Here is a 96,936-nt window from a genome sequence, read left to right on the forward strand (position 1 = left end):
TGGTTTTGTCATAGAAATCAGTATGACAACAAAAAATCGTAAAACTTATAACGTTTAACCTAAAACATAAAACACAAAAAAATGACTTTTCAAGAACAAATAAAACAAGGTATTCCTTCTGTTTTGCCTCAAAAAAAAGACAGAGATCCTAACGTAAGTCACGCACCAAAACGTAAAGAAATATTATCGGAAGACGAAAAAAAGTTAGCATTGAAAAATGCATTGCGTTATTTCGAGCCAAAAGATCATGCTGAATTAATTCCAGAATTTAAACAAGAATTGGAAAATTTTGGACGTATTTACATGTATCGTTTGATGCCTGATTATAAAATTTTCGCTCGACCAATTACAGATTACCCAGGAAATTCAGAACAAGCAAAAGCAATTCAGTTAATGATTCAAAATAACTTGGATCACGCAGTTGCACAACATCCTGAAGAGTTGATTACTTACGGAGGAAATGGCGCAGTTTTCCAGAACTGGGCGCAATATTTATTAACAATGAAATATTTGTCTGAAATGACAGACGAACAAACATTGGTGATGTATTCTGGTCATCCGATGGGTTTATTTCCTTCTCACAAAAACGCTCCACGTGTTGTTGTAACGAATGGAATGGTAATTCCGAATTATTCGAAACCAGATGATTGGGAAAAAATGAATGCTTTAGGCGTTTCTCAATACGGACAAATGACAGCTGGAAGTTATATGTACATTGGTCCGCAAGGAATTGTACATGGAACTACTATCACAGTTTTAAACGGATCTCGTAAAATAGATGATAACGGAACAGCAGGAAAATTATTTGTTACGGCTGGTTTAGGCGGAATGTCAGGTGCGCAACCAAAAGCGGGAAATATAGCAGGTGTTGTTTCTGTTACTGCCGAAGTGAATCCTGCTGCGACATACAAACGTCATGAACAAGGTTGGGTGGACGAAGTAATTACAGATTTAGATAAATTGGTTGCTCGTGTTCGCGAAGCCAAAGAAAATAAAGAAGTTGTTTCCATTGCTTATGATGGAAATGTAGTGGATGTTTGGGAAAAATTTGATCAAGAAAATGTTTACGTTGACTTAGGATCAGATCAAACCTCTTTGCATAATCCATGGGCTGGCGGTTATTATCCTGTTGGATTATCATTTGATGAAGCCAACGATATGATGGCAAACAATCCTGAATTATTCAAAGAAAAAGTTCAAGAATCGCTGCGTCGTCATGCAGATTCTGTAAATAAACACACAGCAAAAGGAACGTATTTCTTCGATTATGGAAATGCCTTTTTATTAGAAGCTTCTCGAGCTGGTGCAGATGTAATGGCAGAAAACGAAATTGATTTCAAATATCCATCTTATGTACAAGATATTATGGGACCAATGTGTTTCGATTTTGGATTTGGACCTTTCCGTTGGGTTTGTACTTCAGGAAAACCAGAAGATTTACAAACAACAGATGAAATTGCTTGTCAAGTTTTAGAAGAAATCATGCAACATTCTCCAAAGGAAATTCAGCAACAAATGCAAGATAATATCACATGGATAAAAGGTGCACAAGAAAACAAATTAGTTGTAGGTTCGCAAGCTCGTATTTTATATGCAGATGCAGAAGGACGAATTAAAATTGCGAAAGCGTTTAACGATGCAATTGCGAAAGGTGAAATCGGACCAGTTGTTTTAGGTCGTGATCATCATGATGTTTCTGGAACAGATTCTCCATTCCGCGAAACTTCTAATATTTACGATGGTTCAAAATTCACAGCAGATATGGCGATTCACAATGTTATTGGAGATAGTTTCCGTGGCGCAACTTGGGTTTCTATTCACAACGGTGGCGGCGTTGGTTGGGGAGAAGTTATTAACGGTGGATTCGGAATGTTATTAGATGGATCTTCCGATGCTGAAAATCGTTTAAAATCAATGTTACATTGGGATGTGAACAACGGAATTGCTCGTAGATCTTGGGCAAGAAACGAAGAAGCTATTTTTGCTATAAAACGTGCAATGGAAGATGAACCTTTGTTAAAGGTTACATTACCAAATATAGTGGATGAAGAATTATTGTAAATAATATATCAAATTAAAAAAGCATCTCAATTGAGATGCTTTTTTAATTATTATTTCTCTACTTCATTATTTTGACTCATCTGATTAATTTTATCAATTTTCTCTTGAAGTTCTTTTGGAGTAAGTACTTTTTTAGGAATTAATTTAATAAAATCTGTAGACTTTTTCTCTTGACTAATCTCTTTCAAAAAATATCTTTTTTCCATCTTTCCACCACCCTCTTCAACTTTTTTAAACTTCTTAAATAATTCTACTACAACAAAGTTTTTGAACTGAAAATAATAAGGGCTTACCGTAATTCCATTCATTTTTGCTAACCAGATTTCGTAGTAAAACTCATCATTTTCGAAGATAAATTTCTTAGCTTGTAAACCTAAAATTTCTTTCATTTCCTTTGTAGGTTTCAAACCTTCTATCTTAATAGAATCCACCACATACGTATCACCATATTCAGCAAACTCATATGATTTATTATGTTCAAAATCGTTTAGTAACCAATTTGGTTCTGGATAAATTCGAACCGCATCATTCTGAGAGTTCTTTACTTTCTCTATTAATTTGACAAAAGAATAATTTTTAGAAGCTAACACTTCAAACTCATAAGATTCATTAAACGCGTTTACTATTTCTGGCAAAAAGTCTTTTGGTGTATTTTTCTTCATTTCATCATTGAAAATTGTTTCTTGGTGGATATCATACAAAAAACGATACGTATTTTCTTGTCCAAATAAATAAAAACTAATTCCAAAAAGAATGATGAATAAATGTTTTCTCATATTACTATTAATTTCCAAACAATTATATAAATAATAAGTATTTAACTCTTATAACAAAATCACAACTATGTATTAAAGTTTTAAATATAAATTTAACATTCAATCAATAATAAAAATTTACAAAACATTATTAATCTATGTTAATTAATACGTTACCAACTTCTTAACCTACATCAATATAATCAACTATTTAGCTTCGTAAATTTGTATAACAAAAATAAAAACATATAAAAAAATCATTATGAATACAAAAAAAATAGAAGCAGTAATTGCGCCAAGAGAGCCACATTTTGTAGGAGACGGTTTTAGAGTTCATAACTTCATTCCAAGTGGATATCATTTAGATATGAGAAGAATGGATCCATTTATTATGTTAGATTACAATTCAAAATTTCATTTTCCAGCAACAGACAAACCAAAAGGTGTTGGTGTGCATCCACACCGTGGTTTCGAAACGGTTACTATTGCTTATCAAGGAAGCGTTTCTCATCATGATAGTTCTGGTGGAGGAGGAACAATTCATCAAGGAGATGTACAATGGATGACAGCAGCTTCTGGTGTTTTACACAAAGAATATCATGCAGAAGAATTTTATAAACAAGGTGGAATTTTTCAAATGGTTCAATTATGGGTAAACCTTCCTGCAAAGGATAAAATGAGCACTCCAAAATATCAGGCGATCGAACATAAAGATATTCCTACTGTAGAAGTTGAAAATGGTTTTATCGAAGTTATTGCTGGGGAATACAACCAAACAAAAGGTGCTGCATCTACCTTTTCTCCTGTTAATATGCTGAATGCAAAATTGAATGAAGGCGGAAAAGCGAATTTTAGTTTTCCTGCAAATTACAATACCGTTTTATTGGTTATTGAAGGTGAGGTGAAAGTAAATGAACAAGAAATTGTTCCAACAGATCATTTATTATTATTTACTAACGAAGGAGAAGATTTTACAATCGAAGCAACTGAAAATAGCATTGTACTAATTTTGAGTGGAGAACCTCTAAATGAACCAATCGCTTCTTATGGTCCTTTTGTGATGAATACACAAGAGCAAATTCGCGAAGCTTTTGAGGATTTTAATAACGGAAAATTTGGTACTTTAGAAGATTAATAAACAACTTCAAAAATAAAACTGATGGAAATTAAACAAATTGATGATAAAAAAAATGGAGCTTTTGTCGTTTTAGATGGCGATAAAAAAGCTGGAGAAATGACATATGTTTGGGCTGGTGATGATAAAATTATTATCGATCATACAGAAGTTGACGAAGCTTATGGCGGACAAGGTTTAGGAAAAAAAGCTTTATTAGCCTTGGTTGAATGGACAAGAAATAATAATATAAAAGTAATTCCTTTATGTCCTTTCGCAAAAGCGCAGTTTGATAAAAATCCAGAAATTAAAGACGTTTTATCATAAAGTTTTCTCTTAAAAATACAAAAGGAACTCGAATCGAGTTCCTTTTGTATTTCTTAATATCCCACTGCTTTGTCATCTCCTCTTGGATCTGCACCAGCTTGATATGTTCCGTTAGTGTTGACCAAAATTCCTTCCACACGCCCGTAAGGTTTACGTTCTTTCAATGTATAACCTTTTTGTTTTAACGATTCACGAACGTTTTCTGAAATTGCATTTGGCTCATAATCGATTTGGTCTGGCAACCATTGATGATGAAATCTTGGTGCTGCAACAGCTTCTTGCATCGTCATTCCGAAATCAACAACATTCAAGATGGCTTGAAAAACTGACGTTATAATTGTAGAGCCACCTGGCGTTCCCACAACCATAAACAATTTACCATCTTTCTCTAAAATAGAAGGCGTCATCGAACTTAACATTCTTTTCGAAGGTTCAATCGCATTAGCTTTTCCTCCAACTAAACCATATAAATTTGGTGTACCTGGTTTTACAGAAAAATCATCCATTTCATCATTCAACAAAAATCCTGCACCTTCTACTACAACCAAAGATCCATAGGAATTATTCAAAGTAGTCGTTACAGAAGCCGCATTTCCATCTTTGTCAACAATTACATAATGCGTTGTTTCCATTGACTCTTTACCAATTATTTCTCCCGCTTTAATTGCTGAACTTGGTGTTGCTTTATCAAACGAAAAATCTTTCATTCGATTTACATTATAACTTTTATCCAACAATTGTTTTTGCGGAACTTTTATAAAATCTGGATCACCTAAATGCTCTGCTCGATCAGCATAAACACGACGCTCTGCTTCTACCATCACTTGAATTGTAGAATCTGCCTGAAATCCCCATTTATTAATTGGATAATCTTCGATTGATTGAAATAACGAAACCAATGCAATTCCTCCACTTGAAGGCGGCGGCATCGAAATCACTTTAAGACCTTTATAATTTCCAGAAACTGGCGTTCTCCAAACCGATTGATATTGTTTTAAATCTTCGTGCGAAATAATTCCGTTTCCGCGTTTCATTTCTTTCACTATTAAATCAGCCGTTTTTCCTTCATAAAAACCAGCACGACCTTTTTGTTGAATTAATTTTAATGTATTTGCTAAATCTTTTTGAACCAACAAATCTCCTTCTTTCCAAGATGATTTAGACGTTAAAGCATTCGTTTTTGAATTATATTTTACAAAATCATTATGCTTATTTGTCAGTTCGCTCGCTTGTTGTTTTGTTATTTTAAATCCTTTTTGAGCTAAATTAATAGCTGGCTGAACTAATTCTTTCCAATTTAATTTCCCATATTTTTCATGCGCTTTCACCATTCCATCGACTGTTCCGGGTACTCCTGCAGCAAATTGTCCATACAAACTAAGATCAGTAATTGCATTTCCATTTTTGTCCCAATACATATCTTCACTCGCTTTCAAAGGTGCTTTTTCACGATAATCTAACGCATCGGTCTTTCCTTTTGAATCACGATAAACCAAAAATCCACCGCCACCAATATTTCCTGCATTTGGATAAACAACCGCCAACGCAAACTGAACTGCAATAGAAGCGTCAATCGCATTTCCACCTTTTTTTAGAATTTCAACTCCAACTTTTGAAGCTTCGGGATGAGCTGTTACAACAGCTCCATTTTTGTAAGATTCTTGCGCATTCAACTGAATAATCGCGAAGAATGAAACTATAATAAATGATATTTTTTTCATAAAATCGATTTAAACAAAAATACCAAACCTTCATCAATTACGACAAAGATTTGGTAAAACATATAAACTATTTAAATTATAAACTTAATGATAAACGAGCGAAAGCAAAGCGTCCTCCTGTTCCGAATTGTTGTCCAGTACGTGAATACACAAAATATCCTGCTCCTCTATTTCCTCCAATTTTCGTTTCATCAGGATAGATATCAAACAAATTATTTGCTCCTATTGTTAACGAAATATTTTTGTTGAAAGCATAACCAAAACTCAAATCTGTTACAACTTTTCCGCTAAATGTTTGCGAATCGGCCACCGTATTTGTCGCTGCATCAACTTCTCCAAAATACACGTTTCTTAAGTAAACATTCCATTTATCCAATGAATAATTCATGGATAAATTAATTTTTGTACGAGGTATAGCCGATTCTAAATAAATACGACTTGAACGATCAAAATAAGTAGACTCTTTTCCTTTCAATAAATCGGAAGCATGTACATCACCCACAACATTTGTCTTGCTAAAAGTCGCCGATAAATCTCCACGTAATTTTCCTGCTCCCAAACGATCTTGATACGTCAAAACAACATCTATTCCTTTCGTTTCGGTATCAATTGCATTTGCGAAGAAACGAGCTGAAGTTGCATTTGCTTGTTGCAATAATTCGTAAATCTCTTTATCTTGTGCTGATGCATTTGCTGCATTACTTCCTGTGAAAGATCCTGTGTAAATGATTCGGTCATCAATTCTAATGAAATATCCGTCAACACTCAATTTGAATTTTCCCCAATTTGCCGTAGCTCCAGCCGAAACTGATTTCGATTTTTCTTCGTTCAATTGTGGAATTCCTAATAATTTTGCAGCACGACTATCATTTGTAAAAGTTCCTGAATTAGAAATTGCTCCATCTAAGAATAAACTTGATGTTGCACTAAAATATAATTGATGTAAAGATGGCGCTCTAAATCCTGTACTTGCTGCGGCTCTCAACACATAGTTTCCTAATTTGTATCGAGTCGAAATTTTTCCATTTAATGTTGAACCAAAATCTGAATAATCTTCATAACGTAACGCAGCAGCCACTAAGAAATCTTTCGTAAAATTAAATTCAGTATCTAAATACGCCGCAACAGAATGACGATTTGCATTGACTTCATTCGCTGGTAAAAATCCTGGAAAAGCTTGCGCTCCACCTGCTAAAGCAGTACCATTTACAGCGAATAATGTATTGATATTTCCATTAAAATCTTGTACATAAATTGGCTTTCCATTTCCGTCTACACCAATTTGACGAACTTTACCATAATTCGCATAAGATGACTCTTCACCTCCTACAATTTGATAATTTTCATAACGAAATTCTGCACCAAAAGCGACATTAATTCCAGCTAAAACATCATCAAAAAAACGCGTAAAATCCAGGTTGGTTGTATTCTGCGTAAAACGATATCCACCAGCTTCAAAAGATGTTGGTGAAGATTCTTTCATCGATGCGTTAACTGTATTTTTTACTCCAAAATCGATGGTATTATTTCCGTATGTGTTCGAAAAATCAACTTTCCAACCGTTAATTTCACTACGAATTCCCGCTGCTAAAGAGCGATCGTAATTATTGGTTTGAATCAATGGTAAAAATCCATTTGGATAAATTGACGCAACAGTTTGATGCAACTGAGCAGGCTGACGACGAAAGGCTGCTGATTCTCCTAAACGATAATTTAATCCTCCAAATGCATAAATTTCGGTTTTATCTGAAACTGGGAAAAGTGAATTAATAAAAATCGCACCTCCTTCATTTTTTGATTGTCCAATACGCGAAACATAATCAGCACGCGTTTCTCCACGGCGGGCTAATTCCTCCTCTGTAATATCTTTTCCAGTTGGATTTGGATATAAATCTGGTCGATTATAATCTGAAAAAATTGTTCCTGTAAATTCTTTTTGACGATTGAATGGTTGACGCTTGTCGTAAGAACCTGCAACATTTACAAATCCTCCTTTTTCTCCAACTTTTACACCATAATTCACATTCGCTTGAAAAGTTTCGCCATCAAAATTATCTTCTGCATTTTTCGAAAGATTTCCTCCATACGAAATTGACGCGCGTAGTTTATCTGTCGAATCTTCCAAGACAATATTAATCACACCTGCAATCGCATCAGAACCATATTGAGCCGCGGCTCCATCTCGAAGAATTTCAATTCGTTTAATTGCAGAAGTTGGTATTGCATTCAAATCTGTACCGACAGAACCTTTACCAAACGAACCATTAATATTAACCAATGATGTTGTATGACGACGTTTTCCGTTAATCAAAACTAATACTTGATCTGGTCCTAAACCGCGCAAAGAAGCAGGATCTATATGATCTGTTCCATCAGAAATAACTTGCGTATTCGAACTAAAAGATGGTGCAACATAATTTAAGATTTGATTCAACGAAACTTGTCCTACATCTTTTGTAACCTCTTTAATATCTATCACATCAACTGGCGTTGAAGAATCTAATTGTGTACGTCCCACTGCGCGCGAACCAATTAAAACAACTTCGCTAAGATCAGTCTCCGAATTGATTGATTGTAAAAAGAAATCTAAAGAAACTTCATTTTCATCAAGCACATTAATTGTTTGCGTCGTTGTTGGCTCACCTATTTTTGAAACAATAATTTCATACTTCCCTGGTTCTAACGTTAGTTGATATAAACCATCTGCATCTGTTGTTGTCGTGATATTCGTTCCTTTTACATTAACCGTTGCTTGATCGATTGGTCCATTTACATCTTCAACCGTACCTGTAACTTTGGTTTGAGCAAATAAAAATGTTCCACCAAAAAGAGCAGTGAGAAAAAATATTTTTTTGAGTGAGTATAATTTCTTGTTCATATTTACAATTTTAAAGTCTAGCAAATTTATAGACTTTATAGAATATAAAACAAGTCGTTTTTAAATAAAATAAAAGAAAACTTTAAATTAATGTTAAACAAAAATTCTATTCTAAAAATAAAACTAATAATAGAATATAATTCTATATAATAAGTAGAGTATTGATTTTTATTAAATAAAATTTCATAAAAAAAGGAGCTCAAATTGAGCTCCTTTCTAAAATATTTGTTGAGAATTGATTATTTCAATTTCTTTTTAACCTCTACAGTTTCGTAAGCTTCGATAATGTCACCTACTTGAATGTCGTTGAAGTTTTTGATGTTAAGACCACATTCGTAACCTTTACTAACTTCTTTCACATCATCTTTGAAACGTTTCAATGAAGCTAATTCACCATCGTGAATCACAACTCCATCACGAATGATACGAATACTAGAGTTTCTATAAACTTTACCGTCTAAGACCATACATCCGGCAATAGTACCAACTTTCGTTACTTTGAATGTTTCACGAACCTCAATATTACCTGTTACTTGCTCTTTCAACTCTGGAGATAACATTCCTTCCATCGCTTCTTTGATCTCTTCGATCGCAGCATAGATAATTGAGTATGTTCTAATTTCAACTTCTTCTTTTTCTGCAATATCACGAGCAGATCCACCAGGACGAACATTAAATCCAATAATAATCGCATCTGAAGCAGAAGCTAATAATACGTCAGATTCTGTAATTTGTCCAACTCCTTTGTGTAAGATGTTAACAATAATTTCTTCTGTCGAAAGTTTTTGTAAAGAGTCTGTCAATGCTTCTACAGAACCATCCACGTCCCCTTTCAAGATAATATTCAACTCTTTGAAGTCTCCTAAAGCAATACGACGTCCAATCTCATCAAGTGTAATATGTTTTTGTGTACGAATAGTTTGCTCACGTTGTAATTGATCTCTACGAGTTGCAATTTGTTTCGCTTCGCGTTCATCTTCGTAAACTTTGAACTTATCACCTGCTGTTGGCGCACCCGCTAATCCTAATATCGTAACTGGTGTTGATGGTCCAGCAACTTTGATATTGTTACCACGCTCATCTAACATTGCACGAACTTTACCATGGTGAGATCCTGCTAATACATAATCTCCGATGTGTAATGTACCTGTTTGTACAATAATTGTCGAAACATATCCACGTCCTTTATCTAATGCAGCTTCTACAACTGTACCAGATGCTTTACGTTTTGGATTCGCTTTAAGGTCTAATACCTCAGCTTCTAATAATACTTTTTCTAATAAATCTTCTACTCCTAAACCAGATTTAGCCGAGATTTCTTGAGATTGGTAAGTACCACCCCAGTCTTCAACTAATAAGTTCATTTGAGCTAATTGCTCTTTTACTTTTTCTGGGTTAGCTGCTGGTTTATCAACTTTATTGATAGCGAATACCATTGGTACTCCAGCTGCTTGAGCATGAGAAATTGCTTCACGTGTTTGTGGCATGATTTGATCATCGGCCGCAATTACAATAATTGCAATATCCGTTACTTGAGCACCACGAGCACGCATCGCTGTAAAGGCCTCGTGACCTGGTGTATCTAAGAACGCTACACGCTTACCACTTGGCAATGTTACGTTATACGCACCAATGTGTTGTGTAATACCTCCAGACTCACCAGCAATTACGTTTGCTTTACGAATATAATCTAATAAAGATGTTTTACCATGGTCAACGTGTCCCATTACAGTTACGATTGGCGCACGAGTTACTAAATCTTCTTCGTTATCGATTTCTTCTTCTTCAGTTGAGATTTCTTCTTCAGCATTAGCAAATACTGCTTCGAATCCGAAATCATCTGCAACTAATTGAATTGTATCCGCTTCAAGACGTTGGTTCATGGTAACCATGATTCCCAATGACATACATGCAGAGATAACTTCTGTAACAGAAACATCCATTAACGAAGCTAATTCGTTAACCGTTACAAATTCTGTTACATGTAAAGTTTTGTCCATGTCTATTGCTTCTTGCTCTTGCTCAGCAAACTCACGACGTTCTTTACGTTTGTCTCTTCTGTGTTTAGCCCCTTTAGATCCTTTTCCTTTGTTAGTAAGTTTATCTAAAGTGTCTTTAATTTGTTTTTTAACATCTTCGTCAGAAAGTTCTACTTGAGGAACTCTTGGTCCACGGTTGTTTCCACCTCTAAAGTTTCCACCACCTTGACGATTTCCACCTTGACCTCCTGGGCGATTTCCTCCTTGTCCTTGACCTCCTTGACGGTTGTTATTATTTCCTCCTCCATGGTTGTTATTACCACCTTGGCGGTTATTATTATTTCCTCCGTGGTTGTTGTTACCACCTTGACGATTATTATTGTTTCCTCCGTTTTCTCCAGCTTTTGTTACATCTTCTGGTTTAACGTTTTTCTGGATACGTTTGCGCTTTTTCTTGTCAGCAGCGTTATTAGCACCTTTTTGATTCCCTTTTTTATCGTCAGTTTTTTTCTTATCAAATTTAGATAAGTCAATCTTTGCACCTGTAAAATTAGGTCCATCTAATTTTGTGTAGACAGTTTCAATTTTTTGAGGTTCAACTGCTGCTACTTCTTCAATTTCTTCTTTCTTCACTTCAGGCTTCGCTTCCGTTTTTATTTCAGGCTTTTTAACCTCTTCCACCTTTTTAGGTTCTTCTTTCTTCACCTCTTTTTTAACTTCCGCCTTCGGTGCTTCCGCCTTTTTAGGTTCTGCTTGCTCTTTTTTAGGAGCTGGAGAATCTTGCTTTTTAGGTTTACCTGTATTATTTATTTTATCAAGATCAATAACTTTTATCACTTTCGGTCCTTTCGGTTCCTCTTTTGATTCAGTTTTAGGTTCAGCTTTTGGTGCCTCCTCTTTCTTGATTTCTTCTTTCTTCACCTCTTCTTTTGCCGCAGGTTTTTCTACTTTGGCTTTAGGTTTCAAAGCATCTAAGTCTATTTTTCCAACAGTCTTTGGTCCTTCCAATTCAACTTTCGTCGTTTCAATGATTTCAGGTTTCTTTTCTACTGGTTTTTCAGTTGCAGCTTTTGCCTCTGCTTCTTTTTTCTCAGCGGCTTTGATATCTGAAATTTTGTTAATGACTACTTCACCGGAAGCTTGCTTTTGTTTAGCATCAGATCGGAACTCATTAACTAAAATATCGTAAGTTGGCACGTCGATTTTAGAGTTCGGATTTTTTTCAACTGTTGTACCCTTCCCTTCTAAAAAATCAACAGCTCTATCTATTGATATATTTAATTCTTTTAATACTTTACTTAATCTTATTGTTTCCGACATATGAAGCTAATCTCTTATTTTAATGTTTGCAAATGTATGAATTGTTTATGACTTGAGAATGAATTAATCTTCAAACTCTTCTTTTAACACACGGATTACGTCTAAGATCGTCTCTTCTTCTAGATCCGTACGTTTAATTAAATCATCAACATCTTGTTCTAAAATACTTTTGGCAGTATCTAACCCGATAGCACTAAATGCATCGATTACCCACGCATCGATTTCGTCTGAGAATTCTGATAATTCTACGTCTTCGTCTTGGGCTCCTTCTCTGAAAATATCAATTTCCATTCCAACTAATTTAGAAGCTAAACGAACATTGTAACCTCCTTTACCAATTGCTTTCGAAACTTCGTCTGCATTTACGTAAACTAAGGCTTTGTTTTCTTCTTCATTAATTTCGATATTCGAAATTTTAGCTGGGCTTAAAGCACGTTGAATAAACAAACTCATGTTATTTGTGTAGTTAATTACGTCGATATTCTCGTTACGTAATTCGCGTACAATTGAATGGATTCGAGATCCTTTCATTCCGACACAAGCTCCTACTGGATCGATACGATCATCATAAGATTCTACTGCAACTTTTGCTTTGTCTCCAGGGATACGAACTACATTTTTGATTGTAATTAATCCGTCTAAAATTTCTGGAATTTCTTGTTCAAATAATTTCTCTAAGAATTTTGGTGATGTTCTAGATAAAATAATTTGAGGTTTTGCTCCTCTTAATTTTACGTCATCTACAACTGCACGTAATGTATCTCCTTTTCTGAAAAAATCTGATGGTATTTGATTTTCTTTTGGTAAAATCATTTCGTTTTGTTCGTCATCCATAATAATCACTTGTTTGTGACGTACATAGTGGATTTCTCCCGAAACTACTTCTCCAATTAAACCTTTAAATTTCTCGTATAAATTAGAGTTATCATGCTCCATTACTTTAGAAACCAATGTTTGGCGTAATGTTAAAATCGCACGACGACCTAATGCTTCGATCGGAATTTTTTCCGATACTTCTTCACCTACTTCAAAATCTGGCTCAATTTTACGTGCTTCAGATAATTCGATATCTGTTGCGTCGTCTTCTGAGAAACCGTCTTCTACAACAATACGGTTGTGCCAAATCTCTAAGTCTCCTTTATCAGGATTTACAATAATATCAAAGTTATCATCTGTACCATATTTCTTTTTCAAAACACTTTTCAGGGTTTCTTCTAAGATTGCCATCAGCGTAATACGGTCGATGTTCTTATCGTCTTTAAAATCTCCAAAAGATTCAATTAATGCAAGATTGTCCATTAAACTTTAATTTTTTTAAAAGGTGACTTTTATAATCGCTTTCTTAATGTCAGCGTAATTTATTTTTTCTTCGTGTTCTACTGTAATTTTTCCTTTTCCTACAGGTTTTGGTTCGCGTGCTTCCCAAAAAATTGTAACACCTTCTTCATCGGCTTCTACAATTTCGCCTTCCATCACTTTGTCATTTAATGTAGCTTCTAAAGTTCTTCCTACATTTTTAGCAAATTGACGTGGCATGGTTAGGTTACTTCCTACACCAGGAGAGGAAACCTCTAATGCAAAGTCACATTCTTCTCTATCAAGATTATGCTCTACATGTCGGCTTATTCTTACAATTTCTTCGACTGAAAGACCTTCGTCTCCATCTGCTAAAATTACAATTTTATCATCTGGAGTGATTTTCCAATCGATAAGAAACAATGACGGATTTTCCGCAATTGCTTCGTCTATCAGCTGTTTTACTTTACTTGAATCCATATACAACGAAAAAGAGAGCTATAACCAGCCCTCCTCCATTTATTCCTTTAAATTCTTTGCAAATATAGGTCATTTTTTTTTATTGACCTAATTTCAACCATTTAATCTGATTAATTCATCAATTGATATACAAATATTCCGATAAATATTAACGTTAAAATAATGTCGTAACCTGTTGTTAAAATAAATCCTACAAAAGATCCGAAAGCAGATTTTAATGCAACTTTTGGCGAAGCCGCAGTAAAAATTAATTCGCCTAATAATGCTCCCAGAAAAGGACCTACAATAAAACCAATTGGTGGAAAAAATAATCCGATGATTAATCCGATAATAGATCCCCAAATTCCGTATTTGGTTCCACCTAATTTTTTGGTCATGTAAGCTGGTAATAAATAATCTAAAAGCGCACCTAATAACACAAAAAGTCCTGCAATAATTATCGTTCCCCAATTGTAACTACAATCACCACTGAATTTGAAAACCAATAATCCGACCAATGCCAAAGGTGCTCCTGGTAAAACTGGCAAAACAGTTCCGACCAAACCAACAACCAATAAAATTCCACTAATAAGATTTAGTATACTATCGTTATCCATTATTTTAGTATTTTTAAAACTGTAACTTTGCACAAACAAATCTATTTAAACTCAATTCACAGCTTATGCAAGATAAATCTTTTTATGAAGAATTTTCTGATGGTGTAAAATTTTTTTTCAATCAATATTTCAAAATTGATTTGTCTGAAAATCTTTTTAATTTCTTAGAAATTGTCTCTTGGATAGCTATTCTTTTTGTGTTAGATTTTGTGCTAAGAGCTATTATTCTTCCGCTTCTAAAAAAACTGAAAAATTTCACCGAAAACGATTGGTTGAAGTTTTTGTACAAAAACAAAGTCTTTGTTTCAGCTATTCATCTCATTCCAATCAGTTTTGCATTAAGCATGAATGTTATTTTGTTCAAGAATGAAGGAAATATTTTTCATGTTGTTCAACGCATTACACAACTTATTTCATTAATCGTTTTTACGCAACTTATTTTCCGAGTTATCAATACAATTATTGATGTGTACAACGAAGAAAATAGTTATACAACAATTGGAGTGCGAACTTTTGGACAAATGTTGAAGTTTATTATCACATTTTTTGCGATTATTTCTGGAATAATGATTTTGTTTACGGTTGATAAAAACACAATTATTACCGTTCTCGGAGCTTTAACCGCAGCTGTTTTATTGATTTTTCGTGATGCAATTTTCGGATTTGTTTCTGGTTTGCAAATCTCCTATTCTAAAATTGTAAAAGTTGGCGATTGGATTACCGTTTCCAAAGGCGATATTGAAGGAACAGTAAAAGAAATTAACATCAATTTGGTGAAAATTGAGAAGTTTGATAAATCTATTGCAACGGTTCCAACTGTAGATTTGGTATCGTCTCAGGTAACCAATCATATGGCGATGTTGGCAACTGAAACACGTCAAATAAAACGTTCTGTTTCGTTTAATGTAAATTCGTTTCAGTTTTGTAACGAAGAAATGTTAAATCGTTTCAAAAATATTACTTTAATTCATCATTATATTCAACAAAAACGTCACGAAATCTCTATCTATAATCAAAACATTGAAAATTCTGATTTAGATATTAATGGTAAAAACTTAACCAATATTGGTGTTTTTAGAATTTATGTTGAACATTATTTAAAAAGTTTGAAAACAGTTTCGCAAAATGATCCAATTATCGTAAAACAATTACCTGTTTCTCCGCTTGGAATGCCCTTAGAAATTGGATGTTTTACAACTTCGGCAAGCAATTTGGAGTTTGAAAGAATTCAGTCTGATATTTTCGATCATTTGTTAACAGCTTGTCGTAAATTTGACTTAGAAATTATGCAAAGCATTTCGCTTTCTGATATAAAAAAATTATAATATAAAATCATGACTAAATTAAGTGTTAATATAAATAAAATTGCTACAATTCGTAATGCGCGTGGTGGAAATACGCCAAATCTTGTAGAAGCGGCAATCAAAATTCAGGAATTCGGAGGACAAGGAATTACGATTCATCCGCGTCCAGACGAACGTCATATTCGTTACCAAGATGTCTACGATTTGAAACCTGTTGTAACAACTGAATTTAATATTGAAGGAAAACCGATTGATAGTTTTATGGAATTGGTTTTAAACTCAAAACCAGAACAAGTTACCTTGGTTCCTGATGCAGAAGATGCGATTACATCAAACGCTGGTTGGGATACAATCAAACATTTTGATTATTTAACAGATGTGATTAAAACGTTTAAAGATGCTGGAATCAGAACTTCTATTTTCTTAGATCCAAATCCTGCTTTAATTGAAAGTGCTGCGAAAACTGGTGCTAATCGAATCGAGTTGTACACAGAAGAATTTGCGACGCAATACGGTTTAGGAAATCTTGACGCAATTCTTCCTTATAAAGAAACGGCAAAATTAGCAATCGAAAATGGATTGGCTGTAAATGCTGGACACGATTTGAGTTTAGATAATATTGAATATTTTATTCGCGAAATTCCAACAATTGCAGAAGTTTCTATTGGTCACGCGTTAATTTCTGAAGCTCTATATTTAGGTTTAGAAAATACGATACAAGCGTATTTACGTAAAATTGAATTAGCAAATTTGTAGAAAATGGCAGAAATCTTACATAGCAAAATTGTCGGCTCTGGTGAAAAACATTTATTGGTTTTTCATGGATTGTTTGGACAATTGGATAATTGGAGCACATTAGGAAAACATTTTGGCGAATATTTTACAACACATTTGATTGATTTACGCAATCATGGACGTAGTTTTCATAGCGAAGATTCTTCTTTAGCAGCGATGGCACAAGATATCGTGAATTATATGGATGCAAATTCTATTGAAAAAGCACATTTGTTGGGACATTCGCTTGGCGGAAGAATTGTGATTGATTTTGCGATGATTCATCAAAATAGATTAGATCATTTGATTGTTGTGGATATGGCACCAAAAGCGTATCAACCTCATCATAATGCGATTTTCAAAGCGTTGAAATCTGTTAATTTTGATCAAGTTGAAACTCGAAAAGATGTAGAAACGACTTTGGAACAATATATTCCTGAAATTGGTGTGCGACAATTTTTGTTGAAAAACGTTTACCACGCCGATAATGGAAAATATGCTTTTCGATTCAATTTAGATGTTTTAGATAAATTTTACCAAGAAATGGTTGGTTCTGAATTGTTAAAAGGCAAATTTGATGGTCCAACTTTATTTTTGGGTGGTGCAAATTCAAATTACATTATGCCAGAAGATGAAATGATTATCAAGGAACGTTTTCCAAATGCGGAAATCAAGAAAATTGCAAATGCAGGACATTGGTTACATGCTGAAAATCCGAAAGATTTTACAGCAGAGGTTTTGAACTTTTTGTTGAATAAATAATTAAAAAAAGCGAGGCTCAAAATTTGAACCTCGCTTTTTTTTATATCTGATTGTCATTCCGGTCTTGTCGAAGAATCTATTTTTAACTCAATTTATTTTCTCTCAACAACGACCAATAAATCATAGTTGAATCTCGACTCAATTCAGAGAAATTTAGTTTTGTCAAAAGTTTCGTTGAACCAATATTTTCTATCAAACAACAAGCGGTTACTTCTTCTAAAGTTTCTTTTGTAAATGCCCAATTTATCAATTCCGCAGCTGCTTCAGCGGCAAAACCTTGTTTTCTTTCTGCTTCGATAATTCCATAACCAATATCACAACTTCTTCCAACAAAATTATAACCTTTAAAACCAATGTCACCAATTATTTCTCGTGTTGATTTCTTGATAATCATCCACGATTCGAAACCTGTTGGTGCGTCAACTTTAGACAAGTTTACAATAATTCGAGGCAATGTTTCTATTACATCTGCATCTGGCCAACCTTTTCCTCTAACTAAATTTAATTGCTCTAATTCGGTATAATTATTCTGTAATATATTTTCGCAAATGGAAATCGTGAACGGCATCAAAATTAATCGTTCGCTACACAATTCCGTTACTTGTAAACTTTCTAAATGCATAATTGATGAAATTTTATAACTTCAAAATGTATCAACTCATCTTTCATTAATTTTTGAGAAGAATAAATCAACAATTCAATGTTTTTGAATGTAAATCTTACCAAATAATCTCTTCCCTGAAATTTTGATGAAATTACTTTTCCTTCGAATTTTCCATTTTCTGAAATTGTAATTTCTTCTGGATAAATCACAATTTTAGACGAATCAATTCCTAAATCTTGCGAATCATCCAACACATTTACATAACCAAAAAGTTTGGCCACATAAGCTGTTGCAGGAGAATTTCGCACATTCTCGACCTCATCATACTGAATCATTTTTCCGTTTTGCAAAACTAAAATTTTATCCGAAGTATAAAAAGCATCATTCAAATCATGCGTTGTAAAAATCACTGTAATTTGATGCGCTTTACACCAATCCATAATTTTTTCTCGAATGGTTAATTTTAATATTTGATCTAAATTAGAAAAAGGTTCATCCAACAACAAAATTTCGGGTTGTTGTGCCAAAGCTCGTGCAATAGACACACGCTGTCGCTGACCACCACTCAACTTATTCGGAAAAATATGTTTATACTCTAACATTTCAACAACCGTTAACGCTTCGTCAATTTGTTGTTGTTTAAGCTCTAAATCAAAATTACTTAAAAATTTCCCGACATTCTCACCAACCGTTACAAAATCTAACAAATCATAATCTTGCGCTACGTATTTCATCATCTTATGACCTGGAATCAAGTTATAAGCAGGTCCGCGTAATTTTTTGGTATGATAGTAAATTTCTCCTTCTTTAAAATCCAACAATCCATAAATCAATTTCAGTAAAGTTGATTTTCCACTTCCACTTTCTCCGATAATACTTACCACTTCGCCTTTGTTAACTGCAAAATTGATGTTATCGAGTACTTTTTCTTCGAAATCTGGATAATTATAACTGAGTTGTTTTACGTTTAGCACGATTGAATAATTTTTCTTATGTTTGGCTAAGGTATTAGATTTATTCAATATGAAATAATTGTTTAATTATTTCATTTATTGATATAAATCAATATCAACTATTAATTTATATTATAGTTTTGTAAAAGAAAAAATTAAAAAAAGCAATATGAAAAAATTATTCTTAGGATTGGCTGTTGTTTCTGCTGTTGCATTAACTTCTTGTGGAGGAAAAACTGAAACTAAAGCTGCAACTGAAGCTCAAGAAGGAGCAACATCAACTGAAGGAGCTGCAGAATATGCTGTTGATACAACTGCATCTGTTGTAAATTGGAAAGGTGGAAAAACTTTTGACGATATTAACAAACCAGAAGAAGGTCACTACGGAGTTGTAAAATTAAAAGAAGGTTCTGTAAAAGTACACGACGGAGTTTTAGAATCAGGAAAATTTGTTGCTGATTTTGCTTCTTTCGAATCTAAAGATTTAGATGCTGATGCAGAAAGCAAAGGAAAATTAGATGGACACTTAAAATCTGCTGATTTCTTAGACGTTGAAAAATTCCCAACTGCAACTTTCGAAATTACAGGAGTTAAAACTTTAGAAGGTGGAGATTACAATTCAGAAATTTCTGGAAACTTAGATTTCCGTGGAGTTCCTAAAAATGTAACTTTCAAAGCTAATGTAACTGTTGATGCGAATGGTGTAACAATCAAATCTGAAGAATTCGGAATTAACCGTAAAGATTTCGGAATTGCATTCGTAGGTGCTGGAGGTTCTATCATAAAAGACGAAGTTTTATTACAAGTAGATTTATCAGCTAAACCAGCTGCTGCAACTGAAGAAGCTGCAAAATAATCGAATTGAATATTCATAAAATAATAGAAGCCATTTATCTTAGATAGATGGCTTTTTTGTTTTAGAGGCGAAAAAATATAATTTCTCTCATTTTTTTTGTGATAATTAATTGAACTTAATTATATTCGTACTCATAATTAATAACATACATTAACAAAACAATGAAAACAATTAAGTTCTTCCATCCGGATGAAACATTTAATTATAATATTGAAAAATCGTTATGCAAAGTCGTTTTTCAAGGAAATAAAAAATGTTTGTTGGTCGAAATACATTCGACTGATGACTTAGAACACGTAGAAGGCGATTCGTTACAAAACGATTTTCCTCAACTTTCTTTATTTATTGATGATTTTCCTTTGGACGTAGAATCTGTAGAAGAATTAAACGGTAAAAAAGTTTCTATTCCTTACGGTTTTGCCGAGGAAGAAGACGAAGAAGGTGAAACTGTGGAAGTATATTACACAACGTTGAATGTTTCGGAAGAAGATTACGAAACAGTAAACAACGAATTAACTTTTAGTGTAAACGATAAAGGAATTTTGACCTTGAACTGGAAAGGTGAAGTGCAAGATTTTGTAGAAGAATCTGAAAAAGATATTCCTTTCGAAATAGAATGTACATTTGAAGAATTCGAATTCACAGAAGACGATTTTGAATAAAAAAATACGACAAAAACCTCTCAATTTTGAGAGGTTTTTTTAATCACTATAAATTATGAAAAAGTTTACTTTAACTCATCGATTATTACATTGGACAATCGGAATATCGATGATAATGCTTTTCTTAACTGGTTTTTTGAGAATGGAATGGATGAGCAAGAAAAATCTTTCTGCTTTAATTACCAATGAAGTTTCAAAAGAAGGTTTAAACATTTCTGACGCTACTTTAAAAACAATTGGAAGAAGTTCTTTAGAACCAATGTGGCAATGGCACGAAATATTTGCTTATATCGCTTTAGGTCTTTTTGCTGTCCGAATTGTTTATATGCTGGTAAAGGGAATCCGATTTCCTAATCCTTTGAAAGTCATTCAACATCCGAAAAGTTTCAGGGAATAATTTATATGATTTTCTATTTGTTAATGCTAATTAATATTGTGACAGGATTTTATTTAATGTGGGGAAATGGAACTTACAAAGACCCAATGGAAGAACTGCATAAAACTGCAATTTATTGGTTTCCTATCTTTTTTCTTATTCATCTCATTGGAGTTATTATCGATGAAGTCAATAAAAATTCTGGAATTGTTTCTAAAATGATAAATGGTAAAGATTAAAAATAGAAAAAGACACTTTATAAAGTGTCTTTTTTATTTAAACATTTGATATATTTTATCTTTTTCGTAACCTTCGATAGTTACTTTTTGATCAGTACTATAAAATGTATATTCTCTACGATTATCCGTATCTATAATATAATTCGGAAAAGATTTATTTGACCTTTGCATTCTTGCTTCTTTGAGATTTTTTCGATCCTTATTAGACATCAAAAAAGTCTTTTTATCAAGAATCAAAAAGTAATATTCTTTCTCTAAGAAATAATAGCCACTTGATGATTTTACAGTTAAGATTAATTTATTATCCATTACTTGATAAGTTCCTTCAGCAAAATCATAATTAGCATTATTGATTTCTTTACCGTTTTTATCTAACTCTACAATACAGTTATAAAAAACCGACTTGTATTTGAATTGTTGATTATTAAACAATTTCAATTCAAAGTTGCTATGTTTAAAGATTAAAGGAGTCGTCAATACTAATTTATCTTGCGCTTTTGTATTAATTGCAAGTAAAAATAATAATCCAACCAATAGTTTATTCCACAAATCCATATAACTGATTAACAATTATATAAATTTAAAGAAAATTATTTTCCTTTCATAAAAATCCAAGCCAATAAACCCCAACCGATAATCATAAATAGACCTCCAAGTGGCGTAATTGGCCCTAAAAATTTAAGATTTGCGTTCCAATGTTCTGCGAATGACAACAAATAGATACTTACAGAAAAAACAAATGTTCCGGCAATTAAACACCAAGCTGCAGAACGTTCTAATCCGTTATTAAATTGAAAATACATTCCAACAGCTAACAAAACAATTGCGTGATACATTTGATAACGTACTCCGACTTCAAAACTTGCTAATTTTTCGGCTGGTAAAATTTTCTTGAACGCATGAGCTCCGAAAGCGCCTAATATAACCGCCGTCATTCCGTATAATGAAGCAATTGTCAACACAAGATTTTTCATAAATTATCTCTTTTTATTTTATTCAGATTTCTTTTTTCCGGCAACAAAATCTTTCAGATAATATGGCTCGAAATACGCAACATCTTCAAATGATTTTTGGTTAAATTTTTCTTCCGCAACACGAATCATATCTTTTGCCGATGGAAAAGTTTGTATAAACGTAGCATCTAAATGCGCTAAAACTTCTTGACATTTTTCTGCTCCATCACCCACAAAAATAATTTTCTTTCCTTTCAATTCTTCAAAAGAAGTTTCATCGATTACTTTAGCTTCTGTTTCTGTTAACTGATTTCCTTGCTTATCAAACAAAGCTGTATAGACTTCCATTCGTCTTGCATCAATCATCGGAATGATATAATCGACCTCTTGATTCAATTGTGATTCCGCCAAAATTTGCAACGAATTAATTGCCATAAGTGGAATATCAGATCCATATGCAAAACCTTTGGCAGACGAAACGCCAATACGCAAACCTGTGTAAGAACCTGGGCCTTTTGAAACACAAACCGCCTCTATATCTTTCCAATTTATTTGCGCGCCTTCCACGCACCAATCCACAAACTGATTCAGTTTTTCACCATGTGCATAATTTTCATCACTTTCTTCAACCAAACATAGTTGAACGCCATCTTTAGCAATCGAAACCGAACAATTTTTTGTTGAAGTTTCTAAATTTAAGATTGTTGCCATGTTGCAAAGATACACAAGGAAAATTGATGTATAAAGTTTGAATTTATGATTTTAGAATAGATTTAGAAATATTTATTACACTCTGAAACTCTTTTATGAAAATAATTTTCAATAATTTGATTAATATTTTCTCTATTTACTTCATTTAACCTCTATTTTCCTTCCAACGTTATTGGAACGCCAGCATAGAAATCTAATACTTTTTGTTTAAAAATGTAATTGTATTTCGCTTGCAACATTTGCGATTCTGCAACCATCATATCATTACGCGAACGGTTAAAATCGTATTGATTAATGACTCCAGCATTGTAAGATTTTTGTGCAAAATCGTATGAAATTTTCGCATATTTTACCGCTTCTTTCGACGAGTCGTATGACGCATAAGAACTATTTACTTCGAAATACGCAGATTGAACATTTTTCAGCACATCTTGTTTCGATTGTAGAAGGTCAACTTTTGCTAAATCCTCGTTGATTAATGCTTTCTGAATATTAATTTTATAGGAATATTGATTCCAAATTGGAATACTCACACCAACTCCAAAAACGCCTGTTACATTATGTCCTAATTGCTCTAATAATGCATCTTGACGTAATCTTTTATTGAAATATTGTAGATAATTCGTTCCGAAATTGAAACTTCCTGTCACTTTTGGAAATAATGAAGTTCGCGCGATTTGAGTTTCTTTCGCAGCAACATCAATTTGCAATTCGGCATGTTTTACAGAAGGCTGATTTTGATAAGCCGTTTCTACCACATCATCCAAATTATACAATTGAGACGTTACATTATCTGGAATTTTGACATCAGTTACAGCAAAATTTCGGTAATCATTTAATTGCAACAACATCGCTAAATTGAACAATGCACGCTCTATTTCGATTTGTGCATTTACCACTTCACGTGTATTTGTCGCGACTTCAGATTCAGATTGAGCAACAACAGATTGAGCTACTGAACCAGCTTTGAATTTCTTTTGATTTTGATCCAATAATTGTTTCGAAATAGTTAGATTTCCTACTGCAACTTGTTTCAATTCTTTGTTCAATAAAACCGCCAAATAATAATTTGCAACTTGTAACGAAATATCATTTATCGTCATCGCAGTTTGTACTTTCGACGCTTCTAATTCCAAAGCAGCTTTGTCTTTATTCAATTGAACAACTCCACCATTGTAAATATTGATGCTAGATTGTACGCCAAATGAATGCGCAAATTGATAATATCCCTTTTCTATTGTTGGATTATAAGTTCCGATTGTAAAGTTAGTATCTACATAACCCGAAACCGTTGGCAACCAAGCGTTATAGGTTAATTCTAAATTTTTATTAAAAATTTCTTGGTTGATGGTATTCTGTTGAACAGTCAAATTATTTTTCGAAGCATATTCAATACATTTTTCAATTGTCCATCCTTCTTGGGCAAACGAAGGAAGAGAAGTAATAAATAGTAAAGTAAAAAATAATTGTTTCATAGACTATTCTTGTCAGAAAATTAAAGATATAAAATAAGTCGAATTTCTAACCAAAATGTTACGAAATTCGACTTAAAGTTTTTATTTGGTTAAAATCTTAACCTTTAATTTTTGAAGCAATTGCGAATTCTTCTGCAAAAGCAGCGATTCTTTCTGCAACTTCTTTTTCCTCTGTTGCTCTTTCGTAAGAACTAGACATTGAAATTAAAATTTGGTGAAAGAAACGTTTCATATCATCTTGTGTCATTTCTTTTGTCCACAAATCGATACGCAAAGCCTCTTTTGCTTTATCATCCCAAACAGAAAGTAACATTGCTTTTGTTTCTTCGTGACTAATTCCACCGTCTGGTGCATTCCAAGTCATTTTTTCTGGTACGTGATTTTCGTCCAATTCAATCTCTACCGTAATATTTGTTGTTCTCATAACTTCTAATTATTAGTTTATTTCACAAAATGGTAAACTTTACCATCAATTGTTTTTGTTGTATAATTTGTTGAATTATTACTTTCTAAAGCTGGCTTATATTTAGAATCTTTGAAGATTTTTTGACCATCCATATCATCTAACAAAGCTTTCAATTCTACCTTCGGATTCTCTTTCATGTATTGACGAATAATTTGCAAACCAATCCAAGCCGCAATTCTTCCTGGAGAATCTTGTTCTATTTCATTATTAAATTTTGAAAATGGACTAACTGCTAAAAAGCGTTTATCCAAAGAAGCATCTGAACTGAATACATAATTTTGCTCCACAAAAAAGTTCCAAATTTGACCTTCGTTCTCAATACACCACTGAATTTGTTCTGGCGTGTAACCAACTTTATATTCGTCTGGTGTATCTGTTAACAATGCATCTTGCAAAATCAATTTCTTCCCTTCATAAATCATTTTATCAATAAATAATTGATTTCTTGGGCTAAATGTTACCACATCATTCGCAATTGCATCAACAGCTTGAGAAGGCAAACGATTAAAATCTAAATTTGTGCGTAAATAACGTTCTACGCCAATGCTATCATATAATTTATTCTTTGACCCCAAATACGCATCCATCGCAATAAACATCAAGCCAGATTGCTGACTAAACATCACAGGATAATCTATATTTTGTAAACCTGATGAATAGGTATAAACCGTCGGAATTTTATATTCTGGAAAATAAAATTGGTAACGTTGAAACATCGGAGTTAACGATTCATTTAAGTTTTTAAAATCTCCAAAAACCTTTCGAGATTGTCCATAAATACTCAATTCTTCTTTATTACGACGTTGACTTTCCCATACATCATCCGCAGTTTTTGCATCAAAAAAGAAAGGATAATCTTTTCGTAAAGTCGCTAAAGGAATCGAATCGTTAAAAAAATCTTGGCTGATATCATGAATATTCAACTGAACATTTTGTTCTTTGACATCCACTTCCCACGATTTTTCTTTTTTGCACGCAGTAAATAAAATTAAACTCGCAAAAGCTAAGCCATATACAAATTTCATTGCTTGGTTATTTAGCTAACAAAAATAGTAAAATAATCTGTAGTATTTTCAACCCTAATTTTTTTCATAATCTGCTATCTTTGAAATAAATTATTAAACTATGCAAACTGAAAAAGTTGTAGAATATATTGTTTCTTGGTTGAAAGATTATTTGGAAACAGCGCACCAAAAAGGCTTTGTGATTGGAATTTCGGGCGGAATTGATTCGGCTGTAACCTCAACACTTTGTGCGATGACAGGCTCCCCTTTACTTAATTTGGAAATGCCAATTCATCAAGAAAAAAATCAAGCGGATAGAGCAAAACGTCATATTGAATGGTTAAAAAATAAGTTTTCGTCGCCAATCGATTCGATAGAAGTTGATTTAACCTCAACTTTTGATGCAATGGTTTTGGCTTTACCAGAAACGGAAACAACGGATAAAGTGAATTTAGCCTTGGCCAATACACGCTCTCGTTTGCGTATGACAACACTTTATTATTTTGCTGGTTTACACAATTATTTGGTTGCAGGAACAGGAAATAAAGTCGAAGATTTTGGCGTTGGTTTTTATACGAAATATGGTGATGGCGGTGTAGATCTTAGTCCAATTGCTGATTTGATGAAATCGGAAGTGTATAAAATTGCTGAGTTTTTAGGAGTTAATACAGATATTCAAAAAGCAAAACCAACAGATGGTTTGTTTGGTGATGATCGTTCGGATGAAGATCAATTAGGTGCAAATTACGATGAATTAGAATGGGCAATGAAAGCGAAAGAAGCTGGAAAAACTGCAAATGAATTTGAAGGTAGAGAAAAAGAAGTATTCGAGATTTATTCCAGATTAAATCGTATTAACCAACATAAAATGGTTCCAATTCCGATATGTGATATTCCTGAGGAGTTGATGAACTAAGCGGTAAGCACAATTAATTTTTTCAATATAAAAGCAAGCGAAAGGTTGCTTTTTTTTATTTTGATGTGATGTTGAAACGAGTTCAATATGACTTACGTATAAATGTCATTCTGAATAAAACGTTAGTAGAATGAAGAATCGAAGATTCCTCCTAACGTCGGAATGACATTTTCTTAGTTTACACTTGAATAAGTCAAAAAGATAAGAAAAACAAAAAACTCAGTAATACTACTGAGTTTTTTTATGTTGTAAATAATATGCTATTGCGATATATGCGAGGGAGATTCCGGATAAGTTTGCCATTAAATCGACAAAATCAAAACTACGATGAAGTGATGTTAAAATACCTTGCAAAATTTCGATAAGAAAACTTACCAAAAACGGAATTATCATCAAGCGCAGAGTTGTTATTTTGTATGCGACAAATAACAAAATCGTCATCATCCCAAACATTCCACAATGTACAATTTTATCTAAATTATCAATCTCCAAAAAGATTTCTAATTCTTTGATTGTGCTTAATTTCGAGAAATTTTCTTGTGGAAGTAGCGTCAGATAAAACACCAACGCTACATATGCAAAGAATATTATTTTTTTTGTCTTATGCACCAATTAATTCTCCGTAAGCAGCTGCGTCTAATAAAGCATCTAATTGAGAAGCATCTTCAATTTTTACTTTGATAATCCACCCTTTTCCGTAAGGATCAGTGTTGATTAATTCTGGCTCACCTTCTAATTCAGTGTTAAATTCTACAACTTCACCGCTAATTGGCATAAATAAGTCAGAAACTGTTTTTACTGCTTCTACTGTTCCAAATACTTCTTCTTGACCTAAAGTTTCTCCTTCTGTTTCTACGTCAACATAAACAATATCTCCTAACTCTCCTTGTGCGAAAGCTGTAATACCGATTGTTGCTACATCTCCTTCTACAGAAATCCACTCGTGATCTTTACTGTACTTTAAATTGTTTGGAATGCTCATAATGTTTGTTTTATTGTTTTTTTAATTTCCGAATGTAAAGGTAGCACTAAATCCGGCACGAATTTGAGAAATTGGAAAAGCTGTTGAAATTTTATATTTACTCATCATCTGATCCCAATAGAATCTCAAGTTCAAATTCTTACTTACGTTATAATCTGCCGTTATCTTAAACGTCATAATTCGCTGTCCACCTGTAATTTGCGAATCTCCATAAATACTTGTTGGTACGTTTGGATTTTGTACGTCATCAAAGTTATAAATTACTTTTCGAATTGTTGTTTGATTATCTCTTAATGAGAAATCTCCACGAATATTTAAGTCACCTTTGATTGTTTTCTGATTTCCTTGGTAACGAATCTTCATTTTGAAATCTTTGAAAATATACCCAAATCCAATAATATATTCAGATCCATAATCTTCTGTATACGTATAATTTGTTGTACTTAATGATAATAAACGATCTCTGTTATATTGTGCACGTAATTGCATACTGTTACGGAATGTTAAATCCACTCCCAATAATGGTGAAAATGATTCGATCATCGTAACCGCTCCATATAAATTCTGTGTATAGAAGTTTCCGTTTTCATCTTTACCAGTCACTTGTCCACCACCCATAATTCCTGTATCTAACATAAAGTTTGGATTGGACTGAATACCAGTTGTTGTATATGTCGAATTATATGAACTCGAAACCTCAACATTATCAAAATATTTATTAATAATTGGAACAGATTTCAATCCTGTGTACGTTACGCGCCAATTCGGAACTGGAATAGAACGATTGTACCCTAACTTAGACGAACCTGCATCTTTTCCTTGGACTGCCGCTAAAAAGGCTGGTAAAAGTACATCAGAACTTCTTGCATTAAATCCTTCATAATAACCCAATCCATCAACATTTCCACTACCTCTTTTCTGTGCTAAACGTCCAGAAATAGTTTTAGTATTTGTTAGGAATTGCTCAAAAATTGCATCTCCATCTTTGAAAGCTGTTTTGATATTAACAGTTGAAATATTAAGATTTGCTAATTCATCGATGTAAAGATTTTCGACTGCTAAATTAAATCCTGAATGATAAATACGACGATCTTTTGTGCGTTTTGCATTCAAATCAATTCGTAAATCTGGAATAGGCTCAATTAAAGCAGTTCCATTAAAATCAGAACCTTTTGTAATTTGATACGCATCTGTCATCAATTCATCACCAACAATCAATCCTCTTTCGACTAATTGTCGTTTGATATCGAATTGCGTTCCATAAACAAAACCTAAAGTTGGTCCATTTTTACCATCAACACCAAAGAAACCTGGCTCATACAATAATCCTGGAATTACAGCTCCATTTGTCTGATTATACGTAAAATTAGCACGCTTTAGTGATGATAAAACCATCCAACCATAATCTTTTGCTGTAAATTTATGTTTGAATTTATAAGCTGATTTCTTATTTGTACGACGTTTTTTAGCAAATAAATTTGTATAAACTGTATTCAACGAATCTATTTCTGCTCGACGTCCTTTTAAGATCGAATCGTAACGTTTATATCCTTTAAATTCTGGATAAAATTTTGCAAAATCTAAATCTCCCATCAAGTTGATCGAATTCGAGTTTTGAGCTGTACCTCTACCTAAATTCGCAATTCGTGTTGATGTAGAACCATCAGGATTTGTAACTTCTGTCTCAAAATTTCTGTAAGCTGTAGAAGTTGCAATCCAGTTATAATTCGAAGTAAATCCAGCTTCAACATTCATCCAATTTAAATATGGGAAGAATTTTAAAGGTAATTTATAATTCACCTGAAATTGTTGATCATACTGAACTGGACGTCCAATTGTGAACATATTTTGCCAAATCATATCTTGATCTGCACGCTGGAAAGTTGTTCCATCATTCAATGTCATTGTCGAAGATGTTAAATCTAAACGCAACGATTTTGTCAAATCAAAACCTAAATTATATTGCCAATTGAACAAGAAATTGTTACTATATGTCGGACGAATTAAACTCGATGAGCTTCCTCCACCTAAATATTGACTGATATCTCGATATTGTCTTTCACTGTAGGTACGCGCAATCTCTGTACGGAAAGAGAAACGTGTTGGCAAAGGATTCACATTAAATTCACGAATAAATTGTAAATATTTTCCTGATTCCTCTTTTGGTTGAACCGCACGCCATTTTTTGAAAGGCTCGTACGATTTTCCTCTAAATCCGTAATTATAATTAATCGACGCTCTTAATTGTTGGTTGATGTTATATTGCGTGTAAATATCACGGTAATAATTATCCGAATACATCATCGAAACTGAAAAGTTAGATGGATCATAGAAACGAACAGGGTTGTTGTTATTTGTTGATCTAACTTTTCGAATATTATTAAAAGCAAAACTTTTGAACTGCGTATAAGTACGAACAACTTTTTCTAATTCAGCTTTATTAGGCGCTTCATCAAAAATAATATCATTGTCTAATGGATTATATTTTGGATCGACAAAACTTTCCTGAATTGTAAAATCGAACGGAATTTCCATTCCCCATTTCTTTGGTAAGAATTTGTCTAATTTTACTTGTGCATTCAACGCATATTGTAATGATTCGTCCTGATTACGATTTGCAGGACCTTGATCTATCGCACCAAAACCTACAGAACTTGTGCTTCCAGAAACTTGTACATTCGCAAAATCACCTAAATTGAACTGCACATTTGCTGAAGCTGCATAACCACCTTGGTTATCAATTTCGCTTAAACGAAGTTCATTTACCCAAAGTAAAACTTCTTTATCAGACGGTCCAGAAGTGTTACGAACCCCAATCATAATTGAAGAGACATTACCCAATGTTGGACGACCTTTTACATAAACCGTTTTGTTTGGATTCTCTTGATCAAAAGCAAAATTGAAACGTTGCAATGTACTGAAACCATCAGCATCCCTTTGTTTTTTAGCATCTGTAAACAAATCTGTATTCAGATCGATAAAGTTTTCATCTGGCCAAACTGTGCTTTCTGTTGCAGAACTTTGTGGCGTATATTTCAACGGCATTTCATATTCATAGTAATTATCTGTATAATCACTACCTACACGAATAAATAATTTTGTACCATTATCAATCGCATTTGACGCTCTATCTAATAAGTTTTGAGCAGATACAAACATTTGCAACTTTTTGTATCGACGCAAATCTAAATTTGTATTCTTAAAAATAGCTTTTGAAGTACTTCCTGGTTTAAACTTCGCCTTCAATGTCATCGAAGCTTCGTTCTGAGATTGATATCCCGTTGTTCCTTGAGTTTGTTCACGATAAACTCCAGGAGGAATCATATAACGAGGACGATCTGTACCATTTCGTTCGATACTTACCTCACCAATTTCTAAATCATCAATATTTTTATCCTCCTCATAACCTTCTTGATTACTAATGATATAAGGATAAATGTTTTTTGTATAACGACGCCATTCAGAACGAACTAAATCAAAAGTACCAAAACGTAGAGTTGTTTCTTCCTCGAAACCTCGCATCACCATACGCATAAAACGAGCAGCTGTTAACACACTTTCTGCTTGTGCAATAGACGCATCATTGTTTAACTCTTCTACTCCATCTCCGTCAAGATCTAAATCAAAGTTATCAACAGGAATACGAACTTGATACCATTTTACATCATGTTTCGTTTTGTCAGGAAATTCTCCCTGAACCGTTTTTCTTGCAACAATAAATTTATTGTTTGGATCTTCTAACGTTTGACGGTTAATTTTTAATGTATACTGATTATAGTTTTCTGTCTGATCTAAATTGAAATCACCATTAATATCTTCTGTATCTGGCGTTAAAGATGATGCATGTAAAGGATTATCAGTTGAATTATTTCCTTGTGGATTTCTGAAATAACGGTAACGATCTTGAACCGTATTCCCGATTGATGCACCTCTAAAGCGATCATCTAAGAAGAATAAATAATTATCATTTGCAGGATCTAATTCTCCTGTCACTAAATTATTACTCGTAATTCCATAACGTTGCGCTTCTTCCTCATCTGTTAATCCATTATAACCCAAATCTTGTTGTTTTCGGGCAGCTACATCCGTATCAAAAGCATATAAAATTGGATTTAACTGAGGTGTTAATCCCCATTTAGAAGCAACAGTCGCCGCACCATTTCCAGAATGAGGCAATCCATTTTCGTACATCATTTCGCCGTCTTTTAAGACGTCTTCTGAAACATTTCCTAAATGTACCAATAACTCTCCTTCTCCACCTTTTCCATCTGCATAAGGATCCATCATCCAAAACTCGATGTATTCCACATTCGAATCTTTGAAGTTAGAAACTGAAATAGGACGCATAATTGCTCCCCAGTTTTTCGTATCTACTGCATTTGGATTAACATTATAAGGTCCACGTTCTTGCGGATAGAATGTCATATCAAATGTGCTGATGTACGAATTTGTACCAGCCATTACATCACGTTGATCAAAAAGCTCTTTTAACTTAATGCGACGTGCCATGTGTGTTGACATTTGTTGATCTGTTAAAGGCGAACTTCCTCCCATACCATAAAAACGCGGATCAATAGAATACCATGATAACATACGACGACCATTGTTGAATGATAAATCGTCATTTTTCATTCCATTTGGGAAGAACGGGTGGTAACCAGAAGCAGAATATCCAGCAGGTTTTCCTGGTGTTGATCCAAATTTCCATGAACCAACATCTAATAAACTAATGCGCGATTGTGCATCTTCGAAATCGTCTATATAAGAATAACCTCCTGTCACTTTGTTCATTCCTGGCATCAAATAAGCCGCCTCTGCCTGAACACTAATGTTCGACATTTGGTCCGTTTTGATTCCCGGAATTTTATTTGTTAAACGAGTTAACCACTCAGCTTCTGAGTTATATTGTGTATTAAGTCCAACAATTGTGTTATTCACAGGTTCTGAACCAAATTGTGTTTTTTGCGTAACTGGACGTTCTTGGTAATTAATTAAAGTTCCGCCTAACATAAACTTATCACTAAATTTATGCTCGACATTAATTCCCATGAAACGTTTTTTCTGTAAATTAAATGTAGATTGATTTTCTAAAGAAACATTAATTGGTGCTCCAGAATTTTTCAATTGTTCATTAATGATTTTTACACGCCCCAACTGATAATCTACCGTATAATCTACGCCTTCCGTCAACGTTGCTCCACCAGAAGTTACTTTAACAGAACCTTGCGGCACATTGAAAGCGCCCAACGGAATACCATCTGTCACCGTTCCTTTGTAACGACCTTCTAACGTATAACGATTAGCTAATTTTTCGCCAGAAAGTGTATTTGGTAATTGACGATAAATTTGATTAAAAACATATTCTTCATTTTGACCTTTTAATTTATTGCTCAAATATTTACCAAAAGGTTCAACAGAAGTGAAAATAATATTTCCTCTTTCTGTATCAATTGTTAACCCTGGTTGAAAATCAAATAAACCATCACCTTTACTTCCGTCAGGATTTTGTTGTAATTGTCCGTTCGAATTTAATCTATCCATGTTCAGAACTTGAATTAACGATTGTTCTGAAACAGCAGAATTTGGTAAGTAATTTAATTTTCCAGAAGATTGTTCACCATTATCCTTGAAATTAATATTCATCAAAAAATCTTCACTCGAAACACCATAAGCATTTAACGAATAAATATTTTTCATCATCAAATCCCACATTGGCGAAGCCACATTAACTGCAGAATTTGGTTTGATTAATTTCGCAATAATTGGTTTATCTGTCTCGCTCGACATTTGTCCAACTTTGTATAATTTTGTCGGATCAGAGCTTAACGAATATTGAAACGAAACCGCTAATAAATCTTCACCATCAACCAAAGGCGTATTCAAGGAAATGTATCCTAATTTTGGATAGAAAGTGAATTCGGAAGCATCAAGTTTACGAACATTTTCGTTGACGATAAAGTTTTCTCCATCCTGAAATTGTTCTCCATTGAAAGAATATCCGTTCAAATAACTTCTTGCATCACTAATCTTAGTAAAACCTTGAGAATTAATCTCATTAAATAAGGCATTACTACTATTTTGAGGCGCTGTATCACCTTCTGCAATATCTCGCAAAGCGATAATAGAACGTCTATTCTGTTGATTCCCTCCAGATTTATCAACTTTCCAAACCTCAATATTACTGATATTGATATTACTGTTAACTGCAGGATAATTTGCTAACGCTCTATCGTAACTATTTCTAAAAAATTGACCTAAGAAAAAGTGTCTATTGTATTCATATTTTTCGGCAGCGACTTTAAAATCAGTCATCACACCGCCACCTTGAACCACAATATTTTTAGATTCCGAACGTTGTTCTGAAAAGACAGCCGATACATTTGTACGACCGAATTTAAGATCTGTTCTAACTCCAAAAAGTGATTGCGCACCTGTAATCAACGAAGTACTAAGCGGCATCGAAATATTACCAACCTCTATATTTTGTAGAATATCATCTTCTCCTCCAAATGGATCCAATTTATTCCCCAAAGCCTTTCTCCACTGAAGTTTCATTTGATTTTCGAAGCCAAAACCAGCTTGCGTATCATAATTCACTTTCATCTGAAGATTTTCTCCGACTTTACCCAAAATACTCAATTGCATACGTTGATTAAGATCCATTGTAAGCGTTTGACGGTTTTGTGGCAACAACATTGGGTTATCTATCTTTTGCAAGAAAACACCCAATTCTAAATTTGCATAACCTTGCGGAATCAATGAGATTTCTGATCCACCAAAAATAGTTTCGAAAGCTTTCGATTTCACCTTAAAACTTGGTAAAATACTTCCTTCTTTTTTTCCTTCCTTATCTCCAAAACGTTCTTCACGATAAAATTGATCGTTGGTTTGAGATTTTGTACGGAAATAATTTTTCATGTCTTGATTCTGAACCAAAGTCAGGTATTCTTGACGTGTCAAATAGATAGGTTCGGAAACTAAACTTGTTCCAATTTGAGGATATAAAATATACTGACGCTTTATCGCATCATATTGTACATCGTATTTTATTTGATTATCTAAAAACAATCCACCTTTTTGATCTCGGATAGGAAACTTAAGCGTATCACTTTCCTGAGCCATAACATCGCTCATAGTTCCCATTGCAAAAAGGAAACACAAAGCTGCTATAGTAGAGCCTTTACGAATAGTTTTTGGTTCGTTATGAATCTTCATTAAATTTTCTTCAAGGTTTCTTTTACTAAGAATTCCACGTCTGCATCTGGCTGATCTTGTAGGATTTTGTCCATAATTTTCTCTGCAGATTTTTTAGGAATTCCTAAAACTTCTAAAGCAGATAACGCTTCATTCTTAGATTTATTTTTAACCGAAGTAGAATTAACATCTAATATTAAATTTTGATCCAATTTATCTTTCAAGTCAATGATAATTCTTTGCGCTGTTTTAGCTCCAATTCCTTTTACACTTTGCAATAATCTGGCATCTTCTTGAGCGATTGCAGTTGCAATTTCTTTGGAAGAAAGTGTCGAAATAATCATCATTCCAGAAGCTGGACCAACACCGTTAACACTAATTAATTTCTGAAAAATTTCTCGTTCTAGTTTTGTTGCAAATCCATAAAGTATATGCGCATCTTCGCGAACGATCAAATGTGTAAAAATTGTAACCAATTCTTCGTGTTCTAAAGTAGAATATGTATTTAGTGAAATATTGACCCAATATCCGACCCCATTGCAATCTATTACAGCATTTGTTGGATAAATCTCGATTAATTTACCTCTTAATTGTGTTATCATTTTGACGTTTATTTAGTTACACTACATATAGTGATAACGTCAAAAATACGATTTATTTTGTAAGGATGAAAGTATTGATTTTAATGAAAGCCTTGTCAAGATTTAAATCTTAACAAGGCTTCAATTGATTTGAATTAAATATTTTGAGAAATCAATTTTTAGTTTTTTAACGCTTTAATTTTCTCAATCATTCTTTCGGCATTACCGTTGGTTCCGCCAAGGCTGATGGCTTTGTTGTACCATTCTAATGCCAAATCGTATTGCTTGTTAGTTAGATAAGCTTCGCCCAAACTATCAGCAACACTTGAGTTATTTGGAAACTCTTTTACAACCAATTGAAATATTTTTATCGACTCATTTATTTTGCCCGCTCGTAGAAATTCATAACCCAAAGTATTAAGTTCGATTGGATTTTCAAAACTATATTCTTTTTCGGAAGTATTTTTCAGTTGATAATAATTTTCAATCGCTTTATTGACGTCGGTTTGTGCTTCTTTTCTTAAAGCTTGGTAAACCGATTTTTTAGGAATTTCGAATGTTTTTCCTAGCATAATATCTCGAATGACATGTCCCAAATCCCAAACTTTATTCCGACTGTTGGATGCTAAAATGATAACGACATCGTTCTTCATATCATTTAACACCAAAGATTCAAATTTATAGGAAACACCGTTATGACGCTGCAACTCTTCATCTCTAAAATAATCTCCAAATGATCCACCTTGATGGTCTTTTGTGTAGGGATTATTCAATAATGTTTCAAAAGATTTTCTAGAAATTAAACGATTATGATTCATCGCATCAATCCATTTGTACATGTCATTAGTATCCAACCAAAGCCAACCGCTGACAAATTCCATTTCTGGACACCGAACATTATCCATATCATAGCAAGACGTTCGATTTTTATAACCAAATTTCGGATCAAACACGGAATTGTTCATTTTCAAAGGTTTTATAATATTTTTCGTAACAAAATCTTGGAAAGTCATTCTTGTTATCTTTTCAATAATTCTTCTTTGTAAAAAAACATTGCCGTTATCGTATCGGTAATCCTTTCCAGGTTCAAATAACAATGTATCTGTTTTTCTCAAAATCTTCCACGCTTCTTCATCGTTTTTCGGGACAATTAATCCATTTTCTATTCTGGGAATTCCGCTAGCATAATTAATCAAATGTCTGGTTGTTACTTTTTCCGACCATTTCGGCAAATCCAAATTATATTTCGAAATCGGGTCATCAAGCTTAAGTTGACCACGTTCTACCAACATCAAAATCGCAACTGCATTAAACTCCTTTGCAATAGAACCAAAATTGAAAATTGAATTTTTCGTTAAAGATTTTTTCTTCATTTCATCAATAAAGCCAAAGGGATTTTTGATAGATAATTTTTCCTTTTTTGGCAACCAAAACATTTCCATTGAACAAATCTTTTTCGTAGGATTTAGTCATTAGTTCATTAATTTGATTGATTTCTGTTTTTTGTTCAACCGGCTTTTGAGCTGAAAGAAAATTGGAGAATAAAATACTTCATGATATTAAGACAATTATTTTTTTCATTGTAATTATATTTTAAAAACTTTCTGCAAAGCTGATCTAAAAAGCGTTGATACACGACCGATTAAAAAAAATCGAACGCATTTTCAGCAAATAATTTTATTTTACAAAGCTTCCTTTCTGTAATCGGTTGGTGTTTTTCCTGTATATTTTTTGAAGGATGTATTAAACGAAGATTTGGAATTAAATCCAACTTGATACAAAATTTCCAAAACGGTCAACTCTTTTTGAGTGCAATCTTTTAGAATTTGTATGGCTTTTTTAATTCGATATTCATTTACAAAATCAAAAAAATGTTTGTCCATGTACAAATTAATCAAAGCCGATAAATCTTTCACAGGCATATTTAATTGCTCTGCCAAATTCTGAATCGTTAAAGATGAATCGAGATAAGGTTCATTTTTAACCATAAAATCTTTTAATGATTCTATTTGATTATTTTTTTCGACGTCGATTTCTAGTGTAGATTTTTGCTTTGGAATAGCTTCCTTAATCGGTTGCAAATTTTCATTAACTCCTCGGAAAAAATCAGGATTATTTAATGCGACAAATAGATACCAACAAGTACAAACAAAAAAAGAAAAACCATCTAGCATCACAATCCATTCCCTCAATTCGCCGAAACCGTAAGTGAAAGTAATCACCCATCTTATCAATACTAAAAAATGTACAACGTAATATAGAATGGTGATTTTGTAAAGCGCATTAAACTTAGAAATATCAGGATTTGCATAATTTTCGAAATAGACTGTTTTCGATTTTCGAATTACCAAAAATGAAGCAATAAAATAGATTTGAAAAAGAACTTCGAACAGAATATAAAAAAAATTCATTATCGGCGAATCATTCAACTCATTTATGAAACTAATTTTTCCAGCCCTATCTTGAAAATAAATTCCATATGCCATATACAAATTGAACGCAACGAATGGAATAGTGTGCCACAAATACTTCGGTTTTAAACGGAATTTGTTAAAACTAACCGACAAAACATAGAAATAAAATGTTGCTGGAGCCAAATAATTAAAACTCCAACGGAAAGCTTCTAGGTTGATGTAATTCACAGGAAAATCACGCATCAAAAACTTCAATCCATCTGCAGCAGTTGTAAAAAGAAAAAAAGCAAGTAAGCAATTTGAAAGTTTGTGCTTACTTTTTACAGTTACCAAAAACAAGGCAAGCACAAGAACAAGGAAAACTCCTATAAAAGCAGCGATTTCTTTAAAAGTAAATTGGTCCATTTTTGTAAAACAAAATTCAAAAATACTAACGCAATGATTCTTTAATTTTTATGCAATAAAGGTATTAATATTAGATTTAAAAACTTAAAATGTGAAATAAAAAACTCTTTTTCTTGTTGCGAATTATTTGAATAAAAAATGATAATCACATACAATGCTCATCCATTCCATTTAGCTGAAGTGCTTCTTTGGCTGGTGAGATGAAAGGAATGTTTAATTCTAATCCGCGAAGGATAAATAATACACCCAAAATAAGTGTAATAATTGGTAAGATTTTTAAGATAGTTTGACGTTGTTTTACGGATAAAAAATTTCCAAATAAAACGGTTGCAAACATCAAAGGCAAAGTTCCAAATCCGAAGAAGAACATAAACATCGCACTTTTGTAAACTGATCCTAAACCAATGGCAGCTGTAAGTGAAGCATAAACCATTCCGCAAGGTAAAAGGCCATTTAATAGACCAACTATATAAAGTGAGGAAGAATCTTTCTTGATTAAGAATTTACCAAGAGAGAGTTTTACTTTTACCATCAAGGCGTTAACAGGGCGAAGTTGCGTAGCACCATTTTCGTAGAATTTTGGAATCATGACCATAATAATCATCAAAACTCCAATCAAAATACTTAAGTAATTTTGTAATCCAACAAATGAAAATGATTCACCAATCAATCCTAAAATTGCGCCTAAAATTGTATAAGTGGTTACACGTCCTAATTGATACGTCAAATTACGAAGTGTAAATTTTAGTTTGTTTTGAGATTCTAATCCCAAAGATAAAGCAATAGGCCCGCACATCCCCACGCAATGCAGGGACGATGTAAGACCTATGGATAATGCTATGATAACTATTGTGAAATCCATCGAATGGACTTTTTAATCAAATAAGTTTGATTATTTTCTTTCCAGCTTAAAGTTAATTCGTATTCTCCGTCAATTAACTTAACAGAAGGTACTAAGAAATTTTTTCTGTCTGATAATTTGATTGTTGTTTTAACGTCTTTGGTTTCGTTATCATTTCGCATCAAAAAAATATCTCCTTTAAAATCGGCAGCAGTAGTTGCTGGAAATTGAAATAAAAATCCATTTGCTTGTACAATAACTTCTGGTTTTTCGGCTAAAGTATTTGCACGTTTTTCAGCATTTATTTCATCCTGAAAATGAATTTCTTTTTCGTAATAATCCTCGGTTACCATTCCACCTGTATCTCCTGCAAAATATAACAATGATAGAATGAATATCATAAAACATCCCAAAGCAATTGCTACATAATGTCCCCAATTTAACTTCATATGATTAATATTTGAATGGAGCTGAGAAGCTCGTTTCGTATTTATCGATTACTTTTCCTTTTTGATTAACTAAGCCAATCACTACTTTTTCTTTGTACGATTTAACTTCATCCATTGGAATTTTCAAGAAGAATTTTCCTTGAATGATTTGACCTTTTTCCATGTTCAATTTATTTTCGCCTTCATACATTTCTACTTTTGAGTTTTTGTGTGATAGCAATTGAACAGTTACAATTTGATCCGCATTCGTTTTGTTGTACAATGTATACTCGAATTGATTAACGTAGTATTTTCCTTCTACCTTGTAATCTGTTCCAGGAACTTTAAGGTATTTAGATTCTACATCAGAACGAGAGAACAAGAATGCTGTCATTGCTCCAATTAATAATAATAAGGCAAATGTATAAGCTGCTAAACGTTTCGTGAATTTGAATTTTTCTCCACGTTTAATATCATCTTCAGAAGCATAACGAATCAATCCTGTTGGTAAACCAACTTTTTCCATTACTTCGTCACATGCATCAATACAAGCTGTACAGTTAACACATTCTAATTGGATACCGTTACGAATATCAATTCCAGTTGGACAAACAACTACACATTGACCACAATCTATACAATCTCCTTTTCCTTCTGCTTTACGGTCTTCGTTCTTTTTGAATTTTGCTCGACCAGCTGTTCCTTCACCACGTTTGAAATCATATGTTACATTGATTGTATGTGCATCAATTAATACGCCTTGGAAACGTCCGTAAGGACAAACCAATGTACATGCTTGTTCACGAAACCATGCAAAGATGAAATAGAAAGTAGCTGAGAAGAAAACCAATCCAACTAATGTTCCTACATTTTCTGCAGGACCTTCTTTTATTACATCATACAATGCATCAGCTCCAATAATATAAGCTAGGAATACATTTGCGATAATAAATGAAATGATTGCGAAGATGGTCCATTTCAGTAATTTTTTACGAATTTTTTCTTCGTCCCAATCTTGCTTATCTAATCTTATTTGTTTTGCTCTATCTCCTTCTATGGCGTATTCTATTTTTCGAAAAACCATTTCCAAGAAAATAGTTTGTGGACATACCCATCCACAAAATAAACGACCATAAGCCATGGTGAATAATACGATGAAAATAATTGTCGTGATCATTCCTAAAGCTAAAAGGAAGAAGTCTGATGTAAAAAATGGAAAACCAAATAAAATGAATTGACTGTGCAATACATCAAATTTGAACAATGGATTTCCATTAGGTAATTTAAAGAAAGGCGTTAAGATTAATATTGCTAACAATACATAACTTACATACGTCCTATAATTTGTAAACTTACCTTTTGGTTTTTTAGGGTAAACCCATTTACGCTCTCCTGTTCGCTCCATAGTTCCAATGGAAGTACGTACATCTTCGTTCATTTGGCTGTTTTCATCCAAATAATCGTCTAAATTAAATTCATCTTTTGGGTCAGAATTTTGAACACTCATTATAGTGAATTTTAAATATATACAAATTTACGACTAAAAAAGAAAAGAGAGCTTATAAATAAGCTCTCTTTCAATATGATATTTGTTGTAATTATTCAATCAATTACTTTTGTTTCCATGCTTCCATTAAGTCACCTTGAGGAGCAGCTGCACCTTCTGCAACTGTTTTCGTAGGTTCTTTTTGGTTGATGTAATATACATAAGAAGCTACTTTCTCAATTGCTAATCCAGATAACTCTTTACGTTGTCCAAATGCACGCATTTGAGGATTGTGTGGAGATCCATTGTAAACAATGTGATAAATATTTTTGAATAAACTATCTTCTACATGATTCACCCAGTAATCATCAGTTAAGTTTGGTCCAATACCTCCTTTACCACCTTCCATGTGACATTGCACACAGTTTTGCTCAAAGATTTTTTTACCTTGTTCTACAATTGCAGGATCATTAGATTTGTTTACAGCTCCTGTGATATCAATATCATTTGCAACTGCCCAAATACTATCTTGTGCATCTTTGTAAACCATTTCTTCTTCGTATTCTTTGTCCATGTGAGCAAAGTCTGTAAAGCTATATGCCATTACATAAACCACCATAAACACAACACCAAAGTAGAATAATGATAACCACCATTGTGGTAAAGCATTGTCTAACTCTTTGATTCCGTCAAAACCGTGATCTAAGATAATAGATTCTTCTTCTTCGTCTGATTGTTTTTTACCAGCACTACTGAACAATCTTTTGAAGTAACCTATTTTACCATCTTCTAAATATTTAGCTTGTTCTTCTTCAGATAATCTTTTAAATTTCTCTGCTTCAACAACTTTATTTAAAGCATTGATAATTAAAAGCATCACAATTGCAACTGCTAATACTGCCCAGAAAATTCCTTGCGCAAACACATGTTTCAAGTGCTCCAATAAATTGTGCATCATTCCTTGAAAACCTGGTTCTGGCACCACATCTACTGGCGTCACCATTGTAAACGCTAAGATTACTGCTAATAGCGTTAATGGGATAAATATATAAGCCGGGGTACGTTGTCTCATTTTGTATTATTTTTTTCGTTCTCTTCTGGTTCTAAATCTAAAGCTGCTGACTCGCTGTCTTTGTAATACTCTTTTGGTTTTTTCATAACCTTAACAAAAATCGTCACAAAGACTGCTATAAATCCTATTAGGATTAATGTCTGCAATAAAGATGCATACTCATACTGAGAAAGGAATTCTTTATAATATTTTAACATTAGTTACTTGCTGTCTCTACTTGTTCAGCTTTGATATCTGTTCCTAAACGTTGTAAATATGCGATTAACGCTGTAATCTCACGATCTCTTAACGGAACAAACTCTTTACCTTGTTGTTTAGCTTCTGCTTCTTTTTTCGCATATAACTCTTTCAAGTCAGACGCATCTTTAAAGATAGTTTGCTCGATTGCTAAAGCTTGTTTGTTCATAGAAACTTGCATACTGTCAAAATCTTCTTGTTGATAAGGAACACCTAATGCAACCATTGATTTCATTTTATCACGCGTTAACTCACGGTCTAATTTATTGTCAATTAACCAAGGGTAACGTGGCATGATAGAACCATCTGATGTAGAACGTGGATTCCACATATGTTTGTAATGCCAAGCGTCTGGGTTTTTACCTCCTTCGCGGTGTAAGTCTGGACCAGTTCTTTTAGAACCCCATAAGAATGGGTGATCGTAAACAAATTCTCCTGCTTTAGAGTATTCACCATAACGTTTTACTTCGTCACGGAATGGACGAACCATTTGCGTATGACAAGCATTACATCCTTCACGAATATATAAATCACGTCCTTCTAATTCTAACGGAGTATAAGGTTTGATACTTGCGATTGTAGGTACGTTTGATTTTACCACGATTGTAGGAACAATCTCTACTAAACCACCAACTGCTAAAGTTAATACTGCTCCAATTGTCATTACTAATGGAGTTCTTTCAATCCAAGAGTGAACACCTTCTCCTTGTGCACGTGTAGAAGCTTTTGGTGCTAAAGCTGGCGCCTCTGCATCCTCGTTTGCAACAAAGTGTCCAGATTTTACAGTTTTCCAAACATTGATAATCATTAAGATTGATCCTAATAAATATAATGTTCCACCAAATGCACGTAATGGATATAACCATTTTTTAAGAATAGTAACCGTTTGTAAGAAGTTACCATATTCTAATGTTCCGTCTGCTGCGAATTGTTTCCACATTAAACCTTGTGTCCATCCTGCAACATACATAGGAATTACCCAGAATAAGATACCGAAAGTACCAATCCAGAAGTGAGCGTTAGCCATCTTTACAGATGCTAATTTTGTGTTGAATAATTTTGGGGCTAAGTAATAGATCATACCAAAAGCGATAAATCCATTCCATCCTAAAGTACCTACGTGTACGTGAGCAGGAACCCAGTCTGTAAAGTGACCAATTTTATTTAATGTTTTTGTTGCTAACATTGGACCTTCAAAAGTAGCCATACCATAACAAGTTAAGGCAACTACGAAGAATTTCAAAATAGGATTTTCTCGTACTTTATCCCATGCACCACGTAATGTTAATAAACCATTTAACATACCTCCCCAAGATGGAGCGATTAACATGATAGAGAAACCTGTTCCTAAAGCTTGTGCCCAACCTGGTAATGCGGTATAAAGCAAGTGGTGAGGACCAGCCCAAATATAAATAAAGATTAATGACCAGAAGTGGATAATAGATAATTTGTATGAGAATACAGGTCTATTAGCTGCTTTTGGTACAAAGTAATACATTAATCCTAAGATAGGTGTCGTTAAGAAGAATGCTACCGCATTGTGTCCGTACCACCATTGTACTAACGCATCTTGAACTCCAGAATACAATGAATATGATTTCGGAGCCGTTAAGCTAAATGTTACAGGGATTTCTAAATTGTTAAACACGTGTAACATTGTAATTGCAGCCCAAGTTCCGATAAAGAACCAAATTGCTACATACAAATGACGAACACGACGTTTAGCAATCGTTAAGAACATTTGTGCTCCAAACAATACCCAAACTAAAGCGATTAAAATATCAATTGGCCATTCGTGCTCAGCATACTCTTTAGAAGTGTTGTATCCTAAGATAAATGTTACAAATGATAATACAATAAATAATTGCCATCCCCAGAAAACGATCCAGCTTAAAACATCGCTGTACATTCTGGTTTTCAACAACCTTTGCATTGAATAATAAGCTCCGGTAAAGAACGAGTTTCCAACAAACGCGAACACCGCAAATGTTGTGTGAATCATTCTTAATCTACCAAAACCAAGTGTCCCTTGTGAATTGATTAAGCCTTGGATGTTCCCTCCGATTGTACCATCATCCGATCCGAAGATGTATTCTGGTAACGTTGGAAAAAACAACAAAGTTGCAACCAATACTCCAAAGAAAAATGCCATAACTGCCCAAAACAATGTGGCATAAAGGAAATACTTTACGATCTTATTGTCGTAACTAAAAGTCTGCATTTGCATTATGAGTCGATTTTATCTTGTGTTTTTTTATCATCTTTTAACATTCTCACTGCTGGGGATTCATCCTCATCAAATTGTCCTTTCTTATACCCTAAAAAGAATAAAAGAAGGAAAATTGCCCCCAAAGAGACACTAACTAATATCATTAATAATAATATCCCCATAGCTCCACAAAATTACAAAGCCCTAAGTTCTTATCACAATGATTTTGGTCAGAGCAGTATGTATAACTCTAATTTAAAATCAATCTAAATTCCATTTTGTTAATTTATCTGCAATTCGGGTACTTGTCGTTGCAAAAATTAACACTGAAATAGAACTTATTGGCATCAATATAGCCGCTACAACTGGCTGTAAATAACCAGAAACAGCAAAACTAAGTCCAACAATATTATACAAGAAACTGATGAAAAAAGCAATTTTTACAAATTTCATCGTGGTCTTCGATAAGTTCAAGAAATTTGGAATTGCCGAAAAACTTTTTCCATCCAAAATTCCATCACACGAAGGCGAAAAACTATTAATATCCTCAGAAATAGAGATTCCAACTGTACTTTGTTTCAAAGCTCCAGCATCATTCAATCCATCTCCAAGCATCATCACTTTCTTCCCTTCTTGTTCCAATTGTTTGATGTATTCTAACTTATCAGTTGGCGATTGATTAAAAATCAATTTTGCATTGGCTGGAAAAATTGTTTCTAAATATTCTTTCTCAGAATCATTATCCCCAGACAAAACGTGTAACTGATATGTATCCAATTCTTTCAATAAACGATCTAAACCTTTTCGATATCGATTGGTATACACAAATTTACCAAAAACTTCTCCATCAATCGCTATAAAAACTTGAGATTGATTCAATATATTTTCATTAAAAATTGCATTCGTGAAACTTCTCGAACCAACTTTTATTTGATGTCCATCTACATCAGCTTGCTGACCTTTTCCTACAATTTCTTCGTAATTAGAAATCGGCAAATGATCATCAACCGTCAATTTCTTATATAATGTACGGCTTAACGGATGATTAGAATTTCTAATCAATGCTTTCACCAATTGCTTTTGATACTCAGAAAGTTCTTTCCCCTCGTATTGCACTTGCGCTTCATCACTTTCCGTAATTGTACCCGTTTTATCAAAAACTACATCTGTAATTTTCTCCATTCTCTCGACTGTTGATGTATTTTTTACATAGAATTTCTTATTCCCGAAAATACGCATCATGTGTCCCAAAATAAACGGAGACGACAAACCAAGCGCACAAGGACAAGCGATAATTAAGATTGATGTAACAACTTCTAATATTTTTGAAGAATCGTGGAAATACCAATAAACAGCAGAAATTGCTGTAATAATAAGGATGATTAATGTGAAATAATGACTGATTTTATTCGTCAAGGCATTCAACTCAGATTCTTCTTTCTGGAACGCATCATTGTTCCACAACTGGGTTAAATAACTTTGATTAACATCCGAAATAATTTCCAACTCAATTGCATGACCAGATTGTTTTCCACCAGCAAATATTTTATCTCCAGCTTTTTTCTGAATCAAGCGAGATTCTCCCGTTACAAACGAGTTATCAATCATCGCTTCACCTTTCATCAAAATGGCATCGGCTGGAATAATTTCTTCATTTCTAATTAAAATTCGATCACCTTTTTTCAAGTCAGCCAACAAAATTGGTTGTTCATAACCATTTTCTAATTTCGCAACTGCAATTGGATAAAACGATTTGTAATCTCGATCAAATGCCAATGCTTGCATTGTTTGTTGCTGAAACCATTTACCTGTCAACATCAAAAATAAAAGCATCGCTAATGTATCAAAGTAACCTGGCGAAATATCAAAAATGATATCATAAGTCGATTTGAACATAATTACGATAATTCCTAACGCAATTGGCACATCGATATTGATATATTTATTTTTCAGACCTTGCCAAGCCGAAACAAAATAATCGGTAGATGAATAAAAGAAAACAGGCAACGACAACGCGAACATCGTCCAACGAAAATATCCTTTGTTTTGATCTAACCATTGTTCTTTTACATTACCAAAAACTTCGACATATTCTGGAAACGATAAAAGCATAATATTCCCAAAACAGAATCCTGCAATTACCAATTTGCTCACCAAAGAACGATCGACTTTGCTTTTTTTCTTTTTGTCTAATGTTTTTAGATTAATCGAAGGTTTGTAGCCTAAATTTGTAATAAATCTTGCCAAATCACCCAATTTCAAATCCGCATCTCGATACGTAATCTGAACAGTTTTTTGCGTAAAATTGACATTAGAAGATATAATATTTGGATTAATCGTATCCAAACTTTCTAACAACCAAACACACGAAGTACAATGCATTACAGGCACGTAAAAGGAGACAACTGTAACGCCGTCATCTGAAAAATCTACAACTTTATCAAAGATTTCTTTTGTGTTTAAGAAATCAAATTGATGATTACTTTTTCCATCAGGACGTAAACCTGCATTACGATTAAGGTCGTAATAATCTTTTAGATTATTTACGTTTAAAATCTCGTAAACCGTTTTACAACCCTGACAACAAAAATCCTTTTCATCGAACTGAATAACCTCTTCTTCAATTCTTTGACCACAGTGAAAACAATTCTCTTCCATACTATTTTACAAAATTACTTTCCTTTTATCAGAATTAACGTTAACTTTGTATGAATTAAGTCATAACAACAAGATATGTCAGAGTTTAATGAGAATGTAGTATCGATTAAAGCGATGTTTGATAACCCAGAGTCTTTCGGGGTTTTTAGTAAGGAAGAATTATTGGAGTTTGAGCAAGAGAAGAAAATCATCAACCTAAAAAAAGGAGACGAGATTATCCAGGAAGGTAATACACCAAAAGGTATATATTGCGTCATGAAAGGAACTGCTAAGTTGTTCAAAATTGGTTTTAATGGAAAAGAGCAAATTCTACGTTTTATCAACGAAGGTGACATTATCGGTTATCGCTCAATCTTAAGTCAAGAAGTATTTGGTGCCTCTGCAACCGCAATGACGCCAGTTGAAATATATTATATTCCAGAAAAATTCTTCTTAAAATTATTAGAAGTTAATCCAAAATTAGCTTTCAATATTTTACAAAGAATTGCTAAAGATTTGGGAGAATATGCAAGAACAATCACTTATTTAGCACAAAAAACAGTTCGCGAACGTTTGGCTGAAGTTTTAATTTTATTAGAAGGAAAATTAGGAACAGACAAAGACGGATTTATCAACATTTCGTTGACACGCGAAGAAATGGCAAATTTGATTGGAACAGCGACAGAATCTGCAATTCGTTTGATTTCTGAATTCAAAACTGATGAATTAATCGAAGTTGAAGGAAGAAAAATAAAAGTTTTAGATCATCAAAAGTTGACGAAATTAGGTCATGTTATTTTGTAAGAATTTATTCTTGATATAAAATCAAAAGTCGCTCGTTGAGCGACTTTTTTATGCAAACTATTTCAATTTCATATAATAATCTTTGAGAATTGGATCAATTTTTTCGAGCGCATATCTCAACGTTGTTCTTGGCATTTGCAACGTATATTCGTCCAAAAACTCAATCAACTTTTCTTCATTCATTTTTCCCATTTCACGCAACATCCAACCATTTGCTTTATGCATTAAATCGTGTGAATGATTAAGATTTTTCAACACAATTTCAGGAACAATTGAAAATGATTTTTGTTTGATAAAATACATAGTTGATACAGTTGCGATTCGTTTTTCCCACAAATCATCTGAATCTGCCAATTCAAAAAGCAATTCTTCTCGTTTTTGATGAAAACAATAATGTCCCAAAATTTTATAACAACTTGTGTCAACCAAATCCCAATTGTTGATTTGAGAAGTTTGAGCAAGATAAAAATCGATGATATCTTTTCTTACAAGTTCATCTTTTGATTTTTCGTACTTCAAGACCAATATCAATAAAGCTGTTAATCTATATTCGTGAATATTGGAATTCAATAAATTTTTGATGTCATTTAATGAAACTTGTTGATAAAATTCTTTCGCAATCAAACGTTGATTCGGAACAGAAATCCCAAGAAGAATATCTCCTTCACCATATTCTCCTTTTCCAGTTTTGAAAAAACGCATCATAATCTTCGCTTTATCATCGTCCGCTAAATCTTGTAAAGTTGATTTTAATTGCTCTATCATATTTTATCAATTAGATTTTGAAGTTAACAAAAAAAGAGTCCAAAAACTGAACTCTTATTTATTTTAAAATATTAAATATAAATTTAATAACTTTAATGCAAACTTACATTTATGAATTTCAAACACAAGCCTCTAATATTCTTCTTCTTCCTGATTATAATAATCAATGGTCTTATAAAGTTGTATAATAATTTTCCTGAAAATTCAATGGGTCTTTATATTCAAATTGGATTATTATTTATGGTTATATTAATTCTAATTTTTAATCTTAAAAAATCTAAAAATTAAAACTATTACTCTTCCGAATCATTTTCTTCCTCATCGTAATATTGAAAAAGGAAATTATTATAAGGAAAACGTTTCATGTGAATTTCTTTCACTTCTTCATAAACCGTTTTTCGCAAATCTTCTAAATTATCTTTTTCCGTTGCCGAAATAAACAATGTCGGATAATCTGTTTTCGCCATCCACGTACGTTTCCAATCTTCTAACGAATAATTTTCAAATTTCTTTTCAGACAAATCATCTTCATCTTGTTTGATATAAGAAAAATTATCAATTTTATTGAAAACCATAATCGTTGGTTTTTCTTTCGACTCTATTTCAGCTAAAATTTGATTCACAGAATTCACATGATCCTCAAAACTCGCATGCGAAATATCCACAACATGGACCAACAAATCCGCTTCACGAACCTCATCTAATGTAGATTTAAACGATTCTACCAATTGTGTTGGCAACTTGCGAATAAACCCAACCGTATCCGTTAATAAGAAAGGTAAATTACCAATTACCACTTTTCGAACCGTTGTATCTAATGTTGCAAATAATTTATTTTCGGCAAAAACTTCGGACTTCGATAAGACATTCATCAACGTTGATTTCCCAACATTTGTGTACCCAACCAACGCAACGCGTACCAATGCTCCTCGATTTTTACGTTGAGTCGCCATTTGCTTATCGATTCCTTTCAATTTCTCTTTCAATAACGTAATTCGATCACGAATAATACGTCTATCCGTTTCAATTTCCGTTTCACCAGGACCACGCATACCAATTCCTCCACGTTGACGCTCTAAGTGTGTCCACATTCGTGTTAATCGTGGTAATAAATATTGGTATTGAGCCAATTCTACCTGCGTACGTGCATATGAAGTTTGCGCTCGTTGAGCAAAAATATCTAAAATCAATTGTGTACGGTCGATGATTTTTTTGTTGACAACTTTCTCAATATTTTTCAACTGAGAAGGCGTTAATTCATCATCAAAAATAACTGTATCAATATCATATTCTTCGACAAAAGCCGTGATTTCATCTAATTTCCCGCTTCCTACAAAGAATTTAGAATCAGGTTTGTCCATTCTTTGTGTAAAACGTTCTCCAACTGTCGCTCCAGCTGTATAAGCTAAGAACTCCAATTCGTCCATATATTCCGTCAGTTTTTCTTCGGATTGTTCACGTGTAATCAATCCAACTAAAACTACTTTTTCGTATTGTGCTTCTTGTTTTTCTAACATATATTACTGCAAAAATAAAAGAAAGTTTTGGATGTAACCGAACTTTCTATAAAATATTGAGAATTAATCAAATCAATAAAACTCAATAAATATTTGAGTTCTTTTGGATAAAAATAGAAAAAAATAAGGTTTTCATAATTAATAACAAGTTTATTTACTAATTTTCAAAAAATCTATTGTCAATTAAAATTTCCTTTCTACATTTGTTCCGACAAAAAAGTAAAAATGTACAAAAATAAATTACATCATCATCACCATCATACTTGCACTCAAGCGAGCAGATAGTGGTATGTAATGATTTTATCACAATATCTAAATCCCGTTTGAGTAAATCGAACGGGATTTTTTGTTACTTCAAGATTTAATCATCGATTTACTCAAACTTAAAAAATATAAAACATTAAAAATGAGTAAATTAAAAATAGCCATTCAGAAAAGTGGTCGATTAAGTGAAAAATCACTCGAATTATTGAAAGATTGCGGAATTAAAATTTCTACAAGTAATCGAAAATTAAGAACCGAATCTCCAAATTTCCCTATCGAAGTTTTATTCTTACGAGACGACGATATTTCACAATATGTAGAACAAGGCGTTGCTGACATCGGTATTTTAGGAGAAAATGAAGTTTGGGAAAAAGATAAAAATGTCACTCAAATTCGTCAATTAGGATTCGCAGGTTGTAAACTTTGTTTAGCTATTCCGAAAGATGAAGCTTATACAGATTTAAGTTATTTTCAAGACAAAAAAATTGCCACTTCTTATCCACGTATTTTACAAAAATTTTTCCAAGAAAAAGGTATCAACGTTAAGATTGAAGAAATTGGTGGAAGCGTAGAAATTGCTCCAAGTATCGGTTTGGCAAATGCTATTTTTGACATCGTTTCTACAGGTTCAACATTATTAACAAATGGTTTGAAACAAGTGGAAACAGTGGTTGAATCACAAGCAGTTTTAATTTCTAACAAAAATCTCGACAATGAAAAACAAGCAATTGTAGATCGTCTTTTATTTAGAATTGAAGCGGTAAAACAATCTTCTGAGAACAAATATATTTTATTAAACGCGCCCAACGAAAAGTTAGAAGAAATCATTGCTTTGTTACCCGGAATGAAATCTCCAACAGTTTTACCACTTGCCGAAAAAGGTTGGTCATCAATCCACACTGTAATTAAAGAAGATACTTTTTGGGACATCATCGAGCAATTGAAAGCTTTGGGTGCGGAAGGAATTTTAGTACTAGAAATTGAAAAAATGATTTTATAATTTTTGATTGACGATTTACAATTTACGATTGAATCGTAATTCGTAATTCTAAAATCGTAATTCGTAACAAAATGCAAACATATATCAAACCTCAACTTTCAGATTGGTCTACGTTAACAGCTCGACCAACGAAAGAAGCACAAGATTTACAAGAAATAGTTTTAGATATTTTTGGAAAAATTCAAACCGAGAAAGATCAAGCTTTAATTGATTTTACAGAAAAATTTGATCAAGTTAAGCTAACTTCTTTAGAAGTTTCTACTCAAGAAATTGAAGAAGCAAAAACTTTAATTTCTGAAGAATTAAAAGGAGCAATTCAATTAGCAGCTTCTAATATTGAGAAGTTTCACACTGAACAACGTGAAGAAGTAAAAGTTATTGAAACCACAAAAGGAGTAAATTGTTGGAGAGAATCTCGCGGTATCGAAAATGTTGGAATTTATATTCCAGGTGGAACAGCTCCGTTATTTTCTACAACTTTAATGTTAGGAATTCCTGCTAAATTAGCTGGTTGCCAAAATATTATTTTATGTACACCTCCAAATAAAGAAGGAAAAATTCACCCTGCAATTTTATATACTGCGAACTTAATCGGAATTGAAAAAATCTACAAAGTTGGCGGAATTCAAGCGATTGGAACGTTAACTTTTGGAACAGAAACGATTCAAAAAGTGGATAAAATTTTCGGTCCAGGAAACCAATATGTAACTGCAGCAAAACAAGTTGCTCAAAACTTTGGTGTAGCCATCGACATGCCTGCTGGTCCAAGCGAAGTTTTAGTGATTGCAGATGAAACTTCGGTTCCTAAATATGTGGCTGCCGATTTATTATCACAAGCCGAACACGGAATCGATTCACAAGTGATTTTATTAACAACAAACGAACAAATATTAAATGAAACGATTGAAGAAATCAATGCTCAATTAGAAGTTCTGCCAAGAAAAGAATTAGCGACTAAAGCGTTAGAAAATTCAAAAGGAATTGTTTTAAATTCTATCGAAGAATGTGTAACTTTTTCAAATATTTATGCACCTGAACATTTAATTTTCGCTTGCGAAATGGCTGAAAATTATATCGATAAAATTATTAATGTAGGTTCAGTTTTCTTAGGAAATTATTCGTGTGAATCGGCTGGTGATTATGCTTCAGGAACCAATCACACTTTGCCAACTAATGGTTATGCAAAAAATTATTCAGGAGTTTCGTTTGATAGTTTTATCAAGAAAATCACGTTTCAGAAATTATCAGCAGAAGGAATTCAAAACATTGGTCCAGCAATCGAATTAATGGCTGAAGCCGAAGAGTTATTTGCGCACAAAAATGCAGTAACCTTAAGACTAAATGATCTAAAATCGTAAATCAAAAATCGTACATGAATTCATTCAACATAAATAACATCATTCGTCCTAACGTAAAAACGCTGAAAGCTTATTCATCAGCTCGTGACGAATTTCAAGAAATAAATAACGATTTCGTTTTCTTGGATGCGAACGAAAATCCTTTCAATAATGGATTGAATCGTTATCCTGATCCTTTACAACGTAATGTAAAATCGATTTTAAGTGAAATCAAAAACTTTCCTGCAAATCAGATTCTATTAGGAAATGGAAGTGACGAAGTGTTAGATTTAATTTTCCGAGCATTTTGCGAACCGAATCAAGATAATGTTATTGCGATTTCACCTTCCTATGGAATGTATGGTGTTTTAGCGAATTTAAATGCTATTGAATACCGAAAATCGTTATTAAACAAAGAAGATTTTCAACCAAACATCGAAGATATTTTCTCAAAAGTAGATGAAAATACAAAAATGATTTTTTTATGCTCTCCTAATAATCCAACAGGAGAAATCATCAAAAGAGAAACTATTTTAGAAATTGTGAATCGTTTCAATGGCTTAATAATTATCGACGAAGCTTATATCGATTTCGCCACAGAACAGTCTTGGATAGAAGAAATCAAAAATTATCCAAACGTAATTGTTACCCAAACTTTGTCGAAAGCGGTTGGTTTAGCAGGAATTCGTTTAGGAATTTTGTATGCTTCACAAGAAATTGTGGATGTTTTAAATAAAATAAAACCACCTTATAACATCAATCAATTAACACAATTAAAAGCGATTGAAATTTTAAGCGATTACGATAAAGTGATAGCTATTACAAATACGATTATTCAACAAAAAGAAGTTCTAGAAAATGCTTTAACTGATATCTCATTTGTAGAAAAAATCTATCCAAGCGATTCGAATTTCATTTTGATTAAAGTTGATAATGCAAACGAACGTTACAATCAATTGGTCGAAAAAGGAATTGTAATTCGTAACAGAAACAACGACGATTTATGCGAAAATTGTTTACGTATTACAGTTGGAACGGAAGTTGAAAATCAGAAATTAATACAAACACTTAAAATAATATAATTTGTCATTTCGAATGAAACGACAGTGAAATGAGAAATCTCTGAGATTCCTCCTAACATCGGAATGACATCAAAAACAACTAAAATGAAAAAAATACTATTCATAGATCGTGATGGAACAATGATTTTAGAGCCAGCTGACTACCAAGTTGACAGCTTTTCCAAATTAGAATTCTATCCAGAAGCCTTTACTTATTTAGGTAAAATTGCAAAAGAATTGGACTACGAATTAGTTATGGTGACCAACCAAGATGGTTTAGGAACGCCTTCTAATCCTGAGGAATTATTTTGGCCAATACAAAATTTCGTAGTGAAAGCATTCGAAAATGAAGGCGTGAAATTCGAGGATATTTACATTGATAAAACTTTTGCTCATGAAAATGCGCCAACGCGTAAACCTGGAACGGCTTTATTAACAGAGTATATCAATAACCCTGAATATGATTTAACAAATTCGTTTGTAATCGGTGATCGAATAACGGATGTTAAATTAGCTCAAAATCTTGGTGGAAAAGGAATTTTTATCGCGAATGATGAAGCTTTAGGCGCAGACGAAATCAATGATAACAAAGGATTAAATGATGCGATTGCTTTAAAAACAACTTCATGGAAAGAGATTTACGAGTTCTTAAAACTTCAAAATCGCACTGCTTCAATTGTTCGTAATACGAATGAAACAAAGATTAAAATTGATTTAAATCTTGACGGAACAGGAAAATCGGATATTTCGACAGGAATTCACTTTTTCGATCATATGTTAGATCAAATCGCTCGTCATGGACAAATGGATTTAGTGATAAAAGTGGATGGAGATCTAGAAGTGGACGAACACCACACGATTGAAGATACAGCAATTGCTTTAGGTGAAGTTTTTGCGCAAGCATTAGGAAATAAATTAGGTATCGAACGTTACGGATTTACTTTACCGATGGACGATTGCTTAGCACAAGCAGCAATTGATTTTGGCGGAAGAAACTGGTTAGTTTGGGAAGCTGATTTTAAACGCGAAATGATTGGTCAAATGCCAACTGAGATGTTTTATCACTTTTTCAAATCATTTACAGACGGAGCAAAAGCAAACTTAAATATCAAAGCGGAAGGAACAAACGAGCACCACAAAATCGAAGCTATTTTCAAAGCGTTTGCAAAAACCATTAAAGTAGCTGTAAAACGCGATCCTGAAAAAATGATTTTACCCTCAACAAAAGGACTTTTATAATTGACGAATGAAGATTTAAGATTAATATCAATCGTAAATCAAAAGTCGTAAATCAAAGAATATGGTAGCAATAGTAAAATACAATGCAGGAAATGTAAAATCGGTATATAATGCAGTAACTCGTTTGGGGTTCGAAGCTATAATTACAGACGATTTTGAAACTTTGCAAAATGCTGACAAAGTAATTTTTCCAGGAGTTGGAGAAGCAAGTTCCGCAATGACTTATTTAAAAGTAAAAGGATTAGATAAAGTCATTAAAAACTTAAAACAACCAACCTTAGGCATTTGCTTGGGACAACAATTAATGTGCGCTTATTCGGAAGAAGGAAATACCGATTGTTTAGGAATTTTCCCTATTCAAGTCAAGTTATTTCCATCAACCGAAATCGTTCCTCACATGGGCTGGAATACGATTTATGACTTAAAAACACCTTTGTTTAACGAAGTAGAAGAGAACTCCGACTTTTATTATGTACATAGTTTTTATTGCGAAAATTCAGAATATACGATCGCGAAAACAGACTATATTTTAGAATATTCAGCAGCTTTACATAAAGATAATTTTTACGCAACTCAATTTCACCCAGAGAAATCTGCAAGAATAGGAGAACAAATACTAAAAAACTTTCTAAGTTTATAGTAATTATAAATTCACACACATGAAAAAAATAGTTTTTACTATACTTAGTGCTTTTGCAATTTCGCAGGTTTCTGCTCAAGAAAAAGTGTACTTCACTTCTACTCCTTCTTTAAGTCCTGATGCTAAAACGGTTTATTTTAGTTACGATGGCGACATCTGGTCAACCGATATAAATGGCGGGAATGCTGCAAGAATAACAGCTTTAGAAGGAGAAGAAATCAATCCTCGTGTTTCACCAGACGGAAAATGGCTGGCATTCAGCTCTAATCAATATGGAAATTACGATATTTATATAATGCCTATAAATGGTGGACAAATTAAGCAATTGACTTTTCATCAAGCCAAAGATGAAGTCGAGAGTTGGAGTTGGGACAGTAAATCGATCTATTTTACATCAAATCAAAATAATGGATTTGGAAGTTTTAAAATTGATTTAGATGGAAAAACACCAGAAGCGCTTTTTACAAATTATTTTAATACAACAAATGGTTTAGTAGAAACTCCTCAAGGCGAATATATTTTCACTAACTCGTCTGAAAGTGCAAGTCAAGTTACACGAAAAAGATACAAAGGCGAAAATAATCCAGATTTATTAGGATATAATCCAACCACAAAAAGTTATAAACAATATACCGATTATAACGGAAAAGATTTTAATCCTACGGTTGATAAAAACGGAATTATTTATTTTATTTCGGACGAAAATAATGGCGAATACAACTTATATCAATTAGCAAATGGTAAAAAAGAAGCGTTAACAAAATTTGAAACTTCGATTAAAAAACCTTTTGTTTCAGCTGATGGTTCAAAAGTTGTTTTCGAAAAAGATTATCAATTATTTGTTTACGATGTAAAAACTAAAACGTCGAAACCTCTTACAATTAATGTTAATTCGAATAAATCTTTAGAAAAAGAGCAAAATTTTGAAGTTGATAATAACATCGATTATTTTGACATTTCTCCTGATGGAAAGAAAATGGCCTTTGTAAGCAGAGGAATTATTTTTGTTTCGGATAATGAAGGAAAGTTTGTCAATCAAATTTCTGATGGAAAAGAGCGTGTTTTAGAAGTAAAATGGTTAAAAGACAACAAAAATTTAATCTTCAACCAAACGTATAAAGGTTACCAAAATTGGTTTAAAATTTCGGCTGACGGAAAAGGAAAAGTTGAACAATTAACTTCTGATTTAAGAAATAATCGAGACATTACATTCAACAACGATTTATCACAAGCTGTTTATTTAAGCGGACGCGATGAAGTAAGATTATTAGATTTGAAATCACTTAAATCATCAACAATTGTTAAAGATGAAATTTGGGCTTTCCAAAATTCGAAACCATCTTTTTCTCCAAATGATGAATATGTGTTATTCTCTGCAAAACGTAATTTCGAGTTAGATATTTTTATTCACAACATCAAGAAAAATACAACGGTTAATTTAACAAATACTGGTGTTTCAGAAGCTGACCCTACTTGGTCACCAGACGGAAAATACATTTATTTTTCAAGCGACAGAAAAAATCCTTCCTATCCTTTGGGAATGCAAGAATCGAGTATTTATCGTGCTTCTTTAGATTGGTTTGATCAAGCTTATAAATCAGAAAAATTTGATAATTTATTTGTAGAAGAAAAAAAGGTTGAGAAGAAAGAGAAAAAAGAAGAAAAGAACGATTTTAAAGCATTAACTATTAATCCAGAAGGATTCTTAGAAAGAATTGAATTGGTAACAGACCGTTTTGGATATCAGACAAATCCTTTTGTTTTTGCGGATGATAAAAAGCAATTTTTATTCTATAATACTAACCAAGAAAATGGTAAATTTCAGTTATACAGAAAAACGACCGCTGATTTTGAAGAAGATAAAACAGACAAAATATTCAACAAAGGCGCTGATTTTATCTTGAAAAATGAGAAAAATCTTTACGCTTTAATCGATAATTCTGTTTACAAATTTGGTATTAATTCTACAAATCCTGAAAAAGTTAGTATTAAATATAATTTCAATAAAAACTTGGCTTCAGAATTCAATCAAATGTACGAAGAAGCTTGGGCTGGAGTAGAAGAAAATTTCTATGATGAGAATTTTCACGGAATTGATTGGAAAGCAAAAAAAGAACAATACGCAACGTTTTTACCTTATGTAAACAATCGAAATGATTTAAGAATTTTGCTAAATGATATGCTAGGTGAATTAAATTCTTCGCATTTAGGTTTTTCATCTTTCGGAAAAGAAGAAAGTAGAAGATTGAATTATTTCACCAACGAAACAGGAATTATTTTCAAAAAAGATCAACCTTTTGCAGTTGAAAAAATCTTACGAAAATCTCCTGCTTTCCTTAAAAATGTTGATGTTCAAGAAGGTGATATTTTAGTAAGTGTGAATGGACAAAAAATCGATCCAAACCAAAATCGTGAAACTTATTTTACAACGCCTAAAAAATTAGAAGAATTAACTCTTGAATTTGACCGAAAAGGAAAAACAATTTCTACGAAGATTCATCCAATTTCAAATAACGAATTGAAATCACTTTTATATGATGAATGGATTTATGAAAATCGTCAGCGTGTAAAAAAATTAAGCAACGATAGAATTGCTTATTCGTACATGAAAAATATGTCTACTTCTGAATTGGATGTGTTTTTATTGGACATGGTAGAGCAAGAGAATAGAAAAGATGGTGTCATTTTAGATTTACGTTTCAATACAGGTGGAAATGTACATGATAAAGTTTTGAACTTTTTATCGCAAAGACCTTATTTGAAATGGAAATATCGTGAAGGACAATTAACTGTTCAACCAAATTTTGCTCCTTCAGGAAAACCAATTGTTTTATTAATTAACGAATACTCATTGAGCGATGCAGAAATGACAGCTGCAGGATTCAAAGCCTTGAAATTAGGAAAAATCATCGGGCAAGAAACGTATCGTTGGATCATTTTCACTTCTGGAAAAGGATTAGTTGATGGCTCATTTTATCGTTTACCAAGTTGGGGAACTTATACTTTGGACGGACAAAATTTAGAAAAAACTGGAGTTAAACCTGACATTTATATTAAAAATACGTTCTTAGATCGATTAGAAAATAAAGACCCACAATTGGAACGTGCAATCCAAGAGGTCATGAAAGAATTAAAATAATTTACGAAGGTTAATTTACGAATTACGATTGTTTCTTAATCGTAATTCCAAAATAGTAAATCTAACATAACAGTTATGAGAATCATCCCAGCTATAGATATTATCGACGGAAAATGCGTTCGATTGTCACAAGGCGATTATGATACAAAAAAAATATACAACGAAAATCCGTTGGAAGTTGCAAAAGAATTCGAGGATTACGGTATCGAATATTTGCACTTGGTAGATTTAGATGGAGCTAAATCAAAAGAAATCATTAATTATAAAACGTTAGAATTAATTGCTTCTAAAACCAATTTAAAAGTTGATTTTGGAGGTGGAATTAAGGCAGATCAAGATATTAGAATTGCTTTTGAATGTGGCGCAAACCAAATTACTGGAGGAAGTATTGCGGTTCAAAATCCAACATTATTTCAAGAATGGATTTCACAGTATGGAAGCGATAAAATCATTTTAGGCGCGGATGCTAAAGATCGAAAAATAGCAACACATGGTTGGTTAGAAACGTCAGAATTAGATGTGATAGATTTTATTCAAGAATATAAAACCAAAGGTATTGATTATGTGATTTGTACAGACATCGCGAAAGACGGAATGTTAGAAGGAGCTTCAAACGAATTATATGCAGAAATTTTAGCTACTTCGGAGGTCAAATTAATTGCTTCTGGTGGCGTTTCTTCAATCGATGATCTAATCAAAATAAAAGAATTAGGTTGTGAAGGAGCAATTCTTGGAAAAGCGATTTACGAAGGGAGAATTCAGTTGAAAGACTTAAAACAATTGTACTAATATGCTGAAGAAAAGAATCATACCATGTCTCGACATCAAAGATGGACGAACGGTAAAAGGTGTTAATTTCGTGGGCTTACGCGATGCGGGAGATCCAGTGGAATTAGCAAAAAAATATGTAGAAGAAGGTGCTGATGAATTAGTCTTTTTGGATATCACAGCGACTTTAGAAAAACGTAAAACCTTAGCTGAAATGGTTGAAAAAATTGCTTCAGCGATTAATATTCCGTTTACAGTTGGTGGCGGAATTAATTCTGTGGAAGATGCTTCGGCGGTCATCAAAGCTGGTGCAGATAAAGTTTCCGTTAATTCTTCGGCTGTCAAAAATCCTCAATTAATTGCAGATTTAGCAGCTCGATTTGGATCGCAATGTGTAGTCGTTGCAGTAGATACTCGCGATGTAAATGGAACACAAAAAGTTTTCGTAAGCGGTGGAAAAATTGAAACCGAATGGGAAACGTTAGATTGGGTCAAAAAAGTAGAAGAATTAGGCGCTGGCGAGATTCTGTTAACGTCTATGGATGGCGATGGAACAAAAGCTGGTTTCAAAATTGATATTACAAAAGCGGTTGCTGATGCTGTAAATCTTCCAGTAATTGCTTCTGGTGGAGCAGGAAAAATGGAGCATTTTACAGAAGTTTTTACCCAAACAAATGCAAGTGGTGGATTGGCTGCAAGTATTTTTCACTTTGGTGAAATTCCAATTCCAACACTTAAAAGTTATTTAAAAGAACAAAATATTCCGATACGATGAACATCGATTTCAATAAAAGTAACGACGGATTAGTTCCCGTTATTATTCAAAATTATCTTAACAACAAGGTTCTGATGTTAGGTTACATGAACGAAGAAGCTTTTAACAAAACCCAAGAAATTAGAAAAGTGACCTTTTATTCTCGTTCAAAAAATAGATTATGGACAAAAGGTGAAGAATCAGGCAACTTTTTGGAAGTAAAATCTATCGCAGTTGATTGCGACAACGATACAGTTTTAATCAAAGCAAAACCTTTTGGACCAACTTGTCATACGGGTTCTACGACTTGTTTTAAAGAAGAAACAAATCATGGATTTGTATATGAATTGGAACAAACCATTAACGATAGAATTGATTTAGACAATGATCCAGATTCGTATACCAATAAATTATTCAAAAGAGGAATCAATAAAGTTGCACAAAAAGTAGGTGAAGAAGCAGTTGAATTGGTGATTGAATCCAAAGACAACAACGATGATTTATTTATTAATGAAGCGGCGGATTTGTTGTATCACTATTTAATTTTATTGAAAGCCAAAGGTTTCAAATTGGAAGATGTTGAAAACGTTTTGAAATCGAGAGAAAATGGTCCAAGACGAGCTGAATAAAGTAGTTTAGAAATATAAAAGATTGCAGATTAGCAATCTTTTTTGTTTTCAAAAAACTGATGTTTAGCAGAATTAGCCAAATTTATTTGATTTAATTAGAATTAATATAAATAAAAATAATACTTTTGAAATCAAATTAAAATTAGTCTAAATAATTATTACAATATATTCTATTCATATGAAAAAATTATTCATTTCTGCTGCTATCCTTGTCGCTTCATTTATTCAAGCTCAGACGAACACGTTGATGGACGCTGGTTTTTGGAAAAATAATCCAACAATAGAAACTGTAAAAACTGAAATTTCGAAAGGAAATAGTCCTTCTTTTCAAAATGGAGGCTTCTTTGATCCTGTTGTGATAGCGATTAATAACAAAGCAGATTTTAATGTGACTAAATTTTTAATTGAACAAGAAGGAAATTCTGTTGATAAAAAAACGCATCACTCAAGAATTTATCTTCAATGGGCTGCTGCTGCGGGGAATTTAGAATTAGTAAATTATTTATTAGCCAAAGGTTCTGATGTTCATTACAAAGATAGCCATGGTTACGATGTGATTACATATGCAGCAAGTGCTGGAAATCAGAATATCGCAGTTTACGATGCGTTGATTAAAGCTGGTGCCAATCCAAAAGTTAAAGGAGAAGATGGTTCAAACTTAATCATGCAAGCGATTGCGAATGATGATGATTTAAAAGTTACAGAATATTTTATTTCAAAAGGTTTATCATTAAGTGATAAAGACGCTAATGGACGTACTGTAGCAGATTATGCTGCAAAATTAGGAAACTTATCAATCATAGATAAATTAATCGCGAAAGGAATTAAACCTACTGATCAAGCTTTATTTTTTGCCACACAAGGTTCGAGAACAAAAGAAAATGGCGTAGAAGTTTTCCAAGAATTAATTACAAAATATAAATTAAATCCGAAAGCGTTAAATCCAGACGGACAAACATTATTACACGCTTTATCTCGCAAAGGAAACTCAGAAACAATCAACTTTATCTTATCAAAAGGTGTTGATGCTAAAATTGCTGATAAAGAAGGAAACACTGCATTAATGGTTGCTGCTGGAGGAAAAAATACAGATTTAATCAATACATTTTTATCAAAAGCAAACAATGTAAATGCGGTTAATAAAAATGGTGAGTCAGCTTTAACAAAAGCTGTTGCTTCTGGAACATCTCAAATCGTTTCTTTATTGTTAGAAAAAGGCGCTAAAGCTGATATTGTAGATAAAGATGGAAATAATTTGGCTTATTATTGGTTCAATTCTTTCAAACCAAATGATGAATCATTCGCAGAAAAACAAGCTTTATTAACAAATGCAAAAGTTGATTTTAAAGCTACTCAAAGTAAAGGTGCAACTTTGTTACACATTGCTGTTGATAAAGGAAATGTAAATTTGGTGAAAAAAGCGATTGAATTAGGTGTGAATCTTAATACACAAGATGAAGACGGAAATACAGCTTTACACAAAGCAGCTTTGATTGCGAAAGATGATGCAACCTTAAAAACTTTGGTTGCTGCTGGAGCGAAAAAAGATATTAAAACAGAATTTGACGAAACAGCTTATGATTTGGCTGGAGAAAACGAATTCTTAAAGAAAAATAATGTGTCTATTGACTTTTTAAAATAATGAAGGAGATGAAATTTAACTTAATCAAAAAATTAGTTGGATTAGTTGTAATCTTAATGGCAACTGCCACTTTTGCACAAACAACAAAATACAAAACAATGATTCAGATGAATAATTACACGGGAAAAGAAGCCTATGTAGTGATTTCATTAATCAATCCAAAAGGACAATACGAAAAAACTTTAGGTGTTTTGGGAACAGATAACGAGTGGTATAACACGTTAAAAGAATGGCACAAATTCAATAGTAAAAAGAAAGAAAAATTAAACGGAATCACAGGTGCTTCAGTTGCTGGAGGAGCGAGAGCGACACGTGTCATCGAGTTTGATACTGCAAAATTGAATAAAGGATACAAATTACGTTTTGAATCTGCTGTAGAAACTCAAAAATACGTCGCAAAAGATGCTGAAGTTGCATTAAATTCTTCGGATTTAGACAACAAAGCAGGTATCAAAGGTTCAGTTTATATTAAAGCCGTACGTTTTATAAAAGTTCAATAAAATGACATTATCTATTTGGAGATATGCGCATTTGAGTCTTGCAATTTTATCTTCAGCATTTTTAGTTATTCTATCTATCACAGGAGTAATTTTGGCTGTTGATGCAATAAACGAAAAATCGCCCGCATACAAAGTAGAAAATTTCGATAACATAACACTCGCGCAAGTTTTACCAACTTTGCGCGAGCATTATTTTGAAATAATAGAAGTAAAAGTTGATCACAATGATTTTGTGACAATTGATGCGATGGACGAAGATGGAAATTCGATCAAATCTTACATTGATCCTACAACAGGAAAAAAGATTGGTGAGATTGTTCCAAAAAGTGATTTCATCAATTGGGTCACAGCCTTGCACCGTTCATTATTTCTAAAAGAAACAGGACGAGCAATTGTTGGTGTCGTATCTTTTTTATTGATGTTAATTTCAATAAGTGGATTAATCTTAATCGTAAAACGTCAACAAGGAATTCTAAATTTCTTTATAAAAGTTAACAAAGACTCCTTTTCACAATATTTTCATGTTGTAACTGGACGTTGGTTATTAATTCCAGTTTTAATCATTGCATTAACAGGAACATTGATTTTCTTAGCGCGATTAGAACCTTTAGTTGGTCAACCAAAAGAAATTGAGCATCAAGTCAAAGAAAATTTACAACCAAAAGATTTAAAAGACATTGAATTCTTCAAAAACACAAAATTAAGTAGTGTTGAAAAGATTGAATTTCCTTTTATTCCAGATGATGAAGCAGAACCATTTATCGTTCATTTAAGAAAAAAATCGGTTTCGGTTAATCAAGTAAATGGAGCGATTATTTCAGAATCGTTGAATCCTTATTCAGCAATTGTAGAAAAATTCAATATCGATTTACATACAGGTCGCACCAATGTTATTTGGGCAGCGATTTTAGGAATTGCTTCGCTTAACATTTTATTCTTTATTTGGTCAGGATTTGTAATTACGTTCAAACGTACAAAAACGAAAATTGGCAAAAATAAATATAAAGCCAACGAAGCTGAAATTATCCTTTTAGTTGGTTCAGAAAATGGTGCAACTGTTGGATTTGCTTCAAAAATTCAAGAGCAATTTTTAGCAAACGGAAAAAAATCATTCATTGCTCAGATGAATCAATATGAAATTTATCCAAAAGCAAAACAACTCATCATTTTTACCTCAACTTATGGAATTGGTGATGCGCCTGCGAATGCTAAGAAATTTGAACAATTAATCACACAATTTCCACAAAACCAATCCATCGAATTTTCTGTTGTAGGATTTGGATCAAGAGCATATTCAGATTATTGTGGCTATGCAGTTAAAGTTGACAAATGGTTGAATGATCAAAAATGGGCTACTCAATTATTGGATTTGAAAACAGTAAATGATAAATCGCCGGAAGAATTCACAAATTGGGTCATTGCATACAAAGAAACGACAGATATTCCGTTAGCAACAACGCCTGCGATGTATGTTGGAAAAGCACCAGAACTGAAAAATGTTAAGGTTATTTCTACCACTAAAATCACACAAGAAGATGCTACATTTAAAGTTATTTTAGATGTAAAAGAGAAATTCAAATCTGGAGATTTATTAGCAATTTATCCCGAAAGTGATCACAAAGAACGCTTATATTCGGTTGGAAAAGTAGATAATAAATTACAGTTAATTGTAAAATTGCATGAGTTTGGATTAGGTTCTCAATATTTATATAATTTGGTTCAAAATTCTACGATTAAAGCTCGAATTGTAAAAAATAAAGCCTTTAGATTTCCAAAAGCTTCAAAAGTTGTGATGATTGCAAACGGAACAGGAATTGCACCTTTTCTTGGGATGATTGATGAGAATTCAAAAAATATTGAAACGCATTTATACTGTGGTTTCAGACATGATAATGAAACAACAAAATCTTATCAAGAATTTGCTACGAAACAAATTTTTACGAATCATTTGAGTCAATTTCACATTGCATTTTCTCGTGAAGAAAATAAACAGTATGTGATGGATTTAGTCAATCGTGATGCTAAATTCTTTGCTGAAACATTACAAAATGGTGGAATTCTTATGATTTGTGGTGCTCTCACAATGCAACATGATGTAGAGAAAGTTTTGGAACAAATCTGTCAAGAACATTTGAATAAATCATTCGAAGAATTCAAAACAAATGGGCAATTTTTGAAGGATTGTTACTAGAAAAATAATTTTGATGCAATCCTAAAACAAGTTCAGAATAACCTAATACCTGTCATACCGAGCTTGTCGAGGTATCTTTAAGCTTTATACTTTTCGATAAACTCAGAATAACAAATGAATAAACCAAAATGAAATTCATTCTAAAAAATATATTCACTTTTATACTATTGTATGTTCTAACTCCGATGAATGCTCAAACGGTTGGAGTTAGAGATACAATTTTAATGGGAAGTAAATTCAAAATTACATTGGTTGATTCCGATTCTATTTCCGTTGAAAAAAACATCAATAAAGCAATTGATGAAATGATTAGAATTGAGAATTTGATTTCTGACTGGAAACCAACTTCGCAAGTTTCTCTTGTCAATCAAAATGCAGGAATAAAGGCGATAAAAGTAGATCGAGAAGTTTTTGACTTAACAAAGCGTGCGATTTATTTTTCGCAACTAACCGATGGTGCTTTTGACATTAGCTTTGCGGCAATGGACAAAATATGGAAATTTGATGGTTCAATGGAAAAGATTCCAACTCAGGAAGAGATTTCAAAAGCCATCGAAAAAATCGGTTATCAAAACATTATTTTAGATGAAGAAAATTCAACAATATTCTTAAAAAAAGCTGGAATGAAAATCGGTTTTGGTTCAACAGGAAAAGGTTATGCAGCACAAAAAGCACGAACTTTCATGCAAGACTTAGGAATACAAGCGGGTATAATTGATGCTTCTGGTGATATGACAACTTGGGGAAATCAACCAAATGGAGAACCTTGGAAAATTGGAATTACAAATCCATTTAATCGACATAAAATGTTGGATATTCTCTCAATGAAAAATGCTGCTGTTACGACTTCTGGTGATTACGAAAAATTTATTTTGATTGATGAAGTTCGCTATTCACACATTATTAATCCCAAAACTGGTTATCCTTCAACAGGATTAACAGGGGTTACAGTTATTGGGACGGATGCTGAAATGTGTAATGGTTTTAGCACTTCTATCATGGTTTTAGGAAAAGAAAAAGGATTGAATTTTATCAATCAACAAAAAGATTACGCTGCTCTTTTGATTACAGATAAAGGAAAAATTATTCGTTCAAAAAACTACAAGAAGATTAAACGAAAACTTGAGAAATAACACTTAAAAATGGTGATTTAGATATGCAGTTTCAACGTAAAAATGCTCCTTACAAAGAAGTTTCTGAATCAATTTTATTTATCCAAAACAGCACTTTCGCAATATCAATAATTTAGCTTAAATTATTTAAGTGTATAATAACCATTATATTTAGTAAAAGGTGTTTTTTATAGAAAAAATAGACTCAGTTCTGTAATTTTTGTTATGCTTCATTTTAAATAAAAAGTCGAAATTGCACCTAAACAAAATACAAAAGCTATGAACGACAATAAAAAATCTCATTGGGAACATATATATGAAGTAAAAACTCCAGAAGAAGTGAGTTGAACACAAGAAAAACCAGAAACTTCTTTAAATTTTATTCATTCTTTTGGAGCTGATAAAACAGCTAAAATTATTGATATTGGTGGTGGAGATAGTAAGTTGGTCGATTTTTTATTGGAAGAAGGATATGAAAATATTTCTGTTTTGGATATTTCTGCAAATGCGTTGGAAAGAGCAAAAAAGCGTTTAGGAAATAATGCAGAAAAAGTAACTTGGATTGTTACTGATATCACCGAATTTGAACCTACAGAACAATACGATATTTGGCACGATAGAGCAGTTTTTCATTTTTTAATAGAAGAAAATGACATCAAAAAGTACCAAAATTTGGTCTCGAAAGCTGTAAAAGGAAAAATGGTTATTGGAACTTTTTCGACAAATGGACCATTAAAATGTAGTGGTTTGGAAATAAAACAAAATGATGAAACGTCGTTAACCTCAACTTTTGAAGCTAATTTTGAGAAAATAGAATGTTTTACAATTGATCATAAAACGCCATTTGATACGATTCAGAACTTTATTTTTTGTAGTTTCAACAAAAAATAAAATGCGTTAGGGATAGTAGTGGAAATCCTTTTTTGTAGACGCGGTGTCTACAAAAAAGATTGTAACGAATAGCCCGCTCAAACGCTAAAAATATAAAAATCATCTCCTTAATTCAGGAGATGATTTTATATTTTTAAAGCTTTATTGTATTCGATATTTCCTTTTTTAATATCATTTAAAATCCATTTCAGTTCAGCATCCGTACGCTTAATTTTATCTTGCAAATTAGGTTGAATAACTTGGTTTGGATAAACACCATGCGCCTGTTCATCTCGCTTTTCAATAGGAGAAAGATAAACTGTACCAACCGAAATTTTGAGTTTGGAATTGGGCAACGTAAATTTTGGCATCAACCCAGCAACCGTTCCATTAAAATCTCCTCCCGTTTCTTCACCTACAAAAAATGCTCGATTTTTTAGTTGAAGATTAGCCGAAATCAACGCCGAAGCAGAGTAAGAACCACCATTTATAATGACATACAAATTGTGGTGATACACGAGCTCTTTATCTATTTTGACATGCGAAAAAGGCATGTGCAATTCGTATTCATTTTTAGCATTTTTTGACGTCGAAAAATAAGTATAACCCGATCCCAACCAAAGCAACGGATAGGAATAAACGGGAAAAAGATTGTACAACGACTTGCCAAAAGAGGTTTTGTTCGCGACGATTTTTTCACCTAAAAATGCCTTGGAATCATCGACCAAATAAGCGTATAAATAGTGCGAATCTTTTAGGTAACCACCACCATTGTTGCGAAGATCAAGAACTAAATTTTGAACTTTATGATTCTTGATATCCGTAAAAACCTCTTTATATAGTTCGCGTATTTTTCCTTTCCTGAAATCAGTTACTTTTAACACCGCAATCGTACTGTCGTTCGAAGGAAAAGTCAAATCTTTGGAATAGGTTTTGGAACTTTTAGAATAGCCGTATTTCTTTTGTTTTATCCTAACTTTTCGCTCAACTTCTTTCTGCTCTTTTGTAATTTTTGGTAGTTCTGAAATCTTATCATTTTTAGGTTTTGGATAGGTACGAAATGTTTTTTTTCGGATGATTGAATTCCCCATTTTAAAAGTTAATTCAACCGAATCTTTAATTCCATTTTCTAAAGTAAAATAATTGAGAAAAGTTCGGTTAAAGACATTATCCGAAAAAGTTTGATTTTCACCATCTCCATAAATACTTTTTTTATATTTATCGTATAAATACTTTGTAGAAACACTATCTATATAAAGCAAAACTGAACCTTGATTAATCGGATTGATTTTACTGTAATCTGTCACTAAAAAAACTGAATCATTTTGCCAAAAAAAACTATAATCACTAAAAGCAGATTTAGATTCTTTGTATTTTTTTTCCTTGCTTTTTTCTAATCGTTTATATATCGGATAAATATCTGTATGACCATGTTCTAAACTTTCGAAAATCGGAAAAAACTTGACATAAAAATCATTTGGTTTCAATGGTTTATCAATTGACTTTTTAAGACTATCAAATTTATAATCAATTTGTTCTTGAGAAGTATATAAATCTAATTTTGGATGATATCTTTTTAGTTTTTTATAAACAAAATCTACATCTTTTTTCAATTTATTCGCAGGAATCTCTTTATCAATATCTGCATTATATTTCTCGACAGAAGCACAACTGCATATCAATAAAAGTGACAAATAAATTAGAGTAAATTTTAGTTGCATTAAGGATAATTAAATGAATAATAAGTTACAATATTATTTCACTTCTTGATAAAATTCTTCGATAAAATTTTCCATATACTGATGACGTTTTAAAGCAATTTCTTTTGCTGTTTTGGTATTCATCAACTCTTTTAATTTAAATAATTTATCATAAAAATGTTGCACGCTAGAAGCGTCTTTCGAATTATCGTACGGATTATATAAAATACTACCTACACTTCCGCCATATGCAAAACAACGCGCAATACCAACCGCTCCAATTGCATCTAAACGATCAGCATCTTGCACAATTTCAGCCTCGATAGTTGTTGGTTTATTTCCTTTACTAAATGAAACTTGCGAGACTATTTCCAATACTTTCTGAATTGATTCTTCCTCTACATGAATTGATTCTAAAAATTTTCTAATTAATTCCTCCGATTTATCAACTCCATTATGCAATTTATAATCACCGATATCATGTGTCCAAGCTGCTAATTCAACCAAAAAAGAATCTGCATTTTCAGTTTCTAAAATCTTCTTCGCATTTGTCACCACACGTTCTATGTGAAAATAATCGTGTCCTGTTCCTTCATCTAAAAAAGTTTTTTTGATATAAGCTTGTGTCTGAATAAGTATTTCTTGTTTGTTCATTTTTTAATAATCTATTTCACGCTAAAATAAAAAACTTCAATAACAATGTTATTGAAGTTTTAAATTAATAGAAAAAATACTGTTCTATTGTTTTACAATTTTCTTAGAAACCGATTGTTTATCTGTTTTGATATTAATAATATAAACACCTGTCGGTAAATTTGAAATATTAATTTGTTTCTTATCCGAAGACGAAACTTTTTTTCCGGTCATATCAAAAATATCTACAACTGTTATTTTTTCAGTTGTCTGTACATTTACAATATCTTTTGCTAATGTTGGATAAACAGAAATCGATTTATCAACAGCTAACTCATCTGTATTAAGAGCTCCAGTTGTTCTACCTGTTATCAATACAGTAACATCCTGATTCTTTTTAACTCCTGCGTTATCTATTAAATTTCCTTTATTTGAAATAATAACTTTATATTTTGCTCCTTTTGTTGGAGTCTTTATAAGAACTTGTTCATAATTATCTACTGTATTATCTCCTTTGATTGCAGGACCAGTAACATTATTTAAATCTAATTTCCATGGAAAATAAGTAACATTTGTAGAACTTTCTACTACTCTTAAATCAAAATCATTAATCAATCTTGAAGACTGATTATAAAATAAATCATTTATATTTTTAAAATAAGCTGCTTCTGGGTCTATCCAGGAAATACTTGCTTTCAAAGGTGTTCCATCGGAAGTTATTTCATACACTATATCTGTACCTGAAACTTTTGATTTTCTTTCAAACAATTTTGTATCATCTAATAAAACCTCTGCTGCTTTTTTAGTATTTAATAATCCCCAACCAAAATAAATATCTGGTCCATCATTATCTCCAGCCTCATCAGCAGTATGTAAAAGTAGTGTTTTAGCTTCATCTCCAAAAAAAGTAAATGTAGAATTATTATTTACTAATCTTTGTAACTGAGTCAACATTCCCATTGCCCCCGTCACAATTGGTGCAGAAAAAGATGTACCACTTCCTATAATAAATACATTATTTTGTGTAGGATTTGATGAGTCATATGAAGGAGCAATCAAAGAATCTCCATAAGTAGAAATATCTGGTTTAATTGCTCCATCTTTACGAGGTCCAACACTTGAAAATGTTGCTCTATTATCTTTTGTTAATGTCGTAAATTTATAATCAGTAGTATTCGGTAATTTAACCGCTCCTACAACAATGATATTTTTAGCCAATGACCCCCAACCAATACAATATGCATCATTAATACAATTTTTTGAAGGTATTACTTCCGATGCAGTAAAAGGTGTCCAAATCCCATCTTTGTATTGGAATTTTGGATTAGTATCAGAGGCATCTGGTCCCGAACCATAATAATTACCTGCTGATTTAACAACAATATAATTTGGATTATTATAAACCGTCTTGTCAAAATCAGCATCAGAACTATAATAAGATCCACTCAAAGTAGCACTGGCGTCCTTAACTAAATCTTGATAATTTGTCATATTAAAATACCATCCAGGACCTAATTTATCTGTCTTAGAATAATAATTATCCCATCCTAAATTTACACCATAAGAATGATTAGATAAATTTTCTTTTGCATTTAAAAGCTTCTGTATATTGTTTCCATTTGTTGTTGTATTAAAACTGCTATTTTTTATTTTAGCTTTTGTTAATACTCCTTTAGCTGCATATTGTGGGTATCCATTAAATGAAGCTCTACCTTCGGCTGCAATAAAACCTGATACAGAAGTTGCATGATCAGATATTGCAGTTGCTCCATTTTCGGTATCAAATAATCTGCTTGAATTTCCATAATCAAGATCTCTAAACTCAATATGTGTTCCTAGCGCTGCCCCTCCGTCCATTACTAGTACACTAACATCTTTCCCATTCAAAACAAAACCATTAATACCTTCATTTTGTAACTCAGTAATACCCGCTCCTGTATTTGCTCTAATATCATCAGTTTGGTAAAAAAAAGGTGAATCTTCTATAAAACCTGCGAGATTAGAAATTCCTTTTGATTGATCTACAATTACAGATTTAGCATTCTTATTCTGTAGACTATTAAACTTCTGTTCATTCTTTAATTGCTGCTCTTCCAGTTTTTTATAAAAAATCGCATTATTATCCTGCGCAAAAGAAGCTGACAATCCAAATAATGTAAATAATAAAATAAATGTTTTCTTCATACTATGTTTATTTATGTAATTTTATTCACTAATTATTGAAGGAGTTATTGTTGAATCTCTTATAATTAGTGTATCATTAATTTTAATATGGTCATCATTAATAATCACCGAGTCTATATCATTTTTCTTATTAAGCTCAGTAGAATTGGTCTTACATGACAATAATAATGTAAGTATCATTAATGTTAAATATTTCATGAAATTGATTTATATAAAATTAGAATTAATATCTGAATACTAATTCTAATTCATATTATTATTTTTTTGTATATTTGCACCTCAAATTTGTAAAACGGGACGAGTTCCCAAAATAATTAGTTATACTATGGCTACAAGAATTAGATTACAAAGACATGGTCGTAAAGGAAAACCATTCTTTCACATCGTAGTTGCTGACTCAAGAGCAAAACGTGATGGTCGTTTCATCGAAAAATTAGGTACTTACAACCCAATTACTAACCCTGCAACTGTAGAATTAAATGTTGATTCTGCTGTAAAATGGTTACAAACTGGTGCTGAGCCAACTAATACTGCTAAAGCTTTATTATCTTACAAAGGTGCTTTTATGAAAAAACACTTATTAGGTGGTGTTGCTAAAGGTGCGTTTTCTCAAGAAGAAGCTGACAAACGTTTCGACGCTTGGTTAGAAGCTAAAGGTGAAAAAGTTCAAGCTAAAAAAGACGGTTTAACTTCAGGTGCTGCTGCTGCTAAAGCTGCTGCATTAGAAGCTGAAAAAGCTGTTAATGAAGCTCGTGTAAAAGCTGCTCAGGAAGCTGAAGCTGCTGCACAAGTTGAAGAAACTCCTGCTGAAGAAGCAGAAGGTACAACTGAAGAAGTTGCTACAGAAGAATAATTTTTAAGTTCAGAGACGTTCCAAATGACAAAAAATGATTGCTACTATTTAGGTAAAGTTACAAAGAGACATGGTTTCAAAGGTAATTTAATCATTCACTTGGATACAGACGAACCAGAATTATACGATACTTTGGAAGCAGTGTTCATCGAGCAAGATGGTACACTGGTTCCATTTTTTTTCGAAACTTCTCAGCCTTATCAAGGCACAAAATTATTAGTAAAATTTGAAGATGTTGAAGACGAAGATGTCGACAAATTAATCAATCGCGAACTTTATTTACCTCTAAAATCATTACCAGAACTTTCTGGAACAGATTTTTATTACCACGAAATTGTTGGTTTCACGATTTATGATCAAACAAATACAGAAGTTGGAACGATAAAATCTGTTAACGATTCTGCTGCACAAGCTTATTTTGAAGTAGATGCAAACGGAAAAGAAATCTTAATCCCGATGATTGATGAGTGGATCTTAGAAGTTAATCGTAACGAAAAAGCAATGCTTATCCAAATTCCAAACGGATTATTGGAAATTTATTTGGGGTAACTTATCCATTATAAATCATTTATTTACTTCTATTTTTTGATTGAATTTTTCTAATTGTAAAATCCGGAATTTTCGACATTATATTTATTGTCAATTTCGTACCTTTGCAAACTCAATCGTAATTAAAAAATGGAAGAAGAAAAAAAATCATTGAATTTTATTGAGCAAATCATCGAAGATGATTTAGCCAACGGGATGCCGAAAGAAAATTTACGTTTTCGTTTCCCACCAGAACCAAATGGTTATTTGCATATCGGGCATGCAAAAGCAATCTGCTTAAACTTCGGTTTAGGACAGCGTTACAATGCGCCTGTAAACTTACGTTTTGATGACACTAATCCTGACAAAGAAGAGCAAGAATTCGTAGATTCTATCCGCGAAGATGTGAAATGGTTAGGTTTCGAGTGGGCTGAAGAACGCTATGCTTCTGATTATTTCCAGCAGCTTTACGATTGGGCTGTTCAATTAATTAAAGAAGGAAAAGCGTACATCGACGACCAGTCTTCAGAAGTGATTAATGAACAACGTAAAACACCTTTTGAACCAGGAATTGAATCTCCTTATAGAAATCGTTCTGTTGAAGAAAATTTAGATCTTTTCGAACGAATGAAAGCGGGAGAATTTGAAGAAGGAACACATGTTTTACGTGCAAAAATAGACATGACTTCTCCTAATATGAACATGCGCGACCCTGTTATGTATCGTATTTTGAAACGTCCTCATCACCGTACTGGAGACACTTGGAAAATGTACCCAATGTACGATTGGACGCATGGAGAATCTGATTATATCGAAGGAATTTCACACTCATTATGTTCATTAGAATTCAAAAATCATCGCGATTTATACGAATGGTACGCGAACAATGTGGAACTACCAAATCAACCTCAAAAACCAAAACAACGCGAATTTGCTCGTGGTAATGTTTCGTACATGATTACAAGTAAACGTAAGTTGATGAAATTGGTTCAAGAAGAAGTTGTAACAGGTTGGGACGATCCACGTATGCCTACTATTTCAGGTTTGCGTCGTCGCGGTTATACGCCAGAATCGATTAAGAATTTTTGGAATACAGCCGGTGTTGCAAAACGTGATAATGTATTGGATATTTCGTTATTAGAATTCTCTGTTCGTGATCATTTAAATAAAATTGCTCCTCGTGTTTTTGCTGTTATTGATCCAGTGAAAGTGGTAATCGAAAATTATCCAGAAGGACAAGTGGAGGAATTAGAAATTGAGAATAATCCGGAAGATGAAACAGCTGGAACTCGTATCGTTCCTTTCACAAGAGAAATCTACATCGAACGTGAAGATTTTATGGAAGAAGCGCCTAAAAAATTCTTCCGTTTATCATTAGGAAACGAAGTTCGTTTGAAAGGTGCATATTTCATTAAAGCTGAAAGAGTAGAAAAAGATGCTGAAGGAAATATCACAACAATCTATGCAACTTACGATCCTGAAACGAAGTCTGGAAGTGGAACTGAAGCTTCTAAACGTAAAGTAAAAGGTACGTTGCATTGGGTTTCTGCAACAGAGAATATTCCGATCGAAGTTCGAGAATATGATCGTTTATTTACAGTTGAATCTCCAGATGCAGAGAAAGATGTTGACTTTTTACAATTTGTCAATCCAAATTCTTTAACTGTAAAAGAAGGTTTTGCTGAGCCTGCTTTGAAAGAAGCCAAAGTGGAGGATAAATTCCAGTTTCAACGTATTGGATATTTTGCTTTAGATCGTGATTCTTCTACAGAAAAGTTAATTTTCAATAGAACAGTTACCCTTAAAGATACTTGGGCAAAAGTCAATAAATAAAAAAAACTATTTCATTAAATATCAAGCTCGAACAAATTTGTTCGAGCTTTTTTTATTATATTGTAAAATACAAAATCAATCCCTTATATAAATGGATTACTTAGAGAATAAAAATTCGATAAAAAACTGGAATGAAGATGATCGTCCTCGCGAAAAATTAGCTTTAAAAGGGCGTTCGTCACTTTCTGATACCGAATTGTTAGCGATTATCATGGGAAGTGGAAATCGTGATGAATCCGCTGTAGAGTTAGCAAAACGAATCTTAAATTCTGCAAACAATAATTGGAATGAATTAGCAAAATATTCAATTGTAGATTTATGCAAATTCAAAGGAGTTGGAGAAGCAAAAGCAATTTCGATAATCACAGCAATGGAAATTGGAAGAAGACGAAATTCGCAAGAGATTTTAGAACGCGACAAAATTACTTCAAGCAAAGACGCAGCCATAATTTTACAACAACAAATTGGTGATTTACCAAACGAAGAATTTTGGGTAATGTTTCTCAATCAAGGAAATCGAATCATTAAAACTGAGCAAATTTCACGAGGTGGAATTAATCAAACCGCTGTCGATATTCGAGTAATTTTTAAACGTGCCTTAGAGTTAATGGCAACTGGAATGATACTTTCTCACAATCATCCTTCTGGAAATCTTACTCCAAGTCAGTCTGATATACACATTACTCGAAAAATAAAAGAAGGTGCCACTCTTTTAGATATTCAAGTTTTAGATCACATTATTGTTTCTCAAAAAGATTTTTATTCATTTGCGGATGATGGTCTAATTTGATATCTTTAAGCTTTATTGAAAACTATTTTGAGTCAAAAAATCATCATATTTACAGAAAAAATAACGAATCGAATTGAATATATTTTCGATTTTATTTTTCATAATTTTTCTGGAATTGACTACAAAACGACTACAGATTTTGATGAGTTTTCACAATCAATTTTACCAAAAATCAACTTTTCAAATCAATTTTTAGAAAATGAAATCAATTATAAAGTTGATGATATTTTATTGGAAACTACCATTCAAGAAAATGTTGATTATTCAATTTTAAACGAATTTGGGAAATGTTTTTATTGGCTTTCTCGTTATGAAGAATACATTGCAAAACCAGAAAAATTTGATAAACACAATCGTTTTTTAGGTTCGGATTTAGATTATTCGAAACCAATTGTAGATGAAATTTGTATTGAAATTCAAAAAAAGATAAAGTCTAAATTTCCTGAAATTTATTTTAAACAGAGAGTTTTCAAACAGATTAATACTCATGACGTAGATTATGCATGGAAATATCTTCATCATTCTCCTAAAATAAAATTTGGTTCACTTTCAAAGAAAATTTTAAAAGGTGATTTCAAAGAATTTCAGAATCAAATCAAAATTTTAAATCAGCAAAAAAAAGATCCTTACGATACATTTGATTATTTGAAAGTTTTAGCTGAAAAACATCAAATCGAAACAGTTTTCTTTTGGTTATTGGGCGATTATTCTACTTTCGATAAAAATCATCATTGGAAAAATAATGCTCAAAAAAATTTAATAAATAACATTTCAACTTGGGCAAAAATTGGAATTCACCCTTCTTATCAATCTAATTTTGATGAAAATAAATTAACAATTGAAATTAATCGATTAGAAAAAATTAGCAATCAACCGATAAAAAAATCACGTCAACATTTCATTAAATTGAATTTCCCTTACACTTATCAACAATTGTTAATAAATGAAATTTTGGAAGATTACACCATGGGATTCCCACATCAATTAGGCTTTAGAGCTGGAACATCTACTCCATTCAAATGGTTTGACTTATCAAGAAATCAACAAACATTGTTAAAAATATATCCTTTTGTCGCAATGGATGTTACATTGAAAAATTATTTAAAATTAACACCGCAACAAGCTTTAGAGGAAATAAAACGATTGAAACAAACAATTAAAGCCACAAACGGAACGTTTATAACATTATTCCACCAATCAAACTTGAACGAAGATTGGACTGAATGGCGAAAAGTTTACGAAAGTATTTTTAAATGATAAAAAGAGTTTCTCGAAAAAAATTAGATGTTAATAAATATACCGAATGTCTCAACAAATCGGTGAATTACCGCATTTATGCCGAAGTTTTTTATTTGGATGCTTTAGTTGAAAACAATTGGGATTGTTATGTTTTGAACGATTATGAAGCCATAATGCCTTTGCCATATACAAAAAAAATTGGTATAAAATTTATTACACAACCAATTTATTGTCAACAATTAGGAGTTTTTCATCAAGAAAATTTCTCAAAAGAAACTTTTCAACTTTTTGAGAAAAAACTACATCGAAATTTAGTGAGAGCTTATGCTTTTAATGAGGAAAATACAGAGATGTTTGAACCGAAGGGACAGAAAAAGGTTAATTATATTTTAGATTTGAATCAAGATTATGAAATTTTATTTTCAAATTACAGTAGAAATAGAAAAAATGAAATTCGTAAAGTAGAAAAATCCAATTATAACATTGAAAAAGTTACTCAATTAAATCGATTTTTCAAAATAAATTCATCTTATGAATATTTGATCGCAAATAATTTAATAAACTATTCGCAAGAAAAAATTCAAAGTTTATTTAATCAAAAAATTATTAATATTTATGAAATTTTTGATCAAGAAGAAAATTTAATTGGTTGTCAACTAATCATGATTTCTAAAAATCGAGTTTATAATTTTGCTTTTGCAAGAAATAAGAATTCAAAAAGTAATTTTGGATCAGCTTACATAATAGATTACATTATCAAAAACTTTTCTAATTCAGAATTAACACTTGATTTCGAAGGTTCTATGATTCCTTCTATAGCTAAATTTATGCAAGGTTTTGGTGCTATAAAAAATCATTATACAAACTATTCTAATTTAGACTTTTTGACAAAGAAAAATTAATTCACGATAGCCATTTCCAACAGAAAGTTTCTTTGCTAAATTATGATCAATTTTATTTCGATAATCTATTTTTTCGACAATTATATTTTCACGTTTTAATCTTTCTTGAAAGTCCTGTCCATGCAATCTCAATAAATCTTTTTCGCCATAATTTTTTAATCGTTCTTCTTCTGTCTTAAATTCAGCATTTTCAAACGTATTATTTATTGGATGAATAGGAGTTTGAATCAAAGCTTTTCCTCCTTTTTTTAGAACGCGAAACAATTCATCAATTGCCTTTTTTTCGTTTGGAATATGCCCTAAAACATGACAACAAATTATATAATCAAATGTGTTATCAGGATAATTTATTGAAGTAATATCCATTTCTTCATCAGCAAGATTAATGTTAATATCAGCATTGATATAACGTAAATTATCGGTCTGTTTAAAAATATTTTTCAATGCGTCTTCTGGAGCAATATGCAATAATTTATTCGGTTTAACCAATAAATCTGTTTCATTTTTTATAAACTCTAACAAAACTCTTGTCCTTTCTAATGAACCACAATTTGGACATTCAGCATTTTCTCGGTTATCTATACCGTTTGATTTATCCAAAAACTTAGAAAAAGATTGTTCGCAACAATTACAATAAAAATTATTTCCTTTCAGAAATAATCCATTCAATTTCTTTAAATTTTTTCTATTATTAATTCTTATCTTTTCGGAAAATATTTTTTTATAAAATGTTTTAATTGCATTCATTACTTACAAACGTTAAGACTGCTATTTTATGATATTAAATTTATTCAAAAAAAATATATTTCCTTTTTACCATACAGTTTCAGATAAAAGATTAATTCATATCGATCAATTATATCCATTAAAATCTATTGATCAATTTCAACGTGAATTAGATTTTTTTCAGAAAAATTATGTCAATATTTCTATGATTGAATTAATTGATTTATACGAAAAAAATGGTTCTATTCCTCAAGAAAATTACTTTCATCTTAGTTTTGATGATGGTTTGAAACAATGTTACTCTATAATTGCTCCAATATTAAAAGAACGAAATTTAGATGCAACTTTTTTTATCAATCCAAATTTTATTGACAATCAAGAAGTTTTTTATCGGTATAAAGTTGCTTTCATTTTAGAAAACATTACAGACAATAACCTTAAAAAAGAACTTTTAAATTATTCTATTCATGATCTTAAAAAAATTAATTCATTAATTTTAAAACAAGAAATAAAACTAAATGATGTTGAAATTTATTTGAATGAAAATGAAATTAAAGCATTAATTCATCAAGGCTTTACAATTGGCGCACATTCAATGAATCATCCTTATTATCGCGATATTTCTTTTGAACAACAACTTATAGAGACAAATGAAAGTTTAGATTTTATCCAACAAAAGTTTAATTTGGATTATCGAGTTTTTTCTTTTCCTTTTACAGATGATGGAGTTTCTATAAACTTTTTTAATACTATAAAATCCGATTTTACATTTGGTACGGCAGGAATAAAAAACGATGAGATTTCAACAAATATTCAGCGACTTCCGATGGATAATTGTATTTCTAACCCAGCAATTTTTATAAAAAAGAATCGTTATAAATTTTATATTCAGAAACTACTACAGAAGCATGTTGTTTCTCATTAATTAATTTTTAAATCTATAGAAAAAATTCTCTTTGGATTATCGTAAAGTTTAAGAATATTTCCTTCATAATTCTTTGGTGTATAAATAGCACACATTGTATTTTCTACATGATATAGATTTTTATGAAATTGTTTAGGAACTCCTTTTATAATTGCATTCAATATTTCAAAACGTATCTTTTCTGGCGAGAATGCATAATCATGCCAAATAACGATAGAGTTTTCATGAATCAGATGTTCAAAAACATTTTTTGTATCCGAAACTACAAAATCAAAACGATGATTTCCATCGATAAAAATTACATCAAATTTTTTATTCAATCCTGAAAAATCAAATTTAGTCGAGTCTCCTAAATGTTGTTTTATTTTAGATTTATCTTTTATAAAAAAACCATGTGCATTTTCATAATCTTGTGAAAAGTTATACGTTTTATAATCCTTTGTATCTAAATCTAACGTATTCAAATCATCAGCAACATCAATCAAATTAACAATACTTTCTCCTCTCCAAGTTCCAATTTCGAAATATTTACATTGTTCAAATTCTTTACACGCATTTTTCAGCAGTAATAAATCTGTAATCAAAGAACCGCCATCTAAAAAAGCAACTGTATCTAATTTTCCGTCAAAATTTGGAAATAATTGATCTAAAGAAACTTGATTTAGTCCTTTCTTATAATGATTTGGCGTTTTCTTTTCCCAATTTTCATTTTGGTCAATGATAATATTTAATAACCAAGGATTCTTACAAATTTGAAAAAATCCATTTATAAATTTTGATAATTTTTTTTTGATAATGACATTTTTAAATATTTTTTAAATACTTATTAAACAAATAATATGCGTATAATCCAGAAATTAAGAAAGTTATTAACATACCTAAAGCTGCTCCTTCTATTCCATAAAAAGGAATTAATAGCGCATCAAAAATAACTAAACAAACAATTGAGAGGATTGATACTCTTACATTCCAATCTGATCTTCCTATTGTACTATTCAAGTTAATGTATAATACTCTAAACAACATTGCTAAAACAACTGCTATTGTTGCAATAAAAAAACTGTACCACCAGTTAAATAACTTTTATTGAAAAATAACTCGATTATAAAATCTCTAAGAAAATAACTTCCTAAAAGAATACTAATTCCTATAGGAATGAATAGCTTATAATAATTTTTTATATAAAATTTCAGAAAATCCTTGTTCTGACTATTTTTAATAATTCGAGGAAAATCGGTTTGAAATAATATAGTCGGAATAAATAATAAATTCATAGGCAAAAGAATCGCAACTTTATACAAAGCAATATCTTTATCTGTCATAAAAATCGCAATCATTCCAATATCAATCGAAAACAATAACTCTGAAGCGAAATAAGCCAAAGATTCCATTCTTCCATATTTCCACATCATTTTCCAATTCATTTCACTTAAACCACTTATTGATTGTTGTAAAATTGTTTTAGAATAGAAAAATAAACTAATAAAAGGTGTAATCGCCAGCGAAATCATATAACCAATTGCTCCAAAGTTGATGGTTAAGAAAAATGTAAAAATCAGTCCCAAACAGTTAATCAATATATTTAATGAAGCAAACTTTTTATTAAAACCATTTATACGATAATCAATTGTAAGATGTGATTGGAAAAATAAGCCCAAAAGACGAACAGAAAACAAGAGAATAATCCACAATAAATGATCAAATTTTATGGCATAAAAATTAGCAATTACAATAAAAAGACTACATAAAATAAGCTGATTAATAACACCATTTCTAAATAATTTTCGACTTAGGTCTTTACGTGTTTGTTCATTTTCTTCACCAGCACCAAATTTCATCAAAACCTGTAATGAACCTAATCCATTCCATGGCGTAACAAACCCAATGATAGATGCGATAAGTGTTATACGACCAAATTCATCTTGAGGAATCATTTTTACAATGAAAATGGTATTAATCAACATCACTAATTTTTCTACCACAAAAGATAAAAAAACGTAAAAACCATTGTTTTGTAAAAAGGATTGTATGAATTTGATTAAATCTTTCATTCTAAAACTTTCGTGTAGACATCATCAAATTGTTGAGCAATTTCTTCCTTAGAAAAATTATTCAAAACATAATTATTTAATTCCTTTGGTGTTGCAAATTCATAACCTTCTATCACCTCAACCATTGCTTTATAAAGTGCTGATTCATCATTTTTATTCACAATAAATCCAAAATTATTTGGCATAAATTCTTTAATTCCACCAACATCACTTGCGATAACAGGAATTCCCGAAGCAAAAGCTTCTATTTGTACACAAGGTTGATTTTCATAATTACTAAAAAGTACAAAACAATTCACATTTTTCATCTTTTGATTCACTTCAAAATGTTGTAATCGCCCAAAAGATTTTACAAAAGCAGACAAATTATTTTCTTCAACAAAATTATTAATCAAAGTTAAATCTCCATTTCCTCCAATCTGAAATTCAAAATCATAGCCATTATCAACTAACTTTTTAACAACATTCAACATTCCTAAAATATTTTTATGTTCATTTTCTAAATGCGAAAGATGTAAAAAAGTTATTCTTTTTATTTTACAATCTTCTTTTACCGAAAACAATTCTACATCCACAACATTTGGAATAATTTTTACAATTGTTATAGGATAAATTTTAAGTATTTTCTGTGCTAAATCATTTGAAACAGGCGTTAAAACATCTACCTTTCTAAGTATTTTTTTAATTAAAAACTTCTTGTAAAATGGAAATGAAATAAAACGTTCTGGAGAAAATCCTGTCCAATGCTCTGTTAAAACTATTGGTTTTTTGTATTTATTTTTCAAAAACAAAGCAACTAAACCAGCTGGATAAACAACATTGAGATGAATTATATCAAAATTATTAACCAAAGAAACTCCTTTCAGAAAAGCTATAAATTGTTTGATTAAATTAAACGGACGAAAAAAAGATGGTTTAAAATAAACAATTATTTCCCTTACATTTTGGTTGATAGAATCATCTATTTCAAAATTAGATTTTAAATTTTCATCTTTTACTGCATGAACAAGCGTCACATTATTTAAAGTAGAGATAGAACGTAAATGGCGCTGAATAAAATCTCCATTATCTAAAAAAATTCTACTCGGATACCAAGATGCTAAAGCTAAAATATTTTTTCTCGAATTATTCACCTAACTTTTTATAACGTTTCAGTTCTTTCATTACAAAGTAAAGTTGAACCAAATAGCCCATTCCTGCAAAGAAAGAATATAGAGATAACGTCAAAAGTATGTTTTTATTTAGTCCGCCAATCACACAAGTAATCAATGTGACGAAAACCAAATAAATATTGAAGTATAGTGCGTAATGATTTTTCTTGATAACCACAACTATTTGCTGAATAGGATTCATTGCAGAACGACACAAAATCCAAAATGAAAGTATCCACGTCATAATATGCAGACCTCGCCATTCTGGTCCAAGCATCCACTCGAGAATAAAAATTCCGATACAATTCATCAACAAAAGAAAAACAGCAATTGCTCCAACATTGTACAGCACCACTTTTTTCGATAAATCATATAATTGATGTGAACGATGATCAATCATTGCAGCAGATTTCTGAAAGAAAACTTTCGACATCGAATTGGAAAGCAACGTCAAAGGAACAACCAAAACTTTAGCTGAATTTCCCACAAAAGCTACATCTTCTTTCAAGAAATAAATCGCGATCATAATTGGCAATAAATTGTTAGCAATTGCATTCAACGATTCTGAGGGTAATGTATATTTTATGATTTCTTTGTTCTTAGAAATTGTTCGTTTAGCCAACCCAAAGTCAATGGAAGAAAATCGTCCTTTTGTAATTGAAAAATAATATGCACAAGACAAAATAGTTCCGAAAATTGTTCCATAAATCAATCCTGTTTCTTTGTAGCCTATCCAATAAAAAATGAACTGAAAAAAAACCGAAAACAACGCATTAATCACAAATCCAGTCGAAATACTTTTGAATAATTTATACTTTGTAAACAACGTATTTTGTACATTGTTCCAAGCTGTAAATACCCCTGCAACACAACTTAAGAAAACAATAAATAAGGAGGTTTTGAATGTGAAAATTTTTTCTAAAATAGCATAACCCAAAAAGAATAAAATCGTTACAATACTACTCACTAATAATAAGGTTGTAAACAAATTTCTAATCGCTTTCGATGATTTCGAAATCACGAAAATATTCTCTAAACGAAATGTTGTCAAAATAGAAAGAATGGCCACAAAACTCAAAAAAGCATTGTAAGTTCCCGATGCTTCTGGACCATAAATTCGAGCCAAAATAATTCCGCCAATAAACATAATCACTTGCGCAATTGTGTTACCTACCAACAAAGACAAAACACCTTTGGCATTCTTCGTTTTAAATTTTTCTAACTTCGCTTTCAATTGATATTTTCTTCATCAGCAAATCTACATAAAATCCTTAGCTTTGCATTTATGAACACAATAAAACACGTTTTTTTCGATCTTGATAACACACTTTGGGATTTCAGAAAAAATGCAAAATTCGCGCTAGATGAGCTTTACAAAAAGTATGATGTAGAAAATAGATATGGTTTTACATTCGAGGAATTTCATCCATTTTATCACGATAGCAACGAAGGTCTTTGGGCTTTGATTCGTGACAAAAAAATTACAAAAGAAGAATTACGTGCTCGTCGTTTCAAAGAAGCTTTTGATAATCTTGGGATTGATAATGATGCTCTAGCAAAGATTTTTGAAGATGAATACATGGAAACGATTACCAATTACAATGAAGTGGTGGATGGAGCAATGGAATTGTTGGATTATTTGAAACCAAAATATCAATTACACATTATCACAAATGGATTTATCGAAGTTTCGAAACGTAAAATTGAAACATCAGAATTAAATGGTTTTTTTGATACGGTGACTTATGCAGACGAAATCAAAATCTTGAAACCTGATCCTCGTATTTTTTCTTTGGCAATGGAAAAATCTGGTGCTAAAAAAGATGAATCAATTTACATTGGTGACGATTGGATTGCGGATGCTGTTGGCGCAAAAGCTTTCGGAATGTCAGCGATTTTCTTTGATCGATTAGATGATAATTTTTCGATGGATGATGTTCCTACAATTACACATTTAGATGAAGTAAGAAATTATTTATAAACTTAAGGTTCAGAAATTCTGAACCTTTTTTTATGTCAGAAAAAAATCTATTTTTGATAAAAATTACTCAATACTTATGAATTTAAACAACCTAAAATTTCCGCTTGATATAAAGTTTTATATTGCAACTTTTTCCAATGATTTTTCTGTAACAGATGCTAATAATCAACCTGTGTTTTATGTACGCGAAAAAATTCTTTCGTGGCGAGATGTGATTAAAATCTACCGTGATTCATCGAAAAAAGAAGAACTTTTTCAACTTCGTTCGAATAAAATCATCGATTTTCAACAAACTTTTACCATTACAGATGCGAACGGAAATGTTGTTGGTAAAGCAAAACGAAAAACTTTCAAATCCTTTTGGAAAGCGACTTTTCATATTTACGACGCAAATGATAATCATTTATTTACAATCAACGAACGTAGTGGTTTTACGCGTATGATGGACGGAATGGTTGGAGAAATTCCCGTTGTAGGATTTTTCTCAGGTTATATTTTCAATCCAAAATATGTTTTAACTGATTTACAAGGAAGAGAAATGATGGAAGTATCAAAAGAACCTTCATTCTTTGGACGAAAATTTAAATTAAATCAATATCAATCATCCGAAAATGATACACTTTTTGTTTTGAGTTTTATGATGATGCTCATAAGCGATAGAGATCGAGGATAATTTTATTTAAAAAAATATTTGCAGATTCAAAAATAGTCTTTATATTTGCAGTCCAAAATAAGAACAATAGTTTCTTATCCGGAATGGCCGAGTGGCGCAACTGAATAGCGCACTTGATTACGGCTCAAGAGGTTACAGGTTTGAATCCTGTCTCGGTCACAAAAGCAAAAGCTCATCAAAATTTGATGAGCTTTTTATTTTAATACACTTCTGTTTCTTGCGGAATTTCTTCTACTTTTTGAGATTTTTTTGTCATAAAAAATATACAATTCCCAAACCACGTAAACCAAAAAATATAAAATCCGAAATGGAAAGTCTTTTTCAATAAACGATGTGAGGTTTCAGTAAAATCGTAATAGCAATAAATTAATCCAATAATTCCCATAAAAAGGAAAATGAGAGGCAATAACAAACGTTTAAAACGTTTCGTTGTTTTCTCATTCCAAATGGATAATACGATAAAAATAACAGCTTGTATAGCGAATAATAACAAGGCTGTTTTCCACCACGATTTCAGGATCGTATATTCGTTGTAAATAATTGTGATTCCTATTTTACCGATGAATGACATTTTCGAAATCATTATTCCAGAAAGTAAAGAGGAAAATGCCAATATGAGAAGATGTATAATTTTGTTTTTCATTTTAATTAAAATATAAGAAAGCAACACCAAATATTAATCCAATTAGAATTAACAAACCTACTACTGCATTATAAATTTATGCCAACCTGATTCATTTTGAGAAAATTCCTCAAAATTTAACTTTGGATTAAATAGTTTTAAAATAATATATCGAACTCGTATTCCAAAAATTTCTATTATAAGTTCACTAATCGCAATAAAAATTATTTCAAAAATAGCTTGCATATAAATAAATTTACAATCTAATATAAAACAAAAAAGCCTTGCAAATGCAAGGCTTTAAATATTTTGATGAATAATTTTCTTATAAATTTATTGAGAAATCCATTAATTTATTGAATTCTTTCAAACGTTCAGCTAAACCATCACGTGTTAAAGCTCCTAATGATTCTGTTCCAAATTTTTCACATGTTACAGATGCTAATGCAGATCCGTAAACAATTGCACGTTTCATGTTATCGAAAGAAAAATCGTTTGTTTTTGCTAAGTATCCAGAGAAACCACCTGCGAATGTATCTCCAGCTCCTGTTGGATCGAAAACATCTTCTAATGGTAAAGCTGGTGCAAAGAAAACTTGTTCTTCTTGGAATAATAAAGCTCCGTGCTCACCTTTTTTGATGATAACTGTTTTTGGCCCGAATGTCATGATTTTTTTAGCAGCTTTCACTAAACTATATTCACCTGACATTTGACGCGCTTCTTCGTCATTAATAGAAATTACATCAACATCTTTGATCACATCCATCAACTCATTCCAAGCACAATCCATCCAAAAGTTCATTGTATCTAAAACAACCAAACCTGGACGATTATCTAATTGTGTCAACACTCCTTTTTGTACCAATGGATGTAAATTTCCTAACATCAAAACGTCTGGAGATTTACGATCTTGAGGAACAACTGGATTAAACGTTTCTAAAACATTCAATTCTGTGGCTAACGTATCACGTGTGTTCAAATCATTATGGTATTTACCTTCCCAAAAGAATGTTTTTCCTTCTTTTACGATTTCCATTCCATCTAAATTAATTCCTTTTGAAATTAATAAATCGATGTATTCTTGAGGAAAATCTCCACCAACAACTGAAACGATTGCAGTATCCACGCCCAATAAAGAAGACGCCATACCGATATATGTAGCGGCACCACCTAAGATTTTATCTGTTTTCCCGAAAGGAGATTCTAATTTATCAAAGGCAACTGTACCAACTGTTAATAAACTCATTTTATATTCTTGATTAAATAGTTTGCAAATATATTGAATAGATTTGAATTAAGACATATTAAGACAATGCGTTAGCCAAATCAGAAAAAACAACTTCGGTTTGTTCTCCCGAAATCATATCTTTTACTGTCGCTTTTTGCTCAGCAATTTCTTTTTCACCCAAAAGAATTACTTTCTTAATTCTTTTTTTATCAGCATATCCCATTTGCTTTTTCATTTTTGCATCATCAGGATAAACCTCTGTATTAATTCCACTTTGACGTAATTGTTTTACCAATTTCATTGCCTCAGCAGCTTCTTTCGTTCCGAAATTAATGAACAATGCTTGGATATTTGTTGAATCTTCTAAAGCTGGGAATAAATTATTTTCTTCTAAAACTAAATATGTACGATCTAATCCAAAAGAAATTCCTACTCCAGAAATATCTTTCAATCCAAAAATTCCTGTCAAATCATCGTAACGACCACCTCCACCAATAGATGAAGAGAATTCTCCGATTTTCGCTTTCACTTCGAAAATAGCTCCAGTATAATAATCTAAACCACGTGCTAATGTCAAGTTCAAAACTAATTCAGCAGATTGTAAACCAATAGTTGTTGTATTTTCAAAAACAAATTCTAATTCTTCAATTCCTTTTAATCCAATTTCCGAAGATTTTAAAATTTCTTTTAATTGAGCAAATTGTGTTTTATAATCTCCATTCATTGAGAATAAAGGTGATAAAATTTCAATGGCAGAATCAGAAATTCCTTTTCCACGCATTTCTTCTTTTACCGCTTCTTCACCAATTTTATCCAACTTATCTAAAGCCACTGTAAAATCAATCAATTGAGCCGAAATATCTGCTACTTCTGCTAAACCTGATAAAATTTTGCGGTTGTTAATATGAATTTCAACTGGCGTTTTTAATTCTGTAAAAACCGAATCATACAATTGTACAAAATCAACTTCTTGTAATAACGAATCCGAACCTACAACATCTGCATCACATTGAAAAAACTCACGGAAACGACCTTTTTGAGGACGATCGGCACGCCAAACTGGTTGAATTTGGTAACGTTTGAAAGGAAATGTAATTTCATTTTGATGTTGCACCACATAACGTGCGAAAGGCACAGTTAAATCGTAGCGCAACGCTTTTTCAGAAATTTGCGCAATTACTTTTTGACTATTTCTATCTGTTAACAATTGCTCATCAACTTTTGCTAAATAATCTCCAGAATTTAAAATCTTGAAAATTAATCGATCTCCTTCTTCTCCATATTTACCTGTTAAAGTTGATAAATTCTCAAATGAAGGTGTTTCGATTGGAGAAAATCCGAATAACACGAATTGTTTCTTAATCGTATTGATAATATATTGACGACGATTCACTTCTAAAGGCGAGAAATCTCTTGTCCCTTTGGGAATCGATGGTTTTTGAATTGCCATTTTTCTAAATCTTACTTATAAAGATGCAAAAATACATCATTTTGATTTTTAACACGACATTTTGTTTCAAAATCATTGTTTTAGAAAGAATTTAATTAAAATTCATAAAGTCAACCTGAACTCGTTTCAGGTTCACATCACGTTATTAAAAAATAAATTATGCTGCAGAAAGATTCTGAAACAAGCTCTGAATGATAATTCTATACAAAATTAAAAAGAGGATGAGAAGCTGAAATAAATTCAGCTTGACAATCACTACACAAATCAATCTTATAAATCTTAATTAATATCGTAATTTTGCTTTTATGTATTTGAAAGAACTTAAAGCGCGACAATTCAAGAATTTTGATGAAAATAATTTCGAATTTTCACCAAAAATTAATGCTTTTGTAGGACAAAATGGAAAAGGCAAAACCAATATTTTGGATGCTATTCACTATTTGGCTTTAAGTAAATCGTATCTGAATCATTCGGATGCGATGAATATTCAGTTTGATTGTGATTTTTTTACATTAGAAGGTACTTTTGATCGAAATGAATCTGCTGATGTGATTTTTTGCTTGGTTCGTTCTGGTCAGCCCAAACAATTAAAACGAAATTCTAAATCGTATGATCGTATTTCTGATCATATTGGTCAATATCCTTTAGTGATGATTTCACCTTATGACAGTGATTTAATCAAAGAAGGAAGTGAAGTTCGACGCAAATTTTTGGATAATATTATTTCGCAATCGAATAAGCAATATTTAGCTGATTTGATGCGATACAACAAGGTTTTAGTTCAACGAAATGCCTTGCTAAAATACTTTGCTGCAAATAATACATTTGATTCAACTTCTTTGGAAATTTATGATGAAGAATTGATTCATTTAGGAAAGAAAATACATGAAGTTCGAAAAGAATTTATTCAAACTTTTTTGGAAGCTTTCCTAAAATATTACAATGAAATTTCAGAAGGTCGAGAAAAAGTGAACATCGAATATGTTTCGCAATTAAATGATGCACCTTTTGAAACGGTTCTGAAAAAAGCTTTGTACAAAGATCGTTCGACGCAATATTCGACAGCCGGAATACATAAAGATGATTTATTGTTTACGATTACCAATTATCCAATCAAGAAATTTGGTTCGCAAGGTCAACAAAAATCGTATTTAATTGCATTGAAATTAGCCCAATTAGAAGTTATCAAATCTTCATTAAACATCACTCCATTATTATTATTGGACGATATTTTTGACAAATTGGATGAACACCGTGTAACACAACTGATTAAATTAGTGAACGAAGAACGTTTTGGACAAATCTTTATTACCGATACACATCCCGAAAGAACAGAGCAAATCATTAAACAAATTAATTCTGAAAGTAAAGTTTTCCGTTTATGAAAAAGTACGAAAAAAGAAGTAATCAGCAAACGCTTGGTCAAGCTTTGGAGCATTTCATTAAACAAAGTGGAAAAGAAGAATTGATTTGGGAAGTCAAAGCAGAAGAGGCTTGGCAAACGGTAATGGGAAAATTTTTCGAGAAATATACGGACCGAGTTGAAGTAAGACAAAGAGTTTTGTATGTAAAAATTAATTCTCCTGCGATGCGACAAGAATTATTGATGGGAAAATCAAAGATTCTAGCTAATATAAATGAAGAAATTAAAAAGGATTTTTTAGTTGACGTAAAAATATTTTAAATGCCTTACATCGAACATTCTACTTACCCTACACCTAATTTCATCAATCGAAATGCGCATCTTTCTACTATTATTCCAGCGAAATTCAAGAAATATCCTGTTCCAGATTACACAAGAGAAAAAATGGAAACCGATGATGGCGATTTTCTGAATTTGGATTGGCGATTTCAAGAAAATAAAGACAAATTAGTTATACTTTTTCACGGATTAGAAGGCGATTCGAAACGAACGTATCTTAATTCGTGTTCAGATTATTTTTATGATAAAGGATTTAATATTCTGGCTTGGAATCATCGCTCTTGTGGAGGCGAAATGAATGACACTTGTCGTTTGTATCATCATGGATCAATTGATGATGTACACAGAGTTGTAGAAAAAGCGTTGAAAGAAAATTATCAAGAAGTTTATTTGATTGGCTATTCGATGGGTGGTGCTTTGGTTTTGAATTATCTTGGAGGTTATGAAGTTTCGAACAAGATAAAATCTGCTGTTGTTTTTTCTGCACCAATTTCTCTAAAATCATGTGCTGACACATTGAAAATATTTCCGAATACAATTTATTTTAAAAATTTCAAACGCACTTTAGTTCCAAAATTTAAAATAAAAGCAAAACAATTTCCAGGAGTTCTGAATGAAAAAATGATTGATAAGATCAAAACATTTGATGAAATTGATGATTATTTTACTGCACCAATGCATGGTTATAGCAGCAAAGAAGATTACTATCACAAAGCTTCGCCTGCAACTGTTTTAGATCATATCAAAACACCATGTTTGATTGTCAACGCTGCAAATGATCCTTTTTTAGGGAAAGATTGTTATCCTATCGAACGTTTTAAAAATCATACATTTTGCACTTTCGAAATGCCAAAATATGGTGGACATTGTGGTTTTCCATTAGAAAACAATAAACATTCTTGGGCCGAAATTAGAGCTTGGGAGTTTATAAAATAAAAAAACCTCGAAGTAAACTTCGAGGTTTTGATATTATTTATTTATAAACTTTGTTAATTTTATTAAATCAGATTCGTTTGTAGAATTAATTTTTTCTTTATTTATATATGCTTTTATCTTATCATCTTTAAAAAAATTAATAAATTCTTTTTTCTTGTTAGGAATTAAAATAATATCATTCTTAAAATTCATAAAATAAATTGGCTTATCAGATGTATATTCTTTCGTTAATGTTCCGACATCCATTATATCTTCTTTTTGTAAAATTTCTTTTAAAATTACTTTTTCCTTTTTATAAAGGTTAATATTTTTTCCTTCTGAAAGTATTTGTAAAAAACCAGATTCTAAATTACCATCTTCTAATTTATAATGCTCTATATAAATAAATTTTTTATTACTATTTATAAAAGTAATAATCATATTCTGCAGCTTATCTAAGTCATAAGAAACATTCTCGTTTAGATACTCCATTTCATCAGAGTAGTGATTATAACGCAATAACTTTACATTAGAATTAGCACCTTCTATAGTAAATGGTGAAAGTCCATCCTTTAAATAAGGATTACCTTTTATTGACAAATCAATTTTAGATAATTGAATTCTATGGCTACCTTGAGAAACACCTACTGTCAATGGGTCGAGATTAACTTGACCGTTTACATAGCATATAAAAAATAAAAAAATAATACTATATTTAATTTTCATAATTCAAATTATATTTAATTGAATTTACAAATATTATGTCAATAAAAAAAAGACTATCTTAAAAAGATAGTCTTTTTTATTACTTAAATTAATATCCTGACGTTTGGGTCATATTAGGATTTCTATTGATTGTTCCTTGATCAATAGGCAATTGCCATTTATGACTAGTAGGTGTTAAAGTTTGTCCAACAGGAACACTTCCACTTCCATCAGCATAAAAACCATTTCCTGATCTTTGAATACCATTTTTATATTGCGCAGGTACATTTACATTTTGCAATCTTTTTAATGTAAACCATCTATCACCAGTTTCAAAAGCCAGTTCCTTACGTCTTTCCAGAATAATTGCATCAAATATAGCTACTCCAGTTTCCCCTCCTGCATAAGAAGAATATCTATTGTTTCTTAATTTATTTAATGTTGCTAAAGCCCCTCCTTGATCACCAGATAAATATTGTGCTTCAGCTAAATCTAAGATAGTTTCTTCAACTCTCAAATAACGTCCATTATTTACTCCTGGAATATTTGTAGCTGGATTTCCAGAAATATATTTATTAACAGCAATTGTAGGCTTTCCATTTGCATTATCTGGATTAAATAATTTCACACTAGCTGACATTCTTTCAGGCTCTGTAGTTGGATTAAATAACTCATAAAATCTTTTATCTACAGAATATTCCATATTGATATTAGCATTGCTTGTTCCTTGACTATAGCTAACTCCAATTGCAGGATCATTTGTTAAAACAAAAGGAATTTCAAATAATACTCCATTACTATTTATACCTTTCCACATGTTTAGCAATTGGTCTTTAGCTACAGGATTAACCTTATTTACAACAGGTTGCGCATACTCAATCACTTTAGTATAATTCCCTAAGTATAAATAAGTTCTAGCTAACAACGCTTGTACAGTATTACTATTAATTCTATCAGTACCAGTACTTGTGTTTAAATTACTTAAAGCTTCAGTAAAATCTTTAAGTATTTTATCATATACTACTTTAACATTCTCTTCTCTACCTGGAGATTCAAAAGGGATATATTTATCTATATATGGTATCCCTTGCGAACTTAAAGCATCTGCACTTTGAGTTGGTATTTTAGCATAAGTTCTTGCAACCTCTAAATGTACCAATGCCCTTAAAGCTAAAGCTTCACCTTTTATTTGACGTTTAAAATCTCCATCAGGTAGATTATCTATATTAGCTAAAATTAAATTAGCTCGCATAATAATATTATACGATGAATTATATTTTGAAGTTGGAGTCATATTTCCATCATACTCCCATTGAGTAGACGCTAACCTATTTGCCTGACGACCATTAGTATTAAATATTACATCATCTGCTAATATATCTCCTAAAACATTTATGTCTGAAGATCCGTTAGATGCAGCATAGTACCCTGATTGTTTAAAACCTTGGTAAACTCCTAATATAGCTCTTGTAAAATCTGCGGGAGTTTGATAAAAATTCTCTACAGCTGTACCTGTAGGAGAATCTTGCATAATATCATCATCACTACAACTATTAAATGATAATAATAATGATAAAGCTAAAAATGTTATTTTAATTTTTTTCATCTTTTTTTTTTAGAAATTAACATTTAAACCTAATGAATAAGTTCTTGTATTTGGATATGAAAATAATGAATATGCGTTTGCTATAAATCCAGAATCACCAGGAACAGCATATCCACTACTTGCAGTCCCAGCAATAGGATTACCATGGAATTTAGTCCATAAAGCCAAGTTTTGTATTTGTGTAAAAATTCTAACTCCTTTTAAACCTGTACCTTTTAATAATTCGTCAAACGTATATCCAAGAGATAAACTTCTAAAGTTTAAATAATCAGATTTCTCTAAGAATTGAGTAGAATATCTAAATCCAGCTGAAGTTGGACGTTGAAATTCTGTTTGATCACCTGGATTTCTCCAATAATCATTTGCTTGAACAGCTTTATTATTAGTTGTTGTAGGACTAGTTAATATTTGATAGGTGTTATTATAAGTATAACCTCCCGCACTAAAAACAAAATCTGCATTTAAATCAAATCCGTAAAACTTAGCATTTAATCCAAAACCTCCTGTTAAAGTAGGCATAGGAGATTTACCTGTCGCTATTGCATCTCCTGCATCATAAGTTTCAGTTATATTCCCATCTAAATCATAGTATTGCGCATTACCATTATCTCTATTAATACCTGCAAATTTCACCATATAAAATTGATACGGAGCTCCTCCTTTTATATGTTTCATATCTTCAACAGTTCCAGAAACTATTAATTCATCTAAACCATTTAAGTCATTTATTTTATACTTCATTTTTGTTAAAGTACCATATACACTTAAACCATACTCTTTCTTATTAATAATATCATAATTTAACTCAACCTCTACCCCACTAGAAACTAATTCTCCAGCATTAATAGTTGTTGTAAATGAACCTGTTTCTCTTGGTAACTCTTTAGTAAATAAAAAATCTGTACGTGTATCTTTAAAATACGAAACATTACCAGTTAATGATCTATTAAGCAAAGCAAAATCTAATCCTACATTTAATTTTTTATTAATTTCCCATGTAGTATTTGGATTTGCAATATTTAAAGATGGAGCAGCAATCCCTTGACTATTATATGTTCCAGTCATAGACATTAAAGTCAAATTAGAATATCTTGCTAGACCTGAATCATCTCCTACTTCACCATAAGATGCTTTCAACATCAAACTATTAACAAATTTATTAGATCTTAAAAAGTCTTCTTTTGCTATATCCCAAGCAACAGAAGCTCCCCAAAAAGTTCCATATTTATTATCTAATCCAGCTAAAGAAGTTCCATCTCTTCTTACATAACCATCAACAAAATATTTTCTTGCATAATCATAGTTAACAGAACCTAAATACCCAAAACGAGTCACAGCCCATCTTGCAGTATTTGAAGACTGTAATTTAGTTGTAGCTAAACTTTGTACATCTTGATAATCATTAGGAAATCCTTGAGAACTTAAAGACATTGAATAGCTCGATTGATTAATATACTCTGAAGCTATAGTTGCTCTAATATTATGTTTGTTAAATGATTTTATATAACTAACCTCGTTTCTCCAGTTATAATCAAGCCTATCAAGACTCTGATCACTTTTCGATCCTCCAGAACCTAAAATAGCCATTAAATTAGCAGAAGGAGCTGTAAAATTTTCATATTGTAATCTTCTGTATGTAGCTCCAAATGTTGTTCTAGCAAATAAATTTTTAGCTAGTTCATATTCAAAAAATGCAGAACCATATAATCTAAACGTTCTCGTTTGATTCTTTGTATAATACATTTCATCTAATGCATTATACCCCATAGCGTTTACAGATTGATTAAATGTAGGATCTCCATTAGCTTTATATATGATATTTCCATCATTATCTAGCTTATAAACACTAGCAAATGGTCTATTTTGTAAAACACTGTAAAAAGCATTTTGACCGTTATTAATATCTCTAGGTTCATCTAATGTTTGATAAGACCCATTAAGATTAATTCCATATTTAGCTTTATCTGATAATTTAGACGAAATATTAAGAGTTCCTGTAATTCTATCTAAACCTTTGTAATAGTTAACCGCTCCTGAATTTTTATCATAACCAATTGAAAAAGATTGAGAATCTCCATCAATATTACTAGCCATATTAAAATAATGAGATGTTATTAAACCGTTCTTAAAAAATGAATCATTCCAATCTGTATCAATCTGAGCTAACTGATCAATCTGAGCTTGTGTTCTAGCCACTCCACCTGCTACTCCTTTGATTGAGGATAAACTATTTTGATAATCTAATAATTGTCTTGAGTTCATTACATCCATATCATTTTGTTTCATCATCTCAGTAAAACCAATTCTTGATGAATATGAAAATGATTTAGAATTTTTCTTAGCTCCTTTAGTTTTGATTATAATAACTCCATTTGCACCTCTAGCACCATAAATAGCTAATTGGGAAGCATCCTTCAAAACAGTAACATCCTGAATATCTTGTGGATTTATAGTATTCATATCTGTAACTGACATATAAGTACCATCCACTACAAATAATGGAGATTTATTACCTCCACCTAATCCCATAGCTCCACGGATTGTTACATTAGAAGTAGCTCCAGGCGCTCCATTCTGAGCTTGAGAAGTTAATCCCGAAACTTTTCCACCTAACATTTGATCAACAGATAATGAAGGGTTAAAATTTTCTAAACTTTTACCAGACACAACTGTTTCTCCTGATTTAGAAGGAGAATCGAAAATACTTGTAATAACTACCTCTTCTAAAGCAGTTTCATCTGAATATTTCAAAGCTCCTAAATTAGTAGAAGTCACTTTAAATTCTTTTCCATTGATCACTAATGTATCACCTACTTTAGCATCAATGTTAAAATTTCCGTTCTCGTCAGTATATGCAACTTTATCAGTCCCTTTTACAGTTACCTCTACGTCTGACTCTGGAAAATTGTTAGCATCGTTAACTACACCCGTTACTTGAGCAAAAGCCACTGTTCCTAATCCTAGGAAAGCTAATAAGCCCAAAGATGTTAATCTTCTCCTCATAGTTTTATATTTTATAACATTTTAGACAAAACTCTAACTTTTTTTTAAGAATTCCAAAAAGTGATCTATTTTTTTTATTTACCAACATCTTTAAAGAAATAACTTTACATTATTATATTCAGTACCCGTTGTGCATTTTAAATAATTTGAGTTTTTAGATTATTAATATTTCGATTTAAGTGTATTTTAATAATGTACTGATTCAATGTTTGTGTAGTAATTTTAGCTAGAATTCT

Annotated in this window: 82 protein-coding genes, 1 tRNA gene and 1 pseudogene; 39 read left to right on the forward strand and 45 right to left on the reverse strand. The window is 32.0% G+C overall.

The annotated features are described in order from the left end of the window. The first annotated feature begins 81 nt into the window (after positions 1-81). Positions 82-2,061: a urocanate hydratase gene (locus B3M86_RS02125; RefSeq protein WP_291049617.1), complete on the forward strand. Its 1,980-nt coding sequence runs from the start codon at positions 82-84 to the stop codon at positions 2,059-2,061. A 50-nt stretch (positions 2,062-2,111) separates the two neighbouring features. Here the strand turns inward: B3M86_RS02125 and B3M86_RS02130 are convergent, their stop codons facing one another. Next, a complete protein-coding gene (locus tag B3M86_RS02130) occupies positions 2,112-2,837 on the reverse strand; it encodes a hypothetical protein (protein ID WP_219033831.1) in 726 nt (241 codons plus the stop codon). Positions 2,838-3,078: 241 nt separating this feature from the next. On the opposite strand from B3M86_RS02130, the gene B3M86_RS02135 reads away from it, so the two are divergent. Together B3M86_RS02135 and B3M86_RS02140 are read left to right on the forward strand one after the other, a co-directional pair. Continuing rightward, on the forward strand, positions 3,079-3,951 hold the full coding sequence (locus tag B3M86_RS02135) for a pirin family protein (RefSeq protein WP_291049637.1): 873 nt from the start codon (positions 3,079-3,081) through the stop codon (positions 3,949-3,951). Between the two features lie 24 nt (positions 3,952-3,975). Further along, positions 3,976-4,257, forward strand: a complete 282-nt coding sequence (locus B3M86_RS02140; protein ID WP_286495294.1) for a GNAT family N-acetyltransferase — start codon at positions 3,976-3,978, stop codon at positions 4,255-4,257. 53 nt (positions 4,258-4,310) lie between these two features. On the opposite strand, the gene ggt is transcribed toward B3M86_RS02140, so the two are convergent. The 6 genes from ggt to B3M86_RS02170 form a co-directional block, all read right to left on the reverse strand. Further along, a complete protein-coding gene (gene ggt, locus B3M86_RS02145; RefSeq protein ID WP_280037276.1) occupies positions 4,311-5,978 on the reverse strand; it encodes a gamma-glutamyltransferase in 1,668 nt (555 codons plus the stop codon). A 76-nt stretch (positions 5,979-6,054) separates the two neighbouring features. Further along, entirely contained in the window at positions 6,055-8,856 is a 2,802-nt protein-coding gene (locus B3M86_RS02150) for a TonB-dependent receptor (protein WP_125350495.1), read from the reverse strand. Between the two features lie 239 nt (positions 8,857-9,095). After that, positions 9,096-12,155 carry a translation initiation factor IF-2 gene (gene infB / locus B3M86_RS02155; protein WP_125350496.1) on the reverse strand — a complete coding sequence of 1,020 codons (3,060 nt, stop codon included), beginning with the start codon at positions 12,153-12,155 and terminating at the stop codon, positions 9,096-9,098. A 63-nt stretch (positions 12,156-12,218) separates the two neighbouring features. Further along, positions 12,219-13,454 carry a transcription termination factor NusA gene (nusA, locus tag B3M86_RS02160; RefSeq protein ID WP_280037281.1) on the reverse strand — a complete coding sequence of 412 codons (1,236 nt, stop codon included), beginning with the start codon at positions 13,452-13,454 and terminating at the stop codon, positions 12,219-12,221. Between the two features lie 15 nt (positions 13,455-13,469). Continuing rightward, positions 13,470-13,931: a ribosome assembly cofactor RimP gene (gene rimP / locus B3M86_RS02165; protein ID WP_125350497.1), complete on the reverse strand. Its 462-nt coding sequence runs from the start codon at positions 13,929-13,931 to the stop codon at positions 13,470-13,472. A 110-nt stretch (positions 13,932-14,041) separates the two neighbouring features. Next, positions 14,042-14,527: a DUF456 domain-containing protein gene (locus B3M86_RS02170; RefSeq protein ID WP_125350498.1), complete on the reverse strand. Its 486-nt coding sequence runs from the start codon at positions 14,525-14,527 to the stop codon at positions 14,042-14,044. 65 nt (positions 14,528-14,592) lie between these two features. Here B3M86_RS02170 and B3M86_RS02175 point away from each other — a divergent pair, with 65 nt between their 5' ends. Genes B3M86_RS02175 through B3M86_RS02185 form a run of 3 tightly spaced genes read left to right on the forward strand, consistent with a single transcriptional unit; the run spans position 14,593 to position 17,367 of the window. Then, on the forward strand, positions 14,593-15,852 hold the full coding sequence (locus B3M86_RS02175; protein WP_291049651.1) for a mechanosensitive ion channel family protein: 1,260 nt from the start codon (positions 14,593-14,595) through the stop codon (positions 15,850-15,852). A gap of 9 nt (positions 15,853-15,861) precedes the next feature. Beyond that, positions 15,862-16,587: a pyridoxine 5'-phosphate synthase gene (locus B3M86_RS02180; RefSeq protein ID WP_291049654.1), complete on the forward strand. Its 726-nt coding sequence runs from the start codon at positions 15,862-15,864 to the stop codon at positions 16,585-16,587. Between the two features lie 3 nt (positions 16,588-16,590). Next, positions 16,591-17,367: an alpha/beta fold hydrolase gene (locus tag B3M86_RS02185; RefSeq protein ID WP_291051625.1), complete on the forward strand. Its 777-nt coding sequence runs from the start codon at positions 16,591-16,593 to the stop codon at positions 17,365-17,367. An 82-nt stretch (positions 17,368-17,449) separates the two neighbouring features. Here B3M86_RS02185 and B3M86_RS02190 read toward each other — a convergent pair whose 3' ends face one another. Beyond that, a complete protein-coding gene (locus B3M86_RS02190; RefSeq protein WP_286495302.1) occupies positions 17,450-17,989 on the reverse strand; it encodes a GNAT family N-acetyltransferase in 540 nt (179 codons plus the stop codon). Next, positions 17,980-18,993, reverse strand: a complete 1,014-nt coding sequence (locus B3M86_RS02195; RefSeq protein WP_291049661.1) for an ABC transporter ATP-binding protein — start codon at positions 18,991-18,993, stop codon at positions 17,980-17,982. Before B3M86_RS02195 ends, B3M86_RS02190 begins: the two co-directional genes overlap by 10 nt. A gap of 100 nt (positions 18,994-19,093) precedes the next feature. Between B3M86_RS02195 and B3M86_RS02200 the strand changes: the two genes are divergently transcribed. From B3M86_RS02200 to B3M86_RS02215, 4 genes are all read left to right on the forward strand, one after another. After that, entirely contained in the window at positions 19,094-19,780 is a 687-nt protein-coding gene (locus tag B3M86_RS02200) for a YceI family protein (protein ID WP_291049664.1), read from the forward strand. A gap of 161 nt (positions 19,781-19,941) precedes the next feature. Beyond that, positions 19,942-20,442 (forward strand): hypothetical protein, encoded by a 501-nt coding sequence (locus B3M86_RS02205; protein ID WP_038335039.1) that lies wholly within the window; start codon positions 19,942-19,944, stop codon positions 20,440-20,442. Positions 20,443-20,497: 55 nt separating this feature from the next. Continuing rightward, complete coding sequence (locus tag B3M86_RS02210) at positions 20,498-20,839, forward strand: cytochrome b/b6 domain-containing protein (RefSeq protein ID WP_257468027.1); 342 nt, start codon at positions 20,498-20,500, stop codon at positions 20,837-20,839. A 23-nt stretch (positions 20,840-20,862) separates the two neighbouring features. Further along, entirely contained in the window at positions 20,863-21,057 is a 195-nt protein-coding gene (locus B3M86_RS02215; RefSeq protein ID WP_257468028.1) for a cytochrome b/b6 domain-containing protein, read from the forward strand. Between the two features lie 33 nt (positions 21,058-21,090). Here the strand turns inward: B3M86_RS02215 and B3M86_RS02220 are convergent, their stop codons facing one another. The 6 genes from B3M86_RS02220 to B3M86_RS02245 all read right to left on the reverse strand — a co-directional run bounded on the left by B3M86_RS02220 (position 21,091) and on the right by B3M86_RS02245 (position 25,687). Then, entirely contained in the window at positions 21,091-21,612 is a 522-nt protein-coding gene (locus B3M86_RS02220; protein WP_280051220.1) for a hypothetical protein, read from the reverse strand. A gap of 35 nt (positions 21,613-21,647) precedes the next feature. Then, complete coding sequence (locus B3M86_RS02225; RefSeq protein ID WP_280049058.1) at positions 21,648-22,031, reverse strand: DUF423 domain-containing protein; 384 nt, start codon at positions 22,029-22,031, stop codon at positions 21,648-21,650. Between the two features lie 18 nt (positions 22,032-22,049). Continuing rightward, positions 22,050-22,721 (reverse strand): tRNA (adenosine(37)-N6)-threonylcarbamoyltransferase complex dimerization subunit type 1 TsaB, encoded by a 672-nt coding sequence (tsaB, locus tag B3M86_RS02230; protein WP_038335034.1) that lies wholly within the window; start codon positions 22,719-22,721, stop codon positions 22,050-22,052. 152 nt (positions 22,722-22,873) lie between these two features. Next, positions 22,874-24,196: a TolC family protein gene (locus B3M86_RS02235; protein ID WP_291049676.1), complete on the reverse strand. Its 1,323-nt coding sequence runs from the start codon at positions 24,194-24,196 to the stop codon at positions 22,874-22,876. A gap of 97 nt (positions 24,197-24,293) precedes the next feature. Continuing rightward, complete coding sequence (gene gldC, locus B3M86_RS02240) at positions 24,294-24,620, reverse strand: gliding motility protein GldC (RefSeq protein WP_038335027.1); 327 nt, start codon at positions 24,618-24,620, stop codon at positions 24,294-24,296. 17 nt (positions 24,621-24,637) lie between these two features. Continuing rightward, a complete protein-coding gene (locus B3M86_RS02245) occupies positions 24,638-25,687 on the reverse strand; it encodes a gliding motility protein, GldB (RefSeq protein ID WP_219033845.1) in 1,050 nt (349 codons plus the stop codon). A gap of 100 nt (positions 25,688-25,787) precedes the next feature. Here B3M86_RS02245 and nadE point away from each other — a divergent pair, with 100 nt between their 5' ends. Then, positions 25,788-26,582: an NAD(+) synthase gene (nadE, locus tag B3M86_RS02250; RefSeq protein WP_286495309.1), complete on the forward strand. Its 795-nt coding sequence runs from the start codon at positions 25,788-25,790 to the stop codon at positions 26,580-26,582. A 228-nt stretch (positions 26,583-26,810) separates the two neighbouring features. Here the strand turns inward: nadE and B3M86_RS02255 are convergent, their stop codons facing one another. From B3M86_RS02255 to B3M86_RS02315, 13 genes are all read right to left on the reverse strand, one after another. After that, positions 26,811-27,191, reverse strand: coding sequence for a VanZ family protein (locus B3M86_RS02255; protein ID WP_221854263.1), 381 nt, complete (start codon positions 27,189-27,191; stop codon positions 26,811-26,813). Beyond that, positions 27,184-27,564 (reverse strand): glycine cleavage system protein GcvH, encoded by a 381-nt coding sequence (gcvH, locus tag B3M86_RS02260; protein ID WP_038335019.1) that lies wholly within the window; start codon positions 27,562-27,564, stop codon positions 27,184-27,186. The genes B3M86_RS02255 and gcvH overlap by 8 nt, the downstream gene beginning before the upstream one ends. A gap of 21 nt (positions 27,565-27,585) precedes the next feature. Next, positions 27,586-34,779 carry a cell surface protein SprA gene (gene sprA, locus B3M86_RS02265; RefSeq protein WP_291075760.1) on the reverse strand — a complete coding sequence of 2,398 codons (7,194 nt, stop codon included), beginning with the start codon at positions 34,777-34,779 and terminating at the stop codon, positions 27,586-27,588. Then, on the reverse strand, positions 34,779-35,360 hold the full coding sequence (gene ruvA, locus B3M86_RS02270) for a Holliday junction branch migration protein RuvA (RefSeq protein ID WP_219033851.1): 582 nt from the start codon (positions 35,358-35,360) through the stop codon (positions 34,779-34,781). The genes sprA and ruvA overlap by 1 nt, the downstream gene beginning before the upstream one ends. Positions 35,361-35,518: 158 nt before the next feature. Continuing rightward, positions 35,519-36,781 carry a serine hydrolase gene (locus B3M86_RS02275; RefSeq protein WP_291049691.1) on the reverse strand — a complete coding sequence of 421 codons (1,263 nt, stop codon included), beginning with the start codon at positions 36,779-36,781 and terminating at the stop codon, positions 35,519-35,521. A gap of 240 nt (positions 36,782-37,021) precedes the next feature. Beyond that, a complete protein-coding gene (locus B3M86_RS02280) occupies positions 37,022-38,158 on the reverse strand; it encodes a helix-turn-helix domain-containing protein (protein WP_286495313.1) in 1,137 nt (378 codons plus the stop codon). 145 nt (positions 38,159-38,303) lie between these two features. After that, positions 38,304-39,020, reverse strand: a complete 717-nt coding sequence (locus B3M86_RS02285; protein WP_219033852.1) for a sulfite exporter TauE/SafE family protein — start codon at positions 39,018-39,020, stop codon at positions 38,304-38,306. Then, positions 39,005-39,448, reverse strand: a complete 444-nt coding sequence (locus tag B3M86_RS02290) for a FixH family protein (RefSeq protein ID WP_114997963.1) — start codon at positions 39,446-39,448, stop codon at positions 39,005-39,007. The genes B3M86_RS02285 and B3M86_RS02290 overlap by 16 nt, the downstream gene beginning before the upstream one ends. Positions 39,449-39,452: 4 nt before the next feature. Further along, positions 39,453-40,934, reverse strand: coding sequence for a cytochrome c oxidase accessory protein CcoG (gene ccoG / locus B3M86_RS02295; RefSeq protein WP_114997966.1), 1,482 nt, complete (start codon positions 40,932-40,934; stop codon positions 39,453-39,455). 103 nt (positions 40,935-41,037) lie between these two features. Beyond that, entirely contained in the window at positions 41,038-41,985 is a 948-nt protein-coding gene (locus B3M86_RS02300; RefSeq protein WP_286501414.1) for a cbb3-type cytochrome c oxidase N-terminal domain-containing protein, read from the reverse strand. 196 nt (positions 41,986-42,181) lie between these two features. After that, a complete protein-coding gene (ccoO, locus tag B3M86_RS02305) occupies positions 42,182-44,449 on the reverse strand; it encodes a cytochrome-c oxidase, cbb3-type subunit II (protein WP_291049701.1) in 2,268 nt (755 codons plus the stop codon). Next, a complete protein-coding gene (gene ccoS, locus B3M86_RS02310) occupies positions 44,449-44,613 on the reverse strand; it encodes a cbb3-type cytochrome oxidase assembly protein CcoS (RefSeq protein WP_019974626.1) in 165 nt (54 codons plus the stop codon). The genes ccoO and ccoS overlap by 1 nt, the downstream gene beginning before the upstream one ends. A gap of 79 nt (positions 44,614-44,692) precedes the next feature. Beyond that, entirely contained in the window at positions 44,693-47,089 is a 2,397-nt protein-coding gene (locus B3M86_RS02315; RefSeq protein WP_291075762.1) for a heavy metal translocating P-type ATPase, read from the reverse strand. Positions 47,090-47,164: 75 nt separating this feature from the next. On the opposite strand from B3M86_RS02315, the gene B3M86_RS02320 reads away from it, so the two are divergent. After that, on the forward strand, positions 47,165-47,872 hold the full coding sequence (locus B3M86_RS02320; RefSeq protein ID WP_221854269.1) for a Crp/Fnr family transcriptional regulator: 708 nt from the start codon (positions 47,165-47,167) through the stop codon (positions 47,870-47,872). 57 nt (positions 47,873-47,929) lie between these two features. Here B3M86_RS02320 and B3M86_RS02325 read toward each other — a convergent pair whose 3' ends face one another. Then, a complete protein-coding gene (locus B3M86_RS02325; protein ID WP_291049709.1) occupies positions 47,930-48,637 on the reverse strand; it encodes a DNA alkylation repair protein in 708 nt (235 codons plus the stop codon). 293 nt (positions 48,638-48,930) lie between these two features. Then, positions 48,931-50,154, reverse strand: coding sequence for a GTPase HflX (hflX, locus tag B3M86_RS02330; protein WP_221854272.1), 1,224 nt, complete (start codon positions 50,152-50,154; stop codon positions 48,931-48,933). Positions 50,155-50,560: 406 nt separating this feature from the next. Between hflX and hisG the strand changes: the two genes are divergently transcribed. The 14 genes from hisG (at position 50,561) to B3M86_RS02400 (ending at position 67,321) form a co-directional block, all read left to right on the forward strand. After that, positions 50,561-51,418: an ATP phosphoribosyltransferase gene (gene hisG / locus B3M86_RS02335; protein WP_125349882.1), complete on the forward strand. Its 858-nt coding sequence runs from the start codon at positions 50,561-50,563 to the stop codon at positions 51,416-51,418. Positions 51,419-51,489: 71 nt separating this feature from the next. Then, the gene (hisD, locus tag B3M86_RS02340; RefSeq protein WP_219033861.1) at positions 51,490-52,776 is read left to right on the forward strand and encodes a histidinol dehydrogenase; all 1,287 of its coding nucleotides are present in this window, start codon (positions 51,490-51,492) and stop codon (positions 52,774-52,776) included. 14 nt (positions 52,777-52,790) lie between these two features. Beyond that, positions 52,791-53,837 carry a histidinol-phosphate transaminase gene (gene hisC / locus B3M86_RS02345; protein WP_219033862.1) on the forward strand — a complete coding sequence of 349 codons (1,047 nt, stop codon included), beginning with the start codon at positions 52,791-52,793 and terminating at the stop codon, positions 53,835-53,837. An 84-nt stretch (positions 53,838-53,921) separates the two neighbouring features. Continuing rightward, positions 53,922-55,055 carry a bifunctional histidinol-phosphatase/imidazoleglycerol-phosphate dehydratase HisB gene (hisB, locus tag B3M86_RS02350; protein ID WP_286495321.1) on the forward strand — a complete coding sequence of 378 codons (1,134 nt, stop codon included), beginning with the start codon at positions 53,922-53,924 and terminating at the stop codon, positions 55,053-55,055. A gap of 61 nt (positions 55,056-55,116) precedes the next feature. Further along, positions 55,117-55,695, forward strand: a complete 579-nt coding sequence (hisH, locus tag B3M86_RS02355) for an imidazole glycerol phosphate synthase subunit HisH (RefSeq protein WP_286495322.1) — start codon at positions 55,117-55,119, stop codon at positions 55,693-55,695. Between the two features lie 19 nt (positions 55,696-55,714). After that, positions 55,715-58,834, forward strand: a complete 3,120-nt coding sequence (locus B3M86_RS02360; protein ID WP_286495324.1) for a S41 family peptidase — start codon at positions 55,715-55,717, stop codon at positions 58,832-58,834. 75 nt (positions 58,835-58,909) lie between these two features. Then, positions 58,910-59,623, forward strand: coding sequence for a 1-(5-phosphoribosyl)-5-[(5-phosphoribosylamino)methylideneamino]imidazole-4-carboxamide isomerase (gene hisA / locus B3M86_RS02365; protein ID WP_219033864.1), 714 nt, complete (start codon positions 58,910-58,912; stop codon positions 59,621-59,623). Between the two features lies 1 nt (position 59,624). Continuing rightward, on the forward strand, positions 59,625-60,377 hold the full coding sequence (gene hisF, locus B3M86_RS02370; RefSeq protein WP_219033865.1) for an imidazole glycerol phosphate synthase subunit HisF: 753 nt from the start codon (positions 59,625-59,627) through the stop codon (positions 60,375-60,377). Next, complete coding sequence (gene hisIE, locus B3M86_RS02375; protein ID WP_219033866.1) at positions 60,374-60,985, forward strand: bifunctional phosphoribosyl-AMP cyclohydrolase/phosphoribosyl-ATP diphosphatase HisIE; 612 nt, start codon at positions 60,374-60,376, stop codon at positions 60,983-60,985. Before hisF ends, hisIE begins: the two co-directional genes overlap by 4 nt. Positions 60,986-61,163: 178 nt before the next feature. Then, entirely contained in the window at positions 61,164-62,627 is a 1,464-nt protein-coding gene (locus tag B3M86_RS02380; RefSeq protein WP_286495326.1) for an ankyrin repeat domain-containing protein, read from the forward strand. 8 nt (positions 62,628-62,635) lie between these two features. Continuing rightward, positions 62,636-63,127, forward strand: a complete 492-nt coding sequence (locus B3M86_RS02385; protein ID WP_125349871.1) for a DUF2271 domain-containing protein — start codon at positions 62,636-62,638, stop codon at positions 63,125-63,127. A 1-nt stretch (position 63,128) separates the two neighbouring features. Next, on the forward strand, positions 63,129-65,318 hold the full coding sequence (locus tag B3M86_RS02390; RefSeq protein WP_291075764.1) for a PepSY domain-containing protein: 2,190 nt from the start codon (positions 63,129-63,131) through the stop codon (positions 65,316-65,318). 185 nt (positions 65,319-65,503) lie between these two features. After that, positions 65,504-66,451, forward strand: coding sequence for an FAD:protein FMN transferase (locus B3M86_RS02395; RefSeq protein ID WP_291078284.1), 948 nt, complete (start codon positions 65,504-65,506; stop codon positions 66,449-66,451). Between the two features lie 360 nt (positions 66,452-66,811). Beyond that, on the forward strand, positions 66,812-67,321 hold the full coding sequence (locus tag B3M86_RS02400; RefSeq protein ID WP_349679590.1) for a class I SAM-dependent methyltransferase: 510 nt from the start codon (positions 66,812-66,814) through the stop codon (positions 67,319-67,321). Positions 67,322-67,446: 125 nt separating this feature from the next. Here B3M86_RS02400 and B3M86_RS02405 read toward each other — a convergent pair whose 3' ends face one another. The 3 genes from B3M86_RS02405 to B3M86_RS02415 all read right to left on the reverse strand — a co-directional run bounded on the left by B3M86_RS02405 (position 67,447) and on the right by B3M86_RS02415 (position 71,817). Then, entirely contained in the window at positions 67,447-69,021 is a 1,575-nt protein-coding gene (locus tag B3M86_RS02405) for a S41 family peptidase (RefSeq protein ID WP_291075765.1), read from the reverse strand. A 33-nt stretch (positions 69,022-69,054) separates the two neighbouring features. Continuing rightward, positions 69,055-69,654 carry an HD domain-containing protein gene (locus tag B3M86_RS02410; RefSeq protein WP_219033870.1) on the reverse strand — a complete coding sequence of 200 codons (600 nt, stop codon included), beginning with the start codon at positions 69,652-69,654 and terminating at the stop codon, positions 69,055-69,057. Between the two features lie 84 nt (positions 69,655-69,738). Then, positions 69,739-71,817, reverse strand: a complete 2,079-nt coding sequence (locus B3M86_RS02415) for a S8/S53 family peptidase (RefSeq protein WP_286495331.1) — start codon at positions 71,815-71,817, stop codon at positions 69,739-69,741. Between the two features lie 325 nt (positions 71,818-72,142). Here B3M86_RS02415 and B3M86_RS02420 point away from each other — a divergent pair, with 325 nt between their 5' ends. The 6 genes from B3M86_RS02420 (at position 72,143) to B3M86_RS02445 (ending at position 77,962) form a co-directional block, all read left to right on the forward strand. Further along, positions 72,143-72,670 carry a 30S ribosomal protein S16 gene (locus B3M86_RS02420; RefSeq protein WP_180905332.1) on the forward strand — a complete coding sequence of 176 codons (528 nt, stop codon included), beginning with the start codon at positions 72,143-72,145 and terminating at the stop codon, positions 72,668-72,670. A 24-nt stretch (positions 72,671-72,694) separates the two neighbouring features. Beyond that, entirely contained in the window at positions 72,695-73,219 is a 525-nt protein-coding gene (gene rimM, locus B3M86_RS02425) for a ribosome maturation factor RimM (RefSeq protein ID WP_280049017.1), read from the forward strand. Between the two features lie 129 nt (positions 73,220-73,348). Continuing rightward, entirely contained in the window at positions 73,349-75,031 is a 1,683-nt protein-coding gene (locus B3M86_RS02430; RefSeq protein ID WP_125349536.1) for a glutamine--tRNA ligase/YqeY domain fusion protein, read from the forward strand. A gap of 91 nt (positions 75,032-75,122) precedes the next feature. Next, positions 75,123-75,821 carry a RadC family protein gene (gene radC / locus B3M86_RS02435; RefSeq protein WP_125349537.1) on the forward strand — a complete coding sequence of 233 codons (699 nt, stop codon included), beginning with the start codon at positions 75,123-75,125 and terminating at the stop codon, positions 75,819-75,821. A gap of 27 nt (positions 75,822-75,848) precedes the next feature. Next, the gene (locus B3M86_RS02440) at positions 75,849-77,078 is read left to right on the forward strand and encodes a polysaccharide deacetylase family protein (protein WP_125349538.1); all 1,230 of its coding nucleotides are present in this window, start codon (positions 75,849-75,851) and stop codon (positions 77,076-77,078) included. After that, on the forward strand, positions 77,075-77,962 hold the full coding sequence (locus tag B3M86_RS02445) for a hypothetical protein (protein WP_219033877.1): 888 nt from the start codon (positions 77,075-77,077) through the stop codon (positions 77,960-77,962). Before B3M86_RS02440 ends, B3M86_RS02445 begins: the two co-directional genes overlap by 4 nt. On the opposite strand, the gene B3M86_RS02450 is transcribed toward B3M86_RS02445, so the two are convergent. Next, on the reverse strand, positions 77,936-78,631 hold the full coding sequence (locus B3M86_RS02450; RefSeq protein ID WP_185144150.1) for a class I SAM-dependent methyltransferase: 696 nt from the start codon (positions 78,629-78,631) through the stop codon (positions 77,936-77,938). The two genes, B3M86_RS02445 and B3M86_RS02450, sit on opposite strands and share 27 nt — an antisense overlap. Positions 78,632-78,737: 106 nt before the next feature. Here B3M86_RS02450 and B3M86_RS02455 point away from each other — a divergent pair, with 106 nt between their 5' ends. Continuing rightward, positions 78,738-79,613 carry a polysaccharide deacetylase family protein gene (locus B3M86_RS02455; protein ID WP_280051190.1) on the forward strand — a complete coding sequence of 292 codons (876 nt, stop codon included), beginning with the start codon at positions 78,738-78,740 and terminating at the stop codon, positions 79,611-79,613. Here B3M86_RS02455 and B3M86_RS02460 read toward each other — a convergent pair. The 5 genes from B3M86_RS02460 to B3M86_RS02480 all read right to left on the reverse strand — a co-directional run bounded on the left by B3M86_RS02460 (position 79,610) and on the right by B3M86_RS02480 (position 84,049). Next, the gene (locus B3M86_RS02460; RefSeq protein ID WP_291075767.1) at positions 79,610-80,197 is read right to left on the reverse strand and encodes a class I SAM-dependent methyltransferase; all 588 of its coding nucleotides are present in this window, start codon (positions 80,195-80,197) and stop codon (positions 79,610-79,612) included. The two genes, B3M86_RS02455 and B3M86_RS02460, sit on opposite strands and share 4 nt — an antisense overlap. 220 nt (positions 80,198-80,417) lie before the next feature. Then, positions 80,418-80,639, reverse strand: coding sequence for a polysaccharide biosynthesis C-terminal domain-containing protein (locus tag B3M86_RS02465; protein WP_291075769.1), 222 nt, complete (start codon positions 80,637-80,639; stop codon positions 80,418-80,420). A gap of 14 nt (positions 80,640-80,653) precedes the next feature. After that, a complete protein-coding gene (locus B3M86_RS02470) occupies positions 80,654-81,664 on the reverse strand; it encodes a polysaccharide biosynthesis protein (protein ID WP_291069144.1) in 1,011 nt (336 codons plus the stop codon). After that, entirely contained in the window at positions 81,661-82,797 is a 1,137-nt protein-coding gene (locus B3M86_RS02475; RefSeq protein WP_291053423.1) for a glycosyltransferase family 4 protein, read from the reverse strand. The genes B3M86_RS02470 and B3M86_RS02475 overlap by 4 nt, the downstream gene beginning before the upstream one ends. Continuing rightward, positions 82,790-84,049 (reverse strand): lipopolysaccharide biosynthesis protein, encoded by a 1,260-nt coding sequence (locus B3M86_RS02480; protein ID WP_291049752.1) that lies wholly within the window; start codon positions 84,047-84,049, stop codon positions 82,790-82,792. Before B3M86_RS02480 ends, B3M86_RS02475 begins: the two co-directional genes overlap by 8 nt. Before the next feature lie 51 nt (positions 84,050-84,100). On the opposite strand from B3M86_RS02480, the gene B3M86_RS02485 reads away from it, so the two are divergent. The 3 genes and pseudogenes from B3M86_RS02485 (at position 84,101) to B3M86_RS02495 (ending at position 85,628) form a co-directional block, all read left to right on the forward strand. Further along, the gene (locus B3M86_RS02485) at positions 84,101-84,796 is read left to right on the forward strand and encodes a YjjG family noncanonical pyrimidine nucleotidase (RefSeq protein ID WP_286495339.1); all 696 of its coding nucleotides are present in this window, start codon (positions 84,101-84,103) and stop codon (positions 84,794-84,796) included. A 46-nt stretch (positions 84,797-84,842) separates the two neighbouring features. Next, positions 84,843-85,469, forward strand: a pseudogene (locus B3M86_RS02490) (LURP-one-related family protein); the annotation flags it as partial. An 85-nt stretch (positions 85,470-85,554) separates the two neighbouring features. After that, a tRNA-Arg gene (locus tag B3M86_RS02495) sits at positions 85,555-85,628 on the forward strand. A gap of 40 nt (positions 85,629-85,668) precedes the next feature. On the opposite strand, the gene B3M86_RS02500 is transcribed toward B3M86_RS02495, so the two are convergent. The 3 genes from B3M86_RS02500 to hisS form a co-directional block, all read right to left on the reverse strand. Continuing rightward, positions 85,669-86,112 (reverse strand): hypothetical protein, encoded by a 444-nt coding sequence (locus tag B3M86_RS02500; protein ID WP_257468033.1) that lies wholly within the window; start codon positions 86,110-86,112, stop codon positions 85,669-85,671. Between the two features lie 304 nt (positions 86,113-86,416). After that, positions 86,417-87,337 carry a PfkB family carbohydrate kinase gene (locus tag B3M86_RS02505; RefSeq protein ID WP_125350781.1) on the reverse strand — a complete coding sequence of 307 codons (921 nt, stop codon included), beginning with the start codon at positions 87,335-87,337 and terminating at the stop codon, positions 86,417-86,419. Between the two features lie 58 nt (positions 87,338-87,395). Next, a complete protein-coding gene (hisS, locus tag B3M86_RS02510) occupies positions 87,396-88,769 on the reverse strand; it encodes a histidine--tRNA ligase (protein ID WP_291075772.1) in 1,374 nt (457 codons plus the stop codon). A gap of 305 nt (positions 88,770-89,074) precedes the next feature. Between hisS and recF the strand changes: the two genes are divergently transcribed. Genes recF through B3M86_RS02525 form a run of 3 tightly spaced genes read left to right on the forward strand, consistent with a single transcriptional unit; the run spans position 89,075 to position 91,407 of the window. Continuing rightward, on the forward strand, positions 89,075-90,154 hold the full coding sequence (gene recF / locus B3M86_RS02515) for a DNA replication/repair protein RecF (protein ID WP_280051184.1): 1,080 nt from the start codon (positions 89,075-89,077) through the stop codon (positions 90,152-90,154). Beyond that, positions 90,151-90,453, forward strand: coding sequence for a DUF721 domain-containing protein (locus tag B3M86_RS02520; protein WP_180905351.1), 303 nt, complete (start codon positions 90,151-90,153; stop codon positions 90,451-90,453). The genes recF and B3M86_RS02520 overlap by 4 nt, the downstream gene beginning before the upstream one ends. Next, positions 90,454-91,407 carry a YheT family hydrolase gene (locus B3M86_RS02525; RefSeq protein WP_291069142.1) on the forward strand — a complete coding sequence of 318 codons (954 nt, stop codon included), beginning with the start codon at positions 90,454-90,456 and terminating at the stop codon, positions 91,405-91,407. Between the two features lie 33 nt (positions 91,408-91,440). On the opposite strand, the gene B3M86_RS02530 is transcribed toward B3M86_RS02525, so the two are convergent. From B3M86_RS02530 to B3M86_RS02540, 3 genes are all read right to left on the reverse strand, one after another. Next, positions 91,441-92,112, reverse strand: a complete 672-nt coding sequence (locus B3M86_RS02530; protein WP_219033889.1) for a hypothetical protein — start codon at positions 92,110-92,112, stop codon at positions 91,441-91,443. An 88-nt stretch (positions 92,113-92,200) separates the two neighbouring features. Then, positions 92,201-93,697 carry a RagB/SusD family nutrient uptake outer membrane protein gene (locus B3M86_RS02535; RefSeq protein WP_291066651.1) on the reverse strand — a complete coding sequence of 499 codons (1,497 nt, stop codon included), beginning with the start codon at positions 93,695-93,697 and terminating at the stop codon, positions 92,201-92,203. Positions 93,698-93,706: 9 nt separating this feature from the next. Continuing rightward, positions 93,707-96,700, reverse strand: a complete 2,994-nt coding sequence (locus B3M86_RS02540; protein ID WP_291066653.1) for a SusC/RagA family TonB-linked outer membrane protein — start codon at positions 96,698-96,700, stop codon at positions 93,707-93,709. Positions 96,701-96,936 lie beyond the last annotated feature (236 nt).

The organism is Empedobacter sp. UBA6305 (assembly GCF_002440405.1).
GTDB lineage: Bacteria > Bacteroidota > Bacteroidia > Flavobacteriales > Weeksellaceae > Empedobacter > Empedobacter falsenii_B.

Bases quoted from the DNA above. Each gene is read 5' to 3' on its own strand.
- nusA (WP_280037281.1), bottom strand. From the start codon at position 13,454: ATGGACAATCTTGCATTAATTGAATCTTTTGGAGATTTTAAAGACGAT.
- ruvA (WP_219033851.1), bottom strand. From the start codon at position 35,360: ATGATAACACAATTAAGAGGTAAATTAATCGAGATTTATCCAACAAAT.
- B3M86_RS02535 (WP_291066651.1), bottom strand. From the start codon at position 93,697: ATGAAAAAAATTAAAATAACATTTTTAGCTTTATCATTATTATTATCA.
- B3M86_RS02485 (WP_286495339.1), top strand. From the start codon at position 84,101: ATGAACACAATAAAACACGTTTTTTTCGATCTTGATAACACACTTTGG.
- sprA (WP_291075760.1), bottom strand. From the start codon at position 34,779: ATGAAGATTCATAACGAACCAAAAACTATTCGTAAAGGCTCTACTATA.
- B3M86_RS02235 (WP_291049676.1), bottom strand. From the start codon at position 24,196: ATGAAACAATTATTTTTTACTTTACTATTTATTACTTCTCTTCCTTCG.
- hisC (WP_219033862.1), top strand. From the start codon at position 52,791: ATGAATTCATTCAACATAAATAACATCATTCGTCCTAACGTAAAAACG.
- B3M86_RS02135 (WP_291049637.1), top strand. From the start codon at position 3,079: ATGAATACAAAAAAAATAGAAGCAGTAATTGCGCCAAGAGAGCCACAT.
- B3M86_RS02415 (WP_286495331.1), bottom strand. From the start codon at position 71,817: ATGAAGAAAACATTTATTTTATTATTTACATTATTTGGATTGTCAGCT.
- B3M86_RS02385 (WP_125349871.1), top strand. From the start codon at position 62,636: ATGAAATTTAACTTAATCAAAAAATTAGTTGGATTAGTTGTAATCTTA.
- B3M86_RS02500 (WP_257468033.1), bottom strand. From the start codon at position 86,112: ATGAAAAACAAAATTATACATCTTCTCATATTGGCATTTTCCTCTTTA.
- hisB (WP_286495321.1), top strand. From the start codon at position 53,922: ATGAAAAAAATACTATTCATAGATCGTGATGGAACAATGATTTTAGAG.
- B3M86_RS02245 (WP_219033845.1), bottom strand. From the start codon at position 25,687: ATGAAATTTGTATATGGCTTAGCTTTTGCGAGTTTAATTTTATTTACT.
- B3M86_RS02455 (WP_280051190.1), top strand. From the start codon at position 78,738: ATGATATTAAATTTATTCAAAAAAAATATATTTCCTTTTTACCATACA.
- ccoS (WP_019974626.1), bottom strand. From the start codon at position 44,613: ATGGGGATATTATTATTAATGATATTAGTTAGTGTCTCTTTGGGGGCA.
- B3M86_RS02205 (WP_038335039.1), top strand. From the start codon at position 19,942: ATGAAAACAATTAAGTTCTTCCATCCGGATGAAACATTTAATTATAAT.
- gldC (WP_038335027.1), bottom strand. From the start codon at position 24,620: ATGAGAACAACAAATATTACGGTAGAGATTGAATTGGACGAAAATCAC.
- B3M86_RS02125 (WP_291049617.1), top strand. From the start codon at position 82: ATGACTTTTCAAGAACAAATAAAACAAGGTATTCCTTCTGTTTTGCCT.
- B3M86_RS02465 (WP_291075769.1), bottom strand. From the start codon at position 80,639: ATGTTGTTTAGAGTATTATACATTAACTTGAATAGTACAATAGGAAGA.
- B3M86_RS02150 (WP_125350495.1), bottom strand. From the start codon at position 8,856: ATGAACAAGAAATTATACTCACTCAAAAAAATATTTTTTCTCACTGCT.
- B3M86_RS02200 (WP_291049664.1), top strand. From the start codon at position 19,094: ATGAAAAAATTATTCTTAGGATTGGCTGTTGTTTCTGCTGTTGCATTA.
- hisD (WP_219033861.1), top strand. From the start codon at position 51,490: ATGCAAACATATATCAAACCTCAACTTTCAGATTGGTCTACGTTAACA.
- B3M86_RS02540 (WP_291066653.1), bottom strand. From the start codon at position 96,700: ATGAGGAGAAGATTAACATCTTTGGGCTTATTAGCTTTCCTAGGATTA.
- B3M86_RS02405 (WP_291075765.1), bottom strand. From the start codon at position 69,021: ATGCAACTAAAATTTACTCTAATTTATTTGTCACTTTTATTGATATGC.
- B3M86_RS02300 (WP_286501414.1), bottom strand. From the start codon at position 41,985: ATGAGACAACGTACCCCGGCTTATATATTTATCCCATTAACGCTATTA.
- B3M86_RS02210 (WP_257468027.1), top strand. From the start codon at position 20,498: ATGAAAAAGTTTACTTTAACTCATCGATTATTACATTGGACAATCGGA.
- B3M86_RS02180 (WP_291049654.1), top strand. From the start codon at position 15,862: ATGACTAAATTAAGTGTTAATATAAATAAAATTGCTACAATTCGTAAT.
- B3M86_RS02275 (WP_291049691.1), bottom strand. From the start codon at position 36,781: ATGGAAATGTTTTGGTTGCCAAAAAAGGAAAAATTATCTATCAAAAAT.
- tsaB (WP_038335034.1), bottom strand. From the start codon at position 22,721: ATGGCAACAATCTTAAATTTAGAAACTTCAACAAAAAATTGTTCGGTT.
- B3M86_RS02140 (WP_286495294.1), top strand. From the start codon at position 3,976: ATGGAAATTAAACAAATTGATGATAAAAAAAATGGAGCTTTTGTCGTT.
- recF (WP_280051184.1), top strand. From the start codon at position 89,075: ATGTATTTGAAAGAACTTAAAGCGCGACAATTCAAGAATTTTGATGAA.
- B3M86_RS02225 (WP_280049058.1), bottom strand. From the start codon at position 22,031: ATGAAAAATCTTGTGTTGACAATTGCTTCATTATACGGAATGACGGCG.
- B3M86_RS02470 (WP_291069144.1), bottom strand. From the start codon at position 81,664: ATGAAAGATTTAATCAAATTCATACAATCCTTTTTACAAAACAATGGT.
- B3M86_RS02530 (WP_219033889.1), bottom strand. From the start codon at position 92,112: ATGAAAATTAAATATAGTATTATTTTTTTATTTTTTATATGCTATGTA.
- B3M86_RS02445 (WP_219033877.1), top strand. From the start codon at position 77,075: ATGATAAAAAGAGTTTCTCGAAAAAAATTAGATGTTAATAAATATACC.
- B3M86_RS02410 (WP_219033870.1), bottom strand. From the start codon at position 69,654: ATGAACAAACAAGAAATACTTATTCAGACACAAGCTTATATCAAAAAA.
- B3M86_RS02285 (WP_219033852.1), bottom strand. From the start codon at position 39,020: ATGGATTTCACAATAGTTATCATAGCATTATCCATAGGTCTTACATCG.
- ccoO (WP_291049701.1), bottom strand. From the start codon at position 44,449: ATGCAAATGCAGACTTTTAGTTACGACAATAAGATCGTAAAGTATTTC.
- B3M86_RS02290 (WP_114997963.1), bottom strand. From the start codon at position 39,448: ATGAAGTTAAATTGGGGACATTATGTAGCAATTGCTTTGGGATGTTTT.
- B3M86_RS02395 (WP_291078284.1), top strand. From the start codon at position 65,504: ATGAATGCTCAAACGGTTGGAGTTAGAGATACAATTTTAATGGGAAGT.
- B3M86_RS02325 (WP_291049709.1), bottom strand. From the start codon at position 48,637: ATGATAGAGCAATTAAAATCAACTTTACAAGATTTAGCGGACGATGAT.
- hflX (WP_221854272.1), bottom strand. From the start codon at position 50,154: ATGTTAGAAAAACAAGAAGCACAATACGAAAAAGTAGTTTTAGTTGGA.
- B3M86_RS02215 (WP_257468028.1), top strand. From the start codon at position 20,863: ATGCTAATTAATATTGTGACAGGATTTTATTTAATGTGGGGAAATGGA.
- B3M86_RS02185 (WP_291051625.1), top strand. From the start codon at position 16,591: ATGGCAGAAATCTTACATAGCAAAATTGTCGGCTCTGGTGAAAAACAT.
- B3M86_RS02280 (WP_286495313.1), bottom strand. From the start codon at position 38,158: ATGGACCAATTTACTTTTAAAGAAATCGCTGCTTTTATAGGAGTTTTC.
- hisA (WP_219033864.1), top strand. From the start codon at position 58,910: ATGAGAATCATCCCAGCTATAGATATTATCGACGGAAAATGCGTTCGA.
- B3M86_RS02520 (WP_180905351.1), top strand. From the start codon at position 90,151: ATGAAAAAGTACGAAAAAAGAAGTAATCAGCAAACGCTTGGTCAAGCT.
- B3M86_RS02360 (WP_286495324.1), top strand. From the start codon at position 55,715: ATGAAAAAAATAGTTTTTACTATACTTAGTGCTTTTGCAATTTCGCAG.
- gcvH (WP_038335019.1), bottom strand. From the start codon at position 27,564: ATGAGCATTCCAAACAATTTAAAGTACAGTAAAGATCACGAGTGGATT.
- B3M86_RS02420 (WP_180905332.1), top strand. From the start codon at position 72,143: ATGGCTACAAGAATTAGATTACAAAGACATGGTCGTAAAGGAAAACCA.
- B3M86_RS02380 (WP_286495326.1), top strand. From the start codon at position 61,164: ATGAAAAAATTATTCATTTCTGCTGCTATCCTTGTCGCTTCATTTATT.
- rimM (WP_280049017.1), top strand. From the start codon at position 72,695: ATGACAAAAAATGATTGCTACTATTTAGGTAAAGTTACAAAGAGACAT.
- B3M86_RS02130 (WP_219033831.1), bottom strand. From the start codon at position 2,837: ATGAGAAAACATTTATTCATCATTCTTTTTGGAATTAGTTTTTATTTA.
- B3M86_RS02170 (WP_125350498.1), bottom strand. From the start codon at position 14,527: ATGGATAACGATAGTATACTAAATCTTATTAGTGGAATTTTATTGGTT.
- hisG (WP_125349882.1), top strand. From the start codon at position 50,561: ATGAGTAAATTAAAAATAGCCATTCAGAAAAGTGGTCGATTAAGTGAA.
- ccoG (WP_114997966.1), bottom strand. From the start codon at position 40,934: ATGAGTGTTCAAAATTCTGACCCAAAAGATGAATTTAATTTAGACGAT.
- infB (WP_125350496.1), bottom strand. From the start codon at position 12,155: ATGTCGGAAACAATAAGATTAAGTAAAGTATTAAAAGAATTAAATATA.
- B3M86_RS02390 (WP_291075764.1), top strand. From the start codon at position 63,129: ATGACATTATCTATTTGGAGATATGCGCATTTGAGTCTTGCAATTTTA.
- hisH (WP_286495322.1), top strand. From the start codon at position 55,117: ATGGTAGCAATAGTAAAATACAATGCAGGAAATGTAAAATCGGTATAT.
- radC (WP_125349537.1), top strand. From the start codon at position 75,123: ATGGATTACTTAGAGAATAAAAATTCGATAAAAAACTGGAATGAAGAT.
- nadE (WP_286495309.1), top strand. From the start codon at position 25,788: ATGCAAACTGAAAAAGTTGTAGAATATATTGTTTCTTGGTTGAAAGAT.
- rimP (WP_125350497.1), bottom strand. From the start codon at position 13,931: ATGGATTCAAGTAAAGTAAAACAGCTGATAGACGAAGCAATTGCGGAA.
- B3M86_RS02190 (WP_286495302.1), bottom strand. From the start codon at position 17,989: ATGCATTTAGAAAGTTTACAAGTAACGGAATTGTGTAGCGAACGATTA.
- hisIE (WP_219033866.1), top strand. From the start codon at position 60,374: ATGAACATCGATTTCAATAAAAGTAACGACGGATTAGTTCCCGTTATT.
- B3M86_RS02320 (WP_221854269.1), top strand. From the start codon at position 47,165: ATGTCAGAGTTTAATGAGAATGTAGTATCGATTAAAGCGATGTTTGAT.
- B3M86_RS02175 (WP_291049651.1), top strand. From the start codon at position 14,593: ATGCAAGATAAATCTTTTTATGAAGAATTTTCTGATGGTGTAAAATTT.
- B3M86_RS02430 (WP_125349536.1), top strand. From the start codon at position 73,349: ATGGAAGAAGAAAAAAAATCATTGAATTTTATTGAGCAAATCATCGAA.
- B3M86_RS02525 (WP_291069142.1), top strand. From the start codon at position 90,454: ATGCCTTACATCGAACATTCTACTTACCCTACACCTAATTTCATCAAT.
- hisS (WP_291075772.1), bottom strand. From the start codon at position 88,769: ATGGCAATTCAAAAACCATCGATTCCCAAAGGGACAAGAGATTTCTCG.
- B3M86_RS02505 (WP_125350781.1), bottom strand. From the start codon at position 87,337: ATGAGTTTATTAACAGTTGGTACAGTTGCCTTTGATAAATTAGAATCT.
- B3M86_RS02315 (WP_291075762.1), bottom strand. From the start codon at position 47,089: ATGGAAGAGAATTGTTTTCACTGTGGTCAAAGAATTGAAGAAGAGGTT.
- ggt (WP_280037276.1), bottom strand. From the start codon at position 5,978: ATGAAAAAAATATCATTTATTATAGTTTCATTCTTCGCGATTATTCAG.
- B3M86_RS02220 (WP_280051220.1), bottom strand. From the start codon at position 21,612: ATGGATTTGTGGAATAAACTATTGGTTGGATTATTATTTTTACTTGCA.
- hisF (WP_219033865.1), top strand. From the start codon at position 59,625: ATGCTGAAGAAAAGAATCATACCATGTCTCGACATCAAAGATGGACGA.